At 37.9% G+C, this 115,343-nt stretch carries 112 protein-coding genes and 1 tRNA gene (2 of these 113 running past the window's edge); 62 read left to right on the plus strand and 51 right to left on the minus strand.

Translation table 11 applies throughout. From position 1 onward, the window contains the following. Positions 1-54 carry the 3' portion of a signal peptidase I gene (gene lepB, locus E4N74_RS02135; RefSeq protein ID WP_255818686.1) on the plus strand. It extends 1,632 nt beyond the left edge of the window, so only the last 54 of its 1,686 coding nucleotides appear in the window; its start codon lies off the left edge, out of view; the stop codon is at positions 52-54. Positions 55-148: 94 nt separating this feature from the next. On the opposite strand, the gene E4N74_RS02140 is transcribed toward lepB, so the two are convergent. Beyond that, a complete protein-coding gene (locus E4N74_RS02140; protein WP_044979760.1) occupies positions 149-1,030 on the minus strand; it encodes an acyl-[acyl-carrier-protein] thioesterase in 882 nt (293 codons plus the stop codon). A gap of 162 nt (positions 1,031-1,192) precedes the next feature. On the opposite strand from E4N74_RS02140, the gene E4N74_RS02145 reads away from it, so the two are divergent. Beyond that, on the plus strand, positions 1,193-2,404 hold the full coding sequence (locus E4N74_RS02145) for a substrate-binding domain-containing protein (RefSeq protein ID WP_255818688.1): 1,212 nt from the start codon (positions 1,193-1,195) through the stop codon (positions 2,402-2,404). A 74-nt stretch (positions 2,405-2,478) separates the two neighbouring features. Here E4N74_RS02145 and E4N74_RS02150 read toward each other — a convergent pair whose 3' ends face one another. The 6 genes from E4N74_RS02150 to E4N74_RS02175 form a co-directional block, all read right to left on the minus strand. Beyond that, positions 2,479-3,090 (minus strand): hypothetical protein, encoded by a 612-nt coding sequence (locus E4N74_RS02150; protein ID WP_044978854.1) that lies wholly within the window; start codon positions 3,088-3,090, stop codon positions 2,479-2,481. A gap of 68 nt (positions 3,091-3,158) precedes the next feature. Then, positions 3,159-3,932, minus strand: a complete 774-nt coding sequence (locus E4N74_RS02155) for a TPM domain-containing protein (protein WP_255818689.1) — start codon at positions 3,930-3,932, stop codon at positions 3,159-3,161. Then, on the minus strand, positions 3,926-4,996 hold the full coding sequence (locus E4N74_RS02160; protein ID WP_044978856.1) for a TFIIB-type zinc ribbon-containing protein: 1,071 nt from the start codon (positions 4,994-4,996) through the stop codon (positions 3,926-3,928). The genes E4N74_RS02155 and E4N74_RS02160 overlap by 7 nt, the downstream gene beginning before the upstream one ends. An 18-nt stretch (positions 4,997-5,014) precedes the next feature. Further along, entirely contained in the window at positions 5,015-6,235 is a 1,221-nt protein-coding gene (locus tag E4N74_RS02165; protein WP_044978857.1) for an SPFH domain-containing protein, read from the minus strand. 219 nt (positions 6,236-6,454) lie between these two features. After that, complete coding sequence (gene queA / locus E4N74_RS02170) at positions 6,455-7,498, minus strand: tRNA preQ1(34) S-adenosylmethionine ribosyltransferase-isomerase QueA (RefSeq protein WP_044978858.1); 1,044 nt, start codon at positions 7,496-7,498, stop codon at positions 6,455-6,457. 23 nt (positions 7,499-7,521) lie between these two features. Continuing rightward, entirely contained in the window at positions 7,522-8,424 is a 903-nt protein-coding gene (locus tag E4N74_RS02175) for an ankyrin repeat domain-containing protein (RefSeq protein WP_044978859.1), read from the minus strand. An 88-nt stretch (positions 8,425-8,512) separates the two neighbouring features. On the opposite strand from E4N74_RS02175, the gene amrA reads away from it, so the two are divergent. Beyond that, the gene (gene amrA / locus E4N74_RS02180) at positions 8,513-9,913 is read left to right on the plus strand and encodes an AmmeMemoRadiSam system protein A (protein WP_255818690.1); all 1,401 of its coding nucleotides are present in this window, start codon (positions 8,513-8,515) and stop codon (positions 9,911-9,913) included. On the opposite strand, the gene E4N74_RS02185 is transcribed toward amrA, so the two are convergent. Beyond that, the gene (locus E4N74_RS02185; RefSeq protein WP_044979761.1) at positions 9,897-11,519 is read right to left on the minus strand and encodes an ATP-binding protein; all 1,623 of its coding nucleotides are present in this window, start codon (positions 11,517-11,519) and stop codon (positions 9,897-9,899) included. The genes amrA and E4N74_RS02185 overlap by 17 nt on opposite strands. 100 nt (positions 11,520-11,619) lie before the next feature. Between E4N74_RS02185 and E4N74_RS02190 the strand changes: the two genes are divergently transcribed. Genes E4N74_RS02190 through E4N74_RS02200 form a run of 3 tightly spaced genes read left to right on the plus strand, consistent with a single transcriptional unit; the run spans position 11,620 to position 14,301 of the window. Next, on the plus strand, positions 11,620-12,168 hold the full coding sequence (locus E4N74_RS02190) for a hypothetical protein (RefSeq protein ID WP_338113378.1): 549 nt from the start codon (positions 11,620-11,622) through the stop codon (positions 12,166-12,168). A gap of 12 nt (positions 12,169-12,180) precedes the next feature. Continuing rightward, positions 12,181-12,759: a shikimate kinase gene (locus E4N74_RS02195; RefSeq protein WP_255806019.1), complete on the plus strand. Its 579-nt coding sequence runs from the start codon at positions 12,181-12,183 to the stop codon at positions 12,757-12,759. Between the two features lie 45 nt (positions 12,760-12,804). Continuing rightward, on the plus strand, positions 12,805-14,301 hold the full coding sequence (locus E4N74_RS02200; protein WP_044978862.1) for an NAD(P)-dependent malic enzyme: 1,497 nt from the start codon (positions 12,805-12,807) through the stop codon (positions 14,299-14,301). Positions 14,302-14,421: 120 nt separating this feature from the next. On the opposite strand, the gene E4N74_RS02205 is transcribed toward E4N74_RS02200, so the two are convergent. Then, on the minus strand, positions 14,422-15,600 hold the full coding sequence (locus E4N74_RS02205) for an ATP-binding protein (protein ID WP_255818694.1): 1,179 nt from the start codon (positions 15,598-15,600) through the stop codon (positions 14,422-14,424). Positions 15,601-15,952: 352 nt separating this feature from the next. Here E4N74_RS02205 and E4N74_RS02210 point away from each other — a divergent pair, with 352 nt between their 5' ends. The 12 genes from E4N74_RS02210 (at position 15,953) to E4N74_RS02265 (ending at position 31,285) form a co-directional block, all read left to right on the plus strand. After that, on the plus strand, positions 15,953-18,568 hold the full coding sequence (locus E4N74_RS02210) for an ABC transporter substrate-binding protein (RefSeq protein WP_255818696.1): 2,616 nt from the start codon (positions 15,953-15,955) through the stop codon (positions 18,566-18,568). A gap of 155 nt (positions 18,569-18,723) precedes the next feature. Then, a complete protein-coding gene (locus E4N74_RS02215) occupies positions 18,724-19,764 on the plus strand; it encodes an ABC transporter permease (protein ID WP_255818697.1) in 1,041 nt (346 codons plus the stop codon). Beyond that, entirely contained in the window at positions 19,764-21,158 is a 1,395-nt protein-coding gene (locus E4N74_RS02220) for an ABC transporter permease (RefSeq protein ID WP_255818698.1), read from the plus strand. Before E4N74_RS02215 ends, E4N74_RS02220 begins: the two co-directional genes overlap by 1 nt. Before the next feature lie 12 nt (positions 21,159-21,170). Then, a complete protein-coding gene (locus tag E4N74_RS02225) occupies positions 21,171-22,148 on the plus strand; it encodes an ABC transporter ATP-binding protein (protein ID WP_255818699.1) in 978 nt (325 codons plus the stop codon). Further along, positions 22,145-23,185 carry an ABC transporter ATP-binding protein gene (locus E4N74_RS02230; protein WP_255818700.1) on the plus strand — a complete coding sequence of 347 codons (1,041 nt, stop codon included), beginning with the start codon at positions 22,145-22,147 and terminating at the stop codon, positions 23,183-23,185. The genes E4N74_RS02225 and E4N74_RS02230 overlap by 4 nt, the downstream gene beginning before the upstream one ends. 113 nt (positions 23,186-23,298) lie before the next feature. Beyond that, complete coding sequence (locus E4N74_RS02235) at positions 23,299-24,519, plus strand: FprA family A-type flavoprotein (protein WP_044978868.1); 1,221 nt, start codon at positions 23,299-23,301, stop codon at positions 24,517-24,519. Positions 24,520-24,611: 92 nt separating this feature from the next. After that, the gene (locus E4N74_RS02240; RefSeq protein WP_255818701.1) at positions 24,612-27,227 is read left to right on the plus strand and encodes an ABC transporter substrate-binding protein; all 2,616 of its coding nucleotides are present in this window, start codon (positions 24,612-24,614) and stop codon (positions 27,225-27,227) included. Between the two features lie 207 nt (positions 27,228-27,434). Further along, positions 27,435-28,082, plus strand: a complete 648-nt coding sequence (locus tag E4N74_RS02245) for a PTS sugar transporter subunit IIA (protein ID WP_255818702.1) — start codon at positions 27,435-27,437, stop codon at positions 28,080-28,082. Positions 28,083-28,094: 12 nt separating this feature from the next. Beyond that, positions 28,095-28,985, plus strand: coding sequence for a 16S rRNA (adenine(1518)-N(6)/adenine(1519)-N(6))-dimethyltransferase RsmA (rsmA, locus tag E4N74_RS02250; RefSeq protein WP_255818703.1), 891 nt, complete (start codon positions 28,095-28,097; stop codon positions 28,983-28,985). Continuing rightward, entirely contained in the window at positions 28,982-29,491 is a 510-nt protein-coding gene (locus E4N74_RS02255) for a hypothetical protein (RefSeq protein WP_044978872.1), read from the plus strand. Before rsmA ends, E4N74_RS02255 begins: the two co-directional genes overlap by 4 nt. Continuing rightward, positions 29,478-30,500, plus strand: a complete 1,023-nt coding sequence (locus E4N74_RS02260) for an RluA family pseudouridine synthase (RefSeq protein ID WP_044978873.1) — start codon at positions 29,478-29,480, stop codon at positions 30,498-30,500. Before E4N74_RS02255 ends, E4N74_RS02260 begins: the two co-directional genes overlap by 14 nt. Then, positions 30,494-31,285, plus strand: a complete 792-nt coding sequence (locus E4N74_RS02265; protein ID WP_255818704.1) for a pseudouridine synthase — start codon at positions 30,494-30,496, stop codon at positions 31,283-31,285. Before E4N74_RS02260 ends, E4N74_RS02265 begins: the two co-directional genes overlap by 7 nt. Here the strand turns inward: E4N74_RS02265 and E4N74_RS02270 are convergent. Beyond that, positions 31,221-32,570: a bifunctional folylpolyglutamate synthase/dihydrofolate synthase gene (locus tag E4N74_RS02270; protein WP_255806031.1), complete on the minus strand. Its 1,350-nt coding sequence runs from the start codon at positions 32,568-32,570 to the stop codon at positions 31,221-31,223. The two genes, E4N74_RS02265 and E4N74_RS02270, sit on opposite strands and share 65 nt — an antisense overlap. Before the next feature lie 72 nt (positions 32,571-32,642). On the opposite strand from E4N74_RS02270, the gene murC reads away from it, so the two are divergent. Genes murC through cmk form a run of 3 tightly spaced genes read left to right on the plus strand, consistent with a single transcriptional unit; the run spans position 32,643 to position 35,530 of the window. Further along, positions 32,643-34,088: a UDP-N-acetylmuramate--L-alanine ligase gene (gene murC / locus E4N74_RS02275; RefSeq protein ID WP_145475143.1), complete on the plus strand. Its 1,446-nt coding sequence runs from the start codon at positions 32,643-32,645 to the stop codon at positions 34,086-34,088. A 2-nt stretch (positions 34,089-34,090) separates the two neighbouring features. Further along, a complete protein-coding gene (locus E4N74_RS02280) occupies positions 34,091-34,957 on the plus strand; it encodes a YicC/YloC family endoribonuclease (RefSeq protein WP_044978875.1) in 867 nt (288 codons plus the stop codon). 9 nt (positions 34,958-34,966) lie between these two features. After that, positions 34,967-35,530 carry a (d)CMP kinase gene (cmk, locus tag E4N74_RS02285; protein WP_044978876.1) on the plus strand — a complete coding sequence of 188 codons (564 nt, stop codon included), beginning with the start codon at positions 34,967-34,969 and terminating at the stop codon, positions 35,528-35,530. On the opposite strand, the gene E4N74_RS02290 is transcribed toward cmk, so the two are convergent. Together E4N74_RS02290 and E4N74_RS02295 are read right to left on the minus strand one after the other, a co-directional pair. Beyond that, positions 35,522-36,199 carry a response regulator gene (locus E4N74_RS02290; RefSeq protein ID WP_255806032.1) on the minus strand — a complete coding sequence of 226 codons (678 nt, stop codon included), beginning with the start codon at positions 36,197-36,199 and terminating at the stop codon, positions 35,522-35,524. The two genes, cmk and E4N74_RS02290, sit on opposite strands and share 9 nt — an antisense overlap. Before the next feature lie 12 nt (positions 36,200-36,211). Next, positions 36,212-37,186, minus strand: coding sequence for a hypothetical protein (locus tag E4N74_RS02295; RefSeq protein ID WP_044978878.1), 975 nt, complete (start codon positions 37,184-37,186; stop codon positions 36,212-36,214). Positions 37,187-37,397: 211 nt separating this feature from the next. Here E4N74_RS02295 and thrS point away from each other — a divergent pair, with 211 nt between their 5' ends. Continuing rightward, a complete protein-coding gene (gene thrS, locus E4N74_RS02300; RefSeq protein WP_044978879.1) occupies positions 37,398-39,155 on the plus strand; it encodes a threonine--tRNA ligase in 1,758 nt (585 codons plus the stop codon). Between the two features lie 22 nt (positions 39,156-39,177). Here the strand turns inward: thrS and E4N74_RS02305 are convergent, their stop codons facing one another. Next, complete coding sequence (locus E4N74_RS02305; protein WP_044978880.1) at positions 39,178-39,936, minus strand: hypothetical protein; 759 nt, start codon at positions 39,934-39,936, stop codon at positions 39,178-39,180. A 42-nt stretch (positions 39,937-39,978) separates the two neighbouring features. Beyond that, positions 39,979-43,314, minus strand: a complete 3,336-nt coding sequence (flcA, locus tag E4N74_RS02310; protein WP_255818706.1) for a periplasmic flagellar collar protein FlcA — start codon at positions 43,312-43,314, stop codon at positions 39,979-39,981. Between the two features lie 247 nt (positions 43,315-43,561). On the opposite strand from flcA, the gene E4N74_RS02315 reads away from it, so the two are divergent. The 4 genes from E4N74_RS02315 (at position 43,562) to ispH (ending at position 48,140) form a co-directional block, all read left to right on the plus strand. Next, positions 43,562-44,269, plus strand: coding sequence for a DUF4912 domain-containing protein (locus E4N74_RS02315; protein ID WP_044978882.1), 708 nt, complete (start codon positions 43,562-43,564; stop codon positions 44,267-44,269). Then, positions 44,256-45,830: a glycoside hydrolase family 57 protein gene (locus E4N74_RS02320; protein WP_255818708.1), complete on the plus strand. Its 1,575-nt coding sequence runs from the start codon at positions 44,256-44,258 to the stop codon at positions 45,828-45,830. The genes E4N74_RS02315 and E4N74_RS02320 overlap by 14 nt, the downstream gene beginning before the upstream one ends. Before the next feature lie 277 nt (positions 45,831-46,107). Beyond that, positions 46,108-47,247, plus strand: a complete 1,140-nt coding sequence (gene alr / locus E4N74_RS02325) for an alanine racemase (RefSeq protein WP_255806036.1) — start codon at positions 46,108-46,110, stop codon at positions 47,245-47,247. A 23-nt stretch (positions 47,248-47,270) separates the two neighbouring features. Then, positions 47,271-48,140 carry a 4-hydroxy-3-methylbut-2-enyl diphosphate reductase gene (gene ispH, locus E4N74_RS02330; protein ID WP_044978884.1) on the plus strand — a complete coding sequence of 290 codons (870 nt, stop codon included), beginning with the start codon at positions 47,271-47,273 and terminating at the stop codon, positions 48,138-48,140. Positions 48,141-48,167: 27 nt separating this feature from the next. On the opposite strand, the gene E4N74_RS02335 is transcribed toward ispH, so the two are convergent. From E4N74_RS02335 to cobU, 5 genes are all read right to left on the minus strand, one after another. Further along, positions 48,168-49,022 carry a GNAT family N-acetyltransferase gene (locus E4N74_RS02335; RefSeq protein WP_255818709.1) on the minus strand — a complete coding sequence of 285 codons (855 nt, stop codon included), beginning with the start codon at positions 49,020-49,022 and terminating at the stop codon, positions 48,168-48,170. Between the two features lie 3 nt (positions 49,023-49,025). Continuing rightward, the gene (locus E4N74_RS02340; protein ID WP_255818710.1) at positions 49,026-49,934 is read right to left on the minus strand and encodes a hypothetical protein; all 909 of its coding nucleotides are present in this window, start codon (positions 49,932-49,934) and stop codon (positions 49,026-49,028) included. 142 nt (positions 49,935-50,076) lie between these two features. Beyond that, positions 50,077-50,667, minus strand: coding sequence for a histidine phosphatase family protein (locus E4N74_RS02345; RefSeq protein ID WP_044978887.1), 591 nt, complete (start codon positions 50,665-50,667; stop codon positions 50,077-50,079). A gap of 72 nt (positions 50,668-50,739) precedes the next feature. Continuing rightward, positions 50,740-51,516, minus strand: a complete 777-nt coding sequence (gene cobS, locus E4N74_RS02350) for an adenosylcobinamide-GDP ribazoletransferase (protein ID WP_255818711.1) — start codon at positions 51,514-51,516, stop codon at positions 50,740-50,742. Further along, a complete protein-coding gene (gene cobU / locus E4N74_RS02355; RefSeq protein WP_145475145.1) occupies positions 51,513-52,064 on the minus strand; it encodes a bifunctional adenosylcobinamide kinase/adenosylcobinamide-phosphate guanylyltransferase in 552 nt (183 codons plus the stop codon). Before cobU ends, cobS begins: the two co-directional genes overlap by 4 nt. 137 nt (positions 52,065-52,201) lie before the next feature. Between cobU and E4N74_RS02360 the strand changes: the two genes are divergently transcribed. Both E4N74_RS02360 and E4N74_RS02365 read left to right on the plus strand, forming a co-directional pair. Next, on the plus strand, positions 52,202-53,080 hold the full coding sequence (locus E4N74_RS02360) for a hypothetical protein (RefSeq protein WP_255818712.1): 879 nt from the start codon (positions 52,202-52,204) through the stop codon (positions 53,078-53,080). After that, positions 53,073-53,390, plus strand: coding sequence for a hypothetical protein (locus tag E4N74_RS02365; protein ID WP_145475146.1), 318 nt, complete (start codon positions 53,073-53,075; stop codon positions 53,388-53,390). The genes E4N74_RS02360 and E4N74_RS02365 overlap by 8 nt, the downstream gene beginning before the upstream one ends. A gap of 22 nt (positions 53,391-53,412) precedes the next feature. On the opposite strand, the gene cbiT is transcribed toward E4N74_RS02365, so the two are convergent. From cbiT to E4N74_RS02405, 8 genes are all read right to left on the minus strand, one after another. Further along, positions 53,413-53,976 (minus strand): precorrin-6Y C5,15-methyltransferase (decarboxylating) subunit CbiT, encoded by a 564-nt coding sequence (cbiT, locus tag E4N74_RS02370; protein WP_044978890.1) that lies wholly within the window; start codon positions 53,974-53,976, stop codon positions 53,413-53,415. Then, positions 53,963-54,562, minus strand: coding sequence for a precorrin-6y C5,15-methyltransferase (decarboxylating) subunit CbiE (gene cbiE, locus E4N74_RS02375; protein ID WP_044978891.1), 600 nt, complete (start codon positions 54,560-54,562; stop codon positions 53,963-53,965). The genes cbiT and cbiE overlap by 14 nt, the downstream gene beginning before the upstream one ends. A 3-nt stretch (positions 54,563-54,565) precedes the next feature. Beyond that, positions 54,566-55,174, minus strand: coding sequence for a TlpA family protein disulfide reductase (locus E4N74_RS02380; RefSeq protein WP_255806043.1), 609 nt, complete (start codon positions 55,172-55,174; stop codon positions 54,566-54,568). A gap of 162 nt (positions 55,175-55,336) precedes the next feature. Next, a complete protein-coding gene (locus E4N74_RS02385) occupies positions 55,337-56,197 on the minus strand; it encodes an Rpn family recombination-promoting nuclease/putative transposase (protein WP_255818713.1) in 861 nt (286 codons plus the stop codon). Between the two features lie 108 nt (positions 56,198-56,305). Then, a complete protein-coding gene (locus E4N74_RS02390) occupies positions 56,306-57,199 on the minus strand; it encodes a 4Fe-4S binding protein (RefSeq protein WP_170225363.1) in 894 nt (297 codons plus the stop codon). Further along, positions 57,192-57,329, minus strand: coding sequence for a CD1871A family CXXC motif-containing protein (locus E4N74_RS02395; protein WP_144242259.1), 138 nt, complete (start codon positions 57,327-57,329; stop codon positions 57,192-57,194). Before E4N74_RS02395 ends, E4N74_RS02390 begins: the two co-directional genes overlap by 8 nt. Before the next feature lie 71 nt (positions 57,330-57,400). Beyond that, entirely contained in the window at positions 57,401-57,862 is a 462-nt protein-coding gene (locus E4N74_RS02400) for a YbaK/EbsC family protein (protein ID WP_255818714.1), read from the minus strand. A 4-nt stretch (positions 57,863-57,866) separates the two neighbouring features. Then, the gene (locus E4N74_RS02405) at positions 57,867-58,511 is read right to left on the minus strand and encodes a GntR family transcriptional regulator (protein WP_255818715.1); all 645 of its coding nucleotides are present in this window, start codon (positions 58,509-58,511) and stop codon (positions 57,867-57,869) included. Positions 58,512-58,776: 265 nt separating this feature from the next. Here E4N74_RS02405 and E4N74_RS02410 point away from each other — a divergent pair, with 265 nt between their 5' ends. Genes E4N74_RS02410 through E4N74_RS02450 form a run of 9 tightly spaced genes read left to right on the plus strand, consistent with a single transcriptional unit; the run spans position 58,777 to position 66,506 of the window. Next, positions 58,777-59,676 carry a branched-chain amino acid ABC transporter permease gene (locus E4N74_RS02410; protein ID WP_255818716.1) on the plus strand — a complete coding sequence of 300 codons (900 nt, stop codon included), beginning with the start codon at positions 58,777-58,779 and terminating at the stop codon, positions 59,674-59,676. A 9-nt stretch (positions 59,677-59,685) separates the two neighbouring features. Next, a complete protein-coding gene (locus E4N74_RS02415; RefSeq protein ID WP_255818718.1) occupies positions 59,686-60,705 on the plus strand; it encodes a branched-chain amino acid ABC transporter permease in 1,020 nt (339 codons plus the stop codon). Continuing rightward, a complete protein-coding gene (locus E4N74_RS02420; RefSeq protein ID WP_044978898.1) occupies positions 60,686-61,456 on the plus strand; it encodes an ABC transporter ATP-binding protein in 771 nt (256 codons plus the stop codon). The genes E4N74_RS02415 and E4N74_RS02420 overlap by 20 nt, the downstream gene beginning before the upstream one ends. Then, entirely contained in the window at positions 61,456-62,163 is a 708-nt protein-coding gene (locus E4N74_RS02425; RefSeq protein ID WP_044978899.1) for an ABC transporter ATP-binding protein, read from the plus strand. The genes E4N74_RS02420 and E4N74_RS02425 overlap by 1 nt, the downstream gene beginning before the upstream one ends. Continuing rightward, positions 62,163-62,672, plus strand: coding sequence for an L-2-amino-thiazoline-4-carboxylic acid hydrolase (locus E4N74_RS02430; protein WP_044978900.1), 510 nt, complete (start codon positions 62,163-62,165; stop codon positions 62,670-62,672). Before E4N74_RS02425 ends, E4N74_RS02430 begins: the two co-directional genes overlap by 1 nt. Next, a complete protein-coding gene (locus E4N74_RS02435; RefSeq protein WP_255818720.1) occupies positions 62,669-63,826 on the plus strand; it encodes an ABC transporter substrate-binding protein in 1,158 nt (385 codons plus the stop codon). Before E4N74_RS02430 ends, E4N74_RS02435 begins: the two co-directional genes overlap by 4 nt. Before the next feature lie 9 nt (positions 63,827-63,835). Next, the gene (locus tag E4N74_RS02440; protein ID WP_255818722.1) at positions 63,836-64,843 is read left to right on the plus strand and encodes a dihydroxyacetone kinase subunit DhaK; all 1,008 of its coding nucleotides are present in this window, start codon (positions 63,836-63,838) and stop codon (positions 64,841-64,843) included. Positions 64,844-64,852: 9 nt separating this feature from the next. Then, positions 64,853-65,482: a dihydroxyacetone kinase subunit L gene (locus tag E4N74_RS02445; protein ID WP_255806046.1), complete on the plus strand. Its 630-nt coding sequence runs from the start codon at positions 64,853-64,855 to the stop codon at positions 65,480-65,482. Positions 65,483-65,498: 16 nt separating this feature from the next. After that, the gene (locus E4N74_RS02450) at positions 65,499-66,506 is read left to right on the plus strand and encodes a uroporphyrinogen decarboxylase family protein (protein WP_255818724.1); all 1,008 of its coding nucleotides are present in this window, start codon (positions 65,499-65,501) and stop codon (positions 66,504-66,506) included. A gap of 62 nt (positions 66,507-66,568) precedes the next feature. On the opposite strand, the gene E4N74_RS02455 is transcribed toward E4N74_RS02450, so the two are convergent. Further along, entirely contained in the window at positions 66,569-67,552 is a 984-nt protein-coding gene (locus E4N74_RS02455; protein WP_255818726.1) for a FecCD family ABC transporter permease, read from the minus strand. 19 nt (positions 67,553-67,571) lie between these two features. Next, entirely contained in the window at positions 67,572-68,501 is a 930-nt protein-coding gene (locus E4N74_RS02460) for an ABC transporter substrate-binding protein (RefSeq protein WP_255806048.1), read from the minus strand. Positions 68,502-68,644: 143 nt separating this feature from the next. Between E4N74_RS02460 and E4N74_RS12885 the strand changes: the two genes are divergently transcribed. Next, complete coding sequence (locus tag E4N74_RS12885; RefSeq protein ID WP_420832874.1) at positions 68,645-68,743, plus strand: DUF4411 family protein; 99 nt, start codon at positions 68,645-68,647, stop codon at positions 68,741-68,743. 34 nt (positions 68,744-68,777) lie between these two features. On the opposite strand, the gene E4N74_RS02465 is transcribed toward E4N74_RS12885, so the two are convergent. Both E4N74_RS02465 and E4N74_RS02470 read right to left on the minus strand, forming a co-directional pair. Next, positions 68,778-69,269 (minus strand): GNAT family N-acetyltransferase, encoded by a 492-nt coding sequence (locus tag E4N74_RS02465; protein WP_255818727.1) that lies wholly within the window; start codon positions 69,267-69,269, stop codon positions 68,778-68,780. Between the two features lie 126 nt (positions 69,270-69,395). Next, positions 69,396-70,307 (minus strand): tetratricopeptide repeat protein, encoded by a 912-nt coding sequence (locus tag E4N74_RS02470; RefSeq protein ID WP_255818728.1) that lies wholly within the window; start codon positions 70,305-70,307, stop codon positions 69,396-69,398. A 264-nt stretch (positions 70,308-70,571) separates the two neighbouring features. On the opposite strand from E4N74_RS02470, the gene E4N74_RS02475 reads away from it, so the two are divergent. Beyond that, on the plus strand, positions 70,572-70,802 hold the full coding sequence (locus E4N74_RS02475) for a hypothetical protein (protein ID WP_255818730.1): 231 nt from the start codon (positions 70,572-70,574) through the stop codon (positions 70,800-70,802). Positions 70,803-70,858: 56 nt separating this feature from the next. Here the strand turns inward: E4N74_RS02475 and truB are convergent, their stop codons facing one another. The 5 genes from truB to rimP are packed head-to-tail and all read right to left on the minus strand — an operon-like array spanning position 70,859 to position 76,939. Continuing rightward, positions 70,859-71,896 carry a tRNA pseudouridine(55) synthase TruB gene (gene truB / locus E4N74_RS02480; RefSeq protein WP_255818732.1) on the minus strand — a complete coding sequence of 346 codons (1,038 nt, stop codon included), beginning with the start codon at positions 71,894-71,896 and terminating at the stop codon, positions 70,859-70,861. A 14-nt stretch (positions 71,897-71,910) separates the two neighbouring features. Then, positions 71,911-72,312, minus strand: coding sequence for a 30S ribosome-binding factor RbfA (gene rbfA / locus E4N74_RS02485; protein WP_044978910.1), 402 nt, complete (start codon positions 72,310-72,312; stop codon positions 71,911-71,913). Beyond that, on the minus strand, positions 72,305-74,965 hold the full coding sequence (gene infB, locus E4N74_RS02490; RefSeq protein WP_255818733.1) for a translation initiation factor IF-2: 2,661 nt from the start codon (positions 74,963-74,965) through the stop codon (positions 72,305-72,307). Before infB ends, rbfA begins: the two co-directional genes overlap by 8 nt. A 7-nt stretch (positions 74,966-74,972) precedes the next feature. After that, positions 74,973-76,457, minus strand: coding sequence for a transcription termination factor NusA (nusA, locus tag E4N74_RS02495; protein WP_255818734.1), 1,485 nt, complete (start codon positions 76,455-76,457; stop codon positions 74,973-74,975). Between the two features lie 35 nt (positions 76,458-76,492). Beyond that, complete coding sequence (gene rimP / locus E4N74_RS02500; protein WP_044978913.1) at positions 76,493-76,939, minus strand: ribosome maturation factor RimP; 447 nt, start codon at positions 76,937-76,939, stop codon at positions 76,493-76,495. Between the two features lie 254 nt (positions 76,940-77,193). Here rimP and E4N74_RS02505 point away from each other — a divergent pair, with 254 nt between their 5' ends. The 4 genes from E4N74_RS02505 to E4N74_RS02520 are packed head-to-tail and all read left to right on the plus strand — an operon-like array spanning position 77,194 to position 81,652. Then, positions 77,194-78,363: a type III PLP-dependent enzyme gene (locus tag E4N74_RS02505; RefSeq protein ID WP_044978914.1), complete on the plus strand. Its 1,170-nt coding sequence runs from the start codon at positions 77,194-77,196 to the stop codon at positions 78,361-78,363. Between the two features lie 19 nt (positions 78,364-78,382). Beyond that, on the plus strand, positions 78,383-79,714 hold the full coding sequence (locus E4N74_RS02510) for a leucine-rich repeat domain-containing protein (RefSeq protein WP_044978915.1): 1,332 nt from the start codon (positions 78,383-78,385) through the stop codon (positions 79,712-79,714). A 42-nt stretch (positions 79,715-79,756) separates the two neighbouring features. After that, entirely contained in the window at positions 79,757-80,986 is a 1,230-nt protein-coding gene (locus E4N74_RS02515) for a dicarboxylate/amino acid:cation symporter (protein WP_044978916.1), read from the plus strand. A gap of 36 nt (positions 80,987-81,022) precedes the next feature. Then, complete coding sequence (locus E4N74_RS02520) at positions 81,023-81,652, plus strand: adenylate kinase (RefSeq protein ID WP_255806053.1); 630 nt, start codon at positions 81,023-81,025, stop codon at positions 81,650-81,652. A gap of 236 nt (positions 81,653-81,888) precedes the next feature. Here the strand turns inward: E4N74_RS02520 and E4N74_RS02525 are convergent, their stop codons facing one another. After that, positions 81,889-83,268 (minus strand): tyrosine phenol-lyase, encoded by a 1,380-nt coding sequence (locus E4N74_RS02525; protein WP_044978918.1) that lies wholly within the window; start codon positions 83,266-83,268, stop codon positions 81,889-81,891. 116 nt (positions 83,269-83,384) lie between these two features. Here E4N74_RS02525 and E4N74_RS02530 point away from each other — a divergent pair, with 116 nt between their 5' ends. Continuing rightward, on the plus strand, positions 83,385-84,011 hold the full coding sequence (locus tag E4N74_RS02530) for a hypothetical protein (protein WP_044978919.1): 627 nt from the start codon (positions 83,385-83,387) through the stop codon (positions 84,009-84,011). Next, on the plus strand, positions 83,992-84,819 hold the full coding sequence (locus E4N74_RS02535; protein WP_145475147.1) for a hypothetical protein: 828 nt from the start codon (positions 83,992-83,994) through the stop codon (positions 84,817-84,819). The genes E4N74_RS02530 and E4N74_RS02535 overlap by 20 nt, the downstream gene beginning before the upstream one ends. A 12-nt stretch (positions 84,820-84,831) precedes the next feature. Here E4N74_RS02535 and E4N74_RS02540 read toward each other — a convergent pair whose 3' ends face one another. From E4N74_RS02540 to E4N74_RS02560, 5 genes are all read right to left on the minus strand, one after another. Beyond that, the gene (locus E4N74_RS02540; protein ID WP_044978920.1) at positions 84,832-85,374 is read right to left on the minus strand and encodes an ATP-binding protein; all 543 of its coding nucleotides are present in this window, start codon (positions 85,372-85,374) and stop codon (positions 84,832-84,834) included. A gap of 16 nt (positions 85,375-85,390) precedes the next feature. Continuing rightward, positions 85,391-85,729: an anti-sigma factor antagonist gene (locus tag E4N74_RS02545; RefSeq protein WP_010696721.1), complete on the minus strand. Its 339-nt coding sequence runs from the start codon at positions 85,727-85,729 to the stop codon at positions 85,391-85,393. 26 nt (positions 85,730-85,755) lie between these two features. Then, complete coding sequence (locus tag E4N74_RS02550; RefSeq protein WP_145475148.1) at positions 85,756-87,441, minus strand: PP2C family protein-serine/threonine phosphatase; 1,686 nt, start codon at positions 87,439-87,441, stop codon at positions 85,756-85,758. A gap of 87 nt (positions 87,442-87,528) precedes the next feature. Then, positions 87,529-88,209, minus strand: a complete 681-nt coding sequence (locus E4N74_RS02555) for a metallophosphoesterase (protein ID WP_255818735.1) — start codon at positions 88,207-88,209, stop codon at positions 87,529-87,531. 10 nt (positions 88,210-88,219) lie between these two features. After that, complete coding sequence (locus E4N74_RS02560) at positions 88,220-89,593, minus strand: tetratricopeptide repeat protein (RefSeq protein WP_255806055.1); 1,374 nt, start codon at positions 89,591-89,593, stop codon at positions 88,220-88,222. A gap of 37 nt (positions 89,594-89,630) precedes the next feature. On the opposite strand from E4N74_RS02560, the gene E4N74_RS02565 reads away from it, so the two are divergent. The 6 genes from E4N74_RS02565 (at position 89,631) to aroC (ending at position 96,931) form a co-directional block, all read left to right on the plus strand. Next, positions 89,631-90,371 (plus strand): tetratricopeptide repeat protein, encoded by a 741-nt coding sequence (locus E4N74_RS02565; RefSeq protein ID WP_255818736.1) that lies wholly within the window; start codon positions 89,631-89,633, stop codon positions 90,369-90,371. After that, on the plus strand, positions 90,364-92,511 hold the full coding sequence (locus tag E4N74_RS02570; protein ID WP_255806057.1) for a tetratricopeptide repeat protein: 2,148 nt from the start codon (positions 90,364-90,366) through the stop codon (positions 92,509-92,511). Before E4N74_RS02565 ends, E4N74_RS02570 begins: the two co-directional genes overlap by 8 nt. Positions 92,512-92,817: 306 nt before the next feature. Next, the gene (locus E4N74_RS02575; RefSeq protein ID WP_044978924.1) at positions 92,818-93,987 is read left to right on the plus strand and encodes a DUF8084 family protein; all 1,170 of its coding nucleotides are present in this window, start codon (positions 92,818-92,820) and stop codon (positions 93,985-93,987) included. Positions 93,988-94,021: 34 nt separating this feature from the next. Further along, complete coding sequence (locus E4N74_RS02580; RefSeq protein WP_255818737.1) at positions 94,022-94,759, plus strand: hypothetical protein; 738 nt, start codon at positions 94,022-94,024, stop codon at positions 94,757-94,759. A 126-nt stretch (positions 94,760-94,885) separates the two neighbouring features. After that, complete coding sequence (gene trmB / locus E4N74_RS02585) at positions 94,886-95,509, plus strand: tRNA (guanosine(46)-N7)-methyltransferase TrmB (protein ID WP_255819346.1); 624 nt, start codon at positions 94,886-94,888, stop codon at positions 95,507-95,509. Between the two features lie 336 nt (positions 95,510-95,845). Further along, positions 95,846-96,931, plus strand: a complete 1,086-nt coding sequence (gene aroC, locus E4N74_RS02590) for a chorismate synthase (RefSeq protein WP_255818738.1) — start codon at positions 95,846-95,848, stop codon at positions 96,929-96,931. Positions 96,932-97,245: 314 nt separating this feature from the next. On the opposite strand, the gene E4N74_RS02595 is transcribed toward aroC, so the two are convergent. The 8 genes from E4N74_RS02595 to E4N74_RS02630 form a co-directional block, all read right to left on the minus strand. Further along, the gene (locus tag E4N74_RS02595; RefSeq protein ID WP_044978927.1) at positions 97,246-97,836 is read right to left on the minus strand and encodes a hypothetical protein; all 591 of its coding nucleotides are present in this window, start codon (positions 97,834-97,836) and stop codon (positions 97,246-97,248) included. Between the two features lie 302 nt (positions 97,837-98,138). Then, positions 98,139-98,211, minus strand: a tRNA-Met gene (locus E4N74_RS02600). 49 nt (positions 98,212-98,260) lie between these two features. Beyond that, the gene (locus tag E4N74_RS02605) at positions 98,261-99,010 is read right to left on the minus strand and encodes an adenylate/guanylate cyclase domain-containing protein (RefSeq protein WP_044978928.1); all 750 of its coding nucleotides are present in this window, start codon (positions 99,008-99,010) and stop codon (positions 98,261-98,263) included. Positions 99,011-99,206: 196 nt separating this feature from the next. Continuing rightward, positions 99,207-100,841: a chaperonin GroEL gene (groL, locus tag E4N74_RS02610; protein WP_044978929.1), complete on the minus strand. Its 1,635-nt coding sequence runs from the start codon at positions 100,839-100,841 to the stop codon at positions 99,207-99,209. 160 nt (positions 100,842-101,001) lie between these two features. Beyond that, complete coding sequence (locus E4N74_RS02615) at positions 101,002-102,453, minus strand: SPOR domain-containing protein (protein ID WP_044978930.1); 1,452 nt, start codon at positions 102,451-102,453, stop codon at positions 101,002-101,004. 11 nt (positions 102,454-102,464) lie between these two features. Next, on the minus strand, positions 102,465-102,965 hold the full coding sequence (locus E4N74_RS02620; protein ID WP_044978931.1) for a hypothetical protein: 501 nt from the start codon (positions 102,963-102,965) through the stop codon (positions 102,465-102,467). A 100-nt stretch (positions 102,966-103,065) separates the two neighbouring features. Further along, complete coding sequence (locus E4N74_RS02625) at positions 103,066-104,091, minus strand: class I SAM-dependent methyltransferase (protein ID WP_255818739.1); 1,026 nt, start codon at positions 104,089-104,091, stop codon at positions 103,066-103,068. Between the two features lies 1 nt (position 104,092). Beyond that, the gene (locus E4N74_RS02630; RefSeq protein ID WP_044978933.1) at positions 104,093-104,725 is read right to left on the minus strand and encodes a redox-sensing transcriptional repressor Rex; all 633 of its coding nucleotides are present in this window, start codon (positions 104,723-104,725) and stop codon (positions 104,093-104,095) included. Positions 104,726-105,126: 401 nt separating this feature from the next. Between E4N74_RS02630 and dxs the strand changes: the two genes are divergently transcribed. From dxs to E4N74_RS02655, 5 genes are all read left to right on the plus strand, one after another. After that, a complete protein-coding gene (gene dxs / locus E4N74_RS02635; protein ID WP_044979764.1) occupies positions 105,127-107,082 on the plus strand; it encodes a 1-deoxy-D-xylulose-5-phosphate synthase in 1,956 nt (651 codons plus the stop codon). Between the two features lie 38 nt (positions 107,083-107,120). Next, complete coding sequence (cdaA, locus tag E4N74_RS02640) at positions 107,121-107,945, plus strand: diadenylate cyclase CdaA (RefSeq protein WP_044978934.1); 825 nt, start codon at positions 107,121-107,123, stop codon at positions 107,943-107,945. Then, complete coding sequence (locus E4N74_RS02645; protein WP_255806063.1) at positions 107,935-108,891, plus strand: CdaR family protein; 957 nt, start codon at positions 107,935-107,937, stop codon at positions 108,889-108,891. Before cdaA ends, E4N74_RS02645 begins: the two co-directional genes overlap by 11 nt. Then, positions 108,891-109,268 (plus strand): holo-ACP synthase, encoded by a 378-nt coding sequence (locus E4N74_RS02650; RefSeq protein ID WP_044978936.1) that lies wholly within the window; start codon positions 108,891-108,893, stop codon positions 109,266-109,268. Before E4N74_RS02645 ends, E4N74_RS02650 begins: the two co-directional genes overlap by 1 nt. A gap of 88 nt (positions 109,269-109,356) precedes the next feature. Next, positions 109,357-110,652: an L-cysteine desulfidase family protein gene (locus E4N74_RS02655; RefSeq protein WP_255818740.1), complete on the plus strand. Its 1,296-nt coding sequence runs from the start codon at positions 109,357-109,359 to the stop codon at positions 110,650-110,652. Positions 110,653-110,790: 138 nt separating this feature from the next. Here the strand turns inward: E4N74_RS02655 and pbpC are convergent, their stop codons facing one another. Beyond that, positions 110,791-113,151, minus strand: a complete 2,361-nt coding sequence (gene pbpC, locus E4N74_RS02660) for a penicillin-binding protein 1C (protein WP_255818741.1) — start codon at positions 113,149-113,151, stop codon at positions 110,791-110,793. Between the two features lie 168 nt (positions 113,152-113,319). On the opposite strand from pbpC, the gene infC reads away from it, so the two are divergent. The 6 genes in view from infC to E4N74_RS02690 are tightly spaced (at most 30 nt apart) and all read left to right on the plus strand, a layout consistent with a single transcriptional unit that may run on beyond the window. Then, a complete protein-coding gene (gene infC, locus E4N74_RS02665; RefSeq protein WP_044978939.1) occupies positions 113,320-113,847 on the plus strand; it encodes a translation initiation factor IF-3 in 528 nt (175 codons plus the stop codon). Between the two features lie 25 nt (positions 113,848-113,872). After that, the gene (gene rpmI, locus E4N74_RS02670; protein ID WP_044978940.1) at positions 113,873-114,073 is read left to right on the plus strand and encodes a 50S ribosomal protein L35; all 201 of its coding nucleotides are present in this window, start codon (positions 113,873-113,875) and stop codon (positions 114,071-114,073) included. Between the two features lie 30 nt (positions 114,074-114,103). Then, positions 114,104-114,463, plus strand: coding sequence for a 50S ribosomal protein L20 (gene rplT, locus E4N74_RS02675; protein WP_002668132.1), 360 nt, complete (start codon positions 114,104-114,106; stop codon positions 114,461-114,463). 1 nt (position 114,464) lies between these two features. Further along, on the plus strand, positions 114,465-114,923 hold the full coding sequence (locus tag E4N74_RS02680) for a cell division protein ZapB (RefSeq protein WP_044978941.1): 459 nt from the start codon (positions 114,465-114,467) through the stop codon (positions 114,921-114,923). A gap of 6 nt (positions 114,924-114,929) precedes the next feature. Continuing rightward, positions 114,930-115,229, plus strand: coding sequence for a cell division protein ZapA (gene zapA / locus E4N74_RS02685; RefSeq protein ID WP_044978942.1), 300 nt, complete (start codon positions 114,930-114,932; stop codon positions 115,227-115,229). Beyond that, a protein-coding gene (locus tag E4N74_RS02690; RefSeq protein WP_255806066.1) for a YaiI/YqxD family protein crosses the window boundary here: on the plus strand, positions 115,226-115,343 show its 5' portion. The gene runs 332 nt beyond the window's last position; 118 of the gene's 450 nt are visible here — the first part of the coding sequence; the start codon lies at positions 115,226-115,228; its stop codon lies off the right edge, out of view. The genes zapA and E4N74_RS02690 overlap by 4 nt, the downstream gene beginning before the upstream one ends.

A 115,343-nucleotide genomic window follows, 5' to 3' on the forward strand; every position in this document is an offset into this window, starting at 1 on the left:
GGTACGGTAAACCTTATTCTATATCCCAGAGCCCGTTTCGGTTTGGTAAAATAAATTAAATCTTTTGGTAAAATAGATTGAATCTTTTGGTAAATATAGATTGAATCTAAGGAAAGCCTCAAAAAACTTCAGTTTTTTGAGGCTTTATTCAGTTACTGCTTACTTGAAGAGTTCGGGAAAGTTTTTTTTCGTCTGCCCATTCGGAGCGGGCTTTAAATACCTCGCTTCCGTCCTTAGCTCTTATTATGGAGTGTATGCAAACGTTTTCCGACCGGCTTGATCTGCATATAAGGTCTTCACCGTACATAGCTGAAGAAAGAAAATTGGTATCCAAGGTTTTTAGAAGTTTTCCTTTACAAAAATCGGCACTCATATAGGACAAAATCCACCTCAAATAGGTTAAATTGTTTACATGGGAATTTACATCGATATCCAAAAGGGTGGGGCGGAAAGGCTCTTCTATGTTCCAAGTTTCAGGCAACTGGATTTTTGCAAAAACCTTGCCTTCAAGGTGTTCTTCATTAAAGGCTAAGTTACCGAAAACCTTTGTGTCCGGTTTTACAGGCTGCCCTGTTTCTGAGTTCAATATTACCCAACAAGAACTTGCCCTGAAGATGGGCTCTTTAAGTTCTTTATATTCTTCTTTTATTGAATATAGATTTTCTTTTCCTTCTTCGATACGGAGGTTTTCAGCTAAGGCATCATCTATAGAATTTTTTTTGCCTTTTTTTGCATAAAAGAAGGCAAAGTCCCTCAAACAAAAAAATCCCTTCGGCGTCTGAGCCCATGTTTGAACTATTAAATCATCCATCCAAAGAGGGTATTCTGTAATTTCAAAATGCTGCTTTGTGATAACCCAGGTTAAGCTCATTCTTTGCAAATGAGGAATTGAAAGGCCTGTACAGCTGTAATGCCCTGCAGCCAATTCCTGCACCAAAATCGCAAACTCCATCGGAGTTGCCCTGCATTTTCCGTCTATGTTTTCCGTAAGCACCTTATGCCTAATAGTATATTTATTATCGATAATCATAGCCGGATTATAGCAGTTTTTTAAAATTGTTTCTAGGTAATCGATTGACAAGCGGTCTGGCGAGTGGTCTGACGACCGTCTGACGACCGTCTGACGGTAATCGACATATTTTATAAAATATAATATACTATAAGCCGGTTATAAATTAGGAGATATGTATTTATGAGAACTTTTTTTAAATTTGCACGAGTAGTTTTTTTTGGATTTCTTATTGCAGCTTCCTTTTTTGTCGTAAGCTGCGGCATAACCGGCAATACTGTCCTTAATAAAGATAAACCGCTTGTATTTTTTAACCGCCAGCCTTCAGATCCGGCAACAGGAAAAATAGATATGGCTTCTATGAACTGGAATGATAAGACCTATTACGTAGGTTTTGATGCCGCAGTCGGCGGTGCATTTCAAGGAAAACTTATTACCGATTTTCTTGCATCTGCAGAAACTTCTCTTGACAGAAACAGTGACGGCATTATCGGCTATGTTCTTTGTATAGGAGACGTAGGCCACAACGATTCAAAGGCTAGGACGGAAGGTATCAGAAAGGCTTTGGATACTTGGGCAGGTTCTACCGATCCCGATAAAACAAAGCAGGGTTCCGTTACTATAGCAGGAAAAACCTTCGGTGTTATTGAGCTTGAAGGAAAGGCTATGACAGGGACTGACGGTTCTACATGGAATGCCAATGCAGCAACAGCGGCTATGGATGAATGGACTGCAAAGTTCGGCGATAAAATCGACATGGTTGTTTCAAATAATGACGGTATGGCAATGGGGTGCTTACGAGCATCGCACTATCCTGCAGGCGTTCCGATTTTCGGATATGATGCAAACGAAGATGCCATCGAAGCTGTAGGCAAGGGGCTTCTTACCGGTACTGTTTCTCAAAATGTTGATGCACAAGCTGCCGTAACCTTACAAATTTTGCGCAACTTACTTGACGGTTTAACCGGAACTGATGTATACAGCAAGGGTATTACAACTGAAGATTCTTACGGTAATAAAATTTCAGCTCCTGTTCAGTACTGGGTAGATGTAAAGGCTATTATGGCTGCAAACTCAGGTGTTACAACCGCTAACTACAAAAACTATCTTGGAAGAAAAAGAGAGCTAGGAGTTAAGCAGACAAATGCTCTCAAAAAAAAGGTTCTTTTAACAATTTATAACTCAGGCGACAACTTTCTTTCTTCTTCATACTTGCCTGCATTAAGATACTATGCTCCTCTTTTGAATCTTGATCTGACAATTGTTCAGGGAGACGGGCAAAACGAATCAAGCTGTTTGAATAAATTTACAAATCTAAATGACTTTGATGCTTTTGCAATAAATATGGTTAAAACTAATTCAGGCTCAGACTATATTGATAAGTTAAAATATTAATCTTTTGGTTTACTAAAATGAGACAAGCAAATAAACAAGTTGTCATTGCTTGCCTCATTGCTTAATCTACGTGATTACGGTTCTGTTACATTTCCTCGTGCATCAAGGTAGTACACAGGGATGGCAACAACTGAATTGCGATCGTTTCGCCATTTTGATTGCATACCTTTCTGAAGCGGGCTGTAATAATAAGCCTTTGAGCTTGCCTCACAGATGGATGTCCAAAAGTCTTTGCTAGTAAATTGAGCAATCTTTTCGGCTTCATCCCGTGAAGGCAGCCATCCGCCTTTGGAAACACAATACATAACTGCACAATTTGCGGCTGTATGCGTTTTGGAGCCATTCGCTTCGAATTCGGCTTTTAGGAAAATGCTGTTTTCTTTTCCGGCTCCTATGTCCGAGGATAGGTTCTTTACGCTTATAAACTTTGAGGAATTAAGATCCCAGGGCATCGGCTCTGATGGAGTTCCCATCGCAAGAAATCGCCATGAGCCTGCACCTGTATTTTCCCATACGATAGTCTTATCTCCAACTCTATCGCCTACTGCAAGCTGCCTTACCGCCGGTTTATCTTCCGGAACGGCCATACCTTCCAAAAAAGCACAGCTTGAAAAAAGCAATGCAATCAATGCGGTTGTGATGAGCACCGCAGCTCTCATTTTGTTCTGTGTTTTAAACTTTGTCATATATACCTCCTGTCAAAGTTATTTTTTAATATTTACCATTACTAAATTAATTATCACATTGCAATATTTTAAAAACTTCTTCCTCCGCCTCCATGTGTTTCCCCTGAGGAAGATGTGTGAGTAGTGCTGTTGCTTCCGCTGCTGTTTCTATTCGATTCAATAACATGAGATACCGTATTGGTAGAAAGAAAGGTGTCATTGACTGTTGCAAATGAGACAAGACTGTTCTTATTGACATCATAGAACGGTGCGGCAGCAAAGTTTCCCTTGTTTTTATATTTTTTAAGCGTTCCTAAAAATTTAGAAAGAAAGACTAATATTGCAAGGCCTAAGCTCAGTAAAATCTCCAAAAGGGAAAGGCTGTTATAAAATCTTCTGCCTAGAGTATTAAGATATGACTCTATTCCGCTGAGATAATCGTTTTCTTTTAAGCCTCCGTCTATAAGAGAATCCAAAAGTCTTTCGACAGTACTGTCGGTAATAGTTTTTATTGTTTTTTCTCCATGGGTTGAAATATGGGCATGTCTTGTACCCGGAGTTCCGTCCCCTGTTATAATGAGTAAAAGACTTCCTTCTTTTTTAGAACCTTGACCATAACCATTGTAATCAAAATAATCATCGGCATAGTCTTGGGGAGTTTTTTCCCCTGCGTCGGAAACAATAACAACAACTGCATCAGAACCGCTCTTTTGGGAAACTGTTTTAAGACGTTTTTCTATTTTAGCAAAAACTTCAGGCTGTAGAACGCCCGCTTCATCTATCAAAAGTTTTTTTTCACTTTCTGAATAAACGTTTATGCAGATAAAAAACATTAATGCGTAAATAATTTTTTTTGCTACCATATAAACCTCCCGCCTAAGAGTAAGAGAGCTGCAAGAATTCCCGATATAATACCTGATACAAGGGCAAGTTTAGATTTATTTACCGGAAGCTCGCCTGTAGCTTTTCCTGTTTCTCCATTCACCGCAAAGACATAGGTTTTTCCCTTATAAAGATAGGTAAGTATCCATGAGGGGAGCAAAACATAGTTATAATTTTTTACGGTATAGGAAGTATTATCCTGTTCATCTTCAATACTTCCGCCATAATCGGTAGAGTCTTGAATAAGCCCTTTAGTATAATCTTCCGCTCTGCCTTTTATTATAGGCTCTATATCTTCCTTTTTAATATCATATTGCTCCGAAGAAAAGCCGGCAAGATAACCTTGAGAAAAATCTTTTTGGTTCTTCAAATCATAGGGACTTATTGCATTGATAAGGGTTTTGTCTATCTTTGTAAAAGCCAGCTCTTGAAACTTATCCAACTCAATCTTTCCCGTGCGGTCAATCTTATACTTATCCGTTTTTGTATATTCAGTGTTCCCGCTTCGAGTCGTAGATATTTTAAGTCCCGTAGCATGATAGTCAACGTCAGCTGTAACATCAGCCTGCCAATGAGGAAGATAAATCCCCGTCATCTTTTCTTGCGTACCGGTACTTGTAAAGTCTGCGGGTACATAGCTTTTGCCTTTTACCCAAGATGCAAAATGCTTTAAGGCCTCTTTTTTATCAATTTTAAAAGGAATAATCTTATCAGGTTTAAAGTCCCCTTTAAGCCTGTCGGACAAAACTACTGGACTGTGGCAATAGTAGCAAAAGGCCGTACTTGAAGTGTCACCCACCACAACTTCCGCACCGCAGTTGTTACAGTGATATTGTTTTATCTTTCCGTCCCCTGAACTTTCTCCGGTTTCGGAAGAAGAGTTTTCTTCATAGCCTTCCTTTTTTTCTTTTAGCCCTTCCATATATTTGGTAAGTTCTTCTTCCGTATAGCTTGAAAAACAATAGCCGCACTTAAAGCCTCCGGTTTTCGGGTCAAAACTTATAGGAGCCCCGCAGGATGGACATTTATAATTTTCAATACTCATATTTTTCCTCTTTATAAACTATAATTTTGCTCCGCATTCGGGACAGAATTTTGAACCTGCCTTTATTTCTGCACCGCATGAAGGGCAACCGCTTCCTTGAGGTTTAGGGCTTCCGCATTCGGCACAAAACTTTCCGGTGTTTTTATGGCCGCATTCGGTGCAAAACCATTCACCTGCGGCTTTACCGCCCGCACCGGCTCCTTGAGCCGCTCCTTGTGCACCTCCCTGAGCGGCCTGCTGCATTTGCATCTGCTGCATATTGGTTTGACTGGCTTGTCCCATAAAACCGCCTGCCGCATTCATGCCCATACCCATGCCCATAAAGGCCATTCCGGCTCCTGCCTGATTTGAACCTGCCGCTTCCATACCGCGGGCAATCGAGCCTTGCACATAGCCCTCTCGTACGCTAGGATCTCCGAGCATAGCTCCTTTATTGCGCATATTGATAAGTTCTTTAGATTCATCATCATAGGAAATACTTGCAATACCGACTGAAAGCACCTCCATTCCCCGCAATTCTTTCCATGAATCATCCAGAATTTGGGACATGTGTTTGCTTAAAACCGTACCCTTCGAAGGAATAAAGGAAATGCGCTCGCCTTCCATAGACATTTGGCTTATGGCAGCCTGTAAGGCTTCTAGGAATTCGCTTAAATATTGTTCGTTTATTTCATCAATGTGAACATTTTCGGCATCGCGTGGGCAGGCTTCTTTAAAAAACTTTATCGGATCGGTTATCTTAATCGAATAATTTCCGAAAGTACGCAAAAACAATTCTGCATTATAGAAATTATCAAAGTATTGCAGTGGATTGGGAGTTCCGAATTTAATGCCCTTAATCTCCTGTAAATTAACATAAAATACTTCCTGTTTCATCGGGGTGGTTCCGCCGAATTTAAAACGGCTGAAGGTTTCTTTTAAGGCATCACCGAATTGACCGCCGAAAAGGGAGGGCGAGGCCGAATTTTCTACCTTAAAATAACCGGGCTCCGCCGTATAATCTACTATTTTTCCTCCGTCTACCAACATCATAAACTGGTTTTGATCTACATGAATAATAGAACCGTTTGAAATAATGTCGCTTGAACCTTTTTTGTTTGTGTTCCTCTTATCGGTGCGGACGGCAACGCCTTTTGCAAGAACGACGCTTTCACCCATATCTCCTGCTTCAATAACCTCAAGCCACTGATCGGCTAAACCGCCGCCTACGGCTCCAACTGCTGCTGCTATAAGTCCCATAATACCTCCAATAATGAAGTTGAAAAACGCACGCTCTAAATATAGTGTTGCAGCTGCGTTTTCACACCATCATTATTACACTATATAACATTTTTCCGTATGTTACAACTTTTTTGAAGAGATTTTTTTGTTTTTTGCAAGAAATTAAGTTTCTAAAACTGCGGCTCCCGAAGATATTTATATGCCTCACTAACGGAACAGCCTCTAATAGCTTTATCCCTACAAAATCAGCATTGCGTCCCCATACGAAAAGAATTTATATTTTTCTTCGACGGCATGGCGGTAGGCTTTAAAAATATTTTCTTTTCCTGCGAGGGCGGAGACCAGCATTACGAGGCTCGACTCCGGGGTGTGAAAATTGGTAAAGAGCTTATCTATCAGCTTAAACTTATATGAGGGGTAAATAAAAATATCCGTAGACTGATTGCCCCGTTTTAATTCTTTTCTTTTTTCATCCCATGCGGATTCGAGGGTGCGCACGGTAGTCGTTCCTACGGCTATAATAGGCCTTCCTTCCTTCTTTGCTTTTTCAACGGCCTGAGCCGTTTTTTCCGAAATAAAAAAATGTTCGGTGTGCATCTTATGGTCTTCTATTTTTTCCGCCCGTACGGGAAGAAAGGTACCGAGTCCCACATGGAGGGTTACATATTCAATATCGATTCCTTTATCCCTTATTTTTGAAAGCACTTCTTGTGTAAAATGGAGGCCTGCTGTGGGAGCCGCAATCGAGCCGTAGATTTCTGCATAGACAGTCTGATAGCGATCTGCATCTTCTTGGGTGTCTTTCCTGTGAATGTAGGGAGGCAGGGGCATGTGCCCGTATTTATCCAGCCATTCATCATCGATGATTCTATTAAATTTCATACAGCGGAATTCGCTTTCGAGAGGTATCTCGGACTCGATTATTTCGGCCTCAGTTCCGTCTTCAAACAAAAAGCTTTTCCCGGGCTTTTGGCGTTTTGCTTTTTTTGCCATAACCTGCCAAAGGGTACCGTCCGAGTCCTTCATAGGATTAATCATTAAAAATTCGCAAACCGCATTTGTTTTGCTTTTTGCATAAATGCGGGCATGACGCACCTTCGAGTTATTAAAAACCATGAGGGCCTTTTTTGGCAGTAGTTCCGGCAGTTCCGTAAAGAGCCTGTCCTCAAGTTTTCCGCTTTGTTTGTCTAAAATTAAAAGCCTGTCGCCTCCTCTTTTTTCGGAGGGAGATTGAGCTATAAGCTCTTCGGGCAAGTCAAAGTTAAATTCTTTTGTAAGCATAGTTTTCCGTCACAGTAAGTGTTTTAATTTGCTTGTTCGCCGAACAAGGATAAAATTTTTTTATCTCCGAAGAGCTTTGCGTACCCGAGGGCAGACATACCTAGTCCGTCCTTGATATTGCAGTCGGCCCCGTGTTTTACAAGCATTTCCGCAATCTCGGCTTCACGGCGGCCTACGGAAAGAATCAAGGCTGTTTGTCCGTCCTTGCTTTGAATATTGGTATCGGCTTTTTTTTCGAGGAGGGCTTGTACCGCTTTAAGGTATCCGACTTGAGCCGCATCCATCAGGGCAGAGTAGTTTCTGTCTTCGGCGCAAAGATTTATTGCCGCCCCTTTTTCAAGCAGGAGTTCAAGTGTTTCAAAACATTTGTTTCTTACGGCAAGGGATAAAACCGGCGTTCCGAGGGAATCTTTTTGTGAAGGGTCAAAGCCTGCATCGATAAAAAGTTCTACGATTTCTTTTTCATTATTTTTAACCGCACGCACATAATTCGGAATAAAAAGAGAATAGCCGTTTTCTAAAAGTTTTGAGCGTGCCTGTTCTTTAAGCTGATTTTCCGTAAAGCGTTTTTTTTCTACCTCAAAATAGGCCTCAAAGGACTTAATTGTCAGCATAACAAACGAACGCAAAAAGTTTTTAGGAAGCTCAAGTTTTTCATTTTCTTCCAGCACAAGAACCGGAAGATTTAAACCGGTGGCATAGCCCGAAAAAAACATAAAGCCCAAATAGGCAGCAGGGTTTTTACTGTAAATAAAGAGAACATGTGAAATGTTTTTCATAATATGGCGCGGCGTGTTTAAATTTTCATCTTTCCATATCTCATCTTCATTGTATAAAGTTACATCACATTCATGGGATATGATTATATTTTTAATAGCCATCGCTGCATCTTTTTTCTTTTCATCATAAAAAATAGCGACATTCATAATACTGATTATATCTTCTTACAAAAAAAAAGTAAATAGAATGGATTTTATGCTGGTATAATTTTAAAAACTATATTATAATAATTCTATGAGTAAAGAGCTTTGTTCAAAAGATACTAATCTAAGGGCTGCATATATCACCCCTCATCCTCCGATAATAATTCCCGAAATAGGCAGGGGAGAGGAGAAAAAAATAGCTTCAACTTCTAAGGCTCTTAAAACCATATCGAAAGAAGTAAAGCAAATAGAACCTGAAACTATTATAATCATTACTCCACATGCAAAAATGCACCGAGGGGCAGTTACAATAAATACGGCTCCTCTTATCGAAGGAACTATGGCTCAATTCGGCTGTCCCGATTTGCGTTTTTCGGCAAAAAACGATGAGCGGATTGTAAAAGAAATAATCAAAAAATGTAAAAAGATGGGGTTTCCTTATTCGGCTGTAGATATGAATCTCGATCACGGCTCCTTTGTTCCGCTTTATTTTATAAGTTCCGAGTTTTCAAATTTTTCTCTTGTGCATATAAATTACGGAATTATGTTGAGCACAATGCTTGAAGAATTCGGGTCAATTCTTTCCGATATTATTGAAGAAAAAAAATGCAAATCGGTTTTTATTGCGAGCGGAGATCTTTCACATCGGCTTCTTTCTACAGGCCCTTACGGTTTTGCCCCTGAAGGACCCAAATTCGATAAGGAATTTGTAAGAATTATAGAAAAGGGAAGTCTTTCCGAATTTGCCGATATTCCTCCTTTGCTTACCGAAAGGGCGGGGGAGTGCGGGCTTAATTCTTTTTTAATTTTGTCGGGGCTTTTATCCTGCTATAAACATTCTCAAGAGCTGCTTTCCTACGAGGGCCCATTCGGAGTCGGATACGGTGTTGCCCGATTTAAGGTTGAATCTATAAGGCAGACGGAAGATGAGGACTTAGAGGTTGTTTTTAAAGAAAAAAAGAAATTTATATTGCCCGATTCTCAAACAAATGACCCTTATATAAATCTTGCACGAAGGAGTATTATCTACTATTTAAAGCATAATAAGTTTTTAAAGTCTAAGAATACAGAGGGCATCCAACCGGGAAAGGCCGGTGTTTTTGTATGCTTAAAGAAAAAAGGGGAGCTTCGAGGATGTATAGGTACAATACTTCCTACCAAAGGCCGCATAAGTGAAGAAATAATTAAAAATGCAGTATCGGCAGCCTTGAATGATCCACGGTTTCCGCCTGTCGCTTTATCCGAAATGAATGAAATTGTATGTTCTGTGGATATTCTTTCAAAACCGGAAGAAATAAGCTCTATTGCCGATTTGGATGTAAAGCGTTTCGGTGTAATAGTTTCATTCGGGCATCGTACCGGACTTCTTTTACCCAACCTTGAAGGTATCGATTCTGCCGGTATGCAGGTCGCCATAGCTCTTCAAAAAGGCGGAATAAGCCCCGAAGAACCTTACCGCATGTACCGCTTTGAAGTTATAAGGCATGAGTAGAAACCTCTTCAATAATCCATTCTCCGACGGTCTTTTCTTCCGGATCAAAACTGACACCGATGAGCATTATCTTTTTATTTTCAGCCCTGTATTTTTCGGCATAGTTTTTTTCTTTTATTTGCTCTAAGGCGGCTTCCGCACTCTCTTTTAGCTTAAACTCAAAAATATAAATCGTACTTTCCGTTTTTATCACTGCATCGGTTCTTCCGTTGGAAACAGGAGTTTCAAGTTCGATAAACTGTCCCAATAGAGCAAATACCAAGTATACGCAAATTTGAAAATTATGTTCCCTCAATACGATGCTTTCCCCGCTGTCTTTTTTTATGTTGTCATAGGGGAGAGCCGCCATTATAGATTTTAACCTCTGCATAAACTCTTCTATCCTGCCTGCAATTATATCCCTATAAAATTGAGCAATACAAAAGGGGCCGTCTGCATAAACTACATTACAATAGCTCGGAAAAAGATTATATAAAAAGCCGTATCTGACTTCATCATTCGGAAAGCCCAGCCTATAAAGCTGTAATAATTTATCGTAACCCTTTATTGTCAAATATCCCGCTTGGAACAATATAGGTATTTCGGAGCCCGCTCCTGCCCTATAATCCGACAAACCGGCAGAGGTCATCTCTACATTTCCGTCTAAGTTAGGGATATGGAAATCTTCTTTTTTTAACGCATTTACTAAAAAGGTGGGCGTTCCCGTTGCAAACCAATAATACTCAAATTGTTGCCCAAAAAAGACATTTAGCAAGCTAAAGGGATTGTACATTCTTTCAGTATCGGGAGAAAAGCAATAGCCGTCATATTTTTGTTTTAGGGTTTTGATGCACTCGTCATAGCTTAAGCCGTTAGCATCAGCTAGGGCTCTTATTTCAGGTTCAAAGGTCCTTAATAATTCTTTTTGGCTTATCCCGCAGATGCCAGAAAATTGAGGTAAGAGGCTTATATCATTTAAGTTGTTTAAGTCGCTAAAAATACTTACCTTGCTGAATTTGGTAACACCGGTTAAAAAGGCTAAGCGTATATATTGATCTGCTGTTTTTAAAACCGAATAAAAGGATTTTAGAGCAGCCCTGTATTCTTCATTTAAGGCTTCATTATCCATTGAATATAAAAGAGGCTTATCGTACTCGTCGATTAGCACAGTTACCTGTTTTCCCGTTTTTTCATAAGCTCTTTTTAAAGCACCTTCAAAACGTTTTGCATAATTACCCTCTTCTTTAGCGGCCCCATATTTTTTTTCTAAATCCGATAAGAATACATTAAAATTGGTATTTAAGGCTTCAATACAGTCATATTTACCGACATTAAAGTCCAAGTAAAAAACGGGATATTCCTGCCAGATTTCGCGCTTTCCCTTTTCGGCTTCTTCAAGGCTTTCTATTGCCAAGCCCTTGAAAAGTTCTTTTTGCCCTAAAAAGTAGGCTTCTAATGTCGAAAGGAAAAGGCTTTTTCCGAACCTGCGGGGGCGGCTTAAAAAATAAACTTTACTTGCATTTGCAAGACGAAAAACATATTCGGTTTTATCCGCATAGAGGAATTCTTTTTCGCGTAAATCCTTAAAACTTTGTAAGCCTATAGGCAATTTTCTGCTAAAATCCATCATAGTTATAGTCTAACATAAGGTAGGTCAATTGTCAATTATTTATATAGGGTTCAATAGGTTCCGCTTCTATTGAACCGAATGTGTTTATAAGTTATACTTGAAAAAGAAACTTGAGGTGAAAAAAATTAAAAACCGAAAATTTAAATTATTGACATATTTTTTTTGTAGTCTGTTCTTTGTTATCTTGTTGACTTTTTCTTGTAAGAGCCGCCGAATTGCCGAACCATTGGAGCCTTCTAAGCCTGAGGTAACCGAAAAGGAACCGGAAGACCCTTTTTTGGGTGTCTATGTTATGAGCTTTCCTTCATTTCGAAGCGAGACATCCCAAAGCGGAGCATCCCAAAATGAGATATCCCGTTTTGGGATTACAAGTTATTCGGTGGAATTTAAGGCCGATCAAAGTGCAAGGGTTTTGCTTTTTAAAGAAAGAAGAACGGAGCCTGAAATCTCACATGGTAAATGGCTTATAGCAAAGGACGGGATTATTATTTTGTATTTTGAACAAAGTGTCCTGAGCGAATTTTTTATAAAAAATGATGACGGTTCTCTTTCATTTTTAGACGGTCAAAGAAAGCCCTATTCGGGAGAATTGGGTAAACTTCTTATTTTGCGCAAAATTAAAATAAGCCAAGACGATCCTAAGTAAAGGAAATATTTGATGATTATATTTTTAGTTGGAATGAGCAGGGCAGGAAAAACTGAAACGGGAAAGATTTTAGCAAAAAAATTAAAAGCCTCCTTTATAGATACCGACGCTTATATGGAAGAATTTTACGGGAAAAATATAAGAGAACTTTATCAGACCTTTGGAGAAAAAATTTTCCGTTTAAAAGAATTTGAATGCTTTAACAAAATAATCGGCAAAAACGCCGTTATCTGTGATGACAAAAACGCCGTTATCTGTGGAAACAAAAACGCCGTTATAAGCACAGGCGGCGGTTCGGCTGATAATATTCTACTTATCGAAAAAATCAAATCCCATCCAAACATCGTTTTAATAGATACGCCTCCTTCCGAAATTTTTTATAGAATAAAAACGGCTGCACATAAAGAAGGCTTTTATCCTGCATTTTTAGGAGAAAATATTAAAAATGAAAAAGATGCGGAAAAACGTTTTTTTTCAATATATGAAAGGCGTATAAAAATCTACAAGGCCCTATCTTCATTTTCAGTAAACCCGAAGGGGCTCTCGCCCGAAAAAACGGCAGATAAAATCATTTCATCTTTAGTTAAATAAAATTTAAGGCTTGATAAAATCCTGTTCTTATGTTATCATTATTCTATGAAAAGAATCGATAAGGAGTTGAACTCCATTACTGAATTATTCCCGTCCGATTTTACGGATGATGAAAAGGCTCTCGCGAAAACGCATTTTTTAAAAAAACTGTCGGTTTTAACCCACAGTTTTTACGGCGGAAAGCTCCAGACTGTCCCCAAATGTGGTTTGTACGGTTTTAATTGGTTTAACGTTTGGTATACGCCCGGCGTTTCGGCAATTTCTACCTCAATTCGCGATGATAATGAAACATCCTTTGCTCTTTCCAACAAAGGTAATTTGGTTGCGGTTGTAAGCGACTCTACACGGGTCTTGGGCGACGGCGACTGCACTCCTCCCGGAGGACTGGGTGTTATGGAAGGCAAATGTATGCTTATGAAGTATTTAGGCGGCGTTGACTCTTATCCTCTATGTATTGATTCAATTGTACGCGTAGATGAAGAAAGCCGCAGAAGCGTCAAAGCAGGCAAACACGATCCCGACAAGATAATCGATTTTGTCAGAATGCTCGAGCCCTCGGTAGGAGCCGTAAACCTTGAAGACATTCAGCAGCCTGACTGCTTTAAGGTTTTGGATACCTTGAGAGAGGTCTGCGAAATCCCCGTCTGGCATGATGATGCTCAAGGCACCGCCTGTATAACCCTTGCGGGTCTTTTGAACGCCATAAAACTTGCCGGTAAAAAGATGGAAGACTGCAAGATTGTACTTTTGGGAGCAGGAGCATCAAACACGACAATAGCCCGTCTTATCTTGGCTGACGGCGGTAAGCCTGAAAATATGATTATCTGCGACTCAAGGGGAGCATTGCATTCCGGCAGAAAAGACATAGAAGAGGATAAACGCTATTACCGCAAGTGGGAGCTCTGTTTACAGACCAACCCCCAAAAGATACAGACCTTTGATGAGGCAATGAAGGGTGCCGACGTTTTAATCGCTCTTTCTACACCCGGGCCCAACACCGTAACAAAGGAACAGGTAGCCTCGATGAATAAAAAAGCTATCGTCTTTACATGTGCAAACCCCATCCCTGAAATCTGGCCCCACGAAGCTAAGGCCGCTGGCGCCTTTATCGTCGGAACGGGACGAGGAGACTTCCCGAACCAGATTAACAACTCCGTATGTTTCCCCGGTATTCTAAAGGGAGCTCTTTTGGTAAGAGCTAAAAAGATTTCAGACGGAATGGCTATCCGATGTTCTCACTCGATTGCCGACTACTCCGAGAAAAAGGGCATAAATCCCGACAATATCATAGTTACAATGCAGGATGAAGACGTATTCGCTGTTGAAGCTGCCGATGTTGCAATGCAGGCAATTAAGGAAGGTCTGGCCCGTGTAACCATGACATGGGATGAAGCCTACGAGAGGGCAAAAAAAGATATCGAAGAAAGCCGCTCCTTGACTAAGATGTTGATGGAAAAGAACTTCATCAAAGAGCCTCCTCAGGAGTTCTATGAAAAGGCCTTAGAATATGCTGTCGAGCAAATTAAAAAGAACAGAAAATAAATCTTTCTAAAAATCTTTTTGGATTTTTAGAAGTACTTTGTACAAGACCGGCCGGCTCTTAAAAAGAATCGGCCGGTTTTTTATTGAAAACCGGTTTTTTATTGAAAACCGGTTTTTTAGTTACCAATCTTTCCACGAGATATAAGCCCCGTGCTCATCGGTTGCCGGAAAAGAAATGTTTCCTGCATAAACTACATTTGAGTTTTTTATTTCGGTACCGCTGATGGAGCAAAATTTTTTTATAGAAGAAAAGAATTTTTCGTTCATCGTGGCGGAGGATTTTATTTCATATATTTTAAGAAGAGGCCTTCCTTTTGACAGTGTTTCTATTATTAAGTCGATTTCAAGACCGTTGGAATTACGCCAATAAAAAGATTCGGGTTCCCTTCCCTCAAAAAATTCGTTTTTGTAATAAGTGCTTATTATGAGGTTTTCAAAAATTCCTCCCCTTAAATAGTGTGTGCTTACTTGTTCAGGGTTTTCTATTCCCAATAGGGAACAAACCAAGCCCGTATCATAAAAATAAAGTTTAGGAGATTTAATGAGCCTTTTTCCGTAATTTTTTGAATATGGCTTTAAGAAAAAAATAAGCCCGCTTGTTTCAAGAACTGAAAGCCAAGAACGAGCCGTTATTACCGAAAGTCCCGCCTCATTTGAAAGCTCTGTAAGATTCAGTATTTGTCCGGTTCTACCTGCACACAGGCGGATAAATTTATGAAAAGAAGATAAATCGTTTATGTTTTTTAAATCCCGTAAATCCCGCTCAATGTAGGTTTTGATATAAGAGCGGTAAAAATCTTGGGGCAAAGGTTTTTGGTCATAAATACGCGGATAAAAACCGGTAAATAAACATTCGTCGATATTTTCAATTAAAAGATTACTCTCTTTTAACTCCCGTATCGAAAAGGTTGAAAGGTTTAAAACGGCACATCTTCCTGCCAGAGTTTGGGATATTGACTGCATAAGTAAAAAGTTTTGCGATCCTGAGAGGATATAAATGCCGGTTTTACTGAGAGAATCGGTATGGGCTTGAATATACGAAAATAAATCGGGAACACGCTGCACCTCATCGAAAATAGCCTTTTCGGGGTAAAGGCTTAAAAAATATCGAGGGTCTTTTTGGGCAGCCTGCCTTATATCCAAGTCTTCAAGAGAAACATACTTCCAGTCAGGGAAAAGGTATTTTAAAAGAGTCGATTTTCCGCATTGCCGGCAGCCCGTTAATGCAACTATCGGAAAAGAAGAGACTAACTGCTTTAATTTTTTTATAATATGCCTTTGGACAAGTCTTTTTTTCATAAAAAACCTTTTTTTTCAATTTATGCTGTAAAAACCATGTAAATCGTATAGTCTATTATATGATTTGCATAGCTTTTTGTCAAGGTTTTTTATTTTATATAACAATATATAAAATAAAAAGTTTATTAAAATATTTTCAAGGTTTCGGAAAGAAGTTTTTCAAATTCGTTTATAAGTTCATTATGCATAACTCTGCAAGTTTTTCCTGTATAATGTGCTTTTATTTTCTAATTTTTCTCAAATTACTAATAAAATTTTTAAAATAAAATAAAAAAAATATTTGACAAATATTCATATCTGTGCTTTAATATATGCAGTGTTTTAAACACATAAAAACAACAGGAGGAATTTAATGAAGAATTTTGTTAAGTTTTTAGCATGTATGCTTGCAGTGGCTTTGGTATTTACTGCATGCGGAGGCGGCGCCGGAACTGCCGCAGGAGGCAAAAGCCCTGTAAAGAACGGTACCTATGTAGATAAGGTTATCTACTCCGTAAGTACGGATCAGACGGTTGCCTTAAAAGATGTTATTGAGGGAAAAGCCGATCTTATGTTTACCTCTGTTCCGTCGGTACTTTTGTCGGGTTTGAGCGATGAAGACAGAGACAAGATAGATGTTTATCCTGTTCCTACAGGTTATTGGTCTCTTCTATTTAACCCTATTCCTAACAAGGCTCCCTATGTTTGGAAGACGGAAGCCGGAGAGGAAATGTTTAACCCCGTTGCAATCAAAGAAGTCCGCTATGCCTTTAACTGGTTAATCAACCGAAAGAAATTGGTAGATGAACTTCTTTTGGGTGAAGGTTCTCCTATGTACACACCCTGTACTGTAGGTCTTCCCGGAGCATACCGCTATAATATCTTGGCTTCCAAATTCGGAATCACCGAAACGGGAGATGAGCAAAAAGCTATCAGCATGATTGAAGACGCTATGCAAAAGGCTTCTCAACTTGCTGAAAACAAGGGAAAACTTGTAAAAGAGAACGGAAAATGGATGTACAAGGGCAAGCCCGTTACAATCAAGTCTATAATGCGTGTTGACGATCCTACAGGCCGTCTTCCTGCAGCCCGTTATATTCATGCTCAGATCGAAAAAGCCGGTCTTACGGTTGAAGGTTTTGAGAGAGATAGAAAAACAGCCGGAAGTCTTGTTTACGGCGGAAACCCTGCCAATTATGATTGGACGATGTACCTTGAAGGCTGGGGTTCAGGCGGTTTCTACGTAACATGGGAAACTCCTCTTTGTCAGATGTACAGCCCCTTCTACGGCTACATGCCCGGAGGCGGAGAGGCCGAATTCTGGAATTATTCAAACGAAAAGCTCGATGTTTTAGGAAAAAAGGCAGCATACGGCCAGTATTTGACAGCAGAAGAATTCTTTAGCGAGACCACCGATATGTGTGCATTGGGAATGGAAGAGGCTATCCGTGTTTATGTTGTTTCTCAAAACGATTTATATGTAGCCAATAAGGGAAGATTTAATTCCCGTCTTTTCTATGGAACCTCTGACGGCTTTAACGGCTGGACCGTAAGATGTGCCGATGTTAAGCCCGATGCTGACGGCCCCTATAAGGGAAAGAGAGTTTTACGCGTATTGCAGTTCTCGGCTCAAGGCTCCCTATTTATGTCTGAATGGGATCCTATAGGCGGACAAGGCTTTAGCGATACCTATAGTTCTGCATTTACAAATACAGTTACCGATAGAGCTTCCTTTGATAACCCTGCTATAGGACGATCCGAATTTGCTATGTCAACGGTTGATGTTGCAAATGCAAAATTCTCTCCTAAATTTGTAGCCACAGGTAATAAGACGGAAGAAGGCGATGATGAACTTGTAATGGGCGGTGATATTCCTGTTCCTGCAGAGGCCGTTATGTATGATACGGCTTCAAAAAAATGGGTTCCTGCCGAGGCCGGTCAAAGTGTTGCAACTGTTGCAACCGGTAAGCTTGTAGACGGTTATTACTGGCATCACGGCGAACCTGTAGACCTTAACGATGTCCGCTATGCTTTTGCTTTTGCTTATGAGTGGGCTATAAAGGACGGAGAGGGAGACCTCTACTATGATGCTCCTTTAAGCAGTGTTACCCTTCCAAGTCTTAAAACCACAAAAGGTATAGTATTTAATAAGGACGGTTCTATCACTACATACAGTAACTACTTCCATGCTCCTATCCCAAGAGACACAGCCATAAGTGTAGGCGGTTTAAGCGTAAAGGCTGCTAACCCCGGACGACGAACAAACGTACCTTGGGAAATTTATGAAGCCTTGGCAGAAATCGTAGTACACGGCTCAAAGAGCGGAACGGTTTATAACTTTGCTAAAGACGGCGGAGAGCGCGGTGTAGAAGCAAACGTTAAAAACCCCGATTGTCTTGCAGACCTCAAGGCTAAATTGGAAGAATTTGTTGCTTCAAAGCATATTCCTGATCCGTTAAAAGGCTTTATAAATGCAGATTATGCCGTTAAAAGATACAAGGCTTCTATAGCCTTTATCGAAAAATACGGAAATGCTTATATTACAACAGGTCCCTTAATGTTCGAAAAAATCGATCCTATTACAAGTTCCGTCGTATTGGCTAACTTCGATAAGTATCCTTATAAGAGCGACTACTTCCCGAATATGTTTAGAACGGACCTTACCGAGATTCAGTATGTCAAGGCTCCTGTAGCTCCTTCAGCAGACAAGGATGCCGTATTTGAGGTAACCGTTTCCAAGTATTCTTATCCTGAGGTTGAAAGAGTTCCTCTCGATAAGGGAAAGGTTGAAGGACGTCTCCAGCTTCCTTCAGGCGGAGAGAAAGCTTATACCGCTAAATCAATCGGCGACGGAAAATTCACAATTACCGTACCTGCATCAGACTTAGCCGGACTTGAAAAAGGTGTAGAATACATAATGGTTGTATTAACCTCAATTTCCGATGAGCCTCCTTCAGCAAATTCGGTAAGTTTTACAATACTTAAATAAAACTTAAGATTGTATTTTAATCAAGATGCCTTGAAGCAGGGTATTTCTAAAAGTATAACAATGTTTTTAGAGATGCCCAAAGGCTTTGAGGCATTTTGAGCTTTTTTAGCAGTAATGTGCCTTGAGCTCAAGCCTAAATTTTGTAGGAGACTTTTATGTACAAGTGGTATGCACTTAAACGTATTTTACGCGGTGTGGTAATATATTCCATTCTTATTTTTATCTTTTCTTTTTTGTTTAATCAAATAAATGAAAAGGTTCAGCGCAGCCAAATAATGGAAATGGTACGCGCTGAAGCAAAGGGTCTAAAAAATATGACTGCCGAACAGATAATGGCATGGCGTAAAGATCAAGAATTGACCCTTATCAGACAATATAAATTAGACAGGCCCTTAGTTGAGCGTGTTTTACATAACGCAAAGAGGGTTCTAACATTTGATTTCGGTAAATCGACGACGATAAAATCCTTAACGGGTTCTCAAGAGGTTATCAAAATATTGGGAGAGGCAATTCCCAGAACCCTCTTGCTTTTTACAACAGCCTTTGTGATTAATACGCTGATTGGTTTAGCCCTGGGCTTAAAGAAGGCTCAAAAGCCGGGAAGCCGGCAGGATAAGACAACAAGTTTGATTACTCTTATCATTTACGGTATGCCCAGCTGGTGGTTAGCCATGCTTTTAATATTTGTGTTTGTTTATAAAATTCCCCTTTTTCCGTCGGGAGGTGTAAACTCTGTCCCTGTACCGGAAGGTATATGGTTTGTATTTGATAGACTGCAGCATCTTGCTCTTCCGATTCTTACCTTGGTTTTATTAGGTTTTTGGAGTACGGCTTACATTATCCGAAACCTTGTTTTGGGTACCTTGCAGGAAGATTTTATAATGAGTGCAAGGGCTCGCGGTATCCCCGAAAAGAAGGTTCTCCACGGCCACACTTTAAGGACATCGGCTCCTCCATTGGTAACGATGATTTTGCTCTCCTTTTTGGCCTCAATGTCGGGAAGTATCATATTTGAGGGTATTTTTTCGTGGCCCGGTTTAGGTCAGCTTTATTGGATTGCCGTTCAGCAAAACGATATTCCTGTCTTAATGGGCGATTTGGCTATTACAACAGGTCTTTATCAAGCAGGTCTTATAATCCTTGATCTGGTTTACGGTTTCTTAGACCCGCGTATAAAAGTCGGAGGCAAGGAATAATGGAAAATTTTGTTGATAGATTTAAAGAATTTTGGAATGATTTTAAAAAAGAAAAAATAGGCATAGTTGCCATAGTTCTTTTAGGTTTACTTGTGCTTTTAATTATACTTGAGCCTATTGTCTTGCCCTTTAAGGGAACAAATGATAATTGGCATAATATTTCTTATTGGGAAGATAACCCTGCTTCCGCTCCTCCCGTATGGTCGGAATTATTTAGCTCAAAAAAATCGGCTAGGACGGTTCGGTTTACCGAGCCCGAGATTACGGAAGAAGAATCGGAGCATTTCGGTAAGGCTAAGGTTTATAATTTTAAGTATAACTATAATTATGATAAAAATCCCAACAACATTATTTTTAGAGCCGAACTTACGGGCAATGTAATAATGAGTATGGATGTTATCCGGCCTGACGGAAAGCGTATAGAGCTCGGTGTTTTTCAAAAAGGAAATTTAAAAGATTATCACAGCCGTTTTACGGTTTTAACCGATGCAAAATCCACAATGCAGCAATTTACGGCTGCTTACGGTGCTTCTGCTACATCGGGAAATGCAAATCCTGTTCAGTTATTGTTCTCTGAAGTTTCAAAGACCATGTACAGGGATAAAAAGCCTTTAAAGGGTGAATATGTTTTTAAATTTGTTATACCTAAAGATGTTGCATCCAACTCTGCCAATAAGATTGAAAATCCTCGGCTTATAATTCCGGGAGCGGTTTCGGGTCTTTTGGGTACCGACCTAAACAAGAGAGATTTATTTTCCGGCGTTATGGCCGGTTTAAAATGGGCTCTTTTAATAGGTCTTGTTGCAAGTATTATTTCCGTTTTGGTCGGCGTTATGTACGGAATTATAAGTGCCTACTTCGGCGGAACGGTTGATACGATTATGATGTTTATCTTTGAAATAGTCGTGTCCGTTCCTATTATTCCTATATTGATTGTAGCGGCCGCAGTTTTTAAACCGAGTATATGGATGATAATCCTTGCCCTTATTATTTTCGGCTGGACAGGCTCGGTAAAGACCGTCCGCTCAATGGCCTTACAAATAAAGGAAGAAACCTATATTGAAGCCGCAAAGGCCCTCGGTGCCGGAAAATGGAGAATCATTCTAAAACATATCGCTCCTCTTCTTTTGCCGTATTCTTTTGCTATTATGGCAAGTTCGGTTCCGGGAGCTATTATTTTTGAATCCTCTCTTTCGCTTTTAGGTTTGGGAGATCCTTCTATTGTAACTTGGGGACAAATTCTCCATGATGCACAAAGCTCCGGCGCAACCTTAAACGGCTTATGGTGGTGGATTATTCCCCCCGGTCTTTTTATAGCCCTTTTGGGTATGATATTTGCATTCCTAGGTTTTGCAATGGATAAGATTCTGCATCCTAAACTCAGGACAAGGTAAGGAGGTTTTAATATGGAAAATAAAGAAGTAGTTCTTGATGTAAAAAACTTGAGATTGTACTATCACACCTCCGCAGGTATTGTAAAAGCCTTGGATGATGTGAGTTTTACTCTTCATGCCGGCGAAACGCTGGGTCTTGTAGGAGAATCCGGCTGCGGTAAGACGACTACAGGTATGGCTCTGCTTAAAATGCCCTCTCCTCCGGGTAGAGTAGAGGAGAATTCTCAGATTATAATCAATAGAAGGGACATTGTTCCCCTCTCCGATTCAGAGATAAGAAAAAATGTGCGCTGGCAGGAAATTTCGATGGTCTTCCAAGGAGCTATGAACAGTTTAACTCCGGTTTACACAATCGGAAAACAGATGCTTGAAACCCTGAGAGAACACAAAGAAATGAGCGATAAAGAAGCTCAAGACCTAATGGAAGAGTATCTGGGCTATGTCGGACTTCCGCCCGAAGTTTTAAACCGCTATCCCCACGAGCTTTCCGGAGGAATGAAGCAGAGGGTTGTTATAGCAAGCGGTTTATTTTTAAAGCCTAAACTGGTTATCTTGGATGAACCTACCACTGCCCTCGATGTTATTGTTCAAGCTCAGATTATAAACCTCTTAAAGGAACTAAAACAGAAATTTAAGCTTTCCTTTATATTTATTACTCACGATCTGTCGCTTGAAGCCGAGATTTCGGATAGGATTTGTGTTATGTATGCGGGAAAAATTGCCGAGCTCGGAACCAATGAGCAGATATACGGTAAGGAGCCCCTGCACCCATATACCCAAAAACTTTTACAGGCAACACCTCTTTTAAGAAAGAGGGTGAGCGAGCTTTCCTATATTCCGGGAACGCCGCCCGACCTTATTTCTCCGCCCAAGGGCTGCCGCTTTAATCCGAGGTGTCATTGTACGATGGATAAGTGCTTCGAAGTTGAACCTCCTCTTATTGAGGTTGAACCGGGACATCAAGTAGCATGCTGGAGGTGTGTAAAATGAGCGATAACGAAAAAAAGATAGATCCTAATGACCATGTTCTTGAACTCATTAATATAAAAAAATATTTTGAACCCCATCAAGGTTTAGTCCAAAGCCTTTCAAAAGGTATAGCCAAAAAGATAAAGGCTGTAGATGATGTTACCTTGCGTCTGAGGAGGGGAGAAATCTTCGGCCTCATAGGGGAGTCGGGTTCAGGTAAAACTACGATAGGAAAGATAGCTATGAAGCTTCATAGCCCTACCGAGGGAACAATCCTATATAATGGAGAAGATGTTACAAACAGCGATAAGGAAAAGACTGCCTTTTACCGCCGCCGTGTTCAGATGATTTTCCAAGACCCTTATGCTTCAATGAATCCCCGTTTTAAAATTCGGGATGTAATGGAAGAACCTCTTCTTATTCATAAGATTAAGGGAACAAGGGCAGAAAATGATGAAAAAATCATCAAGGCTATTTCGGAGGTAAAGCTAAATCCGCCTGAGGAATTTATGACAAGACATCCTCACATGCTTTCGGGCGGCCAAAGGCAGCGTATAGCTACGGCGAGAACCCTTATCCTAAATCCTGAAGTTATAGTTGCAGATGAGCCTGTTTCGATGATTGACCTTTCAACCCGTGCTGAAATTCTTCACATGATGAGGGAGGTTCAAAGGAAACTAGGGCTTACCTATCTGTATATTACCCACGACCTTTCAACTGCAAGGTATTTTACCGACCGAATAGCGGTTATGTATCTCGGCCGCATCGTAGAGATGGGGGATGCCGATGATGTTATAGATAATCCCATGCATCCTTATACTCAAGCCTTAATTGAAGCTGTTCCCGAACCTAAATCGGGAATGCTTAACGTAATAAAAAAACTCCCTATTTCGGGCGAAATCCCTTCGCCTGCAAATATTCCGCAAGGGTGCCGCTTTCACCCGCGATGTCCCTATGCGGATGAGTCATGTTCATCTATGGAAGAACCTTCGTTGACGGACATAGGAAAGGGACACTTTCATGCCTGCCGAAAGGCCGAAGAGATTAAGAAAGGGTAAAATGAGGTTTAAAAACCGCTTTCGTTCTCTTGAGCAAATGCGTTTCTTATGATAATATTCAAGCTGCGGGTTACTGTAACCCGCAGCTTTTATTTTATGGAGGTATCGATTTTATGGAAGCAAAAAAACTTACGGAAAGCGTTCATTGTATTCATGCAGATATACATGACAGAACAGCCCGCTTTGAAGGCATATGGTTATTGCCCCACGGCGTTTCGATAAATTCTTATGTTGTAAAGGGAGAAAAAACAGCCCTTATCGATATAGTAAAAGATTGGGACGGATCGGTAAATTCTTACCGAAAACAGCTGGAGTCCATAGGCCTTTCATTCTCTTCTTTTGATTATGTAATTTTAAACCACCTTGAACCGGATCATGCAGACCTTATAAACCTTGTGCGGGAAGAAAACCCAAGAGCCGAGATATTGGCTTCTTCAAAAGGGGCAGCCCTTGTTAAAAACTTTTTTAAAATAAACGAGGGGGTAAGGGCTGTAAAAGACGGAGAAGTTTTGGACTTAGGCGGAGGCAAAAAACTCATTTTTTATGAAACACCGAATATCCACTGGCCCGAAACCATGATGACCTATGACCCTGACGATAAAATTTTATTTTCTTGTGATGCCTTCGGTTCTTACGGCTGTATAGGCGAAAAAATCTTCGACGACCAGCATACCGAAGATGAGCTTAAATTTTTTGAAAATGAGGCTTTAAGGTACTATTCAAACATTGTTGCAAGTTTCAGCTCCTTTGTAAATAAAGGAATCGAAAAACTTGCCTCCCTTGATCTTAAATTTATTTGTCCGAGTCACGGTCTGGTTTGGAAGGGATCTCCATCACGTATCGTAAGCCTTTATAAAAAATTTGCGGGTTATAACACGGGCGGAGAGTTGGAAAAAAACATCTGTGTTATATGGGGTTCAATGTACGGCTACACTAAGGCCGGCCTTGATGCGGTTATTGAAGGCATAAATGAAGAAGGAGTATCTTATTCTATCTACAGAATTCCCGACACGGACGCAACCTTTATTTTAGGCGAAGCTTACCGTTCTGCAGGCCTTTTATTGGCAATGCCTACTTACGAGTATAAAATGTTCCCGCCTATGGCTCATGTCCTTGACATGTTTGAACGAAAGCACTTTACAGGCAAAAAGGTATTGCGCATAGGAAACTGGGGCTGGGTAGGCGGCGCCAAAAAAGAATACGAAGAAAAAATAGAAAAATTTAAGTGGACCAATATTGAATCCCATGAATGGCAGGGTAAGCTCAGCGATGAGGATAAACGGATATTAAAAGAAAGAGGTAAGGAATTGGCAAGAGCTGTAAAGAACGGATAAAAGCCTTTGATAAAAAATATTTGACAAATACTTAATACTGTGCTTTAATATAGGAGGTGTTTTAAACACATAAAAACAACAGGAGGAATTTAATGAAGAGTTTTGTTAAGTTTTTATCATGTATGCTTGTAGTGGCTTTGGTATTTACTGCATGCGGAGGCGGCACCGGAACAGCCGCAGGAGGCAAAAGCCCTGTAAAAAACGGTACCTATGTAGATAAGGTTATCTACTCTGTAAGTACCGATCAGACGGTTGCCTTAAAGGACGTTATTGAGGGCAAAGCTGATCTCATGTTTACCTCTGTTCCGCCCGTACTTTTGTCGGGTCTGAGCGATGCAGACAGAGATAAAATAGATGTTTACCCTGTTTCTGCAGGCTATTGGTCGCTTCTATTTAACCCCATTCCTAACAAGGCTCCATATGTTTGGAAGACCGAATCCGGCGAAGAAATGTTTAATCCGGTTGCAATCAAAGAAGTCCGTTATGCCTTTAACTGGCTGATCAACCGAAAGAAATTGGTAGATGAACTTCTTTTAGGTGAAGGCTCTCCTATGTACACGCCTTGTACCGTAGGACTTCCCGGAACATACCGATATAATATCTTAGCATCTAAATTCGGTATTACCGAAACCGGAGATGAGCAAAAAGCTCTCAACATGATTGAAGATGCTATGCAAAAGGCTTCACAGCTTGCTGAAAACAGAGGGAAACTTGTAAAAGAAAACGGAAAGTGGATGTATAACGGTAAGCCCGTTACAATTAAGTCGATAATGCGTGTTGACGATCCTACAGGCCGTCTTCCTGCAGCCCGATATATTCATGCACAAATTGAAAAGGCAGGTCTTACTGTTGAAGGTTTTGAGAGAGATCGAAAAACGGCCGGCGGCCTTGTTTACGGCGGGAACCCTGCCAACTATGATTGGACAATGTATCTTGAAGGATGGGGTTCAGGCGGTTTCTATGTAACATGGGAAACTCCCCTTTGCGCTATGTACAGTCCTTTCTACGGATACCTGCCCGGAGGCGGAGATGCCGAATTCTGGAATTATACAAACGAAAAGCTCGATGTTTTAGGAAAAAAGGCAGCATACGGTCAGTATTTGACAGCAGAAGAATTCTTTAGCGAGACCACCGATATGTGTGCATTGGGAATGGAAGAGGCTATCCGTGTTTATGTTGTTTCTCAAAACGACTTATATGTAGCTAATAAATCACGATTTAATTCCCGCCTTTTTTATGGAGTCTTTGAAGGCTTTAACGGCTGGACTGTAAGATGTGCCGATGTTAAGCCCGATGTTGACGGTCCATATAAGGGAAAGAGAGTTTTACGCATATTGCAGTATTCGGCGCAAGGTTCTTTGTTTATGTCTGAATGGGATCCTGTAGGAGGCCAGGGCTTTAGCGATATCTGGAGTGCCGCATTTATAAATACCGTTACCGATGAAGCTGCCTTTACTAACCCTGCTGTAGGACGAACCGAATTTGCTATGTCAACTGTTGATGTTGCAAATGCAAAATTCGCTCCCAAATTCGTAGCAACAGGCAACAAGACCGAGGAAGGCGATGATGAACTTGAAATGAGCGGTGATATTCCCGTTCCTGCCGAAGCCGTTATGTATGACACGGCTTCAAAAAAATGGGTTCCTGCCGAGTCAGGTCAAAGTGTTGCAACTGTTTCAACGGGAAAGTTAGTAGACGGTTATTATTGGCATCACGGAGAACCTGTAGACCTTAACGATGTCCGATATGCTTTTGCCTTTGCCTATGAGTGGGCTATTAAAGACGGAGATGGAGACCTCTACTATGATTCTCCTTTAAGCAGTGTTACTCTTCCAAGTCTTAAAACCACAAAGGGCATAGTATTTAATAAAGACGGTTCTATCACAACCTATAGCAACTACTACCATGCTCCTATTCCAAGGGACACGGCTATAACTGTAGGCGGATTAAGCGTAAAAGCAGCTAATCCCGGCCGAAGAACAAATGTGCCTTGGGAAATTTATGAAGCCTTGGCAGAAATCGTAGTACACGGATCAAAGAGCGGAACGGTTTATAACTTTGCTAAAGACGGAGGAGAGCGAGGTGTAGAAGCAAACGTTAAGAACCCCGATTGTCTGGCAGATATCAAGGCCAAGTTGGAAGAATTTGTTTCAACAAAGCATATTCCCGATTCATTAAAAGGCTTTATAAATGAAGATTATGCCGTTAAGAGATATAAGGCTTCTATAGCCTTTATCGAAAAATACGGAAATGCTTATATTACAACAGGTCCCTTAATGTTCGAAAAAATCGATCCTGTTACAAACTCGGTTGTATTAAATAATTTCGATAAGTATCCTTATAAGAGCGACTACTTCCCGAATATGTTTAGAACGGATCTCACCCAGATTCAGTATGTCAAGGCTCCTGTAGCACCTTCAGCCGACAAGGATGCCGTATTTGAAGTAACGGTTTCTAAGTATGCTTATCCTGAGGTTGAAAGAGTGCCTCTTGATAAGGGAAAGGTTGAAGGCCGGCTCCAGCTTCCTTCAGGCGGAGAGAAGGTTTATGAAGCTAAAGCAAGCGGGGATGGTAAATTCACGATTACAATACCTGCATCAGAGGTAGCCGGACTTGAAAAAGGTGTAGAGTACATAATGGTTGTATTAACCTCAATTTCGGATGAACCGCCTTCTGCAAGTTCAGCTAGTTTTACAATTCTTAAATAGAATTTAAGATTGTAATTTAAATCGAGATGCCTTAGAGCCCATATGGCTTTGAGGCATTTTCGGCTTTTTATCTTTTCTTTTTTATTTGACCAAATAAAAATCTTTGATATATCTTGACATATTCGTACATTTAGTGCAAAATAGTTGAGCTCATTTTTTTGTTTATATGTTTAGCCGAGCAAGTTTAAGTATTATATGAGGTAAGTTTTGGCAAGCGAAATTTTAACTATTGAAGAAGTAGCCCGTTATTTGCGTGTTTCCGAAAGAACCGTCTACGAATGGGCTCAAAAAGGAGAAATACCTGCCGGAAAAATCGGAACAGTATGGCGTTTTAAAAAGGACGATATTGAGAGCTGGGTTGATGAAAGGTTAGCTTCTTCAAGGACTTCTCCTGCGAAGCATCATAAAATAACAACCGAAAACTTTTTGTCGCCGGATAGGATTATACCCTTAGATTATTCTACAAAACACGATGTTTTGGTTATGATGTCCGAGGTCTTATCTAAGGCTCCGCAGGTAAAAAATTCGGCAGAGCTTTTAGATGCAATTTTAAAGAGGGAAGCACTTATGTCTACCGCTGTAGGAAGAGGAATTGCCATTCCCCACGTGAGATTATCTTCCGTTACCGATTTGGTCATGGCTGTAGGTATTTCTAAAAGGGATATTTTAGACTTTGACGCTGTTGACGGAAACCCCGTGCGATTGGTTTTTATGATTGCTGCAGCAAACAATCAGCATGATTATTATTTGCAGACAATCTCCCATTTTAGCGCAAAGCTACGTAATGAAGAACTTAAAAGCCGCCTCTTAAATTCCACCGACCCTGCGGAGATTTATGATCTTTTGTGTGAATAGGGCGGAGTTTTGATGTGCTCTGAACCTTTTTTAGGTCTTCCGAATTATGATTCTCCGGCGGAGCTAAAAGCTCTTTTAGAGACCTTAGGCTTTTCCATGCAAAAAAAATTCGGTCAAAATTTTTTAGTCGATAAAAAGACCCGTGAGAGTTTGATTTCCCTTTTGGAGCTTAAAGAAGAAACAAGAATTTGGGAGGTAGGCCCGGGTCTTGGGGCGATGACCTGTCTTCTTTTAGAAAAGGGAGTTAATCTTACGGCCTTTGAAATTGACAAGGGCTTTATATCTCTTTTAAAAAAATTCTTTTTGGACAAAGGACAAAATTTTACTCTTGTTGAAGGAGATGTTCAAAAAAACTGGCTTCCTTACTTAAAAGAGCATGGGAAGCCCGATATTTTTTTCGGGAACCTGCCGTATAACATTGCCTCTGAGTTGATTGCTTCTACTATAGAAGCCGGAGTTGTTTTTGATACCATGCTTTTTACCGTGCAAAAAGAAGCTGCCGAAAGGATTACTGCAAGGCCGGACAATAAAAACTATACGGCATTTTCAGTACTTTGCTCCTTGTTTTATGAGTGTAAGATAGTAAAGACTATTCCTGCTTCTGCCTTTTGGCCTCAACCCAATGTAGAATCCGCCGCCGTCTTGTTTAAGGCAGAAAAAGAATTTGCAGAATATAAAAACTTTAAGCTTTTTATCAAAATAGTCAAGGCTCTTTTTTCTTCACGCAGAAAAAATATAAAAAATAATTTGAGCTCTTGGCTTAAATCAAACGGATATGACTGTAATGCCGATTTTGTTTTACAAAAAGCGGGATTAAGCGGGAATTTAAGGGCCGAATCCCTTGCCCTATATGATTTTTTGCTTCTTTCTGATATAATTTCTTCTTCGGATAAAAACAAATGAAGCATACAAAAAAAATTGCCTTTTTAATTTTCTTTGTTTCTCTTTTTTCTATTCTTCCCGTTTATGCGGAAGATACTGATGCTTCAAGAACCCCCGACCCCTATGGGGCCGAGGAATTTAAGCAATGGCAAAAGGACTTGCGCCGCTTTGAGATTATAACCTTCGGTGCTTTGCCCTTTGTTTCCCTTTTATCGTTTTGGGCCTATGACATAAGCCGCTCAATAGCTCATAAAGGGGATCCGGCCTATAATCCATGGCCTATTAAAGATGCCAAGATTGCAGTAAAACTTACCGAAAAGGAACAGCTGGGTGTTTTTTTAACGGCTGTCGGTATTTCTTTGGGGGTTGCAATAATAGATTTAACTTACCGTTCAATTAAAAGAGCTAACGCAAAAAAACTTGAGCAAAAAAATGAAGAGGAAGCGATTTTGTTGATTCCCATTGAAGAAAATAAAAGTGAAGAAACCGAAACTCCAAATACAGGGGAATCCGATGACGCTCAATAAGAGTGTTTCTTCTAAGTCAATATCCGAAAAATTTAAGGTTGAAGGCCTTTTATCTCCTTGCAGGATTGATGTTTATTGTACCGAAAGGCTTAAAAACTTGAGCCGCTCTCAATTAAAAAGCGGTTTAAAATCTCTTTTTGTTAATTCAAAAAAGACTAAACTTTCACGGAATGTTCAAAACGGAGACCTTATTGAGCTTCTCTGGGATAATCCTGTTCCAGAATATGCCTATCCTCAAAAACTTCCGCTTAATATAATTTATGAAGATGAGAATATAATTGTTATAAATAAGGAAAGGGGCAGGGTAACTCATCCGGCAGGCGGAAATTGGGACGGCACCCTTGTAAATGCCTTAAATTATTACAGGCTTGACGAGTCTAAGATTAAGGATGAGTTTGCCGTAGAACTTAATAAGTTTTTAAGTGAAGAAAAGGATTTAAAAACTATTGAAAAACTTTCTCTAGATCCTTACCGCATGGGTATTGTCCACCGTCTGGATAAAGAAACTTCGGGCCTTATTATTACGGCAAGGAATCTAAAAACTGAAAACCTTTTAAAATCCTTTTTTAAAAAAAGGGCGGTAAAAAAATATTATCTTGCAGTCCTTGACGGTGTTCCGCCTAAAAATAAGGGCAGAATAAAAACTTGCGTTTTTCGATCAAGTTCGGACAGAAAAAAATTTAGCGTTTCTGCCGATTTGACAAAAGGAAAGATTGCTCTTTCAGCCTATAAGGTGCTGAAATCTAACGGAAAAATGTCCTTGGTTCTTTTTAGAATTTATACCGGAAGAACCCATCAAATACGCTTACATGCTAAATTTATGGGATGCCCCGTTGCAGGAGATAAGGTTTACGGCAAAAAAAAGGCAGGTCTTGATAAGACCGGTATGCCGCTTATGCTTCATTCTTATAAGCTGATAGTTCCTGCGGCTGTAAATCAAAAAAAAGAATTTAAGGCACCTATACCTAATGATTTTAAACAAATACTTATACGGGAGGCTCTATGTTAATTGACTGTAAATTTTCTTCTCAGGCTGACGTCATTTTTGAAAATGAGGCTTACGCCGTTCTATATAAGCCTCGCGGAATGCCGACAGCTCCTCTAGTCGAGGATGAAGAAGGTACCTTGCTTTCGTGGTTTTTAAAAAAATGCCCGGAAGCAGTGTCAGTAAAAGGTAAAAAAGATATTGAGGCCGGTCTTATCCATAGGCTTGACACGGCAACAAGCGGTTTGGTTTTGATAGCAAAAAACCAAGAAGCCTATGAGGCCTTTAATTTGATGCAGGTAAATAATTTGATTAAAAAAACTTATACCGCATTTGCTGATACAAGAGATAAAGCGGGCTTAAATCCTGACTTTTCACAATCCAACCTTCCATATAGAATTTCAAGTCAGTTTAAAGCTTACGGGCCTAGAGGAAAAACGGTCATACCCGTTTTTTACGGTATGAGAGACTTTTCTTCTACAGGTAAAATGTATACAACTAATATTATCGATATAACCGATATTCCGTTTACAGGTAATTCAGCACCGAGAGTAACCTGCACCTTAACTCAAGGCTTTAGGCATCAGGTAAGGGCTCACTTGGCATCTATAGGCTTGCCTATCTATTACGACCCTCTGTATAATGCAAACTATAAGGATTGTCAAGAGCAACTTGATAATCACAATTATCCCTTGCAATTATATGCTGTAGGCATTTCTTTTCCAAAGCCTCAAAAAGAATTTACTATTGACGGAGCAAAAGAGTATGTATCCTTTTTGCTTCAGCCGCCAGATAAAATGATCCTGTAATTAAAAGAGGCCGTTTTTTTTCTTTACATTCGGTTATTTCTTTTTTTATTACGGCTTCATAGTTCTCATTTTTTTCCACTATACAGGAAGAACCTATGAACTCTTGTTGAAAGGCTTCATAAGTTAATTCAGGGTTACTCTTTTTTGCCGCTCCCGGAATTGTAACGATGATTTTTGTAAAACAGTCTTTAAAAAAAGGAACCATGTCCTTTATATTTTTATCTTCGGCACAGGCAAAGATAAGAGTCCCTTTTTCTTTTACAAGTTCAGAGTAAGTTTTCATGCACAGGGCAATGCTGTTTTTTGTATGGGCTCCGTCAATTATAACTTCAGGCTCATCCGAAAGAAGTTCAAAGCGGGCAGGAAGCCAGGCTGATGCAAGCCCTCGTTCTATAACCGCTTCATCCATTTGGGGAAAAAGATATTTTATCGTACAAGCTGCAAGGGCTGCATTTTCTGCCTGAATCAGGTCAAGGAGCTTTAGGTTTGCGCTTATCGGCCTTTTAAAAAGACCGCCTAGACCACCGGAAGTTTTGAATTCCACATCTATTTTTAAACCTTTTTTAGATAGGCTGTAATTTACGGGCTCCTTTACTATTTCGGGTATATAAAAAAATCTTGCATTTAATTGTTTTGCTCTTTCTTTAAAAACTTTTAAGACGGCCTCCGGCTGCTTACAGCAAAAGACAGGAGTGTTTTGCTTGATTATTCCGGCCTTTTCAAAGGCTATTTTTTCGAGGGTATTTCCCAAATATTTAGTATGCTCGAGTTCTATCGGAGTTAAAACGCAGGCTCTGGGTTTGAGGATGTTTGTCATATCCAGCCTTCCTCCCATACCTGTTTCGATAACCGCCCAATCCGTTTTTTGCATACTAAAGAGCAAAAAGGCCGTAACCGTAACTATTTCAAACCAACCGGGGTCTATGTCGGGGGCTTTTTCGATTATTGTCTTAAACCCTTCTACAATTCTTTTATAAGAAGCAGAGTAGGCCTCATCATCAAAAAAAGTCCCTGCCTCGGTCATCCTTTCTCTAAAATCTGAAACGTGCGGCGATGTATACAGTCCCGTCCTTATTCCGGCCTCTTTTAAAATGGAAGCTATCATTGTAGAAACGGAGCCCTTTCCTTTTGATCCTGCAATATGGATAGATAAAAAATCGTCTTGCGGATTACCGAAAAAATGAGCAAATTTTCTCATTTTTTTTAGATTGTCTTCGTTTTTATTTGCATTCCGCTCATAGTTTATAAAGGCATCAAGCCATTTACCGAATTCTTCCGTGTTCATCCCGCATCCTCTTGCCCTTGAGTTTAAGTAAACCCTATTGCTAAAAAAAAGAATATAGAATATTATATACCCATGTGTCAAGTTATTCTACCCGATAAGTTAAAAGGCTTTAAGGTTTATATGATCGGCATTAAGGGCACGGGAATGACGGCTTTGGCGGAGATTTTGGTTTCAAGAGGAGCTGTGGTTTCAGGAAGTGATGTGCCTGAAAGTTTTTATACTGATGATGCTTTAAAGAAACTTAATATAAAGATTTTTTCTCCATTTTCTCCCGATAATATTCCTGATGATGCAGAGCTTGTCATCTATTCGGCGGCTTATTCTCCCGATAACAATGAAGAAATGTATGAGGTAGAACAAAGAAACCTCCCTAAGATGTCTTATCCTGAAGCAATAGGAGCTTTGTCCCGTCATTCCTATTCTTGCGGTATTGCCGGAGTTCAAGGAAAAACCAGTACAACAGGTATTACAGGTTCTATCTTAAAAGAATTAAAACTTCCCGTTTCGGTTTTAGCCGGAAGTATAATAAAGAGTTTCGGCGATTCATGTACAATGCTTACAGGTTCAAAATACTTTGTCGCCGAAACTTGCGAGTATAAAAGACATTTTTTAAATTTTCACCCAAAAAAAATAATTTTAACGGGAATTGAACCGGATCATCAAGATTATTATCCGACCTATGAATCTATTTTAACCGCCTTTTTACAGTACATAGACAGGCTGCCCCAATTCGGTGAATTATTTTATTGTGCCGATGATGAGGGGGCTTGTGAGGCCGCCCGCTTAAGTTTTTCGAGCAGGCCTGACCTCTTTTTTATTCCATACGGAGAAAAGGCTTCAGGGGATTATAAACTGACTGTCTCAGGCGTACGGGATGAAAAGCTGTATTTTTCTCTTGCAGGTTTTTCGGGAGAGTTTTATTTGCAAATTCCGGGAAAACATAATGCCTTAAATGCTGCGGCTGCAATAGCTCTTTCTATCAGCCTATTGAAAGAAGAATATGGTGAAGTCTCGATTGCCAATATTTCGGCTATCAAAAAGGCAATATCTTCCTATGCCGGAGCAAAAAGGCGGACTGAACTTATAGGAAAAATCGATTCAAAAGATATTTTGGTTTATGATGACTATGCCCATCATCCTACGGCTATAAAGTCCCTTTTAAGCGGTTTACGCCAATTCTATCCGAAAAGGAGGATAATTGCAGACTTTATGTCTCATACCTATTCCCGGACAGAAGCTCTTTTGGAGGAATTTGCTTCTTGTTTTAAAGATGCAGATACGGTAATTTTGCATAAGATTTTCAGTTCTGCACGTGAGCAGTATCATGGACAGGTTGATGCCGAGCTCCTTTTTAACCGCACAAAAAAATATCATAAAAACGTCTTTTTCTTTAATGAAGTATTGGATGCAAAAAGTTTCGTTTTAGAAAAATTAAGGCCGGGGGATATTTTTATTACGATTGGTGCGGGGGATAATTATGTTCTGGGTACCGAAATCTTAAAGGAGATGAATGTTTAAATATGAAAAGTATGACGGGCTATGCCCTTACCGAAAAAAATGAGCCTAATTCCTTTATCAGTTTGGAAATAAAGAGCTATAATTCAAGATATTTGGATTTAAATTTGAATTTTCCCTTTTGGCTTTCAGCCCTTGAGCCGGTTTTTAGAACCTATTTTTCTGAAAGGATTGCCCGAGGGAAAGTTGAGATTTCCCTTCATGTAAAAGATGCCGATATCGATGTCGATATCCTTACCAATACCAAAGTTGCAAAGGCCTATGCAAAGGCTATGAGGGAGGTGGCTGACGCTGCCGGTATAAATTCCGAAATAGATATAAACAGCTTTTCGGAAAAAGAAGGTGTTATCATAATAGAAAGAAACATAGATATTCCAGCTTGGGAAAATACTCTGCTTCCCATATTTGAAGAAACTTTTATAAAATACGATAAGACAAGACTTGATGAAGGAGCCGTGTTAAAAAAAGATATTTTAAATAACTTAGATAGAATTTATGCTTCTTTAAAAATTATAAAAAAATATGCTCCTCAAATGGAAGAAATTTTTTGTCAAAGCATTAAGGAAAGATTTACCGAACTTTTAGGGAGCGAAGTAAATGAACAGCGTATTATGCAGGAAGTTGCCGTAATGCTCGTTAAATATACAATCAACGAAGAAATTGTCAGGCTTGAAGCTCATTGCAATTCTCTATCGAATGAGCTGAAAAAGGATGTCCCCGTAGGTAAAAAACTCGACTTTATCTGTCAGGAAATAAATAGGGAGATAAACACTATAGGTTCAAAAAATCAGATGATTGAAATGTCTCAGTCCATTATTGAAGTAAAAGATGCTCTCGAAAACATAAGAGAACAAAGCAGAAATGTTGAATAGGTTAAATAAATGAAAAAAGTTTGTTATAAAATCCCTGAAGGAAGAGAGTTGAGAATTGCAATTTCGGGGCCGTCCGGATGTGGGAACACTACGGTTTCTACCTTAACTGCAAAGGCCTTAAATTTGCCATGTATAAATTATACTTTTAAAAACATTGCAGAAGAGCTTAATATGTCTTTTGAAGAGGTTTTAAAAAGAGCTCAAAAAGATTTTTCTTTTGATAAGATGGTAGATGAAAAACAAATTGAACTGGCTTCTTCAGGCCCTTGTGTTTTGGGATCAAGGCTGGCAATTTGGCTTTTAAAGTCAGCGGATTTGAAGGTTTATTTAAGAGCCTCAATAGATGTAAGGGCAAAAAGAATTCAAAAAAGAGAAGGCGGCGATATAGAAAAAATAAAAGCCGATACCGATTTTAGAGATATGGAAGATACGCGAAGATATAAACTATTATACGGTATTGATAATACAAAATACGAAAAGGCCGATCTTATCATAGACACGGATAACCTTAGTCCTGAGAAAATTTTAGAAAAAATATTGGAAGAGCTTTATTCCCGCGGCCTTTTAATTTAAGAAGTCTGTAATTATTTTTTTATCTTCATCGGACAAATCCGCAAAGTTTAAATTTAATACATTGTCGTTTGAAACAATTTTACAATTTGGAACTATAAACCCATGTTCGATTTTTAATGAACATTGGTCAAGGAGCATACCGGCTGTTAAATTACTTGTATTGGCCGGCATATCGGGTAAAAATACCAGCCCTTTGTCAGTTAAGTTTTTTACTGTTCCCGTTATTATAGTTTCATTTATAGGATTCGTAAATAAAAACTGCACACTCTTTTCAAAGTCTTTAACATGCTTGTAATTATAGCGGTCAAAAATCATGCGTAACTCTTCAAGAATTCCCTTAAAATTGCCGGGTTCTTTTATAGCTATAACCCCCTGAACGCCTAAAAACATAGCCTTGTCGGCTTCATCTGCAGAGAAGTCTTTTGGCGTTAAAAGTACAATCAACACTTCTTCCTTTGAGTTATCCCAGCGGATGTGTTGTGTAATAGGCTTCCAATGACGCGGAAAGTCTCTGGCGTTGATAATTACAATATTAGGGCTGATTTCCTCAATATTGTCCAAGGCTTTTAACGGAGAGCGGTAATGTATAAGGTCAAATTTATATTCTGAAAAAAGAGGTTGTAAATCATCGGTTGACCGAGGTAAATCCGAAATCAATAATGCTTTCATTAGAATTCATCCTTATTCTGTCCCTAAGTTTTCGACTATATAATCATATACAGTCCAAATTCCATCTTTAGATGCTAAAAAATATGTAAAGCGTTTCTTTTCTCTAAAATTGGAATATTCAAACCATTCTATTACTTTGACTTCTGCTTTTGTGTCCGTGTAGCCTGTATGTTCTATTTTAAATTCTACCGGAATAACGGCAATGTCCTTGTCGACTCTTTCTTGGCTTAATTCATGTTTATACACTTCAACCATTTCCATTCTGCCGGCTTCGGATTCGGCCTTAAATCGCCGATTTCGTGAAGGGTCTCTGGATATCATTTTTTCCAAATCCATGTAGAGAAAAAATTGCTCCCATAAAGATTTTTGTCGAGCGGTCAAAAGATAGCTTATTACCTGATCCGGAGGAATGGGTTTTGCTTGTAATATCTCTCCCGAAAGCGGAGAAACAGGCAGGGAACCCAAGGCAGCTGCCGAAGGTGCCGGTTTTATTTCGAGGCTCAACTTGTTTGAAAGTATGTGCGCTTCTGAATTATCTGAGTACCGTTTTAATTCTGGAAAAAACAAAGAGTTTACAAGAAAAATTCCGGGTTCATTAATTTCGATATAATCTTTAAGATTCTCGATAAAAGAATAAGTTTCTCCCGGTTCTAAGGTTATTTCTCTGAAATAAATTTGGCGGTTGGTATTTCTTTTTCTCATCCATTCGGCAGTGTGCTGTAATTGTCTGTTTTTACTGTTTATAATCCCGAAATCTATACTAAATGACCTGTCATCTGCAAGTTTGAACCTAAGGGTTTCAGAATTATTATTTGTAATTGAAATTTGTATAAAAACCGGTTCGGACGAACCCGATCCCGGATAATAAACACGCCTATCATAAAATCTTATAGAAACATCGGCCTTTGAAACAGGCTCAGCCGTGTTTTGAGCAAATATAAATAAAGACTGAATAATGCAAAAAATACTTATAGCAACTTTTTTCACGTTAAATTCCTCCGTTTTAGATTAAGAAAACCTCAATCTATTATCGGCATTTTTTCTCTTTTTCATTAGTTTATACATTATCACTATTGACTCAAGTCTAATCAATAGAGTATACTAACTTAGGTATTCTAATATTTCTTTTAAGCTGTAGCAAGTATATAGCTTTTTTTTAAAATTAACAATACCATTGTAAGCACAATGGAGGAAAAATATGTCAACTTTACAAGAAAAGTCAAAAAAATTAAGCACTCTAAGGCATAGTACTGCCCATGTTATGGCTGAAGCCGTAGTCAAACTTTTTCCGGGAACGAAGGTTGCTATCGGACCGGCTATCGATTACGGATTTTATTATGATTTTGAATTGCCTCGTCCCATAAATAATGATGACTTACCTGCAATCGAAAAAGAAATGCGTAAAATTTTATCGACCCATTCAAATTTTGAAAAAGAAGTGATAAGCCGCGCAAAAGCTCTTGAAATGTTTAAAGATCAGCCCTTTAAGGTTGAACTTATAAACGGTTTGTCAGATGATGAAGAGATAAGTATTTATAGATCGGGTGAGTTTACCGACCTTTGCCGAGGCCCTCATGTTTGCTCGATGGCCGACATAAATGCTCAAGGTTTTAAACTTATGAAAATAGCCGGAGCATATTGGCGCGGAGATGAAACAAAACCTATGCTTACCCGAATTTACGGTACGGCTTGGGAAAAACCCAATGACTTAAAAGAGTATTTGGCTATGCTTGAAGAAGCCGAAAAAAGGGATCACCGAAAGATCGGAAAGGCTATGGATTTATTTCATATAGACGAAGAAAATCCCGGGCAAATATTTTGGCATCCTAAGGGCTGGACTCTTTATTTGACCGTGCAAAACTATGTAAGGAAACGCGTAAAGGAAGACGGCTATCTTGAAGTGCATACTCCTTTTGTTATGCCCCGTTCTTTGTGGGAAAGGTCAGGCCATTGGGCTAAGTATAAAGAAAATATGTTTATAACCGAAAGCGAAAAAAGGCTTTTTGCTTTAAAACCGATGAACTGTCCCGGCCATGTAGAGATATTTAAACAGGGAATTAAAAGCTACCGAGATTTACCCCTTCGTTTAGCCGAATTCGGTTCTTGTACCAGAAATGAACCTTCCGGTTCTTTACACGGTATAATGCGTGTCCGCGGGTTTGTTCAAGATGATGCCCACATCTTTTGTACCGAAGAGCAAACTTCGGCTGAAGTTTCAAAATTCTGTGAATTGCTAAAAAGTATGTACAAAGATTTCGGCTTTGAGGAAGATAAAATTCTTGTTAAATTTTCTACGCGTCCCGAGCAGAGGGTAGGGGATGATGCTACATGGGATAGGGCAGAAAAGGCTCTCTCTGATGCTTGTGCAGATGCCGGCCTTAAATATGAAATTGCCGAAGGTGAGGGCGCTTTTTACGGACCTAAGCTGGAGTTTACTTTAATTGATGCCCTCGGCCGTGAATGGCAGTGCGGAACCATACAGCTGGATTATCAGCTTCCGTCTGCAGAAAGACTAAATGCCGAGTACATAGGAGATGACAACAATAAGCATCATCCTGTAATGCTTCATAGGGCAGTTATAGGCTCACTGGAAAGGTTTATAGGAATTTTAATAGAAAACTGTGCCGGTATTTTGCCGCCTTGGCTTGCCCCTGTGCAGGCGGTTATAGTTCCTGTAGCTCCCGCCTTTAATGAGTACGCTCAAAAGGTTCAAAAAATCTTGGACGAAAAAGGTTTTAGGGTTATTGCCGATATCGGAACGGACCGAATGAATGCTAAAATCCGGAAACACCAAGAAGAAAAGGTCATTTATCAGCTGATTGTAGGTCAAAGCGAAATGGACAATAATTCCGTTGCAGTCAGAATGCGAAAGGGCGGACAAAAGGTTATGAGTCTGGATGACTTTATCTCATTTTTAAAAGATAAGGTTGATTCTTTTGCTATTGATGCAGAATAGGGGAAGAATAAAAAAGTTTTACCTATCGTTTGACTGCGGGATGTAGGACTATTCCTACCTGAACAATTAAACCGTCTGAGCTTTTATTTTTTAGATTATCCCAAAGGTTTGATATGGGCAGGTAGGCTTTTAGCTGCACACCTGCCTTCCAGCCTGATGTCATAGTGTACTCGGTTTTAAAACGTAATGAGGGATAAATAAAGCGCCCTTTTTGCCAAAAATATTTGTTTATTTCCTTTGTTTCTTTTACTGCACTTAATCCTTCAGCTCCTGTTTCCTCAGGCTTTATTCCGGGTTCAAGTAAGCCGAAACGCATAAAAAGAGCAAGCCCTCCTCCTATGCTGATTGTCCAAGGGTTTAAGTCAAATCGTGCTAAAAATGGAACATCAACTAAAAAGCTCATTGTAAGAGCCGTCCTGTTTTCTATTTCGCAAATGTAGGCCTTTTCTTTGTAAAGAGAATAATGGAAAAGAGAAAAATCCAAGGAGGGTATTATACTTACCGCTCTTATGCCCTTGTATTCATATTCGGCCCCTAGATTTAAGGCTGTACCTATGGGAGGGGCAGCTTGTTTTTTTAGGCTGGAAAATATTATTTCCGTGCCGAAGTAAAAACCGAAATCTGAAGGAACATTAGTTAGAACTTTTGCTTGATCAGCCTCATTTACTTCTTCGGTTTTTTGTTCAGATTCCTGTTTTGGTTCCGTTTCTTGAGCATAGATATTAAAACTTAAGCACATTATAAGTAATATGAAAAAAAATAAGTTTGTTTTTTTGATCATAATTCTCTCCGATTTTTTTTCTTCGGCTATAAATCTCCTAGTTTATCTGTCTTCAGTTTGTTGTAGAATTTTTTCGTTTTCAAGGGTTTTCGGTATATCAGTGTAAATTTCGGGTACAAATGCCGAACGCGGTTTTACCATGTTTTGGATATTTGCATAAGCAAGGTTTATCGTTTTTGCCCGAATCATAGTTTCAGGGTTTCGGTTTAGAGCATCCCAAGCTCTTGTCGATTCTCCAAATAAGGAAATAGCTCTTCCGTTTTTGTTGGAATCTCCGTTTTGAACGGCAATCCTGTTTAATACAACTGCTAAGTTATTTGATGTGTGCATATAGTCTTCGACAAATTCGGCATGGTCAACACGGGTTTGCGGAAAGACAATTCCTTTCCTTATTTTTTCTGCTTCCAATAACTCCATCAATCTTTCATAGTAAGCCTGAGCTGCAAAATAATTTGTATATTTAAACAAGACATTTCCAAATCCGTATAAAAGGTTTCTATCGTTAGGTTTTTCACTGTAGGCTAAAGTCATAGCCTTCATTGCATCCGAGTAGTTTTCCTTTTGATAATAAATATAGCCCATTCTATACTGAATTGAGGGAGTATTGTTTAATTCTCTTACTGCATGTTCGTAAGCATCCAAGGCTTCATCATAATCTCCGGCTATAAAATAAGAAATATCTCCATAGTTTGCATAAAGTTTTCCGATAACAGGAGACGGGTAAATACCTTTTTGAGCTGTATAAGCTTCGTATTTTGCTAAGGCTTTTGCGTAAATTTCTTGGGCTTCATTATACAACTTGTCCTCTGCTATGAGTTCTCCGTAAAGACGCATTGCATCTATCTGCCTGATAGTGCGTTTTGGTGTCATTTTTATGCTGTCTTCGTAGAGGTTTATTGCGTTTACAAGATAATCCTTGGCTGCTTCATTTTTTTTGTTATGTAAAAAGAATCGTCCCATATTATAATTGGCTTCAGGACTTTCGGGGCTTTTTTTTATGGATTTTTCCAATAGCTCGCGTAAGTCTTCTATTTTTCCTATCAGATTTTCAGAATCGGTAGGCTTAGGCTCATATCTTTTTTCGAGAAGATAACCGCTAAGTTCAATTAGGTCTTCATCGGGCAGCTTTTTGTTTAAAAAATAATCCTTTAACGGTAAAACTTCGGCTAAATTATCGGTACGGATAAAGTAACGCATCATTCTTCCTGAAAATACATCTTTAGTTCCGTAAAGGTTTATAAGGCTTGCATAGGTTTTTCGGGCATCTTCATATTTTGAGAAGTCTTCATCGGCCCAATCCAAGTAAACATCGCCTAAAGCCACGAGGGCACTTTGGTCGTTTATGTGATAGTCAAGGACTCCTCTTTTGAGAACCTTTTCGGCTTTTTCATAATTGCGTAAATCGGTGCTCAGCATATCTGCATATTCTATACCGCCTTGCCGGTCATGGTTAAAGTCGGATAAAAGCCTTTCGTAAATTGTTTCGGCTGATAGAAACTGTTTTTTTTGACGGAAGGCATTTGCAAATTTAAAATACCATTTTCGTTTTTTCTTATAAGTTCCTGCTTCGTCAAAGCTCTTGACAGCTTTTTGATATTGACCCGACTCTATATAGCTGATACCTTCCTTATAAAAGCCTTCGGCTACAACAGGTTTGTATATAAATTGCCATACCAGCACAAAAACCGAAAAGATAAAACCTAGGGCTACGGCGGTTAAAATTGCTGCAGGTAAGATCTTATGTACAAAGCGGTACTTTAAGCTCCTTTTTTCTTTTTCATATTCTTCATAAGATTTTTTATCGAATCCGCGTGGAATAGGAATGGACTTGTCTAGTATGCCTTCCAATTTGCTTACTATCTTTTTTAAAGAGACATCACTTACAATTAAGTGAACTATTTCCATCTTGTTTAATTCGGAATCGTCTACATTAACTAAATAGTCTTCAATTTCTATTCTTAAGTTGAGAGGGAATGAAGAAATCCTATCGATTAGATGATCATAATCCTCTTCCGAAATGGAAAGAGGTATCTTTCCTTCATAGGTTTCTTCGTCTATGGCTTTTCTTGATTCAAAGGCTTTAAAACTCTTATCGGGAGAAAATTGAACGAAACTTTCGGGAACCGAAAAATCATCCATGCCCCCGCCCATTTCCGTGTTTAAAACATTGTCGTCTATGGCAAAGGCCGTATGTTCATCTATTTCGGGAATATCTATGTCGGTAAAACCTGCGCTTTGAGGTGAATCTTCTTGAGCTGTACCCGGTTCTTCTGTATCGTACAAGTCTTTCCCCGTAGAAAATTCGCCCAAGGATGGGGCAGTCGGCTCTGATGATCCGGAAAAACTTGAAAAGTCTTCTTGATTATCTTGTGAAAAAGAAGGATTAATTCTGTCGGCTTTTCCCGATAATGGGGACATGTCCATACTGTCAAGTTCATCAGCCTCAGGGGCCAGGTCTATGCCTTCCAAGTCATCAGCTTCAGGGGATAAGTCTATGCCTTCCAAGTCATCAGCCTCAGGAGATAGATCAATGCTTTCCAAGTTATCAGCCTCAGGAGATAAGTCTATGCTTTCTAAGTTATCAGCCTCAGGGGATAAGTCTATACTTTCAAGTTCATCAGCCTCAGGCGATAAGTCTATGCTTTCTAAATCACCGGCTTCATCTGACGAAATTGTATCTAAATCAGACTGTTTTAAAGATGAGCTTCTGTCTTCTGTGCTATCAATCGGTTCAATGTCTGAAAAGTCTTCATTTGAAAGGTCTATTTCCGTATAAGGCGGAGGTTCCTCATCTGTGACTTCTTCAAGTCCTGTTTCTTCGGTACTTAAGTCATCTAAACCGTTTAAGTCATCTAAATCGGCTATATTTTCTATGTCAGGTTTGCCGGTCCCTTCTAATGGCATTAAAGGGTGTTCCTGTGTAGCAAAATCCGTATCAAATTCAGGAAAAATTTCGTCTGTTTTATCGTCGGTTTTTCTGGCATCTTCGACCATATCGCCTAAGCCGGATAGCAAGGCCTCAGGCACATCAAGGCCGTACTCGTCTGAGTTCCCTATATTATCAGGTAAATCCGCCCCTTCAAGGTCCAGATCCGAAAGCATAGTGTCAAAGTCCTGAGAGGCAGCATTTTTTTTATCTCCGTCAAGCGGAAGAGTTTCAATAGGTTCAAATTCCCGAGAGTCATTTGTTTCCTGTTCAGGTGAAATTTCGTCTTCTTTGAAATCTAATAGATCGTCAACATTTACGTCAGGAATGGGCATTTCTTTGGGTAAAGGAATTTCCTCACGTCTTTCGCCCCATTTAGCCGTAATTTCGGGTTCATTTGCTATTGTGAGAAGTTGATTTTTAAATTTTTCAAGCTCTTTTATACTGGGCATTTGAGCTGGCCTCCCCCCTTATTTTCGGCTTATTTTTACTTAACTTGATTATTATTTTATACCATAAAAGGAGTTTTTTTTCAATGTATTCAAAAACTAAATATGAATGCCGATAATTTTAATATGATGCCGTTAAAAAGTTGTTTTTATAGTTTGCTTCTCTTGACATAACGGCTTTTTTGCATTATGATGGCATAATTTAGTAGTGGTTGTTTGGCGGAGAAATCCGCTGATTTAGGGGAAATGTGTGAATTTATCAAAAAGTTATTTACAATCCGTTTCAATGGATGAGCTTTTACAAATTGCCGATGATTACGGCATATTTGTACCGGCTGGGTTATGCAGAAATCTAATAATTGAAGAACTTCTGGAAATAAATGAAGATACTCAAGTATCTTATAATAAGCTCAAAAATTATTCCGGTGACGATTTCCTTTTAGATGATGATCAAGCAGACGACAACTATAATTTCGATTTGGTGATTTCATATAATAAAACCGAAATTCATGCCTTACTCAGAGATCCTATGTGGGCATTTGTTTTTTGGGATTTTTATAAGCCTGAATTTTTAAATATTATAAATGATCCCGATTTCGATTCTTTCTTTTTGAGAGTCCTTTTGTTCTCTGAGGATAATTTATCAAAAGCCTATGATTATTTTGATATTGATGTGGAAGAAACCGATAGAAACAGGTATTTTTATCTTTCTTTTGAAGATTCGGTAACAAGGGTAGAATTATGTGCCCGTAAACTTGAAGATAATTTTATTGTTTTGGCAAGCTCAAATATTATAAGACTTAAACGGGAAAATATTCCTAATAATTTATGTATTCTTGACAATGATGTAAGTTCTCCTGTCTATCTTTCAGGAATTTCCATATTAAAAAAACATCATTTTAAAAATTATCGTCAGGCCTTTAGGGGAAAAGAGGAGCCGAAAGTTGAAAGATTATAATCTGCTTTTTATTTTGGATGCACATTTGCCTTATGTACGCAATGAATCTGAGCAAGGCCTTGTAGAAGAAGATTGGCTTTTTAATGCTCTATCTTATTTATATCTGCCTATCTTGAAAATGTGTTCTAATTTAATGAGAGAGAATGTTCCGTTTAAAATCGGAGCTGTCTTTGAACCTGCATTGTGCGACATGCTTGCCGATAAAGTTTTGCAAGATCGATACCGCCTTAATATTCAGAGTAAAATCGAGTTTGCAAAAAAAGAGCTTGAACGTTTTGCGGAATGTGCAGAAACAAAAAAACTGATTCAATATAATTTAAAGCATTTTAGCGATAACAAAAGAATTTTTGAAGATTGCGGAGGAAATGTCTTAAAACAATTTGATTATCTTGCCCGTAAGGGTTATGTAGAATTATTAGCTACAACTGCAACGAATACCTTCTTACCGTTTTTTTTAAATATGCCTGAAGCCATTGCTGCACAAATTGAAATGGGACAGATAAATTACCGCAAACATTTTAGTACTGTTTCATCAGGCTTTTGGCTGCCTTCTATGGCATATTTTGAAGGCTTGGATGATATTATCAGAAGCTACGGCTATGATTATACGGTTGTGTCTTCAAAAGCATTTTTGCTTTCGGATAAGATTCCTCCTGCCGGCGTTTTTTCGGCAGCATCTTCAAAAAACGGATTAAAATTTTTGGCTTGCGATCTTTGTGCTTGCGGATATATTTATGATGAAACCGATTCCATTCCTCAAAATAAAATTTATATTGATGTAGAAAATGATGTAGGTTTTAAATTATCCGAAGAGTATTTGGCTTCCGTTTTTGATGCTTCAAAAGGAAGGCGTGCAATAGGTTTCCGCTACTGGTCAAAGGAAGAAGACGTTCCTTATGACATACATAAAGCCCATGCACAAATTTACTCAGATGCCGAAGCTTATGTGAACTCCCGTGTGGAATCTCTAAGAGCTGTTAAAGAAACAAAGGTTTGTGAGTCGCCTTTTTCCCTCCTGACTATTTCATCGGATTTTTTCGGTAAAAAATGGTGCGAAGGTATTATCTGGCTTGAACATATTTTTAGGTTGATAAATGATAATTCTGAGGTAAAGTCTATTTTGCCTTCTACTGCCGCCAATCTATCTAAACAGCTTTATACCGTTAGGCCTTTTTTTTCCTCTTTCTTGCAATCAGGTTATGCAGACGAGCTTTTAACAAAAAAAAATGATTGGATGTATAGATATATTGTCAAGATTACAGAAAGGATGATAGAACTTGTTGAAATGTTTCCTGCAGACGGCAGTTTAAAAGAACGCGTTTTAAACGCTGCTGCAAGAGAAGTTCTTCTTTTACAGTCTATGTATTGGCCCCTTTATGCAAATAATCCCCAGCTTAAGGATTTTGCCGAAAGACGATTTGTAGAACACGTCAATTCTTTTACGGCGGCCTATGAAGCTCTTGGGGCAGATTCTCCCGATGCAAAATGGCTTTCCGAACGCGAAAATAAATATCCTCTATTTAAAGATATTAACTACCGTATTTTTAGCCGCAAAAAATAAAGGGCGTACATTCCCCAACCGCCATGGATGGCGGTGGTTATGTCAAATGCGTACGTCCTTGTACGCATTTGACACCGAGTTTTTCAAAGACAAGCTTTGAAAAACATCGCAATAGTCTACAGTAATCGACCTCCTGTCGATGTTTTGCCTTCAGGCAAAACTCGAAGTTCAATTCTGCATAGGCAGAATTGATACAAACTCTAAGATGGAAATCGGGCACGGATGTCCGATTTCCATCGGTATTGAACAAAACTTTATAAATGTATAAAATATTCTTATGAGAGCGACAAAGGCTATTATCCATTTGGATAACTTACAATACAATGTTAAAGAGATAAAAAAAAGACTTAACAAAGATGTTAAGATATGTCTTCCGGTTAAAGCCGATGCTTACGGGCATGGGGCAGTGAGGGTAGCGGTTGCAGCGATAAGAGCCGGTGTTTCTTATTTGGCCGTTGCATCCGTTCAAGAAGCCGTAGAATTAAGAGATGCAGGTATTGTAGCTCCTATTATTTCTTTAAGTCTTCCTATTCTTGAAGAAATTCCTGAACTTCTTAAATATGATATTGAACCTTTGGTGATCGATGAAGAATTTATAAACGATTTAAACCGCTTTGCAAAAAAACTGAATAAAAAGGCAGGCGTTCATCTTAAAATAGATACCGGAATGCGCAGGATAGGCTGTTCGCCTATGGAAGCCGTTAAACTTGCAGTACAGATAGACCGTGCAGAAAATCTTGAACTTAAAGGCGTATGTACGCATTTCGCCGTTTCGGATTCTACCGATAAAAAAAATATTGAATTTACAAAAAAACAGATTTCGGTTTTTAAGGACTCAATAAAAGAAATAAAAGAAGCGGGGATTAATCCCGGATTAGTCCATGCTGCAAATTCCGGGGCTGTTCTTCAATATCCCGAAGCTCAATTCGATATGGTGCGTCCGGGAATCTTGGTTTACGGTTATACTCCTTCTCCATCATTAAACGCCTTAATAGATTTAAAGCCTGTAATGGAGCTTGTTACACAGGTGGTTCTTATCAAAAAAATTGAAAAGAATACAAGCGTTTCCTATGATAGATGTTGGACATCCGAAAAAGAAACCTTTGTTGCAACTCTTCCTATAGGCTATGCAGACGGTCTCATGCGCTCTCTTAGCGGATTAAAGGTGAGAATAGGAAAAGATTTTTTCCCGATTATCGGACGCATATGTATGGATCAATGTATGATAGATATAGGTGCTTCTCCATGGGTTCAAAGATGGGATGAGGTTTGTATCTTCGGCCCTGTTTCAAAAGAACATCCTAAAAATAATACGGCTCAAGATCTTGCAAAAATTGCCGGAACTATTCCCTACGAGCTGACATGCGATATAAACAAAAGAGTTCCGCGTATTTTTATTGATGAAACCATACAATAAATTATTTTGTGCAGGCGGTTTTTATGGTTGTAAAACGTGCAAAAGTTTTAGGTTATTGTTCCGGAGTACGCAGAGCCGTTGATACGGTTCTTAAAATAGCTAAAGAAAATACTGAAAATAAATTCGGCATTTATACCTTCGGACCATTGATTCATAATCCTTCTACAATGTTACGGCTAAAGCAAATGGGTGTAAAAATTCTTGATACTGAAGATTTTACCGGAGATGAAGACTATAAAGATTCCGTTATTGTAATAAGGGCTCACGGTATTTCTCCGTCAAAAAAAGGCGAGCTTGAAAAAAGCGGGGCTAAGGTGATAGACGCAACATGTTCAAGAGTAAAGGCAAGTCAGGCCCTTGCAAAAAAACATTCCGAAGAGGCCTTTGTTATTTTAGCCGGAGATAAAAACCACGGAGAACTTATAAGTATTGCAGGTTATGCGGAAGGAAAATGCTTAATTGTTCAAAATGCAGAAGAAGCCGCTTTAATAGATTTACCTCCTTCTTTAAGTACAAACGGAACTGCCGTTTTAATTGCTCAAACGACGATTAAGGAATCGGAATATGAGGCAATAGCTTCCGCTTTGAAGAAAAGAATTTCCGATTTAAAAGTTTTTAATACGATTTGTCCTGCAACTACTGATAGGCAGGCAGCTTTAAAAAAATTAGCCTATGAAGTTGATGCACTTTTAGTTATAGGCGGAAAAAACTCGGCAAACACAAAAAGGCTTTTTCAAACCGCTGTTGATACACAAAAGCCTTCATGGTTAATCGAAGATGCCTCCGAAATACCTCGAGAAATTTTTTCTTACTCCGTAGTCGGCTTAACTGCCGGGGCATCAACTCCCGATTTTATAATCGATGAGGTAGAAAAAAAATTACTTGAGGGATAAAAATAAGCCTTTAGTCTATTTTTAAACTTAATCAAGGATATAAGTATTATACGATTCTTTACAGTTGATTTGCAAGGCCGTCATTAGAGGAAAGGCATAATAATCGGTATCATCTATTTCAAAATAAATTTGCTTGTAAGAAGTTAATAAATTATTGATTATAACTTGAAAATAATTTAGATATATTTCGATTTCTTCTATTGTCCTTCCGCCAAGGTAGCCGATTTCGGGAAAATTTTCCATATAAACTATCACATAGGCTGATACTTCGTTATTAAAAATTAAACATGAGGATTTTTCTTTATCGCAATCGGCTAAAATTTCATTTGAAAATTCTTTTATACATATATCCTTATTGAGCGGGTTTATGCTTTTGTGTGTATCGGCATAATTAAAGTAAAATATTTTTTTGAATTCTTCTTTTTCTTTTGAATTTAAATTTATAAAAGGTTTTATCTGCATATTTTTAAATTCGATAGAAGTTTCCTTTGACAAAAAAATATTTTTAGCTTTTTTTTTTAGATCAAAACTATATGACCTGCGGGCTAAAACAAAACCTTCTTTAAGTAAAAATTGAATTAGCTCCTCTTTACCGGAAGAACACATAACTTGAAATCTTTTTTTTTCGGATTTTTCTTTTAAGGCTTTTAAAAGCCGGCTTCTCAATCCTTTGTTCCTATAGTCTTTATCGATATGGATATTTATATAATCTCTGTATGGATGAAAAGAATTTGTGTAAAGACTGCCTGCTCCGATTATCTTTTCTTTATCGAATAAGCCGATTAGATTTCCTCTTTGGTTAAGATTAGCTTTTTGAAGAAAGTCTTTTACTTCCTTTTGAGAAATAATTTTATCGGTAAGACCAATTGATTTTATGCTCATGATTTAAAGAACCTCTTCAATCCCACAGTTTAATATTATATCAAAAATTCTATCTTTTTGGGAATAGTCTATTTTTTGTTTTTGCCAAACTTGAAAATAAAGCTCACGTAAAAAGCTTAAAATTGCAAAGGCTTTTATTTGTAAAAACGCTTTGTTTTTACTTTCGCCTATTTCGGAAAAATATGTATTTAAAACTTCCTTTGCTTCATCGGTAATATTATACCATTCTTTTTTATTTAAGCCTAAAATATTTATATGTTCAAATTGATATAAATTTAAACCGGAAGTAAGATGTTCGGCATCAATTATTTTTAAGCTGCCCTTTTCTGTTTTAAGCATATTTCCCGTATTCATGTCTTCAATGATAATACAGCCTAGGCCCAGGTTTAAATTTTCAATATTTTTTTTAATAATTTTTTTATCATGTTTACCCCTGTATATTTCAAGATAGGGGAGGGCTTCCGCATTTATCATCTCTTCAATTGAAGGATAGCTTTTACCGTCCAAATACATTGAAGAAAAAGAGCTCGAAGATGTGTTATTTAAATTTAGATGTGCAAGTTTTTTAAAAAAATCTTTTATCAGATATCTATCGGTTTTGGTAGGCTGACAACCTTCAAGCCATTCGCTTATAAAAATATAGTAATCGTCAGTTTCAATAAAGTTTTTATATTTTAAAATAAAGTCTTCACTGTCATTTAAAGCATTTAAATATTTAATTGAATTTTTAATACTCTCCGTTTTCTGCCGTAATTTTACCGCAAAAGTTTCATTGCCGCCGGTTATTCCCTTAAATAAATCCGTGTAAGTATGATCTTCCAGTTGAATCGGTTCAAGGGTTTTAAACTTATCGTTTTTAAGGTGTGAATCGAGAAGGTCTTTAATTGTATCGGGTTTAATGTTTTCTTTCATAATTAAAAATACTATTTATGTTTTTTATTTTAATATTCCATAACAAGATATGTTATAATCTTCAATATTGTGTAAGCCGTTTTTTATGTAGAAATCTATAAGTTTTATTTGCATGTTATTATCCTTTTTATCATTATCGTATTTAAAATCCGTTAAAAACTTCAATGCCTTTATAAGTAATTTCATTTTTATTATCGGATAAAAAGATTTCTAAGATGCTGACTGCTGAATTTTTAGGAGCAAATTTATTTCTTAAAGAAAAATTATCCAATGCCCAAGCTAAAGCCATTGTTATTGTACCGTAATGGGTTACGATTATGCTATCCTCGTCTTTTAAGGCTAACTCTTCTAAAAAGTCGGAAGTTCTTTTAAAATGTTCAAAGGATGTTTCGCCTTCAGGCGGAGCTGAGATATCGTTGTTTTCAATCCAGTTTTTTGCTTCAATAGGATATTTTTTTTGCGTCTCTTCAAATGTTAAGCCCTTAAAAATACCGAAGTTATATTCTTGTAGCCTTTTATCGGTTTGAATATTTTTAAATCCTAAGTACTCGGCCGTTTGTAATGCCCTTTTAAAGGGACTTGAATAAACTTTAAATGAATTAAATTCTTTTAATCTAGGTTTTAAAAGATCAAGCATAGGATAGGCTTCTTCTGCCAAGGGGCTGTTATCCAGGCTGAATACCTTTTTTTTATTTGTTACCGTTATTCCGTGTCTTATAAAAACTATTTTCATATTCTATCCTTACGTATTGCCTCCAAAAATTCCTGTTTTTGAATGTGAGCATTGTCCGCCGTTTTTTTTGATTTAATTTGAAATAAAAAAACTTGAGCTTAAAACTGCAAGTTCCGTTAATTCTACAATGAGACCGTTTACATCACCTGTCGTGCCGCCTATTTTTTTATATGAAATTCTTATTATGATAAATGTTAGAATAAATACGGTTAAGGGAAAAAGCAAATATTTTATGCGCTCAGTTAAAACAAATGATCCTTGCATTTTTGAAAAAGCAGCTATCTCCGGCGTAAAAAGAGATAAGAAGCATACTAGGAGCAGCCAAAAGAAAAAACTAAACTTTGATGCCGACTTATGGAAGAGTAGGCCAAGTCCTGTTTCTTTTGCCGGTTTTGAAAACACAACCGTGCCTAATCCTGCAAGCCTCGAAGTTATTCCGGCTATTATAAGCAGCCCTGCATCAGGCATTATGGTAGAATAATTTATGTATCTAAGGAGCAAAAAGACATTAAGCCCTATTGTCCCATAGGTTCCTATTCTCGGATCTTGCATAATTTCCAATATTTTTTCTTTTTTTCTTGCAGAAAAAAAACCGTCTATCGTGTCTCCGACCCCGTCAAGGTGTATACTTCCTGTTAAAAATAAATATAGGAGCAGACTTAAGAATGCCGATATTTCAAGATATTTTTGCGGAAGAAAGTAGACGGGGATAAGAACAATGCCGGCAATAAGTCCTCCTATAAGAGGTAAAAAATAAAAAGCTTTTTTAATATTTTTTTCGTTAAAGTCTATGTTTATGTTGATTGGAATACGTGTAAAAAACTGCAAAGCTAAAATAAAACCTTTCATATTGATGTTCCGTCTTTTATTTTTATCGGTAAACCGCAAACGCAGAGAATGACCTCATCGGCGAGTTCGGCAATTTTTGCATTTACTATTCCTTGAATATCCGAAAAAGCTCTTGACACGGGATGCATAGGTACAATAGAAGAGCCGACCTCATTGGTTACAAGAATTAAGGAGCCGTTTATTTTTTTTATTTCTAAAATAAGATTTTTGATTTGAGTTAAGGATGTTTCGATTGTTTTTTGAATATCTTCTTCGCAGGGTTTTTCTTTTTTTTCTGTTATTTGAAAAAGAACTCTCGAAATTAAATTTGTTATGCAGTCAAGTAAATAATATTTTTCTTCTTTGACGGCCTTTTCTAAATTTAAAAATCCCTCATAGGTGCGCCATTTTGGATTGCGTCTTTTAATATGCTTTTTTACTCTTTCCTGCATTTCAGAATCATAGATTTCGGCAGTGGCTATATAAACAACATCATCTATGCTGTCTAAAAGTTTTTCGGCATAAGCCGATTTTCCGCTCCTTGATCCTCCGGTTATAAGTGTTATCATAAGATAATTATATCAAAAAAAAGGAAAATGTTAAGAGGATAAAATGTCTCATGGCAGATTTTAGAGAGCTCGATTTTAAAAAGGCTTTCTAGTGATTTTTCCCTAGCCTCTTGTATAAAGAGCTTTTTTTTGCGAAAATGAACATAATGAATTTTTATGATGAAGTAAGAAACCGATATGGGAATGTAAAAAGAGCACGGGGCTTTTATCTTTATACCGAAAAAAGCGTAAGACTTTTGGATATGTACCTTGACGGAGGAATGTCAATTTTGGGTAGAAGGGAAAATCAAGCTCCTTTAGTTTTTAAACAGAGTATAGATAAGGGCTTAAATGCCTTCCTGCCTTCTTCAGGCGATTACAGGCTTAAAAAGGCCTTAAATTCCCTTTTCCCCGAGCACCCTCATTTTTACCTCCTTTCGGAATGGAGCAATGCCCTTTCGTTTTTGGAAACGGAAGATAAGAAATCCGATTTTGAGTCTTATATGATGGAAAATATTTGGAAACCTTTTTTACCCTCGTCTGAAAACCTAAAGAAAAAAAAAGTTTTTTTTGTTAATCCTCCGTTTTGCACTTCAATAAAAATTGCGGTTTCTAAAGATGCTCTTCCTATTTTATCCTGTGCTGTTTCTGCAGCCGAAAAAGAAGTACTAGCTAGGGCTTTTTTTGATTTGATAAGAATTATTAAATTGTGGGAATATGAAAGCGAGCTTTCGGATGCAGAATTGATAAATTCAGCTAGAGGAAAAAAGCAAAAACAGCAGCTTGCAAAGAACATAAAATCTTATAAGCGAATCAAAGACTTATGTTCCATGTTTTGGAATATTGATGGCTGCTATCTTTTTCCAAAATTGAGTGAAGAAAAATATGAGATTTTTTTTAAGGATGCCTTGGATTCTCATATTCTTTTGTCTCCTTATTTTACTATTCCGTCGATATTGCCGAAAATAAGGATATACACCGAGCTTGAGAATTTCCTTAAAACTCAACTACGGAATGAAGGGTTAAATAATGAATGATTTGCTTAAATTTTTATCGGAAGGTTATCCTATTTTATTGTTTGTAAAACTGTTTCTAGGTGCCGCCGCCGTTTTTTTTGGAATTATAGTATGGAGCAAAACAAAAAAAGTTTCAATGATTCTTTTTGTGCTCGGCGTGTTTTTGATGTATATTTCGATTTTAACCGATACCCTTGTATATTTCGGCTTTATAAATACTAATTTTTTTACTATCGGACGCATTCCTCTTCTTTCTCTCGTTTTAGAAAGTGTACCAATAATTTTTTTTATAGCCGGTTTTTGCGCGTTTTTACGCGAGAGAATTTTTTAATTTCGATTTAGTTTTTGAAAGTTTAGTTTTTACAAGCCCTTACAATGTAAATAGGATTTTCACCCTTAAAAAGGCCTGCCTTTCCCATTGAGGCGGTTTGAATAAGATCGGCTTCAATCTCGGTATATCCGTATTTTTCAAGAAGTTTTAAAAATTCGTTTAAATTTTTTATAAGAATAAAATTAGCACAAATTATTCCGCCTTTTTTTAAATGCTCTTCCAGATACTCAAATATGGTTTTTAACCCGCCGCCGCTTCCGCCGATAAAGCACTTGTCGAAATTTAAGTCCTTATATTCGGCCGATAAAAGAGCTTCGGGTGCTCTCCCTAAAATAAGATTTATTTTTACTCCGAATTTTTTTGCGTTTTCTTTTATGAGAGTGTATGCCGTTTTATCAAATTCAACTGTTGAAACTTCCGCTCCCTGCAAGGCGGCCTCAATCGAAACGGAACCTGTGCCTCCACCAATATCTAAAAACTTATCGCCTTTTTCTATTTGAAGATGAGCGATAGACAGGCTCCGTACATTGAATTTTGTCATAGGCACTTCGCCTCTGATAAATTCCGAATCTTTAATATTTTTCATTTTGAACCAACACCGTATTTAAAAAAGATTTTACCGTTATTTTATCGCCTATATTATATTCTTCAATCGATTCATCAGGGTACGAAAGATTGTAGCCTACAAAAAGCCTTCCTTTAAAGCTTTCTTTTTTTAGCCTTGCCGAGATTGTATCGGGATTGTTTGTCTTATCGGTAAGAATAAAAAAGCTATCCTTATGCTTTATTTCTGAAAAGTCTATTTCTCTTCCGTGAAAGGAATAAAAGGGTATAGACTGCCATGGTTTTTGAAGCTTACTCATAAAATACTGCATTGAAGAAATGCCTGTTATTATTTTTTCTATTTTTATATTTTTCTTTTTGATAAACTCGGTAATTCCAAAAAAACAGGGGTCTCCGGAGGCAAGGACTAAAACTTTTTTTATCTCTATAGGAAGGTCAAGAATTCCTGAGATTCCATTTAGAGTTTTTACGTCATTCCTTATCGGTTTAACATCGGAAGCTATACGTTCAAAGCCTGCAACTATATCCGCCTCTTTGATTATATGTATAACCTCTTGGGTTAAAAGTTCTATATTTCCGGGGCCTGCTCCGGCGACTGTTAAAGGCATAATTTACTTTGAACCTACGGCTTTTAAGGCTGTATCAAAAAGTTTTTCAAAACCTGCCTTGTTTAAACTTCCCAGGTGAAGGGTGCCGGGGATAAGTTTTCCGTTTTTGTCTACCATAAAACTTGTAGGAAAGCCTGCAATCTTCTCGTACATGGGCAAAAAGCTGTCAACGGTTACAAGTGCCTTAAAGGAGCAGCCTGCATCCTTCCATATTTCTTTGGCCAAGGCCAGAGTTTCGGCATCGTTTTCAGGAAGATCGGCAGTAATGGCGATAACGTTTACTTTTTTACCGGAATAGGCTTTGTAAGCTGCTTCTAAATGGGGTAATTCCATTTTGCAGGGACCGCAAAATGTGCCCCAGATATTTACCAATGTAACATCGTATTTTTTAAATATTTCACTGGTAACCGTGTTTCCGTCAATATCCTTTGTTGAAAATGTAAGACGGTTTTGGCTGCCGCTTAAAATTGTCGATTCCGATTCGGCTGCCTCTTCACTTGCAGTTAAAGATTTTTCTGCTTCTGCATTTCTTTGTGCTTCGGTTTTTGAACATGAAGCAAAAAAAATACCTGCAAAGATTGTGATTAGTACATAAAAATGTAACTTCTTCATTTGTAAACTCCTATAGTTTAAAATAATTATAAATTTATAAATCAATATACTTAGTCATTATTTAAGAATCAAGGGTATTGAGAAAATTGATTATAGAAATTTTTTCAACCGGAAATTATCCAATCGAAAAACATTCCTGTACTCTAAAGATTAGAAGCTGAATTAGAGATTTTCAATTTCTGCTCGGCTTAGGCCTGTGGCTTTTATAATATTTTCTACCGATAAACCTATATCAAGCAAGTTTTTTGCCGTTTCAAGTTTATTTTGGTGAGCCCCATCAGCAAAACCTTTGGCTATACCTTCTTGTATTCCTACTAGCCTGCCTTCTTTTATTCCTTCTTCTAATCCTTCTTTAATTCCTTCTTGTCTGCCATAATAACGGGCATCCATTTCAAAACCTGAAATAAAGCGGTATTCGCTTCTCGCTTGTTCATTGTTTTTTAATTTTTCTATCATCTTTTCTATCCTCCCTGTAAATTCTGTTGTAATTTTGCCGGTTTTTACATATTCTAAAAAACCTCTTAAATTTTTATCTTTTGCCTTTGTAAAGGCATTTGCATTTATTATAATCTTTTTTGTGCCTTCATTTAAGAGCGTTTGCCTGTCTTCAAGACAGATATTTTCAAAGGTATAAATGGGCATATCTTTTCCAATAGAATCGAAAAGACATAGAAAGATTATGTAGCTATCATTCAAATTGCTGTAGTGTTCGCCTTTATCTAAAAACAAAACATCAATTGCCGCCTGATAGTAACGCATTCTTTTTGCGAGATTATGCTCATTTACTGCCTGCATTTCAATATCATAGGATTTACCGGTTTCATCTTTTACCAGAATATCAAGGCATATTGACTTAGCTTCCGAGGTTGTAGTTATTGCATTTTGAGATGAAAGATATGTGATTTTACCTATTTTATCGGCTAGAGTCATTTCAAGGAAGGTTTTGCATGTTTCTTCATCTTGCATAATTTTGCAAAACATATAATCGTCCGCGATGGTTAAATCATCAAAACTTTTCCTCATTTGCACCTCCTTATAGTTTTATTATACCACAGTAGAGGATGTTTTTCAATATTTGTGACATATTTGTGACATATTTGTGATTATTAAACATATACATTCTAAAAAAAACTATCTTTCGGCTTTAGCTTGCAGTTTATTGTTTTCCGTAAAAAGAAAGCTGTGTTCTATGGCTTTTACGGGACAGGCCTTGATACATTCCCCACATCTTATACATTCGGGGCTGTTGGGTTTCTTATATGTCGGAATATCCAGCTTACAGGTTCTTTCGCATTTTCTGCATTTTATGCACTTGTCGTTTATTTTTAAGCGGTACAGACTTATAGGATTGAACATTCCTAAAAAGGCACCGAGGGGGCATAAATAGCGGCAAAATGGCCTATAAAAAATCATTGAAAGCATCGTAATGATTGTTAAAATCGTAAATTTTAGGCCGAATAAGGCTCCTAAAGAGGAGGTGAGAGCTCGGTTTATGGATATAAGCGGAATTGCTCCGAATAGGATACCTGACGGGCAAATATATTTGCAAAAGTAAGGATCGCTCATTCCGTATTTGTCCTGCAAGGCAAAGGGGAGAACAAAGACAAAAAATACAAGGATAAAGTATTTTAAGTTTTTTAAAACCTTGTTTACTTTTTGCGGAACCTTAATTTTTTTTAATGGAATCTTATCCAATAAGTCTTGGAAAAGTCCGAAGGGACAAAGGTAGCCGCAAAAAAATCTTCCTGCGGCTATTGCGAATAGCGACAATAGGCCTACTACATAAAAAGCAAAATTAAATTTTTTGCTTCCAATGGTTGCCTGTATTGAGCCGATAGGACATCCGAACAAAGCTCCCGGGCATGAATAGCAGTTTAAAACAGGCATACAGACTTTTTTCATAGGGCCCTTATAGATTTGCCCCCTTAAAAAGCCTATAAGATTTCCATTTAATGCCAACATTCCTAATGCTTGAATTGCATGACGTTTTTTATTCAGTGTTTTTTGTTTGTTTTGCTTAGCCAATTCCTATACACTCCATACATATATTTACGGCCTTTTTGAGGACTACAGCAACTTCACCTCGATGTATTCCTATAAGAGTAAAGCCTAATGCTAAGATAATAATAAGTATTGCCGCTATTTTCTTTTTCATTTATTTTCCTGCTTCTTAATATATACAACTTATATAGCATTTAGATACACGTATCGGAGTAATATTTTAGATTATTTGCTCACGTTTACCCATTTTACCGCCTGTGATGCCTTTTCCAGTTCTTGAACATTCATGCGGACAGCAGTATTTTCGGTTCCTACAGCTGGATAGACCCAATCCAATGGCCGTATGGATTCATCTATGTAGACGGAAACTTGAGTTTTAAGCCCGAAAGGACAGACTCCGCCTGCAGGATGGCCTATGAAGTTGAAAAGCTGCTCTTCATTCATCATCTTTGTTTTGCAGTGAAATGTTTGCCTGAATTTTGCATTATCTATACGGGCTGATCCTGCAAGAAGAACGAGTACAGGGGTTTCTTTTACCATAAACGCTAAGGTTTTTACGATGAATTCGGGTTTGCATCCAAGTGCTGCAGCTGCAAGGTCTACAGTTGCACTTGACTTATCGAATTCGATAATCCTGTCTTCCAATGAAAATAGTTTTAAATGTTCGCGTGCTTCTTTTAATCCCATGGTTTTACCTTTTAAAGCCTCCTATATCCGAGTTCAAGTGTTTTAAGGCTTTTACTTTGTTATTCTCCTTTATAGCATAAATTATGCTTTCGTGGTGTGAGCTAAAAGCTTTTTTTGGAATTTCTTCCCATTTACCCCAATAATTTTGAATAAAAAAACGGGTCATTTTTTTCATTGTACGCTCTAAACTGAGTAAAGCATGAGAATTATTATGCAATTTGAATAAGCCTATATGAAATACTGAATTGTTTTGCCATTCACTTACTGCATTTGTGTTGCTTAGTTTTCTTGTATGTTCCAGTAAGTTGTCCAGTATGGAAGGATCACAGTTAGCTACTTCTTTCCAGTTTTTTTCTAAAAAACCGCATTCCAGTACTAATCGGTAATTCAGCATTTCTGTCAAATCTTCTTGTTTGAGCGTTATTAGTTCATATCCATAGCGGGGGATGCTCTTAAAAACATTTTCACTACAAAGTTCTATTAAAGCATCTCTTATTGGAGCTCTGCTTATTTTTAAATATTTTTCAAGATCCGAGAGATTTATTATGTCTCCGGATTTGATTGTATTGTCAGTTACGAGGTCGTATATCTTTATATAAGCATCCTGCTTTAAGGATTTTTTTTTCGTTGTCAATTTATCGGTTGTCATAGTAAATTTTATTATACAAGTTTTTTTTCCTTAAAGTTTTATAAATTTAAAATATGTATACTACAGTATAACATAATTTAGGGTATTAGAACAATTATTTTTCATTATATTATTTTAGCTTATAAATTGTAAGAGGTATAAACAAAAAAAATAAATAAAAACATTTTTTTTGTATTTTTTTGTTGACAACCGGAAAATTCTGATTTACAATATAAATATATCAGTGATATATCAGTAATTAAAAATGATTTGAATGGAGGTACTGATGTTATTGCAGCAACTAATTAATGGTTTGGTTATAGGAAGTACATATGCATTGGTTACAATAGGCTTTAATATGGTGTACGGTGTGTTGGAGCTGACTAATTTTGCTCATAGCTCTTTTTATATGTTAGCCGCATATATAGGTCAATTTATTTTGTTAAAATTTTTTATGAATATATCGGTTCCTATTGCTCTAATTATAACATTTTTAACCTCCATAATTATAACAGCCTCTTTAGGTGCTCTTATGGATAAAATTGCTTTGGAGCCTATAAGAATAAAAAAAGGTGCTCCTATTTCATCTTTAATAAGTACTGTCGGTGTTCAGACTATAATCAATAACTCCGTTCTTTTAATTTTCGGCACAGTTCCATTATACTTTCCTGATTTATTAAAGCTGGGCAAATTCACTATTTATGGCGGAACTGTTGTTCAATGGATACAGGTTCTCATATTGATTATGACTTTAATTATAATGCTTGTATTAACTTTTATTGTTACGCGTACACGCTTAGGAAAGTCAATGCGGGCAATTTCTCAAAATCAAGTTGCTGCAAGACTTATGGGAATAAATATAAATAGAGTTATAACCCTTACATTTTTTATAGGAACTACAGTTGCCGGTATTTCAGGTTTGATGGTTGCAATGTATTATCAAAGAGTAGATACCTTAATGGGGGCATCTGTAGGATTAAAGTCATTTGCTGCAGCAGTTCTTGGCGGAATGGGCTCTCTTCCGGGAGCGGCTATAGGAGGATTATTGATAGGTTTGCTTGAAACTCTTTTTGCCGCTTATATAAGTTCAGGATATAGAGATATTGTTGCATTCGTGATATTGATATTGGTTCTTCTTATTCGGCCATCAGGTTTAATGGGCAAAAAAAGTGTAGATAAGGTATAGGAGGACTGTATGATAAAAAAATCGATTATTTTAGATAAAATGATTAAAAAAATCGCTAAAAATCAGATATTTGTTTTAATTATACTTGCTGTTCTGGCAATATTTTTTCCGATTTTTGTTGACAATAATTACTATCTTGGAATAGCAATAATGTTCTTTATATATTCAATATTGACCTTATCTCTTAATTTAGTTACGGGTTATGTAGGATTTACGCTTTTGGGACAAGCGGCTTTCTTCGGCTTGGGGGCTTATGTTGCTGCAATACTGGGAACGCGTTTTCAAGTTGATTTTATTATCGGATGTATAGCAGCCTCTTTATTTGCTGCTATTTTTGGAGCAATGCTGGCTCTCCCGACATTGCGCATACGCGGCCGATATTTTGCAATTGTAACTTTAGGTTTTTCTGAAATCATGCGAATGATAGAGCTTAACTGGATGGAGATGACCAGAGGCCCCCAGGGAATTTCAAGGATACCGGGTATATTAATTTTTGGAAAAGAGTTTGACTCATACAGATTTAAGTACTATGTTGGGCTTGTTCTTTTAATATTTGCCTTATATATAATTAATTCAATTTTAAATTCAAAACATGGGCGTGCCGTACGCGCAATAAAAGATGACGATTTAGCTGCCGGAGCCATTGGAGTAAATGTATATAAATATACCGTTATTATATTTTCCATTTCGGCGGGTATCGCGGGTATGGCCGGGGCCTATTACGCTCATTATATGAGTTTCATTGATCCTAATGCTTTTAACTTTGAACAATCAATTTTAATTTTATCGATGGCAATATTTGGAGGATTAGGAAGTTTACCCGGAAGTATTTTAGGAGCCCTGGCATTGACGATTTTACCTGAAGCCCTCAGATTTTTATCCGATTACCGGCAAATTATATATGGCCTTATATTGGTGTTGATTGTTATATTTAAGCCCTCAGGTGTTATGGGGAAGATAAATTTTGAACGAATACGGTCTATAGCAAATATGGAAAAGGAGGACTTAAATGTCGAATCCAATTCTTAAAATAACGGATGTAACCAAACGCTTTGGCGGTATTACGGCTGTTGATAATATAAACATGTCTGTATATCTTGGAAAGATTCAAGGAATTATAGGCCCTAATGGAGCGGGGAAAACTACTCTTTTCAATTTAATATCAGGTATATATAAACCTACACTGGGAAGTATTCATTTTTGCGGTGAAGATATAACGAATTTGAAACCTCATAAAATAAATGAAAAAGGAATTGTACGTACATTCCAAAATATACGTTTATTTAAGAATATGACAATATTGGATAACGTAATGGTAGGCTGCCATAACAGAGAAAATGAAGATATATTCTCTGCTTTATTTAAAACTAAAAAACACAAAGTTGAAGAACAAAAGAATAAAAACAAGGCTTTGAGTCTTTTGGATAGAGTAGGGCTGATTCATCTTAGGTATGAAATGCCCGATTCTTTGCCCTATGGTTTACAGCGTAAATTGGAGATTGCACGGGCTTTGGCATCAAATCCTAAACTCCTTATGCTTGATGAGCCTGCTGCAGGTATGAATGAACAAGAAACAATAGAGTTGACTGAATTTATACAAAGTTTAAAATCAAAAGATATGGCTATAATGCTGATTGAACATGATATGAAGTTAGTTATGACTCTTAGTGACAGTGTTTATGTTATAAACCATGGGCTAAAAATAGCGGAAGACTCTCCTGAAGAAATAGTTAAGGATAAAGCCGTTATTAATGCATACCTTGGAGAGGAGGATGTTTAGTGCTTTTAGAAGTTAAAGATTTACATGTCAGTTACGGAGAAATAAAAGCAATCCGTGGAATTAATTTTAATATTAATCAAGGTGAAATTGTAACTATAATAGGTTCAAATGGTGCCGGAAAAAGTACAACTTTAAACAGCTTAGCAGGGCTGATAAAACCGGCATCCGGTACGGTTTTATTCAATGGTGAGGATGTTACAAAGTTAGAGTCGTATGAACTTGTAAAGAAAGGGATCTCTTTGTCACCAGAGGGGCGACAAATATTTCCTCGAATGTCAGTAATAGAAAATCTTGAGCTAGGAGGTTATTTTAGAACTAGAGCTGAATTAGAGAAAGGAAAAAACAATGTTTTTGAACTGTTTCCTATTTTGAAGGAACGTAGTTGGCAAGCTGGCGGAACTTTGTCCGGGGGTGAACAGCAAATGCTTGCAATTGGAAGAGCTTTGATGGCATCACCTAAGATATTGATTCTTGATGAGCCTTCACTGGGTCTTGCTCCTATAATTGTTAAAGAAATATTTAAAATGATTAGGAAAATTCGGGATGAAGGGATTACGGTTTTATTAGTCGAGCAAAACGCAAAAATGGCTTTATCTATTTCCGATAGGGGCTATGTACTTGAAACCGGAAAAATAAGATTGGAGGGTAAAAGTGAAGAATTATTAAACAATGAAGAAGTGCATAAATTATATTTAGGAGGCATATAGTGGTTATAACAAATATAAAACGGAAAAGCAGTCCGGCTTTGGATGGACAACGTAATATATGTCAAAGAAGAGCTGCTACTATCAGTAATATGATAAAATGCGCAGCTGAACGCGGGCTTGATAAACAATTTGCAAGAGATGCAATCTATAAGTATGGGCAAGATATTGCAGCAAACATGAAAAAGTCTTTAAAAAAAGATTTTACTATTGATGAGTTTCTTGAGGTTTTTGCTTCACAGCCACACTTTGATATTTATGAAATGGAAGTCGTAAAAAAAACGGAAGATATGTTTTTGATTCATTTTAACTATTGTCCTTATGTTGAAGAGTGGACAAAACAAGGTTACTGTGATGATGAACTTGCTGAGTTATGCGACATAACAATGGAAGGCGACAAGGCTATAGGCGATTGTTTTCCTAATTTGAGATTTACACTTGGAAAAACAATAGCACAAGGTCACTGCGTATGTGAATTATTATTTGAAAAAATAAAGGAGACGGAAAAATGAAAAAAATAAGGATATATATTTTAAGTTTATTAAGTGTTATATTGATATTAAATTCTTGTACAGGAAAGGATGAAGCAAAAACAACTGAAGACAAGGCAAATAAACCTATCTATTTTGCTTGGTACGGTCCTTTAACCGGAGATGCAAAGCAATACGGTGATACGGAAAAAATTGCTGTGGAGCTTGCTTTAAAGGATATCAATGATGCAGGGAATGGAGTTCTCGGCGGAAGGAAAATTATTGTAGATTTTTATGATGATAAAAATGATGCAAAAGAAGCGGTTAATATTGCAAATAAGATTGTTGCAGAAAAAAAATATCTTGCCGTAGTAGGAGGCTTCGGTTCTACACCTTCAATGGCTGCCGCTCCCATATACGAGAAAGCAAAAATTATCAATTATTCGCCCACTTCATCACATGCGGATTTTTCATCATTGGGTAAATTTATGTTTAGAAATACGCCTACGCAACAAATTGAGACCACACAGTATGCAGACTATGTTTATAAAAAGCTTGGAATTAAAAGCGTCGCCATTCTTAATGTAAATGATGACTGGGGAAATAATATTGCAAAAATATTTACCAACGAATTTGTAAAACTTGGCGGAAAAATAACCGATCTTCAAACTTATATACCTAATCAGACATCCGACTTTACTCCGATGATATCTAAAGCAAAAACAACAAATCCTGAAGCTTTCTTTCCTGTAGCCTATTATCAAGATTCTGCAAATATAGTAAGGCAGGCAAAAAATTTGGATTTTAATGTTCAAATGATTCTCTCAAGTTCTACACTAAAACAAGAACTGATAGACCTGGCCGGAGATATAGTTGAAGGCTCTTTTATAATGAATGCATATTCTCCCGATATAAATACGCCTGAATTTATACGTGTAATTGGAGAGTATACAAAGAGAACAGGAAAACAGGGTGATGCTTTTGTAATGCAAACTTATGATGTCGTTAAGCAGCTGGCAACAGCGGTAGATATGGCCGGCAGTGACGACCCTGTGGTTGTAAGAGAAACCTTAGCTAATATGAAAGGATATAATGCCTTATCCGGACCTTATGATATGAATGAATTAGGTGATGCTGTAAGATCTCTTGTTCCTATGTTTATTAAAAACGGTAAATTTACCAGAATTGATGATTAAGGAGCTCCTATGAAAAAAATATTAAATAGACCTGAAGAATTTGTAGATGAAACGGTAGAAGGAATTTTATACGCCTATCCAGATAAAATAATGTCGTTAAATGGGGATAAGCGGGTTATTCTTAATAAAACAAAAAAGGACAATAAGGTCGGTATTGTTACTGCGGGAGGCAGCGGCCATCTTCCTGTCTTTCTAGGCTATGTAGGTGATGGAATGCTTGACGGATGTGCTGTAGGTAATGTTTTTGCTTCTCCTTCAGCCAATAAAATGTATGAGATGATTAAAGCCTGCAATTTCGGCAAAGGTGTATTATGTCTGTATGGAAATTACGGTGGAGATAAACTTAATTTTGAAATGGCAATGTCGATGGCTGAAATGGATGGTATACAGGTCAAAGAAATAAGAGTAATGGATGATATTGCCTCATCACCGATTGATGCTAAGGATAAGCGCCGGGGAGTTGCGGGAATGGTTTTTGCTTACAAAATTGCAGGAGCTGCAGCTCAAAGAGGTTATGATCTTGAAAAACTTGTTTCAGTTACGGAAAAGGCTCTTGATAACATACGCACGATGGGAGTGGCTTTATCTCCATGTATAGTTCCTGAAGTCGGCAAACCGACTTTTTCAATCGAAGACGATGAAATGGAAATAGGAATGGGAATTCACGGAGAAGTAGGTATAGAGGTTTCAAAACTAAAAACTTCAGCCGAGGTTGCAAAAATGATTTTTGATAAAATTGCAACCGAAATTTCTTTTTCGAAAAACGATGAAGTTGCAGTAATGATTAACGGTCTTGGTGCTACTCCTCTTGAAGAGTTATTTATTGTATATCGGGATCTATTTAATATTTTAAACGGCCTTGGTGTAAAAGTAATAAGCCCGCACATAGGAGAATTTGCAACTTCAATGGAAATGGCTGGACTGTCGATTACAATTATGAAATTGGATGATGAATTAAAAGCCTTGCTTCTATGTGATGCAAATACGCCCTTCTATACAAATTCAAATAAAAAATAGGATATGGCTATGATTACAAAGGATATAATTTTAGATGTATTAATTGAAATAGCAAAGACTATGGAAAACGAAAAAGATTACCTTATTGAGCTTGATCAACAAAACGGTGACGGTGATTTAGGTATATCGATGAGTGCCGGATTCAATGCGGCTGTTAATGCATTTAAAGATGACAGTGGAAAAGACATAGGCCTCGGTATTCTCAAAGCTGCGATGGCTTTTAATGAAAAAGCTCCTTCAAGTTTAGGTACCATATTGTCATTCGGACTAATGGCTATGGGAAGAACTTTTAAAGGAAAACAAGAGCTAACTAGGGAAGAACTTGTATCCGGCTTTTCAAAATTTAATGAAGAGATTATGAATAAGGGAGGTGCAAAGCCGGGAGAAAAAACCATTGTTGATACACTTGTTCCCGTTGAAAAATTCGTTCGGGAAAATTTGGGTAAAATTCCGGATGATGAACTGATAAAAGAGTCTGAAAAAATTGCAAAAGAAGGTTCTGACTCAACACGGAACATGAAATCTGTTCATGGCAGAGCCGCTTACTATGCAGAAAAAAGTATCGGTATTCTTGATGGCGGTTCTTATGTGGGATATTTATTATTTAAGGCTTTAAATAATTATCTGGAAGATAAATAGTTTAGAGGTGTGAAGCATGAAAGAAAAAAGAAAATTGATTTTGGATGTTTTTAACAATAAACATGTCCAAAGAGTTCCTGTCGGTTTTTGGTGGCATTTTGCCGATGAGTACAGACAGTTCCGTGGTTTATTGGATGACGGAATTATTCAGGTAACAATTGACGGCACAAAAAAAATGTATGACGATTTAAAACCTGATATGGTAAAAATAATGTCTGACGGTTTTTTCGGTCATCCGTCAATTATGAAAAATGACATTAATAGTATTGATGATATTAAAAAAATAAAGTCGATAGGAAATTCGTCGCCATGGTATGATAAGCAAATCGATATGGTAAATAGTATTTTAGATTACTTTGACGGTGAAGTTGCTGCATTTTATAATATCTTTGCTCCGCTCAACTACATAAGGTTGTATACGGAGTGTTATAAAAAACAGCCCGATTTGTTTGTTAAACTTTTTTTTGAAAACCCGAATGCTATGTTGGAAGCTTCTTTAGAAATTGCCGATGACTTGATTGTGCTTGCCGATAAGCTAAAAAGCAAAACAAAACTTGACGGAATTTATTACAGTGTGCAAAGCGTTCAGTCAAAAGATGCCGATTTAAATTTCCATCAAGAATATGTTTCGGCTTCGGATAAAAAAGTCCTTGATAAAATAAATTCTCTTTGGGACAATAACATTCTTCATATCTGCGGCTATGCCGATTATACTAATGATCTATCTTTTTATAAAGATTATAAAGCTAAGGTGTATAACTGGGCTGTAAACACTGAAAAAGTTTCCTTAGCAGCAGGAAAAAAATTCTTCGGCAATGCTTGTGTCCTTGGCGGGTTTGATAATAACAGGGGCACTCTTATCGATGTAGGCCCCGATACTGCGATTGAAAACTATGTTGATAGTTTGATAAAAGAAGCGGGAACGACCGGTATTATTATAGGTGCCGACTGTACTATTGCTCCTGAAATCGGATATAAAAGACTTGAACAAATAAGAAACTACGCTGAAAAGCATAGTAAATAGAACACCTCCTATTTTAGTTTTATTTGAACAGCGAGTAGTATTACTGCCCGCTGTTCTCCCATTTACTTCCTCCTTAAAAGATATACAAAAAAGGGACCTCCGATTAGGGCCATCAGGGTGCCGACAGGCAATTCTATCGGAGCCGCTATTGTGCGTGCAAAGGTGTCGGCTATCAGTAAAAATATTCCTCCGTTTAATATTGAAAGGGGTAAAAGATATTTATAGTTAGGTCCCGTAATAAGTCTTACAATATGGGGAATTACAAGGCCGACAAAGCTGATGACTCCGACAAGGGAGGTAGAAATAGCCGCCAAAAAAGAGGCTGTTAGCGAAATTAAGATTCGGCTCCTTGTAATGTTTAAGCCCAAACTGCCGGCCTTTTCGTCTCCGAATAAGAGGAGATTGCTTGGGCGAATTACTGCAATGGCGGCTGCAAGGCCTATGAGGGAGTAGGGCAGGATGAGCTTAACATCGTACATACTTCGTCCCGAAAGATTTCCGCTGAGCCAAAGCATGATGTTTTGAATCTTGTCGCTGTTTAACACGGTTATAAGATAGCTTATCCCTGCAAAAAAAGCGTTTACTGCAACGCCTGCCAAAATAAGGCGGACGGTCTTTACTCCGCCTTTCCAAGCTAAAAGGTAAACCAAAACGGCAGCCCCCATAGCTCCTATAAATGCGAAAAGGGGAGCGGCCGTAACAAATTGCGGAAAAATCAACAGAGCCAGTAAAAGCCCCAGCTTTGCTCCGCTCGAAATACCTATTATTCCGGGATCTGCTAAGGGATTTTGGATAACCGCTTGGAGAAGGGCTCCTGAAGCGGCAAGGTTTGCCCCGACTATGAGGGCTAAAATAATTCTGGGAATTCTTATGTCCCAAATAATTATGGAAACATCCGAATTTTCATGATAAAATATAATTTTTATAATTTCACCGACAGGTATCTTTGTGCTTCCGAAATAGATTGCTGCTAACACGGATACGGCCAAAAGAATACAAGAGATAATGAGAAAGATAAGCATTTTTTTTCGGCGTTCATCTTGCATTTTTTTTACCTTTTAGAATTTAGTCTTCGGTTTCTCCGTAGATTATTTCTTTTAAATTCTCGATCGTCTGCATTATTTTAATATTCCGTGAAACGGTGTATAAATTACTGTCAAGGTCATAGATTTTATCCTCTTTCACGGCCTTTACCTTCTGCCAAATTTCATTCTTTGCGAACTCTGCCCTGAGGCTCTCAGCGGTATCTTCGGAATTTGTATGGGTAAGGCGTATGATGACATCGGGCTGATGTTTTACGATTTCTTCTATGTTTATGGGAACATAGGACTTGTCGAAGTCTCCGATATCGTTTGCGATATTGTGAATTTTTAAAACCTCCATCAGGCTTCCTGTGTAGCAGTTTTTTGTTCCCATCATCAGCTTTTTAGGCGAACCTAAAAGCATCAATACCTTTGGGCTTTTTTTGCCGTAAATGGAGCGGCGTACTTCGAGGGTTTTAGCTTCAATAGTTTGAATCACATGTTCCGCATTTTTTTGTTTTGAAGTCATTTCTCCCAGATGTCTGATTGTATTTAAACATGCTTCATAGGAATTTAAATCGAGATATTCCGTTTTTATGTTTTGGTTTTGAAATATCTTATCCAATGTAGGTTTTGATCCGAGTGAGGCCAAATAGATATCCGCATTCAGCCGTTTTACCGTTTCAATATCCGGCTGCTGCGGCATTCCTATTTTTTCGGCCTTTGCATAAAGCTCTGGCATGGGATGACGGCTTGAAGGAACTCCTGCGACATTTTTATAGCCTAGATCATCTAAAATTTCTACTATGGACATGGTGCCTGCAATAACCCGAGGTCCTGCTTCCGGAAGGCTGCGGTTAGGCAAGCCGTTTTTATCTTGTTTAAAAAAATTATTAATTTTTGAACAGCTTACAGCAAATAAAGTTAGGGAAACAACTAATACGTAATATATAAGCAGCTTATTTGTTTTCATAGCAAAATATTCTAATGTTATACATAAAAAAAATCAAGTACGCTTTTTATAACTTTTATTTATTTCCGGTGCGGTTGCCCTGAAAAATTATACAAGTAAGCTTAAGGTAAACCTCTAAAAAACTGAAGTTTTTAGAGGTTCCCATAAAAAGGAGTGTAAAGATTCCTAATATTTGTAACCATTTTAATATTTCGTGTATCCATCCCTTTGATTTTATGAAAGAGATTAAACTAATAATTTAGATATTTAATCTCTTTTTTAATATTTATCCATCACTCATTTTTTTATATTTTTGCATGTCATTATCCTTTTTATCATTACGGCTTCCCATTTTGCCGGCGGAATATATTCAGTTATAAACGGCATCTTGTCTTCTCTTTCATTGAAGATTGTAAAGCCGTTTTTTTTATAAAATTCTATTGTCCATTCAAACATTTTAAGAGCTTTTAGTATAAGATATTCCAAACCTATATGTTTTGCTTCTTGTTCAATAAAATTTAAAATGTATTTACCGTATCCTTTTCTTTGTATTTTATGTTTGATGTATATGGCTGAAATAAGTCCATGGGTATTTTTATCTTTAAGTGATATAAATCCGATTGCCTGATTATCTTCATATAGAATATATGTATTTTCGGTTTTTATCATATTTTCAAAGGTTTCGATTATATCTTGTTCCGGTACAACTCCGAAAACCTTGTTACTGTCGTTATAGATATCTAAAATAGTTTTTGCTTCTTCTATTCCGGCTTTTTCGGTTTTGAGCATTTTTGTTTCTCCCATAAAAGGTTTTGTAAACTATTCTAATTATATTTTGACAGGAATTCAAGGGTTTAGATAACGTGTAATCGGTGTTTTTGCCTAGTACCGATTACACGTTTTTTTTTGTAAAAACTATTTGGTTAAATTTTTTAGCTCTGAAAGTTTTTGTTCTGCTATATCTTGAACTTGTTTGTTGGGATTTTTTTTCATACGAAGATAGTATTCTTTTGCCTTGTCGTATTGCTTTAGGGCTTCATAGCATCTGCCTATGTTAAAGATAATTACATAATCTTCATTTGCAAGTTTATCGGCTTTTAACAGCACATTTAAAGCCTCTTTGAATTTTCCTTGATCGATATATGCCAAAGCCAAATATTTATGAACTTCGATATTTTTAGGATATAGTTTCAATTGGGCTTCACATGTTTTTTCTGCAGCACTTAGGGTTTGAGGGAGACTTTTTTGAAGCCAAGCTTTATAATACTCGTTTATCGAAATTAGAAAAAAGTGTTCACTTTCTGATGCTGGAATTACCTCATTCATGCTCCAAAGCCATTTATGATTTATCTCTTTTCCAAGTTTTAGAACTTCTATAATCTTTTGTGATTGCTTTTCATATTCTCCTATTTCGCCTAAAATATGAATTCTTCCAAAATACATATCCAAGCGGTTTTTACCGAATTTTAATCCTTTCTCCAAATATGACAAGGCTTTATCGACATCTTCTTTTTCGTACCAGATATTATTGTTTAAATACCCCGCTATTTGATTTGTCTTTTGATCCACCAAGGCCAAGGAATTAGTATTATCCTTCTTATAGGTATCCAATGAATGTGTAGACCTTTGACCTTTAAGCAGATAATAATTAAAATAGGCAATATAGAGTTCAGGGTTTTTGGGCTCAGCTTTTTCCCATTTTGGTAAAAGAGCTGCAATTCCTTCTAAATTTCTTGCCGAGAGCAGATTGTCATATTCGGATTTGTAATCGGCAAAAATCCGGAATGACACCAACAAAATTAAAAATAGCACAATATTTTTTTTCATATATTCCTCTTTAAAATAATTATAGCTACATTCTAACATTGGCTTTATGATCTGTCAATAGTTGCATTTTTTTGTGTTTTTCGTTGCCATTTTTCTTGGTAAAAATAGTGCTCTAATACTCTCTTGGCTATGTTTTTAAAATTAGCTAAATCTTCTGTGAATACAAATACTGAAGATGTAACTAAATATTAAAATATGTCTTTAATGTAAATCGGCTATAATGCCGAAAATAATATAAACAAAGAAATTTCAGGAGATATTTTTATGAAGTGCAAATATTGCGGAAAAGATGTCAGACCCGTCGGGCCTAACTTGGAAAGTGATGATAACGGGTATAATTGTCCTGCAAGCATATCAAAAAAACATGCTATTATATCCGATGGTTCGCATTGTATTTATTGCGGCCGTGAAACGAAAATCTTAGGGGACAGGGTTGTTACAAGTTATGGGATAAGGTGTTCGGCTTCCCCTTCAGGAAGACATGCAATACAGTAAGGTAAAGAATCAAGGCTTAGCGTTTTAGTAAAAAACGGTAAGCCTTTTTATAACCTTTAATTTTTTATAACGGTTTCATATTTCAAATAGTTTTTATTTATTCCTATGATACCGGTCCATAAGTTATTACAGAAGACGCATATTTTTTTATTTTCTATGCCGGAGTTTTTGGCCTTTTCTAAAACTTCATCGGCATTTAAAAACCAATTAAATCTCATCTTTTTTCCGTCATAAAAATCATTTAAATAGCTTTGATCCAAGAAAATTTTAGCTAAACCAATGTTGTCTGCCGCCTCAGGGGAAAAAATAATAGATTTTGCCTTTATTTCAGAAAAATCAATTTCTTTTTGTTTATAAAACTTTTTATAAAACTTTTCCGGCGCTGCAGAAAAATCATTTAAAATGCTAAAACCTGCCGCATCTTCAAGTTTAAAGGTTCCTACAGCAGTTCTTCTTAAAGCCCTGACATGGGCACAAGAAGATGCCTTCCTTGCAAGGTCTCTTGCAAGGGAGCGTATGTAGGTTCCTTTTGAGCATTCTACGCTTATATGGGTATATTTTATTTTTAGCTCGGTGTTTATGTTAAAAAAATCTTTTTCCATAAATTCCAGACCGCCATCGGTAATTATTCTTTTAAGCTCAAGTTTAACAATTTCTATTTCCCGCTCTGCAATTTCTATCTTTTCGCCGCTTCTGGTTCTGTCGGATGCCCGTTTTCCGTTTATTTTTATTGCAGAAAATTCGGGCGGTCTTTGGAGTATTTTTCCTAAAAAAGAGGGTATGGATTCCGCTAAATTTTTGTAAGAGGGGAGCGGGGCGGTCAAAACGGGCTCGCCTTCAGGGTCGAGGGTATCCGTTTCTGTTCCGAATTCTATCCATGCTTCGTAGGTTTTTTTTTCGGCTGAAATTATATCGGCGAGGCGGGTTAGCTTTCCTGTAAGAAGCACAAGAAGACCGTCTGCAAAAAGATCAAGAGTTCCTGTGTGGCCTACCTTTTTTGTTAAAAGGGCTTTTTTTACCGCCGACATTGAAGCAAAGCTGGTAAGTCCCGCTTGTTTTGCAAACGGGACGATAAGGTTTTTATTTAATTCCATTTTTACGATAGAATTTATTCGGCTGCAGAGGTATCGGCTGTTTTTTCAGTGTTTTCATCGGGGTCGGTAAAATACTCAAGGCTTTCAAGTTTGTTTACCATGTCGATTCCTTCTTTTATGCTCTTATCGAATATAAACTTGAGTTCAGGACACTGCCTTATATGAAGTTTTTTTGCAAGGCTTGTTCTTATAAAGCCCGATGCATTTTCCAAGCCCCTTACCCCCTGCTTGGTCTTATGTTCATCTAAAAAACTTGAAACATAGACCTTTGCATAAGCAAGGTCTCCCGAAACGATTACCCTGTTTACTGAAAGAAGAGAAGAAACCCTCGGATCCTTTATTTTGCCTGAGCAGATAAGACTCGAAATTTCTTCCCTTATCTGCTCGCCCAATCTTTCAAGTCTAAACTCACTCATCAGCTTCTTTTCCTTCTTCTTTAATTTCGGGAGCCTTATATTTTTCGCTGTCACTCAATTTTCGGGCAACCTGAATCATTTCGATAATCTCAAGCTGGTCATCGACCTGTATGTCGTTAAAGTCTTCGATGCCGATACCGCATTCAAAGCCTGCAGCAACTTCTTTTACATCGTCTTTGAATCTCTTTAACGAGGAAAGTTTTCCCGAGTGAACGACTATGCCGTCTCTGATAACGTGGACTGCACAGTTTCTCTTTACGAGGCCTTCAAGAACATAGCAGCCGGCAATTTTCCCGATTTTCGGAACCTTAAAGGTATTTCTGACTTCGACCATACCGATAACCTGTTCTTTGATATCGGGTGAAAGCATTCCTTCCATCGCAAGCTGAATTTCTTCAACAGCCTTGTAGATAACAGTGTATTTTCTTATATCGACCTTTTCTTGATCAGCTAATAGTTTGGCCTGAGGAGTGGGGCGCACGTTAAAGCCTATGATTAGGGCATTCGAGTCGGCTGCTGCAAGCATAACATCGGAATCGTTGATAGCTCCTGCCGAAGCATGTATTACGTTAAGCCTTATTTCCGGAGTGGAAAGTTTTTCCAATGATTGCTTTAAGGCTTCTACAGAACCTTGAACGTCTCCCTTTATGATAACCTTGAGTTCCAAGATTTCTCCGTCATGAATGGTTTCATAGAGGTTATCGAGGGTAACCTTCTTAACGTTCCTTGAATCTTCAAAGCGTTTAAGCTCTTGCCTCTTGTCCGAAATCTGGCGGGCTATGCGCTCGGAATCGGTAACTTGGAAGGGGTCTCCTGCATTCGGCATACCTTCAAGTCCTAGGATTTCGACGGGCATACTTGGGGTAGCTTCTTCTATTTTTTCTCCCCTGTCATTGAAAATGGCTCTTACACGCCCTGAATAAATACCTGCAACATAGGGGTCTCCCGTTCTCAAGGTTCCGCGCTGAACGATAATGGTTGCAACTACACCTCTTCCGTGGTCAATGCGGGATTCTATAACCTTTCCTTCCGCATTGCATGTATAATTGGCCTTTAGTTCAAGAACTTCGGCTTGCAGTAAGATTGTGTCTAAGAGGTTGTCCAGTCCCAATTTTTTTAAAGCCGAAATTTCGACAAACATTGTGTCTCCGCCCCATTCTTCAGGCATGAGGCCTAATTCGGAAAGGCGGGTTTTAACCTTGTCAACATTTGCTTCAGGCTTATCAATCTTGTTTACTGCAACTATTATGGGAACCTTTGCATCTCGTGCATGGTTTATAGCTTCGATGGTTTGAGGCATTACGCCGTCATCGGCCGCAACTACCAAAACAACTATGTCCGTAATTTCGGCTCCTCGTGCACGCATCATTGTAAAGGCTTCGTGTCCGGGAGTGTCTAGGAAAGTTATCTTGCCGCCGTGGGTGTTTACCGTATAAGCTCCTATGTGCTGAGTAATTCCTCCGAATTCTCCTGCTATAACATTAGAGCTTCTTATTGCGTCAAGGGTTTTGGTTTTACCGTGGTCAACATGTCCCATTATCGTTACAACGGGAGGTCTGGGTTTCAGTTCTGATAAATCGTCTGCCTTGCTTTCGATAACCGTTTCATCATAGAGGCTTACAATTTTAACATCACAGTCATATTCCGATGCAAGAATCGTTGCCGTATCGGCATCGATGGACTGGTTCATCGTAACCATCATTCCCATGCCCATAAGTTTTCCGATAAGCTCGGAGGCCTTTAGATTCATCTTCTTGGCCAATTCGGAAACCGAAATGGATTCCATTATTTCGATCTGTTTAGGAATATTATGAATCTTTTCTTTTTGCTTTTTCTTTTGATTTAAGAGACGTTCTTCAAAAAATTCATCTTCTTTATTTTTCTTGTTGTATATTTCTTTTTTGGCCTTATGGGCTTTTTTATTTGTTTGAGCCTTGTTTTTTTCGACGGGAATCGGTGCCGGAGCTGCTCCCTGCCTTGGGCCGCCGAAGCCTGTCCTGTTTTGAGGCCTGTCTCCGCCTCGTCCCTGCTGTCCGCCTTGCCCTGTTCTAAAGCCTTGCTTTTTTCCGTCGGAGTAGGCCCGTGCTTGGGCTCCCGAAAAATTGCTTTCGCGTCGGCGGCCTTGTCCTGTTTGGCTCTGTCCCTGACCGCCTGGCCTTTGTGAGCGGTTGCCTTGCCCTCGGTTGTTTTTTCTTCCTGAGTCGGCAAGGTTTCCGGCTTTGACATTAGGTCGTTTGCTTGCGAAATCTATCGAAGTCATAGAAAAAGGTTCAGCCTTTTTTCTTTCAGGCTGTTTTTCTTCTCTTCTTGCAGAATCGGAGCTTTGATTTTCAATTTTAGCCGGCGGTATTTCGCTCTTTTTATCTTCACGGGGAGTTACGTTTCTTTTTTCTTTTGTCGAGGTATCTACAGGCTTTGAGCTTTGGGGCGAAACTTTTTTAACGGAGATAACCTGTTTTCCGGAAGTTTTGCCGGCAGAAGAATCTTCCGCTGCCGAGTCAGGCTTCTTGGATTTTCCTGCTGCATTTTTTGAAACTTTTACAACGAATTTCTTTTTAGAGTCTGCCTTACCGGATTCAGGCTTAGTATCAGCCGTTTTACCGCTTTTTTTGTTAAGAATTACATCAGGTTTGTTTGTGTTTTCTATATCCATATTACTCCTACTCTTCGTTCTCATATTCAAAAGCAAGATCTACTCCGCAGTTGGGGCATTTTGTCATATCAATTGTGATTTTATGACCGCATTCGGGACATTCGAATTCTTCAGTCTCGTCCTCATGCTCCAAAACAGGTTTGCTTTCCTCATTAGTTTCATCTTCATCGTCTTCTACAACTTCAACGGCATTGGCTATAATGTCGAGAAGGGTATCGGCCATCTCTGCTGTAAGACCTTCCAATTTTCTGATTTCATCATCTTCCATATTGATTAGGTCTTGTATGTCTTCTATTTCGTTATTGTACAATACCGTTAGAATATCTTCGGTAATGCTGGGAAGTTCCGAAACGTTGGAAATCTCCTCGTATTCATCTTCATCACCTGTGTCATCAGTGAATAAGTTTTCAACAGCCTTTCGGGCATCCGTGTAAATATCCATTTGTTTAAACTGTTCTTCGGTTTTTACGTCAATGTTCCAGTCTACAAGCCGGTTTGCAAGGCGTACATTTAAACCCTGCTTTCCTATGGCTAATGATAGTTGAGAGTCCGATACTATTGCAAGTGCCAGCCTTTTTTCCGCATCTAAGATCATAACATCTATGACTTCTGCCGGAGAAAGAGCGCTTTTTATATAGGCCTTGGGATCCTCCGAATAGGGTAGAATATCTATCTTCTCATCATCCAGCTCGGCAATAACCGCTTGAATTCTGGCACCCTTTGCGCCGACACAAGCTCCTACAGGATCTATATCATCCCTATCCGTCGAAACTGATATTTTTGTTCTGTAACCGGGCTCACGTACAATGTTATGTATTTTTACTATTCCGTTTTCAATTTCCGGTACTTCCAATTCCAATATACGTCTTACAAATTCCGCATCGGTTCTCGAAAGGATTAGCTGTACTACGTTAGACTGGCGGTGTTTTTTTACCTCCCTAACGAGGGCCTTTATTCTTGATTCTTCGCCGGCAGCCGAATTTCGGCCAAAGTGATCCCTCGGGGACTGATATTTTTTAGGAAGCAAGCCTTCAACCTTTCCCAAATCTACGTATATGTTTCCGTTCCGTTCTCTGTGGTAGTAGCCGATGATAATTTCGCCTACCTTTGTACTGTATTCTGCATAAAGAGAATCTTTTTGTATTTCTCTGATGCACTGGGTCGCCCTTTGCATTCCGACCCTGACCGAGTTTATGCCGAATGTTTTAGGATCAACTTCAACTAGGAGCTCATCACCTGCTTCACAGTCGGGGGCAAGATTTTTTGCTTCTTTCAGACTAATCTCAAAAACGGGATTTTTTGCATGCTCCGTTATTATTTTTTTTGAGTATATTTTTCCTGTTTCTTCATTGAACACGGCATTGGCATCCGTTCCGAATTGTTTTTTGTAGGATGCCTTTAGAGCCTGTTCTACAATGTGTAAAACAAAATCATCATCAATCCCTTTTTCTTGTGCAAAGTCTCGAATTGCTTCAATTATTCCCTCAGACATTTAACTAAATCTCCTTACAAAGCTAAATTTATTCGTTAAAGATTACATCTGGCTTTTTTTATATTCTGATACGAAATTTTAATGTCTTGATTATCAGAATTTAAAACAATACCTTCGGAATTGACTTCCTTTATAATTCCGTGCCGCCAATCAGTAATACTGTTGTCCCAAATCTCGGCCTGTTCACCGGCAAAGGCATAAAACTCAACCGTCCGCTTCACAATGCGGTTTATTCCGGGAGAGCTTACCTCCATAGTGACATCCTGTGATCCCAGTAAGGCTTCAAGGCGAGGCTGAAGAGTTCTGTGCACGGAGGTGCAGTCCTTGATGCCGACCCCTTTTTCCGATTTTATAACCGCCTTTACCTGCCATACATCTTTTTTGTGAAGGACATTCAGGTCTACCAGTTTAAAACCCAGCCCCTCAACAAGAGGTTCGCATTCGGTAAAGTACGGAATATCTTTTTTTTGTATAAATTCCACTTCAACCTCCTCTGCCTTCCGTATACAAAAAAGGAGCCGTTTGAACGACTCCGAATGTATAAGGATAATATATGTTCTAGGGTTGATAATACCATAAAATTGAAATATATTCAATACACACATATAGAAAAATATTAAGTTTTTTACTTAAAAATATTAAAAAAAACTTTTTTATGCCTTTAATACTATTGACAGTAATGGAAAATAGCTTTATAAGGTAATTTATTATTATTATATTTTGGGAGGTCGGCCTAATGGATAGAAAGGATTACATTAGCGATTCTGAGTGGAAACACTTTATGAGTTTTTCAGAAAATCTGGAAACGCCCTGTGTTGTTATCAACCTAAAAACAATCAAAAAAAATTATCAAAAGTTAAGAGAGAACTTTCCTTATGCGGATATTTTTTATGCGATCAAGGCAAACCCGCATGAAGAAATTATCACAATGCTAAACGAGATGGGTTCATGTTTTGACATAGCTTCACGCTATGAGCTTGACAAGGTTTTGAAATTGGGTGTAAGCCCTGACAGACTCAGCTACGGAAACACCATAAAAAAAGCAAAGGATATTGCTTATTTTTATGAAAAGGGTGTCAGAATGTTTGCTACAGACAGTAAGGACGACCTTAAAAATATAGCCCAACTTGCTCCCGGTTCGAGGGTTTATGTGAGAATCCTTGTTGAAAATACCACCAGTGCCGACTGGCCCTTGTCAAGAAAATTCGGCTGTCATCCCGATATGGCTTATGATCTTTGCATTCAAGCCAGAGATTCGGGGCTTATTCCTTACGGTATTTCTTTCCACGTAGGAAGCCAGCAGCGGGATATCGGCCAGTGGAATGATGCTATTGCAAAGACAAAGTACCTAATGGATTCTTTGGAAGAAGAAGAGGATATTAAGCTCGAAATGGTCAACATGGGAGGAGGTTTTCCCGCTTCTTATGTTACGCCTGCAAACGATTTAAGCGAGTATGCTTCAGAAATAACCAGATATTTGGAAGACGACTTCGGTGAAGATCGTCCCCGCATTATTTTGGAACCCGGCCGCTCACTTGTAGGCGACAGCGGTGTTTTGGTAACCGAGGTTGTTATGATTTCGCGCAAGAACAATACAGCCCTCTTTAGATGGGTATATTTGGATACTGGGCTCTTTAACGGTCTTATCGAAACTCTGAACGAGTCCTTAAAATACCCGATTATTACAGATAAGGATGAAGGCTGCAAAAAATGGGGAGAGGTTGTTTTGGCAGGCCCTACGTGCGATAGTATGGATATTATGTATGAAGACTATAAATACAGCCTTCCCATTAACCTTAAACCGGGTGACAGGGTATATTTCCTTACAACAGGTGCTTATACCTCCAGTTATGCGTCCGTAGAGTTTAACGGTTTTCCGCCGATTAAAACCTACATAATGAACTAATCTTATAAAGAGTCCGGCTATGATAAAAAACTTTTGTAAATTTGCTGCTCTTGTTGTTTTTAGCCTTTTTGTTTTCTCATGTTCCGGAAAGGGACGGGAAGATGAGACTGAACATCAAGAAATACAGCCTAAGGTCGACTCTCAGGCCGGACAAACTTTAGAAAATAAAAAGGACGGGGCAGCTCAATCGGGTACCGATAAGGATGACTCGGCAAATAAAGCTAATGACTTATATAAAAAAGCCTTGAATGAAGCATCCATTATTTTTGAGTTCGAGACTGTAAATAAAAAAATAAGTTTAAGTCTTATTGCCGATAAAAACGTCAAAATTGAAGGTGCCGTTCCTTCGGAAATTCCTGCCGACGGTTCCGAAATTGAAGTATTTATAGCAAAGAACTCTATTGCCCTGTTAGGAGATGTTAAGGAGCTTAAAATACTTGACTCAGGAATTTTAAACAAAGTTAAAATAATTAAGGCTCCCGATTTAAGGCTCTTGGATATTTCCTTTTCAGGATTGAAAAATATAGAATTTTTAGATTGCCCTGTTCTTGAAAATTTGGTTCTTGAAGGGAACAAGCAAATGGAAAGGCCTGATTTTTCTTCCTTAAAAGGCTTAAAAAAACTCAATTTAGCTAAAACAGCAATTCACGAGGTGGATTTTTCTTCTTTCTCTCATCTTGAATATCTTGATATAAGCTCGGTAAACCTAAAAGCTCTAGACCTTACAAAAAACATTGAGCTTAAGGAGCTTTATTGCGAAAATGCAGGTTTAAAAAATTTGGATGTAAGTAAAAATGTAAAGTTAACTCATCTTAATTGCAGGGAAAACCGGCTTGACGATTTGTCTATTTTTCAAAACAAGGAGCTAAAGTTTTTGGATTGCGGAAAAAACGGGCTTGATACACTCTTGATAAACCTTAACACAAAACTTCAAAGGCTTCACTGTGATTCCAACGAAATAAAGGATTTGGATATTTCTTCTTTAAAGGAAATTGAAGAAGTTTATTGCTACCGTAACAAAATCGAAAACATTGTTTTGGGCTCAAATATTAAGCTAAAATCTCTTTTTTGTTTTGAAAATAATATTGATGAAAAGTCAATGAAAACTCTTTTTGATTCTTTAATCGCAGGTGACGGATATAATTTTAAAACCATTGTAGTTTATGCCGAAAAAAATCCCAATCTAATATACAAGCCGGATAAATACTTTGACCATAATTTTGTTCCTACAGAGGAAATGCTTAATTCTTCCTCCTTTAAATTCTGGAAAGTTTACTTTACTCTTTACGGCCTTGAAGACATAGGGAGCATACTAGACTCTCTTCTTCAAAAAACAGGAGAAGCCCTTTAGTCTACGTATTGACTGAATCTTTTTCTTTTTGTAAAATGAGTTATGAAAATTTGGATAAAATATCTTATAGGGGCCGTACTAGGTATTATAATTGCAGCCCTTTCTTCTTCCGATAGCGCTTTTTTTAACGTTGCTATTGATTTTGTTTCCAATATTGCCATTCAATTCGGCCGCTATTCCTTATATCCCGTTTTATTTTTCGGCTTTACTGTGAGTATATCTAAATTACGCGAAAGCCGCTCCTTGTTAAAACTTTCGATATATATTGCCGTGTTTATTATTCTGTCATCTTTTTTGGCAGCCCTGTTAGGTTTGCTTTCCATATCTATAAGTTCTATGCCGAGAATTCCTATTTTTGTTGAAGAAACGAGCGCCGTTGAAAATTTAGGTATTGCGGAATCTTTTTTAAGGCTTTTTCCTTCAAGCGCATTTGAAGCCTTTATGGATGGCCTTTATATACTCCCGCTTTGTATCTTTGCAGGTTTTGCAGGAGCGGCCTGCGCTGTAGATAAAAATATATCAAAACCCGTTTTGACACTATTTGATTCCATATCCAGAGTTTCATATGCCGTTATGGCTTTTTTTGTTGATATGTTTTCAATAGGGCTTATAGCCGTGTCCGTAAATTGGTTTATCAAGTTTCAGGCGATGCTTTCTACCAAATTTTTTACGGGTTTAATTGTTCTTCTATTGGTAGATTTTTTTATAATTGCCCTAATCATATATCCTATCATCTTAAAAATACTATGCAGGGATGTAAATCCTTACAAGGTGCTTTATGCTTCAATAGCACCTGTTTGTGCGGCATTTTTTTCGGGAGATACCAATCTAACCTTGCCGGTTTTATTACGGCATTCTAATGAGAGTTTGGGTGTCAGAAGGAGAATTTCTTCGGTATCCTTGCCTGTCTTTTCGGTTTTCGGCAGGGCAGGAAGTGCGATGGTAGTTACCATCAGCTTTATCGTAATTTTAAAGTCCTATTCCAGTTTAGGCATAAGTTTAGAGGATAGATTTTGGCTTGTCGGTATTTCTACCCTTTTTTCATTTTTTTTAGGCCGTTTTCCTATAACAGGAACATATGTTTCCCTTGTTGCCGTTTGTGCAATTTACGGACGCGGTTTTGAATCGGGGTTTTTAATTTTGCGCCCGGCTGTCTTTTTTATAGGCTCGGTAGCTGCCGCAATTGATGCATTAACCGCAATGGTAGGAACCTATATAATAGGCCATTTATCTAAGATGACCAATACACGCAATTTAAGGTTCTTTATATAAGAACTTTGATTGAATATTTTTTAAAAGGAAGAAAAAATGAACTGTATTTTTTTGGGCCCTCCGGGAGCCGGAAAGGGAACCCTCGCTTTTGAGGTTTCAAAATCGTATAAGATTCCGCACATTTCAAGCGGAGATCTTTTTAGAGCTGCAATCAAGGAACAAACCGAATTGGGAAAAAAGGTTAAGGCTGTAATAGATTCCGGGGCATTGGTAAGCGATGAGCTCACAATTGCCCTTATAAAGGAAAGATTGGAAAAGGATGATACTAAAAACGGTTTTATCCTCGACGGCTTCCCCCGTACGATTGCTCAAGCTGATGCCTTAGAGAATATTGCAAAGATTCATTCCGTTATCAACTTTGATATAAGCGATGATGAGGTTATCAAGCGGCTTTCAGGAAGACGGGTTTGCTCTTCATGCGGTAAAAGTTTTCATATTGAATTCGTAAAACCTAAAAAAGAAAGTGTTTGTGATTCATGTTCGGGAGAGCTCATTATCCGTCCCGATGATAAAATCGAAGCCGTCCAAAAGCGTCTTGAAACTTACAGAAATCAAACCGCCCCATTGATAGACTATTATACAAAAAAGAATTTAATCGTAAATATAGATGCCCGCCCGTCAACGGATAAAGTATTGGCTTCTTTTAAAGTGAAGTTTCCGAATTAGTGGAAGAGGGCAACTTGTTCAGACGCAAGTTTCCCTCTTCTCTTAAAAATTTTTAGTTTAGTCAGACCCGCCGCAATAAGATATAGGGAACCTCTAAAAACTTCAGTTTTTTCGAGATTTACCTTAGAGTATAAAAAAACTAGGCTGTAAATACCTGTCTTGCAGAATGTCTTACAGAAAGACAGGATAAACAGCCTAGTGTAAAGGTAAACTTGTGATTTGTTTACCTTGTAAGCTTAAATATGCTCAAAACGTGCCGTAAAGAAGCGCAGTTGTTTAGGTTCATAAACAAACTTTAATCCTTTTATAACTTCCTTGTGCTTGTATAGCTTAATAACTGCATCTGCTACAATGTCCATATGTTTATAGGTATAAACACGGCGGGGGATAGTTAAGCGGACGGTTTCAAGTTTAGGTATGTGGTTTTCGCGGGTTTTGGGATCGCGTCCTGCTGAAACGATACCTCGTTCCATGCTCCTAACTCCGGATTCTATATAAAGTTCTGCGGCCAGAGCTTGAGCCGGGAATTGAAGCTGATCCAAGTGCGGGCAGAAGCGTCTTGCATCGAGGAATACTGCATGGCCTCCTACGGGCTCAATTATGGGAACTCCGGCTTCCAAGAGCTTGTCGCCTAAATAGCGTACCTGCTTGACTCTGTGTTCAATGTATTCAAATTGCAGGGATTCTTTTAGACCGATAGCCATAGCTTCCATATCCCGTCCTGCCATACCGCCGTATGAAGGCATTCCTTCAAATACAACAACGATTTCTTTTGCAGCCTGGAAAAGTTCCTCATCATTCATACATAGGAAACCGCCGATATTGACGATACAATCCTTTTTACCGCTCATAGTACATCCGTCTGCATAGCTGAACATTTCATGTACTATTTCTTTTATAGATTTATCGGCATAGCCTGCTTCCTGTTCTTTGATAAAGTAGGCATTTTCTACACAGCGGGTTGCATCATAGAACACCTTGATGCCGTGCTTTTTTGTAAGCTCACGGACAGCCTTCATATTTTTCATAGAAACGGGCTGACCTCCTGCAAGGTTTACCGTAACGGCTAAACAAACGTATGCAATATTTTCGGCTCCTTTTTCGTTTATAAGTTTTTCCAGCTTTGCAAGGTCTATGTCGCCCTTAAACGGAACATTTTTGCCTGCATCGTGGGCATCATCTTTGATTACGTCTACGAAGATACCGCCGTTTGCTTCCTGATGATAGCGGGTAGTGGTAAAATACATGTTTCCGGGTACATATTGACCGGGTTTAATGGCTATTCTTGAAAGAAGGTTTTCGGCACCTCGCCCTTGATGGGTGGGTACAAGATGCTTAAAGCCGAAAATATCTTGGACGGTTTTTTCCAAGTGGTGAAAGTTACGGCTTCCGGCATAGGCTTCATCTCCTATCATCATGCCGGCCCATTGCTTATCGCTCATGGCGTTTGTTCCTGAGTCGGTAAGAAGGTCAATGTAAACGTCTTCAGAGTTAATAAGGAAGGTGTTGTAACCTGCCTCTTTTGCAACCTTTGCCCTCTGTTCCTTATCAATCATCTTAACAGTTTCTACAACCTTAATTCTAAAAGGTTCCGCAGGATAATTTTTAATATCCATAAAAGTCCTCCATCTGTCAGTTCTACAGAAAATGATATTAGGGAAAATCTCCCCGTGCACTATACCATAAAGATAAGGTATTGTCTAGGTAGTATAATATGTGATATAAATATTCTATGAAATTAAAAAAGGCTCGGATTATTTTAAGTTTTTTATTCTTTTTTGTTATTTATCCTCACATCAAGGCAGAAGGCAACGAGTCCGATTTTTCGACAGTGTTGGAAGAAGCAGAAAAATATTTTTCAGACATAGATTGGACGGAATCCGGGAGTGTTTTGCCATATCCCATGCCGGAGCCTTTTATATTGGATGATGTACAAACAGATAACCTCAGCTCTTACGGTGATACCGATTTACAGGAAACTTTATTCCCTTCTTTAGAGGGGCTGGGTATATTAGATTATACAGGCATTGAAAAATCCGTGTTAAATTTTTTAGATAATTTAAGTTTACAATTTAAAGAAAGCAAAGTGGATATAAGCCTTTGTTCAAAAGAAAAACCTTTTTTACCTTATCTTATAAACTACAGGCTCGATTCCTTTAAGCCCATAGTTTCGTCTTTTTACGGCAGACCTGAAAACACGGCTGATCAAAAAGTAAAAGCTATGTTTAGGTGTAATATCAGAGGCAACGAAAAAGTATTTTATAGACTTTTTGAAATAACACTTATTTTTATGGACGAAAAATGGTATATAGATTCCTTTGATGTTATTGGAGATGAAAATGAACAAGCCTCTCAATAGAATCGAATACGAATATATTTCGGATACCCTTGTAAGGGAAAAACCTCCTTTAAATCTTTTATGTAAAAATAATTTTGTAAAGTTAGATCCTTTTTTTTATAAAATTATAGGAGAATATATTTTTTTTAAGACCGAAGGTATAGAACCGAATGATGATATAAAAGTTTTTTTTAATCATCGAAAAAGACCCCTTTATTTTTTTAGTAAGGTAGAAAAAAAAGAAAATATTTTGGCCTTTAAGCTTTCAGATAAATTTTATAAATATGATGATGAACTTAAAAACTGCAAAATTTTATTGTGGAATTCTAACGGCTTTAAACTAAAAGCTGATATTTCAAGAGACTTTCCCCTTAGCTTTCCTTGCCCGCCGATTGTAGATGATGAGGACAGCGAAAAATTTGCCGAACTTCGACCTAAAATTTCTTCTTTGATGAAGATAAACGAAGAAAAAGTGCCGGATGCTTTTTTTTACCGCCTTTATGACATATTGATAAAAAACAACGCTCCTGAATTTTCCCCATGCCTTTTATACATAGATGCGGAATTTATACTTATTTTTTGTACTGAAGAAAAAAGCAAACCTATTTCCGTTCAAGTATCGGCTCAAACTGAAATAGGTTTTGATCACAGAAAAGTTAATTTTTTATCGGTATTTTCTTTCTTTTTGCCTGCCGTTCATCCGAATCAGGCAGGAGAAAAGTGCGGAATCTTGTGCCTTTCAATTAAAAATATTCAAGAAGAAGACAAACGCTTTTTACATGAAAAAGCGCATTCGAGCAAATACGGATATCCTAAAAGCAAGCTTTAGCACTGAGTATAATTATATTGAAATGCCGTGTTTTTTTTGAGGATATTTTTTTAACATTGCAACTCCGTTTTTTTTCTTGTTAAAAATAAAGCCTCCATCCCAATATTCTAGGGCAGCAAAGAGAGCGTTTCCTCCGTCATACTCATCGCTTTTGTCCGTTCTAAAAGAAACATAGGCTCCAAGATTTGCAAAGTCTTGTTTATGAAGACATTCCAAGCGTTTTTTATTGAATTCATTCCACTTATCGATTTCTTTAAAACCTTCTCCCTCATCCTCAACTATTAGATGTGCATGAGTTGAGCTGAATTCGTACCATACCTTGACTTTTTTGGATGGATTACATCTGTTCCCATGCTTTACGGCATTTTTAATAATTTCGCTTATTTGTTGCTCTAATAGGTTGATTCCTTTTATTTCTAAAGGTGCAGATTGTACTATCAAGAGTGTAAAATATCTGATTTGTCTAAAATCAGATGGAAATTCTTTATATAACATACCTGTTTTATCGAATAAGGGGCTTTTTTCATCAACTTTAAGTTCTTTTATAGCTGTCATATTTTTGTCCTCCGCTTTAGCTTTCCATTTTTTGTAATGCTTCTTCCAAGCTATTTGTTATGGGAAAATATCCCATCAACTTAGTAAGCTCTATAACTTTTTTCACGGAACCGTGAATATTGGTTATGAAGAGCCTTAAATTCATCTTTTTTACTGTGGAGCATATATAAATAAGGGCTCCTATTCCTGAAGAGTCTATATAGTCGACATCTTCAAGATTGATTATCATACATTTTATTTGACGCTCTATCATCTTCATAACAAGTTCTTTTAGTCTGTATGAATTATATAGGTCCATTTCACCGCTTACGTCAATAATGTAAACTTCTTTGTTTTTTCGGATTTTTAGTTCCATAACAATCTCCTTAACAACCTCTTTAATTATCTAGCCTTAATAATCAGCAACGTGCGATCATCGTGAGTTGGGGCCTTTCCTATAAACGAAACCATATCGGTTTTTATTTTATTTGCAATATCCTTTGAGGAATTTAAATGATTATCTGCCATTAATTTAGCGAGTCTGGTTACGCCATACTGCTCTCCCGCTTCATTAAGGCTTTCAATAATACCATCCGTGTATAAAGCTGCTACATCACCCTCATGCAAAGGAATTTTTATACTATTATATTTTGAACGGACATCTATTCCTATAGGGTCGGTTTTTTGCTGAAATAATTCAATTTTATTTTTTTCTTTACTCCATACCATCATTGCCTGATGACCGGCACCTATGAATTCTATTGTTTTGCTTTTTTGTTCATAGGATAAAAGAGAAATACTTGCAAAGTGGTCTATATCGATCTTCCCTGTAATACCCTTATTAAGCCAATCCAATATGGCTTCCATGTTTTGATCCGTGTTTGTGATAAGATAGAGTATAGCTCTAATCATAATCATAATAATGGCCGACTGAATGCTTTTGCCTGCAATATCTGCGAGAACAACAAAGATTCGTTTTTGTTGAACAATTACATCATAGTAATCACTGCAGATGCCTCTTTCCTGTAAAAAATACTCTCCGATTTCCAAACCGGGGATTTTTTTTAAGTTTTTAGGTAAAAGAATTTTTTGAATTGTGGCAACAGTATCGGTTATATTTTCAATTTCAGCGTATTCCGAGGCCTCGGATATGCTTAAAGTAAGGTTAATAATTTCTGCGGCAAAACCCGATAAATCTTCTCCTATTTTTACTTCATTTTCGGAAAAGGGTGTCCTGTCCGGCCTGCGGGATACGGCTGCAACGCCTACCACTACGGTATTTACTATCAAAGGGAAAAAAATTAGGCTTCCGTGCTGTAAAAATTTTTCGCTGCCGTTATCGGGAAGCAAAGGATTTCCCTTTCCCTTGCTGATAAGCATGGTTTTCCCGCTTGATGCAACCTCGGTAAATATCGATTCACCCAGTCCAAACTGTGCATGTTTAAAATTGGATAATATGTGTTCTTCTTTGCGGGCAAGATCATCCGGCAATTTATAGGGCGGCGGAAAGCTTCCTACCAGCGATTTTACGGTTAAGACATCTTCAAAACTTTGTACGGCAAGAACTACCGCTCCGTCTGCCGCTAATTCAGTTAAAAAAGATTCGGCAATATGTGAAAACATCTCGGATGAAATATCTTTTCGTCCCTGTATCAGTCCGTTTGTCTTTTGGAGTAATAAACGTGCCGTGTTTATAAGTTTTCTTGCCATTAAAGAGTCTTTTGACGGCAGGTTTTTAAGCTCGTTTATATACTCTGCATTTGCCTTTTCTTTTTTTAGTTTTTCGACCTGCTCCTTTAAATAAGTCTTTTCGGATAAAATCATATAAACCGTAAAAATAACGGCAACCAAGGAAAGGCCTATATTTAAAATAATATAGTTTTTAAATACCGCTGAAACTGCAGCACTTATGCTTATTATAAAAGTCGATATCACAGTAGAAGATATTAACAACTCAAAAGGCCTTGATATCTCTCTGGCTTTTTTTTTGTTTATAACCGTCAACCTTATGAGAAACAAGAACAATAAAATAGTCAAAACTGAAAGAGTAATTAATGCATAAAAATCAAGAGAAGCAATCCGTTTCATCCTAGTAATTCTATCATCTATAGAGAATATCGTCAAGGTTATTTCAACATATTATTTTAAAAATAATTAGAACAATCTCTATTTTTTCTAGTCATTTATCTCCAATACATGTCTACTGTACGCATTAATAACTTCTGTCTGCCTATATTTTGAACTGCGGCTTTGTTGGGGGTCATATATGTGCACTTGACCGTGTACGAGATATTTCGGTTTAAAAAAATTTATGAATTTGGTAAAACATTCAAAACATTCCTGTTTGTTTTCATCTTTTTCTTCGTCAATAAAAGGCGGGCTGTGAGTTACTAAAATGTCCAAATAACGGCCGTATCTTAGCTTATTAAAAAATAATGCCGGAATCATTTTTGAAAGTTTGCGCTTCATTTGTTTTTCTGTAAACTGGTTTTTTCCGTCATTGTGCTTTTTTGCTCCCGAAATACCGGCTATTATCATATTTTCATATTTACAGCTTTTAAACCCTATATAAGTGCCCGTGTTGCTTTTTATTTTATTTTCTTTAGAAAATATATTCACTTCTCCTTCCTTTTGCTTTTCTGCCATTTCGGGGTGATAATGGGTTAGAGCTTTTAAATGATGGCTTCCGAAAACAAAATAAAGAGGCTTGTTTAAAGATGTCTGTACAAAGTCCAGATACTCTATAGGCAAGTCTCCGGCTGATATTATAAAATCTACATCTCCATACTTTTCTTTTATGTGTTTGCTGTAAATTACCGGATCTATCTGGTCGGAAATACATAGAATCTTTTTCATTATTTGTTTCCTAAAATTTAAATTTTACTTTTTCAACTATTCTTTCAAGTTTTTGCCTGTCAATAAGGTTAAATGGCCTGTTTTCTGCAAACTTTATTGCATCAGGAGAAAAATTGCCCGAGGTTATGATGTGAGAAGTAACGACAGCTTGTTTTTTCATCTCTTCATGCACAGACCTTAAAAATGACTCGGTTATAGTGCTTCCATCTCTTGAAAAAATCAAAAGTTGAGGTTTTTTTCTTGTATTAAGCCATTGTTCCGAGCCTTTTTCTACTGCAAGAATGGTGCAGCCTATTTTTGTTTCTTTTAAGGCTTGGACGGGATAGTCAAAGTACTGCTCGGTAATATCTCTGCACATTTTAAAAAATTCTTCTTTTATGAGAGTCAAATATTCTTTCATGTGATCGTTGGTACGCAAATCAGAATATTCTTCAAGTTTTTGAGCCGTATTTCTGAATTTTGGGTTAACGGCACTTATAGCTTCCCATTGCTCTATTGCCTTGTCTATGTTTCTTTGCTTTTCATAACATTCCGCTAAAAGGTATCTCGAATAAAGCACTTCAGGTGAGGAAGGCTGTTTTGAAGATTTTATCGCACGAATAAATTCGAATTCTGCCTTTTCAAGGCTGTTTGTTTCCAAATAGCAGTTTCCTCGTTCAAAAAAGCATTTTGTTCTGATTTCCTGTTTTCTTGCAGCTTTTTCGAGAGCTGAAAGGGCTCCGGCATAGTTTTTTTTGCTTTTTAATATTCTTCCGTGGTAATAGAGGGTTTCGCTGTTATCGGGGGCTAATTTTAGGGCAGTGGCAATGGCTTTTTCGGCTTCGGGAATTTGGTTCGATTTAAAAAGTAAAAGTCCCAATGACGCATAAGCCTCAGAAAAGCGGGAATCGACTTCTATAGTTTTTTGAAAATAAGCTATTGCCTGATCCGTCATATTTTTATTTTCATAGATCTGGCCTGCTTGAAAATAAGGCTTGGGATTTTTAGGATCTTTTTTAGTTAAAAGTATAAATTCCTTTAAAGCTTCGTCCGGCTGCTGGAATTTTAAATATAAATCTGCTATAATGGTTCTGAATTCGATTTCTGTCGCGGGATTATTAAATACGGCAGTTTTGTTTAGAGTTTTAAATTCGATAAAGGCAAGATCGGTTTTTTTGTCTGCAAGATAGGCCTTTCCCAGAAGGTAGCGGGCTTCGGAGTCTCTGGGATTTTTTGAAAGAATGGACTTTGCATCCTTTATGGCAGCTCCGTATTTTCCGGCTTTTAAGTTTTTTTCGATTCTCGATTTCTTTTTTGGAAAAAGAACCGATTTTAACAAAAAAATAATGAGAAAAATAAGGCCGGAACTTATTGCGGCAATCAAAATAATCGTTAATGAAGACATATCTATATGGTATAGTTTTTGGGAGGGAATGTCAAATATGAAAGCGTATTTTTATCAATTAAATTTCAAAAAAGGCATATTTTTTGCCGTTTTTGTATCTTTTTTTTCATTGATTTTTGCTGTTGACTATTTTGAGGAGGGCAAAAAACTTTTGTATGAAGATAGACCTCAAGAAGCGGTTTCTGCCCTTTTTAAGGCTAGTCAGGAAGCCGGAACCCCTAAATCGGTTTATCTTTATCTTGGGGTTGCTTATTTTAGGACAGGGAAGTACAGTGAGGCCTTAACCTATCTTTCTCAGGGTAAAGATAAGGACATTCTCAATGGGCATTTGTATTATTATAATATAGGCAATGTTTACTTTTTACAAAATCAGTTTGAAGCCTCCGAATTGGCGTATAGTGAGGCTATTTCTTCAAACGGTCTATATGCTCCGGCTTTTTTGAATAGGGCTAATACTCGTATAAAACTGGAAAAACTTGAGGGTGCTTTACAAGATTATAAGATTTATTTAAACTTAAACCCTGAAACGCTCCAAAGATCTTCAATCGAAAAAATGATTTCTCTTCTGGAAGGTATTGCTGAAGAAGCAGCAAGAGCCAGGGCTCTTGCTGAAGCAAAAAAAGCAGCCGAAGAAGCGGAGCGTTTGGCCGCTGAGGCGAGGTATAAAAAACTTATGGATGATGTAAATTCTAATCTTTCATCGGTAGATAATGCAGATGCCTTATCGGCCGGTGCCGACAATACAATAGATTATTCGGAGGAAAACGAACTTGACTGATTTTCAAAAATTTTTAATAGGTACTCTGACGGGTATTTTGATAGCTGTTTTAGTTGTTGTAGGTATTTTATTTTTTACAAAGAGCAAGGCACAGGATGCCGGCTCTGCCGATATGCAAACTATTGCAAAGATTGAAGCTGAAAAAGAAGAACTTGCACGCCTTCAAGAAAAAAGAGCTAAAATTGAAGCCGAGCTTGAACAAGCCAGAATAGAAAGCGAAAAAGAGCGGGCTCTCTTAGAGGCGGAAAATCTAAGACAGGCTGAAGAAATTAATAAAACTCTCGCTGCTGCTTCTGAAAAAGAAAAAAAGGAAGCTGAGGCTGAAAGAAAAAGAAAGGCCGAAGAAGCTTTAAAAAGAGCTGAAGAAGCAAAGAAAAGACAAGAAGAATTGATTAAACAGCAACAGGAATTAAAAGAAGCTGAAGCAAGAAAAAAAGCCTCAATAGATGAAGCAAATAAAATTGCGGCCGAGAAAGCCGAAGCAGACCGCAAAGCAAAGGCTGAACAGGAGCGCAAGGCTAAGGAAGAAGCTGACCGCAAAGCAAAAGCTGCTGCGGAACAAAAGGCAAAAGATGAATCGGCAAAAAAGATAGCTGAAGAAGAAAAGAAGAGGCTTGAAGATGAAGCTAAAAAGCAAGCTGCTATAGATGCTCAAAAAGCTCAAGAAGCTGAAAAGCTTGCAAAGCAAAATGCCGATGCAAAGATTAAAGCTCAAATGGATGAGGTAGATCGTCTTGTTTCTGAAGGAATTAACTTTTTAAATAACGGAAACCTTAATTCGGCTCTTAGTACATTTTCAAAGGCTTCCTCTAAAATGCCCGACTCTGAAGTTTCGTTTACTGCAAAAAAATATTTGGATATGGCTTCTGCTTTAAATGACTATGCTTCGGCTCGTGAAGGAACAGGGGATGCCGAAAAAGCTCTTTCGGATGCAGACTCATACATAAAGAAATCCGTAAATGCCGATGATCAAAACGCAAGAGCTCATTACGTTTATTCTCAAATTGCCGATGCACAAAAACAGCCTCAGGTTGCTCTTGTTGAATTGGAAAAAGCTCAAAGTTTAGATCCGGATAATTATTTATACAATTATGAACTCGGTAAAAAATATTATTCAAGAGGCCATTATCAAAAAGCTAAAACTTCTTTTGACCGAAGCGTAAAGTCAAATCCTAAATTTGATAGTGCTTTTTTTAATTTGGGAATGTCTTGCAGAAAGTTAGGTTTGGAAAATGATGCTTTTTCCGCTTTTTCTTCTGCTGTAAAGATAAAACCCGATTATGTAAAGGCTTTTTTGGAAATGGCCCGCATACGCAAATCCCAGCGGAAATTTGATCAAGCTATCGACAACTATAAAAAAGCTCTTTCTTATGAACCTGCCAATCTTTCAGCCTTACGTGAGATGGCTCAAGTCTATGCGGAACTGGGAGAAAATAATTTAGCAGAGCGTCACTTTAAGGAAGCCATTACACTAGGCGAAGACGATGCCATAACCTATTATAATTTGGCAACGGTACAAGTTGATTTAGGAAAATATGGGGAGGCTTTGGCTAATGCAGAAAAAGCCTATAACCTAAAGCCGGCGGACGCTAGAGTCTTATATACATACGGATTGACCTTAGAAAAAAACGGAAAAAAAGCCGAGGCTTACGATTATTATACTCAGGCCGTGTCTGCAAATAAAAGCTATGCAAAACCTAAGATAAACCTAGGCCGTATGTATTTGGATGAAGGTAAATTCGGTGAAGCTGAAGAAAACCTTTTAGATGCATATAAACTTGAGCCCAATAATTTTGAAGTAAATACAAATTTAGGCAAGTTATACGGCTTAAAAGGAGACTATAATAAGTCCGTTAATCATTATTCAAATGCCGTAAAAACCCAGCCTCTTAGCATTACGGCAAAACAGAATTTGGCTTCGGCTTATATTTCTGCAGATCTAAAAGAAAATGCCGTAAGCGTTTATGAACAGATTATCAAGGTTGATGCAAAAAACTGGGATACATATTATGAGTTGGGCAAGCTTTATATAAGCCTGGATAAAAAAGCCGATGCAAAACTTATTTTGGAGGGCTTACTGAATAAAAATCCGAATTATTCAAAAGCTGCTGAAATTCGCTCAATGCTTTCGTCCCTTTAGAGCATCCTTTAGGATATCCTAAAGGATATAATTAAGGACAACCGTAAAAACCTTGTCGGATTTTTAGAACTGCCCTATAGTATTTGTTTTAAAATTATGTTAAACTTGGGAACGTTGTAGGTAGTCTTTATTTTACGTGCTTTTTCACTTCGTTGCAAAAGCACGTAAAAACTTTTTTCGCAAATTGATATTTGCTGCAAAAAGTTTTTATGAAGGTAAGATAAACAGTTCGGCAGGAATTCAGCCTCACTGTTTATCTGCCGAGTTTGCCTTTAGGCAAACGTCACATTTATTATGGGAGTGTTCATGGCTACAAGTGAAAAAAAGCGGGTTTTAGATCTTCCGTTAAAGCTTATTTTGACTCAGGAAGGTTCTACTTTTTTTATAAAAAGAAATAAAAAACTCCTTAAATTTAAGCTTGCAGGAAATATTGAGGAATACGGTATTTCTCTTGATAAATTTATTCCGGAAACCATTCAGCGCCTTCTTTTGGCAGACTATATCTCAAAAATTGAAATCTCGAAACCGGAATTTGTTTCTTCAAGGCAAGAGGTTATGGACCTTTCAAAACTTATAGTATATTCGGTTTTATATAAGCAATATGATGATTATATATTTAAACAAATCCTAAACTCTCCGGTTATAAAAAAATGGAACCGCCAAAACCCTGCAAGCATAATAGATGAGAAAACACGTATAAACGAAAAATATTTGGCAAATGTATTGCAGCAAAACGAAAAAATGATTTATGAAGCAAAGCAAGAAATCGTAAAGCCTCTTTTTTCGTTTATAACAAAAAATAATGCTCTTTCTCCCGAAGAAAAAAATATTCAACTTTTTTTAGCCGAGAAATTTTTAAATATAATGAGGCCCTTTACTTGGTTTATTATAACGAAATTCAGAATGCACAAAGATTTTGATTTAATCTTAAAAACAATAAGGACATCTTTAACCGAATATATGGATAAAACAAAAATAGCCGAGTACATAGCCCTTATGCTGATGGAGCTTATTATAAGTGCAGAAAATATGAATTTGCGTAAAGAGGCCTTGATTCTTTTTCCTGAACTGGATGACCCTCAAGAAGCATTACTTGATCCTGAAATACGCCGGCGGCTTGTTGCCGAGCTCGAAAAAAAACAAGAACTGGTATTTGTTTCATGGAAAATTGGAAGCGGAGGAACGGCCTCTATAGGTACGCAGGGTAAGCTCCAGATTACCCTTTACAGTAAAAACGAACAGTCGGATGCGGTTAGGGCAAACCTAAATGATTTAAAGATGGCCGATGTCGACAAAAATTCTTTAATTGACTTTTACAGAGCTCTTCCCGAAGGTTCGGAAGATTTGAATTTGGGAATGTATTATATTTCATATTTAAATGATGCTTGCGAAAAGGTAAATGTCCGTTTTGAGTCGAGTGCAAACCGCTTTGAAGATACGGATCTGACTGTAATGAATATGTCCTTTATGTTTTAGAACAGCACTTATTAAAAAAATACCGGATAGCACAATGAAAAAAAATATAAAAAAAGAATATCCAAAGAGTTTAATTCTTTTTATTCTAATCATTTTATTTTCGTGTTCTTTTGAAAACCCTGAAATGCCTGAGCTTTCTGTAAAAATTATAAAAATAGAAACCGATGCAGATACTATTGAAGAGCGGCTTTCCGTCTTTTTAAAGTATAGGGATGAAAACGGGCGTAATGATTATTCCTCGATACGGATTATACATTTGGAGTCCGGTTTTACATGGGTGTTAAATAGGGAAAACACTTCTTTTTTTTCTTCTTCACGGCTTGGATCTTCCGATAGCGAAAAAATTCTATGGGCCGGCTCGAATAAAATAGGGGCTCCTCTATGTCAAATACCCGTAGGAGTTCCTCGAGGCCGAATACTCACAGGAGAATACTCCATCATTGTAGAAGATTTAGCAGGCAATAGGACAATAAAAAAAATTACGATAAAAGAAAGTGAACTTATTTCTTCCCGCCCCTTCGTTTTTGAAATTCAAGATAAGAAGTGGAAAATAGAAGTTGATGAAGTATCGCAGTTTAAGAATTTTTCTCTTATTCTTTCCGGTGCCGATAAGCAGCCTCTATTTGTTCAAGTTTTACCATCAGCTCTCAAGTATGACGAGTCCCTTTCTCCTTTACTCGAAAAATATCCTGATGCCCGTTATATTCAATGTATGGCTAAAAATTTAAAAGGCGATATAGCCTATTTGACAAAGTATCATAGTTTGTACTAATATCAAAAAATGAATGAAGATATAATCGACGGTAGAGATTCCGATCAAAGTCAGGAAGTTATCGAGTGCTCTAATCTTAATCCTCATTTTCGATCTATAAAAACCTTTGTTTTACGTGCAGGCCGTATGACCGATGGGCAAAGGAGAAACTATGAAAATTTTTTCAAAAAATGGTGTGTCCCATATTCTGAAAATAAAATTGATTTTACGGCCCTTTTTCAAAATAATAATCCTATAATTATAGAAATAGGGTTCGGAATGGGGACTTCAACTGCCCAAATTGCCGAAGATAATCCAGATAAAAACTATCTCGGCATAGAAGTTTTTAAGGCCGGGGTGGGAAAACTTTTAGGTGAAATTGAAGAAAAGAAATTGAACAATGTGCGGATTATTGAACATGATGCAATTGAAGTTTTAGAAAATATGATAAATGATGAAAGTATTGACGGCTTTCATATTTTTTTCCCCGATCCGTGGCAAAAAAAACGGAATCATAAAAGGAGGCTTGTAAGAAGACCTCGAACCGATTTGCTGTCAAAAAAATTAAAAAAAGGCGGTTATATTTATATGGTAACCGATTGGGAAAATTATGCAGAGGATGCCTTTGAGCAATTGAGAGAAACTCCTAATCTAAAATCAAAATACGAAAAATTTGCTCCAAGTCAAAGCTGGCGTCCCACAACAAAGTTTGAAAAAAAAGGCTTAAAAAAAGAACATGTGATAAATGAGCTGATTTTTGAAAAAGAGTAAGCCGCTTTTATAAAGTGTTATTGTATGCAGTTTGTAAACAAACTGCATAAAAAAACTTTTTTCAGGATTTGATTCGCTATCCGCTTTAGCGGATACGATTAAAAATTTCCTTGCAGAACAGAGCCATAAGGCTCTGATAATCCTTACAAAAAGTTTTTATGGGAGGTGTGATAAACAGTTCGGCAGGAATTCAGCCTCACTGTTTATCTGATGAGTTTTGTGCTTTGCACAAAACATCGCATTATTGATTGCCGTTTCTCACAGGTGTTGCGAAACGGCGTAAAAAGTCAAATCGAAAATTGATATTTTCTCATTGACTTTTTATGGGAGTAATCTATGGGGGCAAATTCTTTTGGGCGTTTTTTTACGTTGACAACTTTTGGAGAAAGTAGGAGTGCCGGAGTAGGGGCGGTAATAGACGGATGCCCCGCAGGAATCTCTCTTTGTTCCGAGGATATTCAAAAAGAACTTAACCGTAGAAAACCTTCGCCCTCAGGCCTTTTTTCTACAAAGCGGAAAGAGGATGACCTTTGTGAAATTCTATCCGGCGTTTTTGAAAATAAAACCATAGGCAGCCCCATTGCCGTTCTGGTTAGAAATAACGAAACCTCCTCCAAGGATTATGAAAACCTACAAGATTTTTACCGTCCGGGGCATGCCGATTATGCTTATGATGTAAAATACGGGCATCGGGATTACCGCGGAGGCGGAAGGGCTTCCGGACGGGAAACGGTAGGCAGGGTTATAGGCGGAGCTGTTGCAAAAAAAATGCTCGAAGCCTTTGCTCTAAAAGAGGAAAAAAAGCCCATTGAGGTAGGGGCAAGAGCCGAAGAAATTGCAGGTCTTAAAACAGGTATGCCTCTCAGTGAAGATGATGCACTGCCTGAGCCGATTTTTGAAAAATTGAACGATTTGGCTTCTAAGGGAGATTCAGCCGGATGTGTTTTGTCCTGTTCTATTTTAAATGTTCCTGAAGGATTGGGCTCTCCTGTTTTCGGCAAACTTGATGCGGTTTTAGCCCAATCCCTAATGTCGATAGGTGCCGTAAAAGGGATAGAAATCGGAGGCGGCTTTTACTCGGCCTCCATTACCGGCAGTGAAAATAATGACCTTGCAAAAAATTATTCGGGCGGCATTTTAGGCGGTATTTCCTGCAATATGGGCTATAACTTAAATTCCAATTATAAGGGAAATAGAAAAGATGAGAACTCATGCCGGATAGATTTGAGACTTGCCGTAAAACCCGTTCCATCAATAAAAATGAATCAAGCATCCCTTAACAAAAGAGGAGAGAAGTGCTCTCTTTCTGTTGGAGGAAATCACGACATTTGCCTTTTTCCGCGCATTTTGCCTGTGGTTGAAGCAATGTGCTATTTAGTTCTTGCAGACGCCTTTCTGGCCTCGAAAATAGAAAGATTTTAGAATTGTTAAAAATTAGGGGTGTCTTCTTTTTTTGCCGATAACTCTTTTGCTTGCTCTTTTTGTTCAAACCTTTTACAATTTATATCTATATTTTACGATATAAAGGTTATGGGATTAGTAAAATTTATTTATTTTTATAGATAAACTTAAGAGCAAAATACGTCTTAAAAAATTGAAGTTTTCGAGGTTTACCTTAGATTTAACTTTATTAAATAATAAAGCCTCCTTTACGATAGGATTATGTCTGGTACTAAACTAATAATCGAACCGGAAATCAAAAAAGCAAAACAATCTTTTTTAATAAATTTGAGTCTTTAATTTGCTTTTTCTACTTTTAAGATAATCTTTTTATTTGCAGCATCATAATGAAAAGCAGCTTTTACAGTAGGAGCGTTTGTATATACTGTAATATTAGTGCAATATGAAGGATCTTCTTTTAATTTATGAAAATAAACATTTATGGACTTGGTGCCATCAATTACGGCAGGAATGTCAATATCTCCGAAAATAGCATTTTTTAATAATTTTTCTCTATCAGCAGCAGGAAGAGTAAAATCTATACTAGACACTTTAACATTTTCATTTGATGTATTTTCTATTTGAATTGATATAGGTTCGGTCTTTTTTATCTTTAAGTCGTTATCTTTTCGAGACAAGACGCATGGAGTAGGCGGGTCAAAATCAAGTGCTGCATATATACTTTTTTTGAATAAATATGTCCGTTTTACTTTGTCATCTGCTGCGAATGTTTCAACTTTAGATTCACCGTCAATTTTTACCGTAATTGATACATCATGTCCGCTTTCATTTGTAATATAAAAATCATAATTCAATGGCTGAACTGTGTTATTGCACGATGTTATTATTGCTAAAAGACAAAAAATAAATATAAAATGTTTTTTCATTTTCATATCTCCCTTATAGGGTACATTTTACCTTATTTTTGCAGTGAGGTCAAGGGTTAAAAGTATTGACAGGGTTAAAAGTATTGACAGAGTTAAAATAGACTATAGAAATAATCCATAGTTTTACGCTCATATTTCCTCACTTTAGTAAGTCTTATAGCTTACATATAGTTTACATATTACTTACAATATCGGCAAAAATGAAGTAAAAATAACTAAAATAATGTGAAATCATACTTTGCTTAATAATCGTGTAATTCTATAATAGCTATAAAAATATAAAAGTAAACCACAAAAAAGATTAGCGGCAATAGGGCTTGAACCTATGACCTAACGGATATGAGCCGTTTGCTCTACCAACTGAGCTATACCGCCGTATGGATTTTGAGTATATAGAAAATATACATTTATGTCAAGCCCTAATTTAGAAATCTAAGCTTAAAACTTTAAATATTGAAATAATTTTCGGATTTATATCTTTATATAAAAAGATAGCTTCTCTGTCTTCAGGTTTAACCCCTTTAAGAGCTCTAAGTTTTTTCATTATTTCGGGGTTTGTATTTTTTGTTGCATATATTGCACCGATATCAACCAATTTTTTGCTTACAATGAGCTCCCCGCCTGATGCAAGGTTTTGAAGGCGGCACGCAAGATTTATGCCGTAACCTACATAATCTCTATATTTTAGTTGAGACGCTTCTGCCGAAATTTCATACTTATATACCTTATCTAAGACCAAGGCTCCGCCTATTGATAGATTTCCATAAGGTTTAAATAGTTCTTCGTTTGCAAATTCTATATATGTATTAAAAACCGTAACGGCTTCTTTGATAGCAACTCCATCTAACTTATCCCATATAACTAGGGCTCCGTCTCCAAGCAACTTATAATACGAACAATTATAGCCGAATTGGTTAAGGCAGGAGAGAAAATTAGCCGTAAAAGATTTAATTAGGCCGAAAACAACCGTTTCTTCATTATTACACATAAAGTCGCTAAAGCCGCGTACGTCTATACAAAGAATAAGAGAATGCGGTCTTGTTTCACCTAGGTATATATTATCAAATATATCTATCGGTCCTTTTTTTAGGGCTTCCAACGTAAGCGAATCAAGTTCAACCGTATCTTTGTCTGATGTATTTATCCCTAATTCTGAAATTATATCATCACTCATAGGGACATTGTAATATATATTTAAAAAAATAGCAAGGTTTTAACCGGTTTATTTAACTTTTAATAATTTTGTAACTTTTAATAAGGTTGCGGGTAAATAAAAAAGACCGTTATGTTAAACATCATAACGGTCTTCATTTTTTTATATACGGAAATCTAAAATCTTAATACATGCCCGCATACGGTAATCTTAAATTCTAGTACATTCCCATGCCGCCCATGTCGGGTGAAGGCATTGCAGGGCCTGCCTGTTTTTCAGGGATGTCGGTAATTGCACATTCTGTTGTCAGCAATAAGCTTGCAATCGAAGCTGCATTTTGTAAAGCTGAGCGTGTAACCTTGGCAGGGTCGATGATGCCGGCTTTTACCATATCAGTCCATTCCATCTTAGCGGCGTCAAAACCTACGCCCTTCTTTTCCTTAGCCTTTTCTGCAATGACTGCTCCGTCCAAGCCGGCATTTTCGGCAATTTGGCGGATAGGTTCTTCGAGAGCCCTCTTTACAATCTTGAAACCTACTTTTTCGTCTTCAGTAAGAGATGTCATATCGGCCTTTTCTAGGGCTGAGATAGCCTGAATCATTGCAAGACCGCCTCCTGCAACAATACCTTCTTCGATAGCGGCCCTTGTTGCCGAAAGAGCGTCTTCAACTCTGTGCTTTTTCTCTTTCATTTCAACTTCGGTTACGGCACCTATCTTGATAACGGCAACGCCTCCTGAGAGCTTAGCTAATCTTTCTCTTAGCTTTTCGCTGTCATATTCCGAATCGGTTGCATCTAGCTGAGCCTTGATTTGGGAAACCCTGTCTTTAATATCCTTGGATTTTCCGGCTCCGTCTATAATCATCGTATTGTCTTTATCGATTTTTATGCTCTTTGCCTGTCCTAACATTGAAATTTGAGCTGCTTCAAGCTTAAAGCCCAATTCTTCCGAAACGACCTGTCCGCCCGTTAAAACGGCTATGTCTTCGAGCATCTCCTTTCTTCTGTCACCGAAGCCTGGTGCTTTAACTGCACAAGTCTTTAGTGCACCCCTAAGGCTGTTTACAACCAAGGTTGCAAGAGCTTCGCCTTCAACATCTTCTGCGATGATTAAAAGAGGGCGTCCCGATTGAGCTACCTGCTCCAAAAGGGGGAGAAGATCCTTCATTGTTGAAATTGATTTATCGTAAATAAGAATGTAAGGATTTTCAAAAACGGTTTCCATTCTGTCTCTATCAGTTACAAAGTAAGAAGAGATATAACCTCTATCGAATTGCATACCTTCTACATAGTCCGTAACGGTTTCCATTGTTTGGGCTTCACCTACATCAATAACGCCGTCCTTTCCTACTTTTGCGATAGCATCGGCGATAATTTTACCGATTTCCGCATCATTGTTTGCGGAAACTGAGGCTACGTGGGCTACTTCTTCCGAGCCCTTAATTTCTTTTGAATTTTTTTGAATATCTTCAACGGCAATAGCTACAGCCTTGTCAATACCGCGCTTTAATTCGAGCGGAGTCATGCCTGCGGCTACGGCTTTTAAGCCTTCTTTTACCATAGAGTATGCAAGAACAGTTGCTGTTGTGGTTCCGTCGCCGGCAACATCATTTGTTTTTGTTGCAACTTCTTTTAAAAGCTGGGCTCCCATATTTTCAAATTTGTTTTCGAGTTCAACTTCCCGTGCTACGGATACACCATCCTTTGTAACGGTCGGGGCACCGAAGCTCTTATCGATAAGAACGTTTCGTCCCTTTGGGCCGAGTGTAACCTTTACTGCGTTTGAAATTTGTTCAACACCGGCGAGAAGGCTCTTTCTAGCCTCTTCATTAAACAATAATTGTTTAGCCATTTTAGTTCTCCTTAAGAATCTATATTAATTTATTAATTATCGTAGGTATAAGATACAAAAAAAAATGCAAAACGGCAAGAGGGGGAAAGAATTGAGAGCGTGTAATTGGTTTAATTGCAACTACACGCTCTAATGGCAGGGATTTATAGATTAACGGATTCTATTTTCCCTTTTTTATAAAGGCATCTTTAAAGCCCAGCTGCTTAAAACGTTCAAGAACGGCGCCGGTTTCATCAGCTTTTAAAGGACCGACAAATATGGTATATCTTGTGTTGTTTTTTATAAGCCTTTCTTCCACTACCATAGGATAGTTTTTTCCGTATTTTTTTAAGGTCTCATCACGATTGTATTTATCGTTATAAATTACGATTTGAACATAGGTTTTGCCTTTTTCAAGGGTATTTGGTACGGTTTCAGTTTCGGAATTTATGGACATAACGGATGTTTCTTCGGCCTTTTCTTGGGTGGTTACACTGTATATATCCGAATCCGTTTCATCGTATGAGTTTGAATCTTCGGCTTCTTCGGCCGGTGTCTCTTCAATAGATATTTTTTCAACCGGAGCCGGAAGGTCTTCACTTGTATCTGAAGCAGGCTCATTTTTGGGTGTAACGTCGGAAACTGTGTCAACCTTTTTTTCTTCAACCGGAGCTTTAACAGGCTCTGCCACGGGATCGACGACTTCAACTTCTTTTATTTCTTCTTTAGCCTGTTCAGGCTCGCTGGGCTCCGATATTTCGGTTACAGGAGCAGGGGGGGCTTCTTTTTCAGGCTCAGGTTCACTTATAGGTGCTACCGTTACAGGCGGCTTTTCCGTTGCCGGCTCCATATAGATTTCGGTTGCGGTATCGACAGTTTCAGGCCTATGTGTCAAAGATGAATCTTCAACAGGCGGCTTATTCGGTTTTACTTCCGGTGCTTCCACTTCTTCCACTGGTTCTGTAGATACGGATTCTGCGGTTTCTTCGGCTGCAGGATCAAGTATTGCCTCTACATTAGGGACTTCTTCCTCTGTAGTTGTGTTTTCTAAAGGAGTTTCGGCAGAAGAATCTTCTTCTACAGGAGCTGCTTCAACCGTTTCAGAAGTCTCGGTATCATCAATATGGCTTTCAATACTATCATAGAGAATTGTATCGCCGTATGTATTTTCGGATACGGGTTTAGTTTCTTCATTTTTGATATTTGCATTAGGTAAATCCGAATGAGAGGCGACAAAGAGGGCCGGATTGGTATCTAAGTCTTGAGATTCGGGGCTTGTTGTTGAAATGCTTTTACCGTCATCTCCATCTTCATTTACCGGACTCGGAGTAAAGACCCTCATTCTGACAACCTTTCCCATAGGAACCTTAAGCTCTTCTCCTAATTCAGGGGACAGACTGACAAGAAGGCCGGGAATTCCCGAGGGACCTATTACAACGGCTCTGGCCTTTATGTTTTTTTCAAGGTTTGTTATTTCCAAAAGGGTGTGTTTGGGAAACATATCGCTTCTGACAAACAAACCTTCGGCCGGAAAGTCTGAAGAAGATCCTATGCCTCCGTTTCCTTCCCAAACCGCCCATATACATGAAAACGATATAATGAATACCAATGCAAATAAAACTTTTTTGTTCATAATCCCTCTCCTTATTGCCTGTTAATTGCTTCGAATACTTCTTTTGATATTTGATCCGCCAGTTTTAAGGCCTTTTTTTCAGGGCCTTCTTCTTTTAGTTTAGTTATATCTATATTTTTTTTATATATTTCTTTTTCTTTTTTACAGTTTATTACTCTTATGCTCAAAGCCTGCCAATCCGGTTCCTTTGAATCGTTTTTTTTATTAAACAGGAGTTCATTTCCGTATTGCATGTAAAAAACAATCAGATAATTAGGTTCTTCTTGAAAAGAAGATTTTATTTCCGAAAGCGAAATATCTTTTTCCGATTTTACTTCGCTGATAGGAATGTTGGTAGCAATAAAACCTTCATCAAAAAACTTGTCAAAAAGATTGTCTTCAAATATTTCTGTAATATTTCTGCATTTTTCGTGAGCATCTTTGTTTTGGAAACAGGCAAAGGCTGCCGTATCTGCAAAGGCAAAGCCGAAAAAAATAAAAAATAATATACAGCTTATGTGTTTTTTTAACATAATAGTCCTCGTGATAGATTATCGGTATTTCAAAAAAAAGGTTAAGAGAATTTAAAAATCGATAAATTTAATGGATAATGTGTAATGAGTAATTGTTAATTCAAAGACAAGCTTCAATTATCCACATTTTGTGTATTTTTTGATTTCTAAAATCTTCGGGTATTGTAGCCTTTGTTATGTCCTTTACCCTTATATTTTTTTTGGAAGAACTAATAAGCTCTGCCTCATCGAATTTTATTTTTTGAGAATTGGTCGAAAAATAAAGCTTTCCGTTTTTTGACAGCACCTCTAGGCAGAGGAGGCAGAGCCTTAGCCAATCTCTATTTACATCAAAGATATCCGCACTTTTTGAATTTGAAAAGGTAGGAGGATCGCAGATAATTAGATCCCATTTTTTTTGTTCTTGGATTGATTTTTCCAAAAAGCGGATTACATCGCTTTTTATAAGCCCTGTCTTTTTTGCATCAAATAGCTTGTTTAATTTTAAATTTTCCTTTGCCCAATTTAAATAGGTGTTTGAAAGGTCAACCGAATCCACGGAAGAGGCTCCGCCCTTTGCCGCATAAACAGAAAAACTTCCCGTATATGAAAATAGGTTTAAAACTTTTTTATTTTTTGCTTCTTTAATAACCATGGAACGGGCAGGGCGGTGATCCAAAAAAAGACCTGAATCCAAATAGTCTTCTATATTTATGTAGAAAAAGCATTCTCCTTCTTTTATAGTTATAAGATTTTTACTTGAGCCGGTCTTTTCGTATTGACTCTTGCCTTTTTGCTTTTCCCGTAATTTTACAAAAATTCTTTCTTTAGGAATAAGGAGGCTTATCGAGGCCGCTTCTTCAATTTCTAAAAGCCATTCCCTTTCTTCTTCTTGAGACTTTTCATAAGGTCGTTTATAAAGATAAATCATTAAAAAGGCTTTTTTTGAGGTCTTATTTTCTATTTCTCCATAGTCCATACCGTCTTCGGCAAAATAAATATCTACGGCAAGAGGGATTTCGGGTATGTCCTTGTCATACAGCCTATAAGCAAAAATGCCCTCCCGTTTTGCCCACTTTGACAAATGTTTGAATCTTTTTTGAAGCCGATTTTTAAAAAGCTCCGCCTGATATTGATTTTTTTGCATCTTATTTTTTGATATTCATCATAACGCCGAGCATTGCATAACCTGAGCTTAAATTGTCTTTTTGAACTACAACATCATCGGGAACAGTGATTTTGATATTTGTAAAATTCCAAATTGCCTTGATTCTGGCCTTTATAATGGCGTTTGCAGCTTCTTGAGCATATTTTGAAGGTACGGTTAATATTGCAATTTCCGGTTTATATTCTTTGGCTTTTTCTTCTAGCTCATCTATTCCAAAAACCGAAAGCCCGTGGATTTTTTTCCCGATTTTTCTTTTATCGGAATCGAAGGCCGCACAAATATTTAGACTGTGTTCTCTGAATTCCTGATAACCTGAAAGAGCCGTACCCAAACTTCCGGCACCTATTACAAAGGCCTTTTTTTCCCTATTCCAGCCTAAAAATTTTTCAATGGCTTTTATTAGGTCTTTTACGGGATAACCTTTTTTGGGCTTACCTATAATCCCTGTGATTGTCAAATCTTTCCGTACTTGAATAGGTTCAAGCTCCAATTCTTCGGCTATAACCGTTCCCGAAATATATTCCAAACCTTCATCATCCGCTTTTTTTATAAGATGAAGATAGGACGGCAGTCTCCGCACAGATGGAGCTGCCGATACTTTTTGTTTTGTCATAAAATCCTCATTAAGATAAAAGTATTTATTCTATAATTCTATATTCAAACACTTGCAATGTCAAGGGAATTACTGTGGATGTTCGACAGGAAAGTCCGCAGATGATTTTTAATTATCCTTAAAAAAATGAGGCTTTAGTCTTGACAAGCTCTCCATTTTGTAATATTATTAAGTTCATACTATTTTATTTAAGGAGAGCCGGAATGCCTTGCGGAAAAAAACGAAAACGAAAGAAGATGTCGACGCATAAACGAAAGAAGAAGCTTAGAAAGAATCGACATAAGAACAAGAAATAAATTAGGCGGGGTTTCCCCTAATTGTTCAAATATCTGTAACTTTCGGTTAAACGGAAGGGGGGCTCAGCTTTGAAGCCCCTTTTTTTTAGATTTTGGTGGAATGTAATGGCAAATAACACCTTATTAAGTAGAATAAAAGGCCCTGAGGATATAAAACACCTTTCCTATAATGAACTTAAGACCCTCGCTTTAGAAATACGTAAAGAAATTCTCACTGTGGTAGGGCATAATGGAGGGCACCTTGCAAGTAATCTGGGAGTAATTGAACTTACGCTTGCAATTCACAGGGTTTTTTCCAGTCCTTATGATTCAATAGTCTGGGATGTCGGGCATCAGTCATATACACATAAGATGATAACAGGCAGACAATCCCGTTTTTCTACTTTGCGCCTTTGGGAAGGCCTTTCCGGCTTCCCAAAAAAAGAAGAAAGTGTCCACGATGCTTTTAATACCGGCCATGCTTCAACCTCCATTTCAGCAGCTTTGGGAATCCTTGAAGGAAAAAGACTAAAAAAAGATACCGGAAAGGTAATAGCCGTTATAGGTGACGGTGCGATGACGGGAGGCATGGCTTTTGAAGCTCTTTCAAATGCCGGTGAACTAAAAAAAGATTTAATCGTTATAATAAACGATAATAAAATGTCCATAGGCAAAAATACGGGGGCATTTTCAGAGTATTTAAGCCGCCTTACGGTACATGAAGGCTATCAGCGTTTTAAGTACCTTTTTGATAAAACTATAAGTTCAATCCCTCTAATCGGAAACAAACTCAATTCCATAATTTGGCGCTTAAAAAGAGGTATGAAGGGTATATTCTACAAGAATAATATCTTTGTGGACTTCGGTTTTGAATATGTCGGCCCAATAAACGGGCATAATATAAAAGAACTTGAAAAGGTTTTAAAAAACGTAAAAAAACTGGACTGTCCCGTTGTAATGCTTGTTGAAACTATCAAAGGAAAAGGTTATCCATTCGCAGAAATAAATCCTTCCGCTTTTCATGGAATAGGACCCTTTAATATTGCCGATGGCAAGGTTGAAAAAAATGATGCAATTACCTTTACTCAGGCCTTTGGAAAATCTTTGGTAAAAGAGGCCGAAAAAGATTCCGGAATTGTTGCAATAACAGCTGCCATGGAATCGGGTACCGGCCTTTCTCTATTTCATAATAAATTTCCTGAAAGATTTTTTGATGTAGGTATTGCCGAAGCCCATGCAGTAACTTTTGCAGCAGGCCTTGCTTCAGCCGGAATGAAACCCGTTGCGGCGATTTACAGCACTTTTTTACAACGTGCAATAGATCAGGTTATACATGACACTTCAATACAGAATTTGCCTGTAATTTTTGCTATAGATCGTGCAGGTCCTGTTCCGGCAGACGGAGAAACCCATCAGGGACTTTTTGACATAGCCCTGCTGCGCCCTGTTCCAAATATGACAATCCTTTGTCCCGCCTCAGAAAAGGAATTGAATCTAATGCTTTCTTGGGCTCTTATTCAGGATAATCCTGTAGCAATAAGGTATCCTAAGGCTGACTGTCCGAAAGAAATCCCCGAATTTTCTCAAAGTATTGAAACGGGACGGGGAGTACTGATAAAGAATTCCGATAAGAGCCGCATTTTAATAGCCTGTACCGGCGGAATGTACAAGGAAGTTAAAGAAGCTTCTGCAATCCTTGCTCATAAAAGCCTGTTTACGGATATCTATAATGTTAGATTTGCAAAACCGGTAGACGAAAAGTATTTTTTAAACATTACAAAAAACTATTCATATATTCTTTTTGTTGAAGACGGTATGAAGATAGGCAGTTTAAGTTCGTATTTGGAATCCCTTGTTTTAAGGCATCAAAATAAAAAAGCCGAGCATCAAAATAAAAAAACAGCGGTGCTTGCATTTGAAGATATGTTCTTCCCGCATGGAACGCGCTCTGAAATTTTTAAGGGGGCAGGTGTATCGGCAGAACACATAGCTCAAGCTGCAGAATTACTTTTTGCCGAGACTTATACTGTTTCGGGAACTGCCGCTTTGAATATAAATGATTTATCGCTTCGAAGAGAATGATTTACTGCTTCGCAAAAATTAAGGAGAATATGTAAAATATGGAATTAATTAGAAACATTACAGCTTTTTATTCTTCCTATCTAAGGCCTGTTCTTGATGTGCTTTTGCTTGCATTTTTGATGTATAAGGCCTATCAAATTTTATTAAAAACTCAGGCTATTCAGCTTATAAAGGGTGCAATGTCTATATTGGTGATTTATGCAGTTGCCCTGCTTTTTAATCTTAAAACCCTTTTGTGGATTTTGAATACCTTGGGGCCGGGCATTGTTATAGGTGTAGCTATCGTATTTCAACCGGAGCTTCGTAAAATATTTTTAAAGATAGGGCAGAGTAACTGGCTTAGAACCGGAAAACACTCTAACCACAGTCATATAGACTCTATCGTTACGGCTGCCGAAATCTTATCCGATAAAAGACGGGGAATGCTGGTAGTTTTTGTGCGCCGGAATAATTTAAAGGATATTATAGATACGGGAACAAAACTAAATGCCGAACTTTCATCCAGTTTACTTGTTACTATTTTCGGGCATGATACGCCGCTTCATGACGGGGCTGCTGTTGTACAAAACGGAATGGTAGTTTCGGCGGGCTGTTTTCTTCCGCTTTCGGAGCAGCAAGATATAAGAAAGAGTTTTGGAACCCGCCATAGAGCGGCAATCGGTGTTTCAGAAGAAACGGATGCAGTTGTTCTTGTCGTATCCGAAGAAACAGGGGCTTTAAGCCTTGCCTATGATTCCCGTCTTTATTACGATTTGAGCGGCGATGAAGTTGTAGCTCAGCTTGAGCAGCTTTTAGAAATAAAAAAATATTATGTTCAAGAAGAATCTTTAGATTTAACGGAGGCTTTGCAGGATGAAAATTAAAAAGATATTTGACCTCGTAACTGAAAATTGGCTTGCAAAGGTTATAAGTTTTGCCCTTGCTATAGTGCTGGTACAGCTCTACAAGGGAAGCCTTTTAGAAAAAAAGTATTTTTATGTTCCTCTTGTAATAGAAAATTCGGGAGACCTTGTTCCGGCTGTTAATATTCCGAGGCTGGTCAAGGTTTCGGTTTGGGGAGATTCGACGGTTATAGCTCCGATTATGGAAGAGCATATTTCAGCCTATATGGACTTATCTTCAATTACAAGCCGGGGCGAATACCGTATTCCTATTCAAGCAAAATTAAAAGGTCTAGCTTCAGATGTAACTGATTTTGAAATTTCGGTTGATCCGTCTGACATAAAATTAACCCTAGAAGAAAGTTTATCTAAGAGGGTAAACGTACGCTTAAATTTAGGAGGCGAACCTGCAGAAAATTATGAGGTGTATGAAAGGGATGTAGATCCTGCAACCGTCGAAATAAAGGGGCCTCAATCTGTGGTTTCACAAATTGAAGAAATGCTGACCAACAGTGTACAAATAGATAAGCGCAAAACAGGGTTTTCAGGCTATGTGGATGTATTTGCTTCAAATCCTCTTGTTTCCGTAGTAGGGACTTCCAGAATTGCTTATTCAATTAAGATACGCGAGATAGTAAGTATTCAAACTTATGGCGAACTTAATTTGTATTTTGATAATTTAAATAATAACCTTGAAGTGGTTTCAGATATAGCTGCCGGTAATGTAACAGTCAGAGGTGCTAAGTCCGCAATTGCATCATGGGTTCCTCCTGAAAATGTATTGAGGGTTAATTGTTCAAATATAATTCTACCGGGAATTTATAGTCTCCCCGTGCAGGCCGTTGTTCCAGGAAAACTTTCTCTTATAGATGCAAACCCAAAAAACATTCAGTTTGAAGTTAAACAAAAAGAAGAGCCTTCCGAATAATGATACTCGGCCTTGGTATAGACATAGTTGAAGTTTCCCGCATTGAAAAATGGCTGAATGATGAAAAGCTCCTTCAAAGGTTTTTTAATAAAGAAGAAATTGAGTATGTGCTTTCTAAGGAGAATGGAGCAGCACGTTCCTTAGCTGTCCGCTTTGCAGCAAAGGAAGCCTTTGGAAAGGCTCTCGGAACGGGCTTATCAGGTATAGAGCTTAAAGATATAGTTGTTGTAAACGATAAAACGGGGAGGCCTTTTTTAAAACTTTCCGGTACTGCCCTTCAAGCCTTAAATAAAAAAGGCGGGAAAGCTGTTCATATTTCATTAAGTCATGAAAAAGCTACTGCCGCCGCCGTTGTTGTAATAGAAGGCTTGTTTTAAGGGTGCAAATGCTTATAATTGCCGTGTTGACATGATTTTAATATATGAATAAAATATTTAAGTTATAATTTTAATTCGGAGAAAGAATATGAGCTTAGATAAATCAAAGTCTGAAAAGTATGTTCAAATTCTAAAAGAGGAATTGGTTCCTGCCCTCGGATGTACGGAGCCTATTGCTATTGCTTACACGGCTGCCAATTTACGAAAAATCATGGGAGGCGTTCCCGATGAAATCTTAATCGAGAGCAGCGGTAATATTATTAAAAATGCAAAGTCGGTTATTGTACCGAATACCGGCGGAATGAAGGGAATGGAAGCCTCCGCCTGGATAGGTCTTATCGGAGGAAATGCCGATAAGGGTTTGGAGGTACTAGCCGATGTTACCGATGAGCATGTAAAACAGGCTCATAAATATTTAGCTAAGGGCTGCACCAAACTTAAGCTAATGGATACACCTGCAAGCCTTCATATAAGAATTACAGGCAAATTAAACGGAGATACCGGAGTGGCCGAACTCATTCACCAGCACACAAACATCGTACTTCTTAAAAAAAATAATGAGGTTATCTTTGAAAAGCCTTTTAGCTTAGAGTCCGCTGCGGGGGCTTTAACCGATAGGACTTGTTTAAACGTAAAAGATATTTTGGAATTTGCAGACACTGTTCCGGTTGATGAAGTTGCTCCTATCATAAATAGACAAATAGAATATAATATGCGTGTTTCCGAGGATGGCTTAAAAACGTCTTACGGCATTGAAACAGGAAAAAATATCTTAAAATATAACCAGAAGAAGGGCGATGATTTTTCGGTTAAAATTCAAGCGGAAGGTGAAGTCGCCGCAGCCTCCGACGCACGTATGTGCGGCTGTTCTTATCCGGTTATTACCAATTCGGGAAGCGGTAATCAGGGCTTAGCCGTTTCGGTGCCCGTAGTTGTATATGCCCGCGAAAATAAGATAAGCGAAGAAAAACTAATCCGCTGTTTGATTGTAAGCAATCTTTTAGCCATTCACCAAAAAACCGGAATAGGCAGACTTTCTGCTTATTGCGGTGCGGTAACTGCCGGAGCTGCTTGCGCTGCTGCAATTACCTATATGAAGGGCGGCTCTTATGAACAGATTTGCGGAACAATAGTCAATACTCTGGGTACCGTATCGGGAATCCTTTGTGACGGAGCCAAGCAGTCATGTGCCGCTAAAATAGCTTCTGCCTTGGACTCGGCTCTTTTTTCTCACGAGCTTGCTATGGACGGAAACTTCTTTGCAGGCGGTGACGGCATAGTCAAGGACGATATCGAAAAAACCATAGCCGGCATCGGCGTTGTTGCAGCTGAGGGTATGCATAAAACCGATGAAGTTGTGTTACAGGTAATGCTTAAGGACTAATTTTCATTTGGGCATCTCTAAAAACCTTGTCGGATTTTTAGAGATGCCCGACGAGTTTTTTATAATTCCTTATGTATCAATGACTTATGAAAAACATCGCAAATTAAATTTAAGGAAAACCTCTAAAAACTGATGTTTTTAGAGGTTTTCATTTAGAACATAAAAAATTCTTTTGCGGGTATTTCCCCTGTTGTCCGTAAGGGTCAGCTCATGTCGGCCCTTAAGGGTACCTCTTCGACCAGACTTTAGAGGCTGAATTTTCATTTGGTGATAGGATTTTGTGCTTCCTAAATATTCTCCGTCCAAATCCCAGTAGATTACAGCTTCGGGGTTTTTATGGGCGGCTTCTGCGACCAATGCCCCAAAAGAGCCATCAAGTTCCGTGGGAATATAAACTGATGTTCCGTCTTCGGGAAATAGAATTTCAAACTCGCCTGCATTTGATGCCGTACTTTCGGGAAGCCACTGGGGGAGGGATTTATATTCCGGATGCCCCTGCTTATAAAAATATTCTGCAGCTGCCGGAAGGACGAACCTATTTTCTATTTTAGGTAATTCGTTTATATCGTTTGCCTTAACTTGAAACTTGCCGTCAGGACTTAAAGATACCTTTTTACAATAAGGGCAGGTGCTTTGGGTATGAGCGTGTATAGGCTTTAAAACAGCCTTTGTGTTTTTACAAAATTCTCCTGCGGGGTAACCCGAGTCTGCACAAGTTTTTATAAATTCAAAATCTTTTAATTCTTTTTCGGGCCAGTCCGATTTTGGCAAGATATTAAAAATTTCAAATAGGATTGGAGCGGCCAGTTTTGTGCTTGTAATCTCAGGCCTTCCTTCTCCCGAAGCATTGCCGCACCAAACGCCTACGGAATATTTAGGCGTAATTCCTATAGTCCAAGCATCCTTGTTCCCGTAACTGGTTCCTGTCTTCCATGCAATTTTTTGATTTTGTGCATAGAGCTGCCAGATAGCTTCTTCTTCCGGCCTGTTCCCTTCGGTAAGCACATCCATTGTTATTCTGCAGGCTCCCGAAGAAAAAGGAAATTTTTCGTCAAGTTTGTTTTGAGCTCTCAGCATCATCTTTCGATAAGTGTTTGTAATTTCGTATAGGCTTATTTCTCCTCCTCCTAAAATCAGAGGAAGTCCGTATTCGTCGGCCGAACGGTTAAATGTGGTAAAGCCTGATCTTTTTAAGATATCCAAAAAGGCCGGTATTGTAAATTCACGCAGGGCTCTTATAAACGGAATGTTTAAAGAATAGGAAAGAGCCTTGCGGGCAGGAACAGCTCCAGAGTATGTGTAGTTACTGTTTTGAGGTGTGTAGCCTGCAATCTTTGTCGGAATATCTATGAGGAGTTGGTCCGGTAAAATCATTCCCGCATCCAGCATTGCCGCAAACAAAAAGGGTTTTAACAAGCTCCCCGAACTCCGCCTTGCATAAATCATATCGACATGTTCGTTTTTTGCATCGGCATTGTTAAGCCCTGTGTTTCCTATATAGGCTAGAGTTTTTCCCGTTTCGGTGTCTAAAACTAAAACGGCTGTATTATAAACACCGCTTGAAAGATTTCTTTTAAAATGATGATCTGCAATTTCAAAAATTATTTCCTGTAAAGAATAATCCAAACTGCTTATATTTTTTTGATCGGTACTTTTTGTTTTTAAAAACTCAAGGTAGTGATAAGCCTTTTGCGGAAGAGCTTTAGGTTTATCGGGAACAGGTTCTGCGACGGAAAGACTGTAGGTTTCCTTATCGATTTTTTTTTGTAAAAAAAGATTGTACAAGAGCCTGTCCCTCTTTTCTTTTAAAATTTCGGATTCTTTTCCCGGGCGAACCAAAGAGGGCTGATTGGGAAGGACTGCAAGGCAGGCGGCTTCCGCCCATGTTAAATCTTCAGGCCCCCTTCCGAAATACCTCCATGAGGCGGCTTCAAGGCCTACAACATTTCCGCCGTATGGTGCATGGGATGAGTAAAGATTAAGAATATCTTCTTTTGAATAGGAAAGCTCCAAAAAAAGAGATAAAAAACTTTCCCTAAGTTTTTGCTTAAAGTTTCTTACCGGTTTTTTTTCTGAAAGACGGTCTGAAAGACGGTCTGAAAGACGGTCTGAAAGACGGTCTGAGAGACGGGAGGTTTGCATTGTAATTGTAGAAGCTCCCGAAATTATTTTTCCTTTTAGAACATTTTCAACTGCTGCCCTAAAAACCGAAAGAGGGTCTATCCCAAAATGAAAATAAAAATTTTTATCTTCATAGGTAAGTAGAGCTTCCCTGTATTTTTCAGGCAGCTTTGAGCTTTGAGGAAATCTCCACTGCCCGTCACTTGCAGCCGATGCACCTAAAAGTTTTCCGTCGGAGCTGTAAAGAGTAAAAGAATAATCAACTTTAAAATCCGGTGTAAAAAAAAGTATTAAAAATAAAACTATCAGGCCGGAAATAAAGGCCGGAATCAGGGCCTTAAAAATTTTTTTTATCGGCAGTTCTTTTGGAAAATTCATTTTTAAGTCTCCGCGGGAGATTATAGCATAAGGAAAGGTTGAGGACAAGCATAACAGCGTTTTAACGTGAGGAAATTTGTATACTTGACTATTTTTTTCATTTTCGATATAATTAACCTTAAAATTTTATTATATCGCACACTTAGGAAATGTGCAGAAGGAGAATCGTTGGCTGAAGTAAAAGGTTTGCGGGTAAATGATCAAATCCGCGTAAGAGAGGTTAGGTTAATCGGGGTTAATGGAGAACAAGCAGGTATTGTTCCCACTATTGAGGCTGTAAAAATGGCCGCAGAAGCCGGGCTTGACCTTGTTGAAGTTGCACCTACCGCGAAGCCTCCGGTTTGCAAAATAATAGATTACGGTAAGTATAGATTTCAAATGGAGAAAAAGCTCCGTGACTCCAAGAAAAATCAAAAGCAGCAGATGATGAGAGAAATCAGAATGCAGCCTAAGATACACGACCATGATCTTGAGTTTAAATCTGCACATATTAAAAAATTTCTTGAGGGCGGCGATAAAGTAAAAGTAACCGTGCGTTTTTGGGGACGCGAACTTGCTCATACTGAGCTCGGTTATGAAGTTTTAAACAAGGTTTTGGAAAAACTGGGGGGTGAAGAAGCCTGTACCCTCGAGAAAAAACCTGCTATGGAAGGACGGACGATGTCTATGACATTGAGTCCCAAACAAAAGAAATAAGCTTATAATAAATTTGGAGGTACTTATGCCTAAGATGAAGAGCAAAAGGGCTGCTAAAAAAAGATTTTCTCTTACTGCAAACGGTAAGGTAAAATACAAGCAGATGAACAAGGGTCATATTATGACTAAAAAATCTCAAAAACGGGTACGCCGTCTTAAGAAATCGGCCATTCTTTCAGAGGCTGACAGTATAAAGATGAGAAAGCAGTTATTGCCCTATGGTTAATTTATTTGAAATAGAAGTCAGGAGTTTATAATGTCAAGATCAACAAGCAGTGATAGAAGAATTACAAGAAGAAAAGCTATATTAAAGCAAGCCAAGGGCTTTAGAGGCCGACGGGGTACTAACTTTAAGGCAGCCCGGGATGCCGTACGGAAGGCCCTTCTCCACAGCTATGTAGGACGAAAAGATAAAAAAAGCGATATGAGGCAGATATGGATTACCCGTATCAATGCAGCCGTTAGAGCTGAGGGTATTACCTATTCACGCTTTATTGCCGGAATGAACAAGGCCGGAATCCAATTAAACAGAAAGGCCCTTTCAAACATGGCTATCGAAGACCCTACCGCTTTTAAGGCTGTTGTGGAAGCTTCAAAAAAAGCTTTAGGAGTCTAATATGCTCAATCTCGATCAGGTAAGGCTCCTTGAAAACAAGGTAGAAAGGGCTGTACAGATGATAAAAAGCCTTCATACCGAAAAAGATGCTCTAAAAAAGGAAATTGAAGTTAGAGATAAACGTATTTCCGAATTGGAGAAACTTATAGTAACTTTTAAGGATGATCAATCCAAGATCGAGGAAGGAATCATCAACGCACTTAATCAATTAAGTGCGTTTGAGGATGCCTCTTATGTAAAAAAACATGAAATGAGGCCTGCGGCCTCGGAATTTGAAACCTCTGCCCCTGTTTCTGTCGGCTCCGGATCAGAGACTTTTTCTGCACCGATTCCTAAAAAAGAACAAACAGCACAAGAAAGCGGCTTAACGGAAGAACCTGTTTCCGATAATCTTCAAAAAGACCTTGATGATGTACTGGGACAATCCTCCGATACAAGTAAACAGATGGATATATTTTAGGTAAAAATGAGCAAAGGGCAATTAAATATAGACTTACTGGGAACTTCCTTTGCAATTCAAGCCAATGAAACGGATGAATATCTAAATCAAATTTATAATCACTATTTAAATGTTTTAGACCAAGTGAGGCAAAGTTCTAAGGTTACCGATCCTTTAAAACTTGCCATACTTGCAGGTATTTTGATTACCGACGAATTATACAAGGAAGAATTTTCGGAACAAAATTCCGACGAGCTAATCAAAAAAGCTTTTGATATAGAAAAATCCGCTATGAGGATGATCGAAAAAATCAATGAGGTAATATGAAAATCTGGGTGGATGCAGATTCATGCCCCGTTAGAATAAGGCAGATTACGGCCAATGCAGGAAACCGCCTAAAAATACCTGTAATTTTTGCAGCAAACAGGGAAATACCCGTAC

Origin of the sequence: Treponema putidum, from assembly GCF_024401155.1 — a bacterium.
Lineage (GTDB): Bacteria > Spirochaetota > Spirochaetia > Treponematales > Treponemataceae > Treponema_B > Treponema_B putidum.

Coding starts and splice junctions, on each gene's coding strand:
- E4N74_RS02140 (WP_044979760.1), bottom strand. CDS start 1,030: ATGATTATCGATAATAAATATACTATTAGGCATAAGGTGCTTACGGAA.
- E4N74_RS02145 (WP_255818688.1), top strand. CDS start 1,193: ATGAGAACTTTTTTTAAATTTGCACGAGTAGTTTTTTTTGGATTTCTT.
- E4N74_RS02150 (WP_044978854.1), bottom strand. CDS start 3,090: ATGACAAAGTTTAAAACACAGAACAAAATGAGAGCTGCGGTGCTCATC.
- E4N74_RS02155 (WP_255818689.1), bottom strand. CDS start 3,932: ATGGTAGCAAAAAAAATTATTTACGCATTAATGTTTTTTATCTGCATA.
- E4N74_RS02160 (WP_044978856.1), bottom strand. CDS start 4,996: ATGAGTATTGAAAATTATAAATGTCCATCCTGCGGGGCTCCTATAAGT.
- E4N74_RS02165 (WP_044978857.1), bottom strand. CDS start 6,235: ATGGGACTTATAGCAGCAGCAGTTGGAGCCGTAGGCGGCGGTTTAGCC.
- queA (WP_044978858.1), bottom strand. CDS start 7,498: ATGCTTACAAAAGAATTTAACTTTGACTTGCCCGAAGAGCTTATAGCT.
- E4N74_RS02175 (WP_044978859.1), bottom strand. CDS start 8,424: ATGAATGTCGCTATTTTTTATGATGAAAAGAAAAAAGATGCAGCGATG.
- amrA (WP_255818690.1), top strand. CDS start 8,513: ATGAGTAAAGAGCTTTGTTCAAAAGATACTAATCTAAGGGCTGCATAT.
- E4N74_RS02185 (WP_044979761.1), bottom strand. CDS start 11,519: ATGGATTTTAGCAGAAAATTGCCTATAGGCTTACAAAGTTTTAAGGAT.
- E4N74_RS02195 (WP_255806019.1), top strand. CDS start 12,181: ATGATTATATTTTTAGTTGGAATGAGCAGGGCAGGAAAAACTGAAACG.
- E4N74_RS02200 (WP_044978862.1), top strand. CDS start 12,805: ATGAAAAGAATCGATAAGGAGTTGAACTCCATTACTGAATTATTCCCG.
- E4N74_RS02205 (WP_255818694.1), bottom strand. CDS start 15,600: ATGAAAAAAAGACTTGTCCAAAGGCATATTATAAAAAAATTAAAGCAG.
- E4N74_RS02210 (WP_255818696.1), top strand. CDS start 15,953: ATGAAGAATTTTGTTAAGTTTTTAGCATGTATGCTTGCAGTGGCTTTG.
- E4N74_RS02215 (WP_255818697.1), top strand. CDS start 18,724: ATGTACAAGTGGTATGCACTTAAACGTATTTTACGCGGTGTGGTAATA.
- E4N74_RS02220 (WP_255818698.1), top strand. CDS start 19,764: ATGGAAAATTTTGTTGATAGATTTAAAGAATTTTGGAATGATTTTAAA.
- E4N74_RS02225 (WP_255818699.1), top strand. CDS start 21,171: ATGGAAAATAAAGAAGTAGTTCTTGATGTAAAAAACTTGAGATTGTAC.
- E4N74_RS02230 (WP_255818700.1), top strand. CDS start 22,145: ATGAGCGATAACGAAAAAAAGATAGATCCTAATGACCATGTTCTTGAA.
- E4N74_RS02235 (WP_044978868.1), top strand. CDS start 23,299: ATGGAAGCAAAAAAACTTACGGAAAGCGTTCATTGTATTCATGCAGAT.
- E4N74_RS02240 (WP_255818701.1), top strand. CDS start 24,612: ATGAAGAGTTTTGTTAAGTTTTTATCATGTATGCTTGTAGTGGCTTTG.
- rsmA (WP_255818703.1), top strand. CDS start 28,095: ATGTGCTCTGAACCTTTTTTAGGTCTTCCGAATTATGATTCTCCGGCG.
- E4N74_RS02255 (WP_044978872.1), top strand. CDS start 28,982: ATGAAGCATACAAAAAAAATTGCCTTTTTAATTTTCTTTGTTTCTCTT.
- E4N74_RS02260 (WP_044978873.1), top strand. CDS start 29,478: ATGACGCTCAATAAGAGTGTTTCTTCTAAGTCAATATCCGAAAAATTT.
- E4N74_RS02265 (WP_255818704.1), top strand. CDS start 30,494: ATGTTAATTGACTGTAAATTTTCTTCTCAGGCTGACGTCATTTTTGAA.
- E4N74_RS02270 (WP_255806031.1), bottom strand. CDS start 32,570: ATGAACACGGAAGAATTCGGTAAATGGCTTGATGCCTTTATAAACTAT.
- murC (WP_145475143.1), top strand. CDS start 32,643: ATGTGTCAAGTTATTCTACCCGATAAGTTAAAAGGCTTTAAGGTTTAT.
- E4N74_RS02280 (WP_044978875.1), top strand. CDS start 34,091: ATGAAAAGTATGACGGGCTATGCCCTTACCGAAAAAAATGAGCCTAAT.
- cmk (WP_044978876.1), top strand. CDS start 34,967: ATGAAAAAAGTTTGTTATAAAATCCCTGAAGGAAGAGAGTTGAGAATT.
- E4N74_RS02290 (WP_255806032.1), bottom strand. CDS start 36,199: ATGAAAGCATTATTGATTTCGGATTTACCTCGGTCAACCGATGATTTA.
- thrS (WP_044978879.1), top strand. CDS start 37,398: ATGTCAACTTTACAAGAAAAGTCAAAAAAATTAAGCACTCTAAGGCAT.
- E4N74_RS02305 (WP_044978880.1), bottom strand. CDS start 39,936: ATGATCAAAAAAACAAACTTATTTTTTTTCATATTACTTATAATGTGC.
- flcA (WP_255818706.1), bottom strand. CDS start 43,314: ATGCCCAGTATAAAAGAGCTTGAAAAATTTAAAAATCAACTTCTCACA.
- alr (WP_255806036.1), top strand. CDS start 46,108: ATGAGAGCGACAAAGGCTATTATCCATTTGGATAACTTACAATACAAT.
- ispH (WP_044978884.1), top strand. CDS start 47,271: ATGGTTGTAAAACGTGCAAAAGTTTTAGGTTATTGTTCCGGAGTACGC.
- E4N74_RS02335 (WP_255818709.1), bottom strand. CDS start 49,022: ATGAGCATAAAATCAATTGGTCTTACCGATAAAATTATTTCTCAAAAG.
- E4N74_RS02340 (WP_255818710.1), bottom strand. CDS start 49,934: ATGAAAGAAAACATTAAACCCGATACAATTAAAGACCTTCTCGATTCA.
- E4N74_RS02345 (WP_044978887.1), bottom strand. CDS start 50,667: ATGAAAATAGTTTTTATAAGACACGGAATAACGGTAACAAATAAAAAA.
- cobS (WP_255818711.1), bottom strand. CDS start 51,516: ATGAAAGGTTTTATTTTAGCTTTGCAGTTTTTTACACGTATTCCAATC.
- cobU (WP_145475145.1), bottom strand. CDS start 52,064: ATGATAACACTTATAACCGGAGGATCAAGGAGCGGAAAATCGGCTTAT.
- E4N74_RS02360 (WP_255818712.1), top strand. CDS start 52,202: ATGAACATAATGAATTTTTATGATGAAGTAAGAAACCGATATGGGAAT.
- E4N74_RS02365 (WP_145475146.1), top strand. CDS start 53,073: ATGAATGATTTGCTTAAATTTTTATCGGAAGGTTATCCTATTTTATTG.
- cbiT (WP_044978890.1), bottom strand. CDS start 53,976: ATGAAAAATATTAAAGATTCGGAATTTATCAGAGGCGAAGTGCCTATG.
- cbiE (WP_044978891.1), bottom strand. CDS start 54,562: ATGCCTTTAACAGTCGCCGGAGCAGGCCCCGGAAATATAGAACTTTTA.
- E4N74_RS02380 (WP_255806043.1), bottom strand. CDS start 55,174: ATGAAGAAGTTACATTTTTATGTACTAATCACAATCTTTGCAGGTATT.
- E4N74_RS02385 (WP_255818713.1), bottom strand. CDS start 56,197: ATGAGGAAAAGTTTTGATGATTTAACCATCGCGGACGATTATATGTTT.
- E4N74_RS02395 (WP_144242259.1), bottom strand. CDS start 57,329: ATGAAAAAGAAAATAGCGGCAATACTTATTATTATCTTAGCATTAGGC.
- E4N74_RS02400 (WP_255818714.1), bottom strand. CDS start 57,862: ATGGGATTAAAAGAAGCACGCGAACATTTAAAACTATTTTCATTGGAA.
- E4N74_RS02405 (WP_255818715.1), bottom strand. CDS start 58,511: ATGACAACCGATAAATTGACAACGAAAAAAAAATCCTTAAAGCAGGAT.
- E4N74_RS02410 (WP_255818716.1), top strand. CDS start 58,777: ATGTTATTGCAGCAACTAATTAATGGTTTGGTTATAGGAAGTACATAT.
- E4N74_RS02415 (WP_255818718.1), top strand. CDS start 59,686: ATGATAAAAAAATCGATTATTTTAGATAAAATGATTAAAAAAATCGCT.
- E4N74_RS02420 (WP_044978898.1), top strand. CDS start 60,686: ATGTCGAATCCAATTCTTAAAATAACGGATGTAACCAAACGCTTTGGC.
- E4N74_RS02435 (WP_255818720.1), top strand. CDS start 62,669: ATGAAAAAAATAAGGATATATATTTTAAGTTTATTAAGTGTTATATTG.
- E4N74_RS02440 (WP_255818722.1), top strand. CDS start 63,836: ATGAAAAAAATATTAAATAGACCTGAAGAATTTGTAGATGAAACGGTA.
- E4N74_RS02445 (WP_255806046.1), top strand. CDS start 64,853: ATGATTACAAAGGATATAATTTTAGATGTATTAATTGAAATAGCAAAG.
- E4N74_RS02450 (WP_255818724.1), top strand. CDS start 65,499: ATGAAAGAAAAAAGAAAATTGATTTTGGATGTTTTTAACAATAAACAT.
- E4N74_RS02455 (WP_255818726.1), bottom strand. CDS start 67,552: ATGCAAGATGAACGCCGAAAAAAAATGCTTATCTTTCTCATTATCTCT.
- E4N74_RS02460 (WP_255806048.1), bottom strand. CDS start 68,501: ATGAAAACAAATAAGCTGCTTATATATTACGTATTAGTTGTTTCCCTA.
- E4N74_RS02465 (WP_255818727.1), bottom strand. CDS start 69,269: ATGCTCAAAACCGAAAAAGCCGGAATAGAAGAAGCAAAAACTATTTTA.
- E4N74_RS02470 (WP_255818728.1), bottom strand. CDS start 70,307: ATGAAAAAAAATATTGTGCTATTTTTAATTTTGTTGGTGTCATTCCGG.
- E4N74_RS02475 (WP_255818730.1), top strand. CDS start 70,572: ATGAAGTGCAAATATTGCGGAAAAGATGTCAGACCCGTCGGGCCTAAC.
- truB (WP_255818732.1), bottom strand. CDS start 71,896: ATGGAATTAAATAAAAACCTTATCGTCCCGTTTGCAAAACAAGCGGGA.
- rbfA (WP_044978910.1), bottom strand. CDS start 72,312: ATGAGTGAGTTTAGACTTGAAAGATTGGGCGAGCAGATAAGGGAAGAA.
- infB (WP_255818733.1), bottom strand. CDS start 74,965: ATGGATATAGAAAACACAAACAAACCTGATGTAATTCTTAACAAAAAA.
- nusA (WP_255818734.1), bottom strand. CDS start 76,457: ATGTCTGAGGGAATAATTGAAGCAATTCGAGACTTTGCACAAGAAAAA.
- E4N74_RS02505 (WP_044978914.1), top strand. CDS start 77,194: ATGGATAGAAAGGATTACATTAGCGATTCTGAGTGGAAACACTTTATG.
- E4N74_RS02510 (WP_044978915.1), top strand. CDS start 78,383: ATGATAAAAAACTTTTGTAAATTTGCTGCTCTTGTTGTTTTTAGCCTT.
- E4N74_RS02515 (WP_044978916.1), top strand. CDS start 79,757: ATGAAAATTTGGATAAAATATCTTATAGGGGCCGTACTAGGTATTATA.
- E4N74_RS02520 (WP_255806053.1), top strand. CDS start 81,023: ATGAACTGTATTTTTTTGGGCCCTCCGGGAGCCGGAAAGGGAACCCTC.
- E4N74_RS02525 (WP_044978918.1), bottom strand. CDS start 83,268: ATGGATATTAAAAATTATCCTGCGGAACCTTTTAGAATTAAGGTTGTA.
- E4N74_RS02530 (WP_044978919.1), top strand. CDS start 83,385: ATGAAATTAAAAAAGGCTCGGATTATTTTAAGTTTTTTATTCTTTTTT.
- E4N74_RS02535 (WP_145475147.1), top strand. CDS start 83,992: ATGAACAAGCCTCTCAATAGAATCGAATACGAATATATTTCGGATACC.
- E4N74_RS02540 (WP_044978920.1), bottom strand. CDS start 85,374: ATGACAGCTATAAAAGAACTTAAAGTTGATGAAAAAAGCCCCTTATTC.
- E4N74_RS02545 (WP_010696721.1), bottom strand. CDS start 85,729: ATGGAACTAAAAATCCGAAAAAACAAAGAAGTTTACATTATTGACGTA.
- E4N74_RS02550 (WP_145475148.1), bottom strand. CDS start 87,441: ATGAAACGGATTGCTTCTCTTGATTTTTATGCATTAATTACTCTTTCA.
- E4N74_RS02555 (WP_255818735.1), bottom strand. CDS start 88,209: ATGAAAAAGATTCTATGTATTTCCGACCAGATAGATCCGGTAATTTAC.
- E4N74_RS02560 (WP_255806055.1), bottom strand. CDS start 89,593: ATGTCTTCATTAACGATTATTTTGATTGCCGCAATAAGTTCCGGCCTT.
- E4N74_RS02565 (WP_255818736.1), top strand. CDS start 89,631: ATGAAAGCGTATTTTTATCAATTAAATTTCAAAAAAGGCATATTTTTT.
- E4N74_RS02575 (WP_044978924.1), top strand. CDS start 92,818: ATGGCTACAAGTGAAAAAAAGCGGGTTTTAGATCTTCCGTTAAAGCTT.
- E4N74_RS02580 (WP_255818737.1), top strand. CDS start 94,022: ATGAAAAAAAATATAAAAAAAGAATATCCAAAGAGTTTAATTCTTTTT.
- trmB (WP_255819346.1), top strand. CDS start 94,886: ATGACCGATGGGCAAAGGAGAAACTATGAAAATTTTTTCAAAAAATGG.
- aroC (WP_255818738.1), top strand. CDS start 95,846: ATGGGGGCAAATTCTTTTGGGCGTTTTTTTACGTTGACAACTTTTGGA.
- E4N74_RS02595 (WP_044978927.1), bottom strand. CDS start 97,836: ATGAAAAAACATTTTATATTTATTTTTTGTCTTTTAGCAATAATAACA.
- E4N74_RS02605 (WP_044978928.1), bottom strand. CDS start 99,010: ATGAGTGATGATATAATTTCAGAATTAGGGATAAATACATCAGACAAA.
- groL (WP_044978929.1), bottom strand. CDS start 100,841: ATGGCTAAACAATTATTGTTTAATGAAGAGGCTAGAAAGAGCCTTCTC.
- E4N74_RS02615 (WP_044978930.1), bottom strand. CDS start 102,453: ATGAACAAAAAAGTTTTATTTGCATTGGTATTCATTATATCGTTTTCA.
- E4N74_RS02620 (WP_044978931.1), bottom strand. CDS start 102,965: ATGTTAAAAAAACACATAAGCTGTATATTATTTTTTATTTTTTTCGGC.
- E4N74_RS02625 (WP_255818739.1), bottom strand. CDS start 104,091: ATGCAAAAAAATCAATATCAGGCGGAGCTTTTTAAAAATCGGCTTCAA.
- E4N74_RS02630 (WP_044978933.1), bottom strand. CDS start 104,725: ATGACAAAACAAAAAGTATCGGCAGCTCCATCTGTGCGGAGACTGCCG.
- dxs (WP_044979764.1), top strand. CDS start 105,127: ATGGCAAATAACACCTTATTAAGTAGAATAAAAGGCCCTGAGGATATA.
- cdaA (WP_044978934.1), top strand. CDS start 107,121: ATGGAATTAATTAGAAACATTACAGCTTTTTATTCTTCCTATCTAAGG.
- E4N74_RS02645 (WP_255806063.1), top strand. CDS start 107,935: ATGAAAATTAAAAAGATATTTGACCTCGTAACTGAAAATTGGCTTGCA.
- E4N74_RS02650 (WP_044978936.1), top strand. CDS start 108,891: ATGATACTCGGCCTTGGTATAGACATAGTTGAAGTTTCCCGCATTGAA.
- E4N74_RS02655 (WP_255818740.1), top strand. CDS start 109,357: ATGAGCTTAGATAAATCAAAGTCTGAAAAGTATGTTCAAATTCTAAAA.
- pbpC (WP_255818741.1), bottom strand. CDS start 113,151: ATGAATTTTCCAAAAGAACTGCCGATAAAAAAAATTTTTAAGGCCCTG.
- rpmI (WP_044978940.1), top strand. CDS start 113,873: ATGCCTAAGATGAAGAGCAAAAGGGCTGCTAAAAAAAGATTTTCTCTT.
- rplT (WP_002668132.1), top strand. CDS start 114,104: ATGTCAAGATCAACAAGCAGTGATAGAAGAATTACAAGAAGAAAAGCT.
- E4N74_RS02680 (WP_044978941.1), top strand. CDS start 114,465: ATGCTCAATCTCGATCAGGTAAGGCTCCTTGAAAACAAGGTAGAAAGG.
- zapA (WP_044978942.1), top strand. CDS start 114,930: ATGAGCAAAGGGCAATTAAATATAGACTTACTGGGAACTTCCTTTGCA.